The following is a 115,343-nucleotide window of genomic DNA, read 5'->3' on the forward strand; positions in this document are numbered from 1 at the left end:
GACGGTGCCCTCGAAGCAGACGGTGCCGCCCGCCGACCCGGCGCCCGGGCCGAGGTCGACGACGTGGTCGGCTATCGCGATCGTCTCCGGCTTGTGCTCGACGACGAGCACGGTGTTGCCCTTGTCCCGCAGCCGCAGCAGCAGGTCGTTCATCCGCTGGATGTCGTGCGGGTGGAGCCCGACCGTCGGCTCGTCGAAGACGTAGGTGACGTCGGTGAGCGAGGAGCCGAGGTGCCGGATCATCTTGACGCGCTGCGCCTCGCCGCCCGACAGGGTGCCGGCCGGGCGGTCGAGGGAGAGGTAGCCGAGCCCGATCTCCACGAACGAGTCGAGGGTCTGCCGCAGCGTGGTGAGCAGCGGGGCCACCGACGGCTCGTCGAGGCCGCCGACCCAGGCGGCCAGATCGCTGATCTGCATCGCGCAGGCGTCCGCGATGCTGATGCCGTCGATCTTCGACGAGCGCGCCGCGTCGCTGAGCCGGGTGCCGTCGCAGGCGGGGCAGTCGGTGTAGGTGACCGCCCGGTCCACGAACTCCCTGATGTGCGGCTGCATGGTTTCCCGGTCCTTGGCCAGCAGCGATTTGCGGATGCGCGGGATCAGACCCTCGTAGGTCATGTTGATGCCCTCGATCTTCATCCGGGTCGGCTCGCGCCGGAGGAAGTCGTGGAGCTCGGCCTCGGTGAAGTCGCGGATCGGCTTGTCCGCGGGGAAGAGGCCCGAGCTGCTGTAGAGGCGGTGGTTCCAGCCGCCCGCCTTGTAGCCGGGCACGGTGATCGCGCCCTCGGAGAGCGACTTGGTCTCGTCGTACAGCTCGGCCAGGTCGATGTCGGTGACCGTGCCCCGGCCCTCGCAGCGCACGCACATGCCGCCGGTGCGGCTGAAGGTCACCTTGGTGGCCTTCTTGTCGCCGCGCTCGACCGTCATCGCGCCGCTCGCCTTCACCGAGGGCACATTGAAGGCGAAGGCACCGGGCGGGCCGATGTGCGGCTGCCCCAGTCTGCTGAAGAGGACCCGCAGCATGGCGTTGGCGTCGGTGGCGGTGCCGACCGTGGAGCGCGGATCGGCGCCCATCCGCCGCTGGTCGACGATGATCGCCGTCGTCAGCCCGTCGAGGACGTCCGCCTCCGGGCGGGACTGCGAGGGCATGAAGCCCTGCACGAAGGCGCTGTACGTCTCGTTGATCAGCCGCTGCGACTCGGCGGCGATCGTGTCGAACACCAGTGAGCTCTTGCCCGATCCGGAGACACCGGTGAACACCGTCAGCCGGCGCTTGGGGATCTCGATGCTGACGTCCTTGAGGTTGTTCTCCCGTGCGCCGTGCACCCGGATCACGTCATGGCTGTCGGCGGCGTGGCTGCCGGCGGCGTGCGGCCCGGCCGCATCCGGCTGCGCAGTGGGGGCGATGCTCGCCGGGGCCTCCGGTGCGGTGTTCGCCGGTGTCTCCGACGCCGTGCTCGCCGGGGCCTTCCGTGCGGCCTCCGGGTGTGCGGCCGGTCGCGTGGTGGTGTTCGGGGTTTCGCTCATCGTCGGTCGTCTCCTGTGCGGGGCGGGCAGGTCGTCGGGCCGCCCCCGGGCGGCGGGCGGACGGTCGGCACGGTGGGACGCCGAGCGCGCATGCGCTCGGTGACGCCGCCCGTCCGGACGGGGCCGGGGCGACGGTCGCAGCCCGGCCCCGTCGGAGGGGCGTCCGGTGGGGCTCAGCGCTGCTCGTTGATGCGGACCATGTTGCCCCCGGGGTCGCGGAAGGCGCAGTCGCGCACACCCCACGGCTGCTCGGTCGGCTCCTGGACGACCTCGGCGCCGCTCGCCTGCACCCGGTCGAAGGTGCCTTCGAGGTCCTTCGTGGAGAGGATGATCATGGCGTAGGTGCCCTTGGCCATCATCTCGGCGATGGCGCGGCGCTCGTCCTCGGTGACGCCGGGGTCGGCGGCCGGCGGGTGCAGCACCAGTGAGGTACCGGTCCCGCCGGCGGGACCGAGCGTGATCCAGCGCATGGTGCCGCTGCCGACGTCGCTGCGCACCTCGAAGCCGAGGGTGTCGCGGTAGAAGGCCAGGGATGCTTCCGGGTCCTCGTGCGGGAGGAAGGCCGAGTGAATGGTGAGGTCCATGACTCGAACGCTAGTCAGGCTCGGTGCGCCGCGCTTCTCGATTCCTGACCGGTCTGGTGACCTGTTTCGTCACGCACGAGGGCAGCTCCCCGTCGGCCTGCTCCGCCCGGCGGCGGTAGGCACCGGGCGGCATGCCGACCAGTTCGGTGAAACGCGTGCTGAAGGTGCCCAGGGAGGCGCAGCCGACCGCGAAGCAGACCTCGGTGACGCTGAGGTCGCCCCGGCGCAGCAGCGCCATCGCACGTTCGATGCGCCGCGTCATCAGATAGCTGTACGGGGATTCGCCGTACGCCTGCCGGAACTGCCGGCTGAGGTGCCCGGCGGACATGTTCACGCCGCGCGCGAGGGCCTCGACGTCCAGCGGCTGCGCGTACTCCCGGTCGATCCGGTCGCGGACGCGGCGCAGTCGTGCGAGGTCGCTCAGGCGCTGCTCGGCGGCGGGTCTGCTGCTCACGCGTGGATAGTGCCACGGAATGCGACACGCGTGCGGTGATACGTCCCGTATGGGCGGCCGGTGACGCCCCCGTCACGGTGTTCGTGAACCCCCGCCGGTCGGCGGGGTGCAGACCGGGGTATCTCCTCTCCAGGTCGCACCCGGCCGTCCGCCGCCCTGCCGTAGCCTCGGTCGGAGGGTGGGAGGTGTCAGGGAACGGGGTCCGAGGGCCCGGGGAGGGCCGAGGACCGAACGCGAGGAGCGCGGCAGTGATCCGGGTCGTGGTCGTGGACGACGAGGAACTGGTGCGTTCCGGGCTGCGGCTGATCCTGGGCACGGCACCCGACATCGAGGTCGTCGCCGCCTGCGGCGGGGGCGAGGCCGTCGCGGCCGTGCTGGAGCACCGGCCCGACGTGCTGCTGCTGGACATCCGGATGCCGGACGTCGACGGGCTGACCGTGCTGCGCCGGCTGCGTGACGTGCCCGGTGCACCCCGTACCGCCATGCTGACGACCTTCGACGCCGAGGAGTACCTGGGGACCGCCCTGCACGAGGGTGCCGCCGGGTTCCTGCTCAAGGACACCGCGCCCGAACAGCTGGTGCACGCCGTGCGGGTGCTCGCCGACGGCGGCCGGGTGCTCTCGCCCGGGGTGACCCCGGCCGTCATCGGCGGCTATCTGGGGCACCGTCCCGACGAGGAGGCCGCGCGCGGGGTGGCCACCCTCACGGCGCGGGAGCGGCAGGTGCTGGCCCTGGTGGGCGAGGGCCTGTCGAACGGGGAGATCGCCCAACGGCTCGATCTGGCGCACGGCACCGTCAAGGACCACGTCAGCGCGCTCCTCGGCAAGCTGGGCGGCCTCAACCGGGTCCAGGCCGCCGTCATCGCCGACCGCGCCGGTCTCGTGGGGCAGGTGCCCTCCCACCCGTCCGCACCGGACGGGCGCACCGCCCGGGCCGCAGCCGGGCGCCGGCCGTCCGCAAGCGGCGGGGCTCCCCCGCGCGGCTCCCGCGACACCGGGGAGGTCGCCCGGGGGACGGCCGGGGAAACCGCCCAGGAGACGACCGGGGAAACCGCCCAGAGGACCACCGGGGAAACCGCCCAGGGGACCGCCGGGAAGACCGCCCAGGGGACCGCCGGGGGAAGCTCACCGGACGGCACGCCGTGAGCAGGTGAACGGGGCCCGGCCCCCGTGCCGGTTTCCGCCCGCCCGTCCCTCCGCCCGTCGGCGGGCCGCTGCCGGCGTCCTCCGCCCCGCTTCCCCGTCCCGACCCCCCGACCCGTCCCGGTCCCTGCCCCTGTCCCTCCCGGTCCCTGTCCCCCGCCGGCCCCTGTCCGGTCCCTGTCCCTGCTCCGGTCCCGGCCCCTGTCCCGCTCTCAGGAAATCCGTACTGCCATGTCCCGTCCGCTTCATGCTGTCCGCCGTCCCCGCGGAGGGCTCCTCCGTATCGCGCCAGTGGGTCGCGCTGGGGGTCCCCGTCGCGCTCGGGCTGGCCGACGCCTTCCTGGTGAACGGGGTACGGCCCGGACTGGAGCTGTGGGTGTCGCTCGCGGCGGCGCTGGCACTGCTGGTGCGGTGGCGGGCGCCGGTGCCGGTGTTCGTGGTGTCCCTGGTGGGGATCTACGTGGGGTACATCTGGTTCGCGCCGATGATCGCCCTCTACACGGTGACGGCGCGACGCCGCAGCAACGTGCTGGCTGTCGCCGGGGCCGTGGCGCTGGCGGTGGCGCACTACCTGCCCTATCCACTGGACGGGTTCACGCCGACCGCCGACCGTGAGGACCTGCTCGACATGGTGGACTCCTGCGTCCAGGCCGTGGTGCCGGCGGTGTCCGGACGGTGGGCGCGGACGCGGCGGGAGCTGCGGGAGCGGGTCCGGGAGCTGACCGTCAGCCGGCACCGGGAGGCGGAGCTGCTGGCCGAGCGGGCGGTGATCACCGAGCGGGCGCGGCTGGCGCGGGAGATGCACGACGTGGTGGCGCACCAGGTGAGTCTGATCAGCGTGCAGGCGGGTGCGCTCCAGATGACGTGCCAGGACGGTACGTCGCGGGAGCTGGCCCGTACGGTGCGGGAACTGGCCGTCAAGACGCTGACGGAGCTGCGGCACATGGTCGGCGCGCTGCGGTCGGGCAGCGGGGCGCCGCCGGGGCTGGCCCCGCAGCCGAGGCTGTGCGACCTGCCCGCGCTGACGGAGGGGTCCGGGCTGCCCGTCACACTCGATCTCCCGGCGCTCCCCGAGGACGCGGAGGGCGGGGCGGCGTGGCCGGAGGCGGTGGAACGGGCGGCCTACCGCACCGTTCAAGAGGCTCTGACGAATGTCGGCAAGCACGCGCCGGGTGCGCGGGTGCACGTCACCGTGCGGGCGGCCGAGCAGCTGACGGTGACGGTGCGCAACGGCCCGCCGCCCGAGCGGGACACGGTGTCGGGCGCGCTGCCGTCCGGTGACGAGCCGTCACTGCCCGGTGGCGGACACGGCCTGCTGGGGCTGCGGGAGCGCGCCCTGCTGCTGGGCGGCACTTTCCTGGCGGGGCCGACGGGGGACGGCGGGTTCCTGGTGGCGGCCCAGTTCCCGGCCGGGACGCGGACGGGCGTGGCGGGGGTCTGAGGTTCGCGGGGTGTGAGGCCGGCTGGGCTGTGAGGCCAGCCGGCGTATGAGGCCCGCAGGAGGGTGGGACCCGCGGGCGGCGGGTGGCCCACGGGCGGCGGGTGGCCCACAGGCACTGGGGGCCCACAGGCACTGGGGCCCCCAGACGCAGGAGGCCCACAGACACCGGAGGCGCACAGGCGCAGGAGGCCCACAGACGCGCGACCCGCGGAGTGCGTTGTCCGCAGCCCCGTGTGGCCCACTGGCGTAAGAGGCCCGCTCACCTCCGCGGCCCACCACACGCGAGCCCCACCCACACGCGAGCCCCACTCACCCACGAGCCCCACCGGCATGGCCGTCCCCGCCACCCGCCCAGCGGCGTACGGCTCGCACGGTGGGCGGGGCACCGTTGTACTGGGGGCGAGGCCCTGACCGGCCCCCATCCGCCCGCGCCGCCCTCGCACAGCCGTACGCAGCCCAGCCACTCCGGGCGCCGGGGACCCAGGGGCCGGAGGCCGTCTCTTTCTGCCGTAAGCCCCACGCCGTACGCCGTATAAGGAGCCCACCGATGAGCGGGCAGCACCCTGTGGAATCCCCGGAAGAGAGCGAACCGTCCGCAGTCGGCGGCCCCCCGGAGCAGCTGGACCCCCGCGGGCTGCTGCGGCACCTGGCACCCGTGCCGGTACCGGTGCCGGCGGGCAGCGAGGTGAGACGGCACGGTGGGCGGGCCCGGCGGTCGCCGCTGGTCCCGCTCGGCGCGGGCCTGCTCGCGAGCGTGCTGGTGTTCGCCGCGGTGGCGTACCTGGTGCTGACGGCGGAGGCGGGGTTCCTGGACCGGCCGCTGATGGGCGAGGCGGTGCGGCACCGGCCGGCCGTGCTGGACGGGCCGATGCAGGTGGTGTCGGACGTGTCGGAGCTGCCGCTGCTCGTCGTCTCGGTGCTGGTGGCGCTGTGGATCTCGTGGCGGGCCGGCTCCTGGCTGCCGGTGGTGCTGGTCGGCGCCACGGGAGCGCTCGCGGCCCTGGCGTCGACCGCGGCGAAGGAGCTGACGGACCGGTCCCGGCCTCCGGCGAAGCTGTGGCAGGTGTCCGAGGAGGGGTTCGGTTTCCCGTCCCGGCACACGGTGGTCGCCACGGCGGTGCTGCTGGTCCTGGCGTACGTGTGTGCGGCCCGGCTCCGCTCCCGCGCCGCGCGGCTGAGCATGTGGACGGGGGCGGGCCTGCTGTGCGTGCTGTGCGGCTACAGCCGCGTCCATCTGGGGGTGCACTGGCCCACCGATGTGCTGGCCGGACTGGGGCTGGGCGCGGCGGTGGCCCTGCTGGTGGTCACGGCGCACGCGGTACGGAACCGCCACGCGGACCCGACACACGGGTGAGGCCCGCGCTGGGGCCCTTCCCCATGGCTGAGACCCGCAGCCAGCCCCGCCCCACGGCTGAGGCCCACACCGGGCCCTTCCCCATGGCCGAGACCCACAGCCGGCCCAGCCCCACGAGACGAGACCCGCACCGGACCCCGCCCCACGCTGAGGCCCACACCGGGCCCTCCCCCACGGCCGAGACCGACACCCGTCCCGGCCCCGCCCGCGAGGCCGTCTCCGGCTCGGCCGTACGTGAGTCTCCTCGCATCCGCCGCTTCCCCCCAGCACGTCCGGTGTGCTCCGGGGCGCACGGGGCAGAAGGGTGCTGCCCGGTGACCGCACCGGACCACGACGACGGAAACGAGGGGGCACCGATGACGACGCACCGGCGGTCAGGGCCTGCCCGGGGCTGGGCCCGCCGCGGCCTGGCGGCAAGCAGGAGACCAGGGCGCGGAACGCGGGCCGGAACAGTGGCGGCGGCCGTGCGCGAGCGGCTCGGCGACTGGGACCGCGCCGTCTTCCGCCGGGTGGCCGTCACCGACTGGCCGCGCGCGGAAGGGGTGCTGCCGCGACTGAGCCGTACGGCCGACCACAGCAAGCTGTGGACGGGCACGGCCGCCGTCATCGCACTGTCCGGAGTGGGCGGTCCGCGGGCACGGCGGGGCGCGCTGCGCGGCCTGGTCGCGGTGGCGGTGACATCCGCGCTGGTCAACACCGTCGGCAAGGGCGCGTTCGGGCGCAGCCGTCCGGTGCTGGACGAAGTGCCGGTGCTGCGGCGGCTGAAACGGCTGCCGACCAGCACCTCGTTCCCGTCCGGGCACGCGGCCTCGGCCGCCGCGTTCGCCACGGGCGTGGCGCTGGAGTCGCGGGGCTGGGGCGCCGTGGTCGCGCCGGTCGCGGCCTCCGTGGCGTTCTCCCGCGTCTACACCGGCGTCCACTACCCGAGCGACGTGCTGGTGGGGGCGGCGCTGGGCACGGCAGCCGCCTTCGGGGTGCGGGCCGTGCTCGACGCCCGGCGTCGGGTGCCGCCGGCCCAGCCGCTGGTGGAGGCGCCCGCGCTGCCGGACGGGCGGGGCCTGTCGGTGGTGGCCAACCCCGGTTCCGGGTCGGCGGCGTTCGTGGAGGAGGTCACCGAGGCGCTGCCGGCCGCGCGGGTGACCCGGTGGGACCCGGACGCGGGCACGCTGCCCGAGCTGCTGGAGCGGGAGGCGCGGCGCGCGTGGGAGGAGGGCGGCGCGCTGGGCGTGTTCGGCGGGGACGGCACCGTGAACGCGGCGGCCCGCGCGGCGCACCGGTACCGGGTGCCGCTGGCGGTGCTGCCCGGCGGCACCCTCAACCATCTGGCACAGGACCTGGGCATCGGAAGCTGCGCCGATCTGGCGAGCGCGGTCGGGTACGGGCACGCCATAGCGGTGGACCTCGCCCGGTTCGCCCCGCCGCGCGGCGCCGTCGGTGCGGGCGGTGCCGCCCCGGAACCGGGCTTCTTCGTGAACACCTTCAGCCTGGGTGCGTACGGCGATCTGGTGGAGGTGCGGGACCGCTGGCGGCAGCGGATCGGCCCGTGGGCGGCGGGGCTCGTCGCCGCGGTGCACGTGCTGCGGCACTCCCGCCCGTTCGAGGCGCGCGTCAACGGGCGCACCCGGTCGCTGTGGCTGCTGTTCGTCGGCAACTGCTCGTACCACACCCTCGGTGGCGGTCCCGGCGGGGCGCGGCGCTTCAACCTGGCGGACGGGATGCTGGACGTCCACCTGGTGAAGGCCGGCCGGTGGGCCCGCACCCGGCTGGTGGCCTCGGCCCTCGCGGGCGTCCTGCACCGGTCGCCGGTGCACGCGGCTGCGCGCGGGCGCCGGCTCCACCTGTCCGGCATCCCCGAGGGGACGCTGTGCTCGTACGACGGTGAGACGGCGCCCTCGCCCACGGCGCTGCTGATCGACAAGCCCGCCCCGCCACTGACCGTGTACCGGCCGCTGCCGGCCTGGCTCAGCGGTCGCCCCCTGACCTGAACGGGAGCGGGCCCGCCGGGGAGGGCCGGACGGGCCCGCTCTTGGCGCCTCGGCGGGGAGGGGGCCGGGCAGACCCCCTGGCGCATCTGCGAGGAGGGGCGGGCGGGCCCCTGGCGCCTCGGCGGGAAGGGGCCGGGGCAGGCCCACCTGGCGCCTCGGCGCCGGCCGGACTCAGTCGAAGCTGGCGAAGTAGCCCGCCGCCATGTCCTCTTCCCCGTGCCCCTGCGCTGCGGCCCGCTCCAGCCGGCGGCGGGCCGCCTCGGTGCCGTCCATCCGTACGCCGGCCCGTTCGGCGGCGGCCAGTACCAGCCGGGCGTCCTTGGCGGCGTTGTCGACGGCGAAGCTGGTGGTGTAGTCGCCGTCGATGATCGCGGCGGACTTGCCCTGGAAGTAGGCGTTGTCCATCGGCCCGCCGGTGACGACGTCGAGGACGTGTGCGGGGTCCACTCCCAGCCCCTTGGCGAGGGCCAGCGTCTCGCCCACCCCGGTGGTCAGGGCCAGCACCCAGGTGTTGAGCACCAGCTTGAGGCGGGAGGCCGCGCCTTGGGCGGCTCCGGCGGCGTCGTCGGCGACCCACAGGGTGCGCTTGCCGATGGCGTCGAAGAGGGGCCGCAGCGTCTCCCGCGCCTCGGCGGGGCCGGCCGCGAGGACGACGAGTTGCCCGTTCTCGGCGGGCTCCCGGGTGCCCTGGACCGGTGAGTCGACGAAGACGAGGCCCGCCTCGTCGGCGAACGCGGCGAGATCGGCGACCTCCTCCCCCACCGTGCTGACCTGCGCCCAGACGGTGCCGGGCGCCAGACCGGGCGCCGCGGCACGCATGGTCTCCAGGACACGGGGGCCGTCGTTGAGGACGGTGAGCACGACGCGGGCGCCGCGTACCGCGTCGGCGGGGGTGGCGGCGGCCCGGACCCCGTCCGCGGCCAGCGCCTCGGCCTTGCTCGCGGTGCGGTTCCAGGCCCGTACGGGGAAACCGCTCCGGCTGAGGTTGCGGGCGATGGGCGCGCCGAGGACACCGGTGCCGAGAACGGCGACCTCCGGCCGTCCGGCGGAAGCACCGTCGGAGGGGGCGCCTTCGGGAGTGGGGGCGGGGCTGTGGCTCATGGGCGTGCTCCGTCGGAACGAACGTCACGGAAAGGGGCGTGCACCAGGGTGCACCAGCGCGCACGAGCAGGCGCGCGGAAAGCACCGCGGCGACAGCGGCGCGCCGACGCGACGGCGCAACGGCGCAACGGCGCTTGCCTGTGCGGCTCCCGGGCCGGCTTCGGCCGGGCTGGGCTGACAGCCCCGGCTCCGGGCCGCCGGTCTTCGGCCGGGCTCCCGGCCCCGGCTTCGGGCCGGGTTTCGGGCCGCGCTTCGCGCCCGACTCCCGGCCCGGCCTCGGACGGAGGCCTCAGGCCGGGCCGGGCCTGGGACGGAGCTTCGGGCCAGGCCGGTCCTCGGGCGGAGCTTCGGGCCGAGCCTCGGGCGGGGCTTCCCCCTCTCGTCCCTCGAACGCTCACAACGCACGCACCCATGCGCGCAGCCCCCGCCCGCCCTCAGCCGGCGGCCAGGACCTCCCGCAACGTGGCCGCGAACGCCTCCGGCTCGCCCTGCTGGCCGAACTCCCCGCCCAGGAAGTCCGCGTGGTGGCTCGGGAAGACCACCGGTTCCAGGCCGAGCCGCGCGGCGGTCGCGGCGGCGGCGCGGGCACACAGCTGCCCCTCCGACTCCTTGCCGACGGCGAGGACGATCCGGGTGGACCGTGCCGCGGCGGCCAGCGCCTCGAAGTCGGGCCGGTAGCCCGTGCAGGCCCGCATGTTCTGCCCCAGCAAGGGGTCGTCACGCCGCCCGTCGTCCTCGGTCGGCAGCCCGAACGCGGCCGGGTCCGGCGCCGGCTCGTCCGCCCAGTTCTCCGGGAAAGGACCCGTCCTGCCGGTGACGGCGATGAACTTCGCCATCGCGGGCCCCATCCCGCTGCGCAGATACGTCCGGTGCACGTCCTCGCAGGCAGCCAGGGCGTGCGGGCCGTCCGGCAGTACGGCGGGAACCGGCGGCTCGTGCGCCACGAACGTCCGCACCAGGTCCGGGCGCACGGCCACCAGTGCCAGCCCGTTGACGGCGCCGCCGCTGCTGCCGAACAGTTCCACCGGCCCCGCACCCAGGTCCTCGATCACCCGGCGCAGGTCGTCCGCGTGCTCCTGCGGCGTCGTCTCCTCGGCGCCGTCCGTCCGCGGGGAGCGCCCGGTGCCGCGCGGGTCGTAGGTGACCACGACACGGTCGGCGAAGTGGGAGGCCAGCGTGGTGAAACCGCTCGCCTCCATGGGCGAACCCACCAGGAGCAGTGCCGGGTTGTCGGCTCCGGCCTCCGCCGGGTCGCCGTGCACGTCGTAGGTGAGCGTCGCACCGGCGCCCTCCACCGTGCGGGTCACGCGCTCGACAACAGCCATGGGTTCCTCCTCCGTAGAAGCCACTCGCACATACAGACGAGCGAGGGCAGCGGAACTCATCGCTGTTCGGAGAACTTCTTCTCCCCCATCCCCCGGGCGCACGCGCACACGCCGGGCCCCCGGGGCAGGCGAGACCGTACCGACGGGGCACAGCCGTCCCACCCGGGTCCCACCCCGCCGTACGGTGGCCGCGTCCCACCCCGCCGGACGGTGACGGGATCAGATCAGTCCTTCCCCTGGCCCGCCTTCTTCGCGAGCCGTCGCCGCTGGCGGGCGGTCGGCTCCTTGCGTCCGGACTGCCGCAGGTACACGTCCTTGCGCCGCTCGTTCTCCACGCCGCCGCCTCCTCCCGGTCGCCGGCCCGCTCACGGGGCCGGTCCTCGGTCCTCGGCCTCAGCTTCTCCCGGGCGCGCGGCATCCGCATCCGCAACCGCGTCCGCAACCGCATCCGGGCGCGAGCATCTCGTAGACCGCGGCTGTGACGATCCCGTACGTCAGGTGCGGCACGATGTCGGCGATCCAGTCGGCGGGCTTCCAGGTGCGGGGGTCGGAGACCCTCAGCGTGGCCATCGGCACGTCGGACCCGGCCATCGCCGCCAGCCCCGTCAGCAGGCCGGCCAGCGGTACCGCCGGGCGCCACGGGAGCGCCCGGGAGAGGCCGTAGACCATGCCGACGCCCGTTCCGGTGACCATGCCCAGCACGGCGCCCGTACCGGAGGCGCGGTTCTCGCGCGTCTCGCCCTCCCCCGGGACGGGCACCCCCGTACGGTCGCTCAGCTCGTCCACCAGCTGCTCGGGGGCCGAACTCGCGCCCCGGCCCCGCAGCACCATGTCCATGTAGGTGACAGCGTTCAGGGCGGTCGTCCCGGCAGCTCCGGCCACGACCCCCGCCAGTGCCTTGCGCATCATGCGCCCCCGGTTCCCACCCGCCCCCCCGCGGAAACACGACCCGCTCCCGGCGGCCCCACCGGCACCGGGCGCCGGCGGCGCCCCGGCCGGTACGAGGACCGGTCCGCCCTCGAAGGACCTCACCTGCAACTCGACGGCTACTCCACGGACCCCTACGGCGAGGACGCCCCCATCACGGCGTCGGCCTGCCGCGCGGCCCGCATGGCGGGAGAGCCCGAACCCCCACGGGCCGACCCGTGGGAAGAGCCCCGCCCCGACGACTGGGCACTCCTCGCCCAATGGCACGGCACCGCCCTGATCGACGGCGACATCTACTGGACGTGCACAAGGAAGGACGTGAGGGCACGCCGCTTCGGCCACGCCACGGTCTGAGCCGCTTCGAGGGCCCCTGAGGGCCCCGGCCCATCCGGCTCACGGGCACCCGGTCCGGCCGGGGTCTCCGGGTCAAAGCTCCACGCGGTGGAAGACCTTGCCGGGGTCTTCCTGCTCTCCGAGCGACTCGCAGAAGGACCGCCCTCGACCGGTCGGGGAGTAGGCACCGCAAGCATCGCCCACGCGCACGAGGAACGCGTACCGTGCTGAGTGTCTGCGTCAGAACGAGGAGGCCGGCATGGCATACCGCACTGACACCCCACACCCCGCCGAGACCAACGGAGAACGGCTTTCGGTTCTACGGCGCAGGAAGCGGTGGACGCAGCAGCGGCTGGCTCAGGAGTCCGGGTACTCGCTCGCAGCGATTCGCGGCTTCGAGCAGGGGCGACGTTCGCTGGACAGGGGTTCCGTCATCCTCGCGCTCTGCCGCGCTCTGGACTGTCACCCGACCGAGATCACGGGGCAGCCTTACGCACCCGCCGACGGGGACAGGGCGGGCCAGGAGGCCGCAGCGGCTGTCGCAGCCGTCAGGCGGGCACTGCTTCGCCACGGCCGCCCCACCCGCCCGTCGGACGCCGAAGCCGCGGCGGTGGACCTGCCGGATCTGCAACGGCGCGTCGCCGAGGCCAACTCGCTGCGCCAGTCGGCTGCTTTGGCACGCAGCGCTTCGGTGCTGCCCCAGCTACTTCGGGACGTCCAGGTTGCCTGCGACGTGCTGGCCGATGACGGCCGGCGTACGGCCTACGGGCTGTTGACCTCGGTGTACGAGTGCGCGATGCAGTACCTGTACAAGCTGGGGCGGGTGTCCGACGCGACGCTGGCCACCGAGCGCGTGCTGTGGTCGGCCGAGCGAACGGAAGACCCTCTGCGGATCATTGCCGCACGTTGGTACGAGGCCGGGGAGTTCCTGGGTATCGGTGAGCACGACGACGCGGCGGACATCATCGACAGCGCGCTCACTGCCCTCGGCCGGCCGGGGTCTCCGCAAGAGCTGTCGCTGGCCGGCTCGTTCCACCTCAAAGCCGCACTGAACGAAGCCCGTGGGGGCGGAAGAGAGGCCGAACGCCATCTCCAGCACGCCCAGAGGCTGGCCGAGACCCTGGGAGATCCTCGACGCGGCCTACAGCGCCCGGACAAAGCTTGCCTCCTAGCCGAGTCCAGGCCCTGCAGATGCTGCCGTTGGGTGTGCTGAGTGGGTGTTGTCTCCGAACAAGAGCGTCGGCTCGACGAGAATGTCGCGCCCAAGCTCACTCTTGTAGATGAGGTCGATGCTGCCGTAGCGGGCCTGCTCGTAGTCGAAGCCGAGGTCGGCGACGGCTTTGCGGACGGCGTCTTCGGAGGGGCCTTCGATCTCGATGAAGGTGGGCAGGTCGGGCCAGGTGTCGAGGTCGTACTTGATGTCGCCGAGCTGCCACTCCTCGCGGTAGTTCTGCTGGTACCGGACTTGGCGGAGGCCGGTGGCCTTGAGGAGTTCGGCGGCCTTGTCGAGGTCGTCGACCTCGATCTCGATCTCGGTGGTGCCGTTGATGGTGGTGGCGTCGCTTACCTGCTTGAGGGTGAGGGTGGTCTTGCCGCCTTCGTCGCGGAGGCGGAGCCACTGTTCGCCTTGGACGGCGTCGTTCTCGAAGATCAGCCGGGTGAACATGGTCTTGCCGAAGACGAGCTCGGCACCGGCGGCACGGAGCTGGTCGCGGACGGCGTCGACGTCGATGTTGAGGAACTTGGCCTCGTACTCGTTCTGGGGCATCGCTGGTGGGCTCCTGGGAGTGGTACTTACGCGGTCAGGTTGTGGAAGTCGGCCTGGCGCAGATGGGCGACCTCGGCGCATGCCTCGCCTGCGACGAACTCTTCCACGGGGAGGCAGAGGTCCATGCGCTGTATGCACACTCCGACGTGAAATTCGCCTGCGGTGTCGCGGTAGAGGCGTACGCCGTAGTAGCCCTCTTCGCAGTCGGTCGGGTTGTTGAAGCGGCAGTCGGTGCACGTATCCGGCAACCGTAGCGGGCGGATGTGCTTGACGATCAGCTCTCGGCCAGTCGGCAAGCGGTAGGCCATGCGGAAGCCGGAAGTGCCGGCGATCAGGCGCACTTCTTCCAGTTCAGCTTGGAGCTCGCTCAGCAGAAGGTCGATGGCCTGGAGTGACCGTTCGCCGTCGGCCAGGGAGGAGAGCACGCGTACGGAGAGGTTGTCGGAGTATTTGTTGAGCAGGCGGTGCACACGTGGGACGTGGCTGCGGTGCGGCAGGACTACGTTGGCGCGGGTGCCGATGCCGACGTCCATGGCGAGTCGGACCGACTCGTTGAGTGCGTCGATCTTGCGCTGGGCGAGGGCGGATTTGCGGTAGCGGCTGTGCTGGACTTGGGAGAGCTCTTCGGGGGTGGTGCCGAAGACGGAGAAGTTGACGTGGTCGAGGCCGGCGCGGGCGCAGTCGGCCAGCACCCGGCGGCCGTTTTCTCCGTTGGAGGTGACGCTCACCTCGTAGCCGCATTCTTTCGCCGTCGCGACGAGCTGCGGTAGCCGAGGGTGGAGGGTCGGCTCGCCCCCTGTCAGGTGGACCTCGTCGAAGTCGAGGGCTTTGCGTAGCCGAGTCAGTGCGTGGCGGAAGGCTTCGTCGGGGAGGACGGGAGCGCTCAGGAAGCGAGAACCGTTCGTGGCGGCGTAGATGGAGACGCGTCCCGACGGTCCGGTGGGGGCGAAGGCTCCGGCCTGGTGGCCGCGGTTGTCCACACCTACGGGGGTGCCCTCGTTGTGGCAGAAGGTGCAGGTCATGCCGCACGAGTCGATGACCTTGACGCGGAGTGTCCGGTCGGTCGTCACCACGACGGGGACTGCGTGGTCAACGTCGGCTAAGGCGGGATGCTTGATCACGAGGTGACCTCTCTTGTTGGTCGCGCTGCCTTCGCGGAAGTCCTTGGTGCGCGCAGGCGTCCGCGGGCGCGGGCAAGGGGCTGGTGAGTGGGGTGTGAGCGCTGTTGATCCCTCCCGGCCGTCGAGCTCGGCTCGTAGACGGCCGGGCGGGTGGTCCGTCCCCGGGTGGGCACGGGGAGCCGTCCCGCCGGGTGCGGGCACGCATCCGGGACGGACCGGTTCAGGGGGAGGGCGCTGTGGCGACTGCGAGGCCGACCACGAGGCCGCATGAAGCGCTGATGCCGATGATGAAGATGAGGCCGGCATAACGGCCGATGACGCGCATCACGGCACTCTCCCCTCGACGGCTTCGGCGCCCCGGCTGGTGGCATGGAGTCGTGCCGGCGCCGCCACACGGCTATGCGGCTTCGACATCCGCACCTTGGCCCACACGGTTTTGCCGACGGGACGGCGCGGCCGTTGCCCTGTGCACAGAGCAACGGTTCTCACGAGCTGGAGGCCGCGCCCGCTCTCGTCGTTGATGCCGGCCTTCAACGCTTCTGGCGGACGGGGGCTGCTGTCGGACACCTCGATGAGGCAGATGTCGTCCGCCGAGGTCATTCCGACCTCGAAGAGGTGGCTGGGGAAGTGGCCGTGTACTACGGCGTTTGTTGCCAGTTCGCTGGCCACCAGTACGGCGGTTTCGATACCGCTGGGGGCGTGTCCCCACTCGCGGAGCACCCGTTCCACCTGGGTGCGCACAAGCGAGACGCACCGGGCAGTCGAGGCGAACTGCATGTGCCATGTCTGGCTGGTTTCTTGGTTATGCGAGGCCATCGTGTGCGTCGCGTCCCCTCGTCGCGGGTAGCTGGGGGACTACTGCACCGCGCGAGGCCATCACGGGATCAGGTCACAGTGATTACCCAACGTGGGTAATATCTGTGACGGCTGACCACCCGCCCAGTACGCCGCTGCCGAGACGGCCGGGGGAGCGCACGTGTCCGCACCGCAGCCCTATCCGGGGCTACCACCCGAGTTAGTGGCGAGCCCTGAGTTCAGGCGTGTCTGTCGAGAGCGCGACTTCTCCCAGATCTTCCAGCTCGCCAAGAAGAAGGCGGGAATCTACCCCTCGCGGATCGCCGCGCTCTGCGGGATGACACCCAGCCGTGTAGGGGAAATCATGTCCGGGCGCAGAAGCCTGGCCCACATCGATGTGATCGAGCGCGTCGCGGACGGCCTGCGCATCCCAGGAGCGATGCTCGGGCTGGCACACAGGCCCTGGGAAATCCCGGATGGCCCAGCCGTGGTCGAGCAGAAGCCTGTCCGTCCGGTGACGCTTCCCGAAGAAGGCGGCGCGGCACCGGCAACCGGTGAGCCGAGCGGCATAGATGACCTGCTCACGCTCGCTGACGGCAAGGTCACCAGGTCAACGCTCTTCGCTCTACAGTCCTCGGTCGAGGACTACTGGCGCAGAGATGACGAACACGGCGGCGCTTCACTGCGGCCGGCAGTCGTGGGGCACCTGCGCTATGTCTCGCTGTTGATGAAAGGTGCTGACGAGGCCCTGCGTAGCGATCTGCAGTCGCTGGCCGCTGAGCTGGCCCGGCTGGCGGGCTGGGCCTACTTCGACGCGCGGCAGTACAGCACCGCGCGCACCCACTTCACGCAGGCACTCAAGCTCTCCCGGGGCCAGGACGACTACCTCTTCATGGCCAATGTGCTCTCCTGCATGAGCCTCCAGGCGACCTACGACGGCAACCCCACCGACGCCGTCGCCCTGGCCTGCAAAGCCCAGGACTCCGCCCGCGCGGCCGGCAACGACCCTCTGGTGATGTCGATGCTCCATATGCGGGAGGCATTCGCGCAGGCCATACTGGGCGACTCGATGGCATGCCACCAAGCAATCGACCGCTCCCGCGACGCCTACGAATTCGCCCGAGGCCGCGAAACCGAAGCCCCTGCCTGGGTTCGCTACTTTGATGAGAGCAAGCTGATTGTCGATACCGGCATCGCTCTCGCGCGCCTCGGAGAGTCCGCACGAGCCGAACCCCTCATCGCCGAGGGCCTGCGCCGCGAGTCCGGCGCGCAACAGCGCGGCCGGGCCTTCCACGCCTTCTGGCTGGCCACCGCCCAACTCCAGCAGGGCAACCTGGACGCGTCATGCGAGAGCGCCGGCATGGCACTCGACTTGACCGCCTCCCTCGACTCGCCTCGGGTAGCCGGACATGTTCGGGAGTTCCACCGGCGCCTGGCCCCCTACGCGCGGGAGACGCCGGTGATCATGTTCGAGCAGAAGATGCGCGAGGTTCTTGGCTAGCCAGCGGCGCCGGTCGCCTCGTCCAGGAGCAGGTACAGCAGCCCCACCAGACTGCCGCTGCTGACGACCTCACGGCGGTCGATCATTCCGCGGATCTCCGAGATCGGTATCCACTCGATGCGGTCCGTCTCGTTCAGTTCGGTCGGCGGGCCGGCGTAGGTAGCACCGTCGGCGCGGAAGACGTAGTGCTCGGAGTCCGTGATCCCGTTCGCGGGCTGCGCGTACACCAACGGCTTCATGCCATCCACCCGCCAGCCGGTCTCCTCCTCCACCTCGCGGGCGGCAGCCTGTTCCGGAGTCTCGTCGGCCTCGATCAGTCCCATGGGCAGTTCCCAGCCCCAGGTGTCCGTGATGAAGCGGTGCCGCCACAGCATCAGCACTCGCTTCTGCTCGTCCACCACGGCCGCCACCGCCAGGTGCCGCATCTTGACCACGTGGTGTTCCCAGCGTCGGCCGTCGGGCTGCTGGACGTCCACGAGCCACAGGTTGACCCACGGGTTGCTGTAAATCTGGCGCTCACCATGCACTGTCCACCGCATGAGTCGATGTCCCCTCTCGCCTGCGTCACTCCAGCATGTCACTGCGACGAGAAGCCGTCTGCAAAGCCTGCGACTTCGCGACAGCCTGCGAAGATCTGGCCGAAAGACACCGCCATCCCAGCCTCTCGGTGCTGGCTCTATCGATGTCGCCGGTGGGCAGACCCGGTGGCGGGGAGAGGGGTCGAGGGCGTCGTCTCCGGGCGCGCGACACGACGTGTGGCCGCTGTACTGCGCGCTTGGGCGGCTCGTGCGCGGGGGCTCGGTGCGGGGCGTCGGCTCATACGGTGGATGCGCCAGGCCAGGACCTTGGCGGGGGAGTGTGCGTCGTTCAGGGTGCGTTGGTCGGCGGTTTGCCGGAGAAGGCGGCCGGGATCGTGGCCGGCGGTTTGGGCGTCGGTGAGCGCGGCCGTCAGAGCGTCCCAAGCCGGGCTGTTGATGATTTGATCCGCGTGTTCGGGGACGGTCTGACGTATGTGGGTCCGCATGGCGGGCCGCCGTTGGGCGTGGGGGCTTGCGTCCGGCGAGCGCGCTCAGGGGTGCTGCTGCGGCTTGCTCGTAGACGCCCCGAAGAGGCGCAAGGGCTTGTCGCGCGGCGATGGCCTGCTGTTGATGGTGGCGCTCTTCGTGCCAGCGGGCCGCGGCCAGACGCGGCCGAAGGTGACCGGCTCTACGCCCTCTTCCACCTGTGCGGCACGCGCGGCCTGCGGCGCGGCGAAGGTGTCGGTCAGGAGTGGGAGTACGTCGACCTGGAGGCGCGAATCACGCCTGCCAGGGCCATCACGGTCCACGGGTGGGACCCGTACGAGGACGACCCCAAGACTGACGGCAGTGCAGCGACGATCGCACTCGACAGCGTCAACGTCGCCGTCCTCCGCGCACACCGAGCGCGGCAGCAGGCTGAGCGCGAAGCAGCGGGCCCCGCTTGGCAGGAGACCGGCGAGGTCTTCACCAACGAGGACGGCTCAGCCTTCACCCCGAAACAGCATCGGAGGCGCTCCGCCGCATCCTCGCGAGCACCGACCTACCCCCCATCACCTTTCGTGATCTCCGTCACGTGGCAGCCACACTCGTCCATGCAGGCGGCGGTGATCTCCACACGATCAAGAAAACGTTGCGCCACTCCACCATCCTGCTCACCTCGGACACGTACACGAGCCTGCTCCCAGAGGTCGATCGCAGCGCCGCCGAGGCAGGCGTACGTCTGATCCCCCGCGCACGGTCGGCGGACGAGGCACACGGCGACGAATAGCGCCGGGACCTGGCGTCCAGCCGCTCGTTCTCCCCGCAATCTCCCGGTCCGCCCGCCGACGTGCTGGCACATCCGCTCATGCATCGCTCACGCACAGCGCCCCGAAACGCCGGAGCGCCCGGACCGATCGTCTCGGTCCGGGCGCTCCCTCGCAGGTCAGAGGGCCGAACCCTCCCTGCTGGCAGTAGGCCGTGTGGGACTCGAACCCACAACCAATGGATTAAAAGTCCACTGCTCTGCCAATTGAGCTAACGGCCCGCACCGAGCAGCATAGCCCGCGGGTCGCGCGGGGTTCGAAGGCATTCCGGGTTGCATGCCTTCGGGGCTGTGTTCGGGCACGCTTTCGGCGGGCGGCGGAGGGGGCCACGGCCCTCGACGAGGGCCGTGGCCGGGGGCTTGTCAGCCGTTGCGCTTCCAGCGGGGCTTGTCGGCCCGGCGGTCGGGGGTACGGGGCGCGCCGCGGCCGTAGTTGGCGCGCTGCTCACCGGTACGGCCCTGGGGGCGGCGGTCGTCGCGCCGGTCGCGGTTGAAGGGGCGGTCGCCATTCCGGAAGCCCTCGCGGCGGAAGGGGCGCTCCCCGCCGTCGCGGCGCTCACGGTCGCGGCGTACGTCGTCGCGGCGGTAGCCGCCACGGGCACCGTCCCGGCCACCGTCGCGCCGGTCACGGTCGCGGTCACGATCCCGGTCCCGGCCGTACGAGCGGTCGTCCCGGTCCCGGCCGTAGGAACGGTCGTCACGGTCGCGGCCGTAGGAGCGGTCGTCACGGCCGTACGGGCGGTCGTCACGGTCGCGGCGGGCGCCGGAGCGGTCGTTGCCCCGGTCGAAGGAACGACGGTCCCCACGATCCCGGTCGCGGTCGCGGTCCCGGTCGCGGCCGTACGGGCGGTCGTCGCGGTCGCGGTCGCGCCCGTGGGGGCGGTCACCGCGGTTGCGGTCCCGGCCGTACGGGGGGCGGCCGGGACGGTCGCGCTCGGCGCGCTCCCGCTCGCGGCGTTCCGCCTCGGCCTTCGCCTCGCGCTCGGCTTCCGCGCGGGCCTCTTCCGCTGCCTGGGCGGCCTCGGCCTCGGCGGCTGCCGCGACGGCGGCCTCCGGGTCCTCTCCGCGCTCGCGGGCGGCGCGCGCGGTCAGGAGGGTGGCTTCCTCGCGGAGCTCGGCGGCGCGGCGCTGGAGCTTCTCCAGCTGCCGGCTGAGCTGCTTGGCCTCGCGCTCCGCCTGGCGGGCGGCGTTGGCCGCGGACTCCGCCTGGACCTCGGTCAGGGAACGGGCGCCGGTGATACGGGCCACATCCTCGTCGAAGACGTCGCCGCGGCCGATGATGTGCCGCGAGGCGTCGACGCCGGCGTCCTCCATCAGGCGGAAGATCTGCCTCCGCTGGTGGGGCAGGGCCAGCGAGACGACGGTCCCGGACCGGCCGGCCCGCGCGGTGCGGCCGGAGCGGTGCAGGTAGTCCTTGTGGTCGCCGGCGGGGTCGACGTTCAGGACGAGGTCGATGCCGTCGACGTGGATGCCGCGGGCCGCGACGTCCGTGGCGACCAGCACGTTGACCTTGCCGCCCTTGAAGTCCTCAAGGGTGCGGGTGCGGGCGCCCTGGGTCATGCCGCCGTGCAGCGCGTCGGCCCGTACGCCGGACTCGCGGAGCTGCTCGGCGACCCGGTCGGCGCCGAGCTGGGTGCGGACGAAGATGATCGTGCGGCCCTTGCGGGCGGCGATCGCGGCGGTCACCGGGGCCTTGTCGCGCGGCTTCACGACGAGGACGTGGTGCGTCATCGTCGTGACCGCGCCCTGGGCCGCGTCCACCTCGTGCGAGACGGGGTCGACGAGGTAGCGCCGGACCAGCGAGTCGATCTCCTTCTCCATCGTCGCGGAGAAGAGCATCCGCTGGCCGCCCTCGGGCACGAGGTCGAGCAGTTCGGTGACCTCGGGCAGGAAGCCCAGGTCGGCCATCTGGTCGGCCTCGTCGAGGATCGCGGTCTCGACGTCGTCGAGGGAGCAGGAGCCGCGGGTGATCAGGTCGCGCAGCCGGCCCGGAGTGGCGACGAGGATGTCGACGCCCCGCTCCAGCGCGGTGATCTGGTTGGCCATGGAGGTGCCGCCGCACACGACCTTGAGCTTGAGGCCGAGGGTGTCGCCGTACGGCTGGAGCGCGTCGGAGACCTGCATGGCCAGCTCACGGGTGGGGGTGAGGATGACGCCGCGGGGCCGCTTGCGCGCGGTGCGGCCACCGCTGAGCCGGGCGAGGAGCGGCAGGCCGAAGGAGAGGGTCTTGCCGGAGCCGGTGCGGCCCCGGCCGAGCACGTCCTTGCCGGCGAGCGCGTCGGGGATGGTGGCGGCCTGGATGGGGAACGGCGTGGTCACACCGTTCTGGGCGAGCTTCCGCACGACGGCCTCGGGCAGCCCGAGGTCGGCGAACGTGATCCCCGCCTCGTCGGCGTCGGAGTCCGAGCCGGACTCGGTGTCGGCGTCGGCTTCGGCGGCGCTGTCTTCGGCGTCGATGCCGGCGTCCGCGTCGACGTCATCGGTGATGACGCCGACCACGGCGGCCTCGACGGTCTCGGCGACCGCTTCGTCGGTGACGACCGCGTCGTCGGTGGGTTCCGTCGGCATGGGCTCGACGGTTTCAGAGAGGGTGACGGACATGCGTGATGCGAACCTTCCGGAGTCACTGGCACGCGCCCATAACTCCGTGAACACGCAAGAAACCGCCTCGATGCGGTCAGCCACGGCAGGAGAGAACGCGCCACACGGCGCGCTGTGAGATGGCGCCGGGCAAATGGGATCAAACGATCTACCAGCATACGCGGCCCGCACACCGGCTTGCAAACGAGCCCCCGAAGCCACCCGCGCACCGACCAACGGTACCGGCCGGGCACCTCACCGGACCGCCCCGGACGACGGCCCGTCGGCGAACCCTCCGGGGACCCGTCCGGCGGACGAGCAGCGGGTGGGCGGCGGAGGGCGGCGACGGGCCGCAGCGGGCCGCTGCTCACGTCGGATAGGGCTGGGTACGGCGGGAGAAGGTGCTGTCCGGGCCGCCGGGCGCGGCGGTGGTCCGGGTCGGTTCCGGGTCCGGGTCGGGCTTGCTGGGGGTGGGGCTGGGCGGGGCCGTCGGGGAGCCGGAACCGCCGCCACTGCCCCCGCCGGGGCCTCCGGCACCGCCCGTACCGCCCACGCCGCCGGTCGGGCCGGGCCGGGGCGGCCGGTCGCCGCCGGGGGACGAGCCGGTCGAGCCGGAGCCGCCGGACGCCGCCGATCCCTCGTCGCCGTCGTCACGGCCGTCGCCGTCCCGGTCCCCGCCGTGCTCGTCGTCACCCTTGCCGCTCTTGCCGCTTTTGCCGTGCTTGCCGTGTTTCCCGTGCTTGCCGCCCTTGCCGTCCCGGTCGTCGCCGTCGCGCCCGCGGCCGTCGCGGTCCTTGCCGCCACGGCCGTCGCCGCGGTCGCCCTCGCGGTGTCCGGTGCCGCCGGGGCCGCTGTCGGGTTCGACGGCGCTGCCGTGGTCGTCGCTGCGGCTGCCCACCGGTGCGGTGCCGCCCTCGCCCGGGTCGTCGGCGCCCTGCACCGTCATGCAGCCGCTGAGCGAGGAGACCGCCGCGAACATCAGCACGCCGACGGTGGTCCGGGCGAGGAGGCCGACGTGGGGCGCGGGCGCCGCGCCGGGGACGGCACGGGAAGCAGAACGGGAGGCGGTACGGGATCGGCGCACGGCGGGGACCTCCTGCGCTGGGCTTCGGCAAGTGCCGTGCCCAACTCCCCATCACCCCATCAGGTCACGCCCCACAGCGTGCACGGCGCCCCGTGCAGCGCGCACGCACCACGTATGCGCCCCGCTCCTTCCCCGCCCCGCGAGCCCCGAGCCGACGCGGGCCCGGAGCCGTGTCGGCCCCGCAAGCCGCGCGCACCAGAGCCGGCGCCCCCGGCTCAGCCGTAGCCCAGCTCGTGGAGCCGTTCGTCGTCGATGCCGAAGTGGTGCGCGATCTCGTGGACGACGGTGATCTCGACCTCTTCCACGACGCCCTCCCGGCTGCCGTCGTGGTCCCGCTCGACCAACCGCAGTGTCGGCCCCCGGTAGACGGTGATGCGGTCCGGCAGGACGCCCGCGTACCACTCGCCGCGTTCGGTCAGCGGTGTGCCCTCGTACAGGCCGAGCAGTTCGGGGTCGTCGGCCGCGGGTTCGTCCTCGACGAAGACCGCCACGTTGTCCATCAGTCTGGTCAGTTCGGGCGGTATCCGGTCGAGCGCCTCGGCGACCAGTTCCTCGAACTCCTCACGCGTCATCTCCAGCACGCGCCCATTGTCGGCCAGTCCGCCGCCCGGCGCCCCACCCCGGCACCGGCCTCCGTCCCGTCCCGGCGAAGTCCTGGCGGAGACCCGGCGGAGACCCGGCGGGGATCGTCCCCGCGGGACCGTCCGCACCGCCGGCCGGGTGCGTGCCCCACCCGTACGCCGTGCCACTCCCCACCCGTACGCCGCATCCCGTCCCATCCGTACGACGCGCCACGCATACGGACGCCGCACAAGGGGCATACCGGCCGACATGGCCAGCGTTGGCAGCACGCCGTTGCGGGCACGGACGAGCCGGTTGCGCCGGGCCGTCGCCCGGGTCACCGCCCTGCTGACCGCGCCCGGCCCGCACCCCTGGCGACGGGCGGCCGGACTGGTCGCCGTCACGCTGCTGGGGGCCTGGCTGGGGCTGCTCGTCGTGGGGAACGTACGCACCCCGGTCGGCCCGGTCGACACCACGATGACCCTGCGCCCCTCCCTCACCGGCGGCACCAAGGTGAACGTGTCCCCGCTCGGCGCCCTCGAACTGAGCAGTCACGCCGCGCCGCTGCGGCTGGACGTGGACGTGGACCAACTGGACCAGCAGCGCGCCGCCGCCCTCGTCAACCACCCCGAGCGGATCGAGGGCCTGGAGGAGGAGATCTCCGGCGACGTCCGGTCCGGTGCCCTCGACCTGGGGCTGCGCTCGACCGTCGCGGTGCTCACCGGCTCCTGCGCGCTCGCCCTCGCCGTCTACCGCCGCCCGCGCACCGCCCTGGCCGCCGGCGGCCTCTCCCTCGCCCTGCTGGTGGCCTCCGGCGCCACCGCGGCGGCCACCTGGAACCCGAAGTCCGTGCTGGAGCCGAAGTTCTCCGGACTGCTGGCCAGCGCCCCGCAGGTGGTGGGGACGGCCCGCAGCATCGCCACCGAGTTCGACGTCTACCAGAAGGAGTTGGCCCGCCTGGTGACCAACGTCACCAAGCTCTACGACGCGACCTCCACCCTCCCCGCCTACCAGCCCGACCCCTCCACGACCCGGGTGCTGCCCGTCTCCGACATCCACCTCAACCCCGCCGCCTGGCACATCATCCGCTCCCTGGTCGAGCAGTACGACATCGACGTGATCATCGACAGCGGCGACACCATGGACCACGGCACCGCCGCCGAGAACGGCTTCCTCGACCCCATCCCCGACCTGGGTGCCCCGTACGTGTGGGTACGCGGCAACCACGACTCCGCCACCACCCAGCGCGCCGTCGGGAAACTGGGCGGCCGGGACGGGGCGCGGGTGCACGTACTGGACGAGGGGAAACCGGTCGACGTCGCCGGGCTGCGCATCGCCGGCTGGGGCGACCCGCAGTTCACCCCCGACCGGTCCGTCGTCCCCGAGGGCGACCCGGCGGAACGGGCGAAGGGCCGCAAGCTGGCCGCAGCGCTGCGGGCCCAGCGCGCGGCCCGCACCCCCGTGGACATCGCCGTCGGCCACAACCCGCAGCTCGCCAAGGAGACCGACGGCCTGGTCCCGCTGGCCCTCGCCGGGCACACCCACAACCGGCGCACGGAGATGCTGCCGCACGGCACCCGGCTGATGACCCAGGGTTCGACCGGCGGCAGCGGGCTGCGCGCCGTCGAGGGCGCCGAGCCGGACAAGGTGCAGGCGTCCGTGCTCTACCTGGACCGGGACACCGACCGGCTTCAGGCGTGGGACGAGATCACCCTCGGCGGGCTGGGCCTGTCGAAGGCGGAAGTCTCCCGCCACCTCCCGGAGGACATGGAACCGGGCGCCTCGCCGTCAACGTCACCGTCCGGGTCACCCTCGCCCGCTGGGTCGCCGTCGCCCGCTGGATCGCCGTCGCCGTCACCCGCCGGGCCCAGCGGCACTGCCACTCGGTCGAGCCCGGCGACAGGCCGCTGAGGGCGGCGGGGCAGCCCCTTGCCGCCCGAATATGTTTTGGCGAACCGTCCGCACATCCCATATGCTGCCCACGCCTGCCGAAGCGCTGTTCACGCGCCCGGCCGGGCCGCACGCCCTCATCGTCTAGCGGCCCAGGACGCCGCCCTTTCAAGGCGGTAGCACGGGTTCGAATCCCGTTGGGGGCACCACCGCACCACCCCGAAGCCTCCGACCCGCTCCGCGCCGGTCGGAGGCTTCCGTGCTGTCGGCTCCGTGCACCCCTCCCCGCTCCCCCGCCCCGCGGCGACCGGTACGGGACAGCCCCTCGGGTCTGTTACTCTTTTCCGGCGACGTCACCCCTGCTGGGGAGGCCCACAAGGCCCTCCGCAAAGCGGTTGGGAGCACACGTCGCACTGTGCGAGACTGGAGCTCGCACAAAGCTTGGTCCTGTGGAGCAGTTTGGAGTGCTCGCCACCCTGTCAAGGTGGAGGCCGCGGGTTCAAATCCCGTCAGGACCGCTGCGGCTGGGTAGCTCAGTTGGTACGAGCGTCCGCCTGAAAAGCGGAAGGTCGCCGGTTCGACCCCGGCCCCAGCCACCGCAGCCCGAGAGGGCGGAGCCCCCTTCGATTCGCGTCGGAGGGGGCTTCTTCGTGTCCGCCGGGCGGGGTGGGTGGTACCTGAGGAGGACGCCCGCAGATCCGCATCTGTGGGGACGGCACGGCGTCGGCGGCTGCCTACTGTGGCGGCATGAGCGACCAGTCACGTGCCGCATCGGCGGCCATGCCGACGGAGACCGCCGCGGTCTCCGGCCTCCTCGCGGTAGTGCGCCACGACCTGTTCCGTGACGCCTTCGCCGCCCGTCCCCTGCCGCCCCGGGCGGAGCCGCGGGCGGACGGGCCGCTGCGGCGGCTGCCGGCCGGGGTGCGCAGTCGGCTCAGGTGGACGCCCCACGTGCTCCTGGTGGCACTCTCGGCGCTCGTCTTCCTGATCGGGGTCGGCAAGAACCCGGACGTCTCGTCCGTGTACGCCCTGGTGCCGCTCGTCCTGTGCTTCCTGAACGCGGCACCGATCGCGCTCACCCTGGTGCGGCCGGTGGGTGCCTACTGGATCTCGTACGGCGGACTGCTGCTGTCGCTGCTGTACGACGATCTGTGGGCGGCGTTGGGCCTGTTGTGCCATCTGTTGGTGATGGTGGTCGTGGTGCTGCGCACCCGGCCCCGGCTGGCCGGCGAGATGTGGGCGGTCTCCTTCGGCAGCGGGCTGCTGCTGACGGCGGTGCTGCTGCCCAGCCAGCGCGCCCTCCCCCAGGTCGCGGCGGTCTCCGCCGTGGTGCTGGTTGCCGCGGCGGCCGTCGTGGCCTGGCGCCAGGAGCGCCAGCACGTGGTGGAGACGGAGTCGGACAAGGAGCGGGAGCGGGCCCAGCGCACCGTGCTGGAGGAGCGCGCCATCATCGCCCGCGAGCTGCACGACGTGGTCGCCCACCACATGTCCGTGATCGCCATCCAGGCGGAGGCGGCACCGTACCGGGTGGCACAGACGCCGCCCGAGCTGGCCACCTCGTTCGCCACCATCCGGGAGAACGCCGTCGCGGCCCTCGCCGAGCTGCGCCGCATACTCGGCGTGGTGCGCTCCGGCGAGCCCGACCCGTTCGGGGACACCGCCCCCGAGGCACCGCAGCCCACCCTCGCCGACCTGGACGCGCTGATCGAGAGCGTGCGGGCCACGGGGCTGGAGGCGGAGGCCGTGGTCATCGGCGCGGTACGGCCGCTGCCGCAGGGGGTGGAGCTGTCCGCGTACCGGCTGGTCCAGGAGGCGCTCAGCAACGCGCTGCGGCACTCGCCCGGTGCCCCGGCGCGCGTCGAGGTCGCCTACGTGCTGGGCGGCCTGGGGCTGCGCGTGGTCAACGGCAGGCCCGAGCGGCCCGCCACCCCCTCACCAGGCGCCGGGCACGGGGTGCTCGGCATGCGGGAGCGGGTCCAGGTGCTGGGCGGCGCGATGACGGCGGGGCCGACCGAGGACGGCGGTTACGAGGTCAGCGCCTTCCTTCCCGTGGAACCGCCGGGGGAGGCGGAGGCCGGTGCGGGTGGTGCCTCGGGTGCGATTGGGGCCTCGGGTGCGGGTGATGTGTCGGGTGCGGGTGGTGCCTCCGGCCCGGGCGGTGCGTCCAGCACAGCTGGTGCGACCGGTGCGGGAGGTACCTCCGGCCCGGGTGATGCGTCCAGCACGGCTGGTGTGACCGGTGCGGGTGGTGCACCCGACGCCCCTGTCCCCGGCCCGGATGGGGCCTCCAGTGCGGCTGGGACCACCACTGCGTCCGCCGCGACCGCGCCGCCGGAGAGGCCCGGAACGCCGGATAGGCCCGGCACATCGGGAAGGCCCGGCAAGTCGGACGAGCCAGCCCCGGGCGGCACCAGTGGCGAGAGCCCCACCGTCCGGCTCGGCAAGGACGCCGGTCCCGGCAAGGAGGGCGTGGCGTGATCCGGGTGCTGATCGCCGACGACCAGGCCATGGTCCGCGAGGGTTTCTCCGTACTGCTCGGGGCCATGCCCGGCATCGAGGTCGTCGGGGAGGCCGAGGACGGGGTGGAGGCGGTGGCGCAGGTCGCCGCGCTGCGGCCGGACGTGGTGCTGATGGACGTGCGGATGCCCCGCATGAACGGGCTGGACGCGACCCGCGAGATCGTGGCCGCCGACAGCGGTGCCAAGGTGCTGATCCTGACCACCTACGACCTGGACGAGTACGTCTACCGGGCGTTGCGGGCCGGTGCCAGCGGCTTCCTGCTCAAGGACGCCTCGGCGGAACGGCTGGCCGACGGGGTGCGTGTGGTGGCGGGCGGCGAGGCGCTGCTGGCGCCGACGGTCACCCGGCGGCTGCTGGCGGAGTTCTCCCGGCTGGGGCCCTCGCGGACCCGTACCCATGAGCGGATCAAGGACCTCACGGAGCGGGAGAACGAAGTCCTCGCGCTGGTCGCGCAGGGCCTGTCCAACAGTGAGATCGCCGCGCGGCTCGTCGTCGCGGAGTCGACCGTCAAGACGCATGTGGGGCGGGTGCTGGTCAAGCTGGGGCTTCGGGACCGTACGCAGGCGGTGGTCTTCGCCTACGAGGAGGGGCTGGTGACCCCCGGCGGCTGACGGAGGGGCGGCCGGGCCCGCTCAGCCGGGGGCCGCCGCGTGTGCCGCCGTACGGTCGCGGCCCCCGGGGTGGCGGTGGCGCCAGATCCAGAAGACGGCGCAGGAGACCAGGGCCCAGGCGGCGAGGACCAGGTACGGCTGGAGCAATTGGTGCTCGGGGAAGTAGACGGCCGTGTGCTGGGCGTTCACCGAGGCGCCGGGCGGCAGCCAGCGGCCGATCTCACCCAGCGCCGACGGCAGCAGCGGCCAGGAGACGGCGCCGCCGGAGGAGGGGTTGCCCAGCAGCACCATCACGCCCCAGGTCGGCAGCATGGCCCAGCGGCCGATGAGGGTGTTGAACATGGTGAAGACCATGCCGCTGGTGAACATCGTCAGGGCCAGGATCAGCCAGGAGTGTGCGAAGGGCAGATTCAGGGCGCCCAGCCCCCAGTCGACGACGGCGGCGATGACGAATCCGCCCAGCAGGGCGTAGGCGAGGGTGAAGGCGATTCTCTCGGGCGGGTTGAGGCGCCGGGCGTGGACGCTCATCTGGATGGCGCCGATGAAGCCGATGATCACTGCGGCCAGGGAGATGTAGAAGATCGCCAGGCCGCGCGGGTCGCCCTTGTCCAGCGGTTTGAGGTCCTTCACCCGGACGGGGACGTCGATCTTCTTGCCAACCTGCGGGCCCGCCTGCTGGAGGAGTTGGGCGACGGAGGCTCCCGAGGCGCTGGAGATGTCCAGCTCGACGCCCTTGGGCCGCTCCACGCGCATGATCGCGAACACCTGCTGGGCCTCGATGGCCTGCTCCGCCTGCCGCCGGCTGTCGTAGTGCCGCAGGCGGAGTGAGGAGCCGAGCGCTTTCTCCATCCCGGCGACGAACGCACTGCGGTCCTGCGCGCTCTGCGGCTTGCCGACGACGGCGACGGGGAGGTGGTGCGGTGTCGGATTCGCCATCGCGTACGTGTACGAACCGGCGAAGAGGCCGGCCCCCGCGGAGACGATCAGCACCAGGACGGTGGCGGGGAGGAACGGCGAGTTCTTGAAGTCCCGCCACAGGTCGCCGGGGCTGCGCCTGGCGCCGTGCCTGCCGTGGGGGCGGTTCGACGGTTCCGGGTCCGCGCGGCGCTCGGACCACTCGGGTTCCTCGCTCATGCGCACCACACTAAGCGGGCATAGTGCGCATTTCCGGCGGGCCCCGGCGGGCGGAACACCCCTGCGAGTGCCCCGCCGAATCCCGCTCAAGCCCGCCGAAGCCCGACGAATCCCGCTCAAGCCCGCCGAAGCCCGCCGAAGCCCGCCGAAGCCCGCCCAAGCCCGCCGAAGCTCACCCGTCCCCGGTCCCCGAGGCGGGCGCCCCGCCCCGGGGAGCGGCGCCGTCAGGTGTCGGTGCGGTCCGCCCGGGTGGCCCGGCGGCCCCGTACCAGGGCGACGAGCGCCACGGCACCCGCCGCCACCAGCAGGACGGCCAGCAGCACCGCGTCCGGTACGGCGTCCCCCACCCGGCGGGCCCAGTTCTCGGCCGCGAACGCGCCGTCCACATCGGTGAGCCCGGGCAGCCCGGCCGCGCCGTCGAAGGCGAGGAAGAGCACCCCGAGCAGGACGAAGAACAGGCCCGACAGCAGGGAGGTGGTGTGCAGCCGCAACCGGCCGAGGCGCAGCTCCCGCCCCCGCAGCCAGCGGCGCCGCCCCAGGTCGAAGCGGTCCCACAGCAGCGCCAGCACGAACAGCGGGACGGCCATGCCGAGTGCGTACACCGCCAGCAGCACTCCGCCGTAGACGGGGTTGCCGTGCACGGCGGCGACCGTCAGCACGCTGCCGAGGATGGGTCCGGCGCAGAACCCGGCCAGCCCGTAGACGGCGCCCAGGGCGTAGACGGACAGGGCGGTGGTGGGACGGATGCGGCCGGACGCCTCGGCGAGGCGGCGCGGTGCGAAGCCGAGCCCCACGATCTGGGCGACGCCGAGCGCGATGATCAGCCAGCCGCCCACCGTGACGAGCAGGTCGCGGTGGCCGTAGAAGAGCCGGCCGGCGAAGGAGCCGGCCGCCCCGAGCGGCACCAGGGTGGTGGCCAGTCCCAGGTAGAAGATGCCCGTGCGGGCGATCAGCCGGCCGGCCGAGTCGATGGAGTAGGCGAAGAACGCGGGCAGCAGCAGGGCGCTGCACGGGCTGAGCAGGGCGAGCAGGCCGCCGAGGAAGGCGGCCACGTATCCGACCTCCATCAGTCCTGCTCCGCGTCCTTGCCGGACTTCGCGTCATCCTTGCCGGCCTTGTCACCCTTGCCGGTCTTCTCGGCCGCCGCCGCGGCCTGCTCGATCGTGTCGGTGAAGACCTTGTCGGGCTGGGCGCCGGCGATCGGCCGGCCGTTGACGAGGAAGGCGGGGGTGGCGGCGGCGCCGAGCCCGTACGCCTCGGTGCGGTCCTTGTCCAGCAGCTTCTCGGCGGCCTTGCTCGCCCGGTCGCGGTCGAAGCGGTCGAGGTCCTTGACGCCCGCCTCGCGGGCGATCTCGTGCAGGTGGGCGTCGGTGAAGGAGTTCTTCTCGTTGCCCTTGTCCGCGTAGACGGCCTCGTAGAACTGCCAGAAGCGGCCCTGTTCACCGGCCGCCCAGCCGGCGAGGGCGGCGCGCTCGGAACCGGCGCCGAAGACGGGGAAGTTGCGCCACTCGATGCGCAGCACGCCCTTCTTCACGTACTTGTCGACCAGTTTCGGTTCGGTGTCGCGGGCGAACTTGCCGCAGAACGAGCAGCCGAAGTCGGCGTACTCGATCATCACGACGGGCGCGTCGGCGTCGCCGCGCGCGAACGGGTCGTCGGCGTCGCGCCGGGCCAGCTTGAGCAGTGCCGGGTCGCCGGCGGCCGTGTTCTCGGAGCGGTCCTCTTCCGTGGCGTTCCCGGAGGCCGAGTGCGAGCCCGAGCCGCCGTTGTCGGAGGAGTTCCCCGAAACGGCGTACTGGGACAGCCACCCGGCCAGCAGCGCCACGACGGCGATCAGCACACCGATGAGGACTCCCTTGCGCGGGCGTCCGGAAGCTGCGGACGAGGATGAGGAGGAACGGGTGGAAGAGCGGGAGGAAGTGGGCATACGGACGTCTCCTGTGCTGTCGTACGGAGGGTGAGTGCGCGGTTCCGGTGCGGAGCCGTAGGCGCGTACGCGTGCGCTCCGCTCCGGGCGGCGCCTCTACACGCGCAGCACGGAGAGTTCGACGGGTCCCGGGGAGGGCGCGGGTGCGGGGCCGCGCACCGGTGGTCTCTCGTGCGCCGCCCCGATGGCGGCGTGCGACTCGGGTACGGCGCAGACCGGCAGGGCCAGCGGCAGCCACTGCTGCTGGCCGGCCGACGGTGCGGCCGGGAGCGCGCCGCCCTCGCCCTTGGACTTGTGGCAGCGCGAGGAGCCGGAGTCGTCGGACACGACGGCGGTGTGCGGCCCGAGGGCCGCGCCGGCGAACACGTGGTGTCCAGCCCCGTACCGGTCACCGCCCTGGTCGTCCCGGGCGGTGTGCTCGCCCGCGACGGTGTGCGGCGGTGCGGCGGCGGCACGGGCGGGGGTCCCGGGGGTGGCGGCCGTCGCGCACTGGGCGATCCCGAACAGCGACAGCAGCAGACCGACGAGCACGGCGGCGGCCTGCCGCACCGCTCGTACCGTTCCTCCGCAGCCGCTCATGCGGCCACCTTAACGGGAGGGCACCGGCCGCTCAGCGCACCCTGGACGCGTCCCGGCGGGCCTCGGACAGGGCGCGCCGCACACCCGGTTCGCGGGGGCCGAGGAAGTGCGGGTCGGGTCTCAGGGCTGCTTCGTACGCGGCTTTCACCGCGCCGGGCAGCTCCCGCAGGCCGCCCGCGTACCAGGTCGCGTCCCGCCGTTCGCGGACCGGGACGCCCCAGGCGTCGATGCCGGCCGCCCGGCACAGGGCGGCGGCCCGGCGCACGTGGTAGTCCTGGCTGACGAGCAGCGCCCGGTGCACCCCGAACAGCCGGGCCGCCCTGGTGCACGAGTCCCAGGTGTCGAAGCCGGCGTGGTCCGCGACGATGCGGGACGCCGGGATGCCGCGGCCGGTCAGATAGGTGCGCATCGCGCCGGGCTCGTCGTAGTCCCGGCGGCTGTTGTCGCCCGTGACGAGGAGGGCGCGGACCTTGCCCGCGCGGTAGAGCTCCACCGCGGCGTCGAGACGGTGGGCCAGATAGGGAGAGGGCTCCCCGTCCCACAGTCCCGCGCCGAAGACCACGCCCACGGGTGCCTCGGGCGCGGCGGCGACGCCCCGGGTGACGCGGTCGTCGGTGGACAGCCGCAGCCAGGTCGCGGGCAGCAGCGCCAGCACGCAGAGCAGCACCGCCGCCTGCGTCCACCTCCTGCGGCGTGTCCGCACAGCGCGGCGTTCCCGTATTGCTCCGTCGGCCACCCGGCTCCCCTCTTGACCGCCCGTTCAGCGGGCCGTTCCGTCGTCGTGAGCGACGCGGGAGGCGGGGCGGGCGGTTGCAAACCGTTCGCCACTGGGACCCGCGGGGTGCGATCCTGGTGCACGGTATGTCGACTTCCACCCCCTCTCCCCAAGAGCTGGCGGCTCGCCTGCCCGATCTCATGCTCGGCGACCAGCACCGGCTGGCCCGCCGGCTGGCGGGTGCCCGCAAGATCCGCAAAGGGGAGGCCCGCGCGGCCGTCCTCGCGGAGATCGCCGCCGCGATGGACGCCTCCGAACTGCGGGTCGCCGCCCGCCGCGAGGCCGTGCCGCGGATCACGTATCCGGAGCAATTGCCGGTCAGCCAGAAGAAGGACACGATCCTGGAGGCCGTCCGCGACCACCAGGTGGTGATCGTGGCGGGCGAGACCGGTTCCGGCAAGACGACGCAGATCCCGAAGATCTGCATGGAGCTGGGACGTGGCATCCAGGGTGTGATCGGTCACACCCAGCCGCGGCGGATCGCGGCGCGGACGGTCGCCGAGCGGGTCGCCGAGGAGGTGGGGAGCCCGCTGGGCGAGGCGATCGGCTGGAAGGTGCGCTTCACCGATCAGGTGAAGGACCACACGCTGGTCAAGCTGATGACCGACGGCATCCTGCTGGCGGAGATCCAGCAGGACCGCGAGCTGCGCCAGTACGACACGATCATCATCGACGAGGCGCACGAGCGGTCCCTCAACATCGACTTCCTGCTCGGTTATCTGGCGCAGCTGCTGCCGAAGCGGCCCGAGCTGAAGGTGATCATCACCTCGGCGACGATCGACCCCGAGCGTTTCTCCCGCCACTTCGGCGACGCGCCGATCGTGGAGGTCAGCGGGCGGACGTACCCGGTGGAGGTGCGCTACCGGCCGCTGCTGGAGGACGACGCGGAGTCCGCGGACCGCGATCAGGTGGCCGCGATCTGTGACGCGGTGGACGAGCTGCACGCCGAAGGCCCCGGCGACATCCTGGTGTTCCTCTCCGGCGAGCGGGAGATCCGCGATACGGCGGACGCGCTGGAGAAGAAGTTCAAACGCGCCCAGGGCCAGCAGCCGGGCCGCGGCGGCGTGGAGGTCCTGCCGCTGTACGCGCGCCTCTCGCACGCCGAGCAGCACCGGGTCTTCCAGCCGCACGCGGGCCGCCGCATCGTACTGGCGACCAACGTGGCGGAGACGTCGCTGACGGTCCCCGGCATCAAGTACGTCATCGACCCGGGCACGGCCCGCATCTCGCGCTACAGCCACCGCACCAAGGTGCAGCGGCTGCCGATCGAGCCGATCAGCCAGGCGAGCGCCAACCAGCGCAAGGGGCGTTCGGGCCGTACGTCGGAGGGCATCTGCATCCGGCTGTACTCGGAGGAGGACTTCTGCTCCCGGCCGGAGTTCACCGATCCGGAGATCCTGCGCACCAATCTGGCCTCGGTCATCCTCCAGATGACGGCGGCGGGGCTGGGGGACATCGAGAAGTTCCCCTTCATCGATCCGCCGGACCACCGCAGCATCAAGGCGGGCGTGCAACTGCTGGAGGAGCTGGGCGCGCTGGAGACGCAGGGGCAGGCCCGGAAGCTGACGCGCATGGGCCGCAGCCTGGCCCAGCTGCCCGTCGATCCGCGGCTGGCCCGGATGGTGCTGGAGGCCGACAAGAACGGCTGTGCGCACGAGGTCATGGTGATCGCGGCGGCGCTGTCCATCCAGGACCCGCGGGAGCGCCCGGCGGACAAGCAGCAGCAGGCCGACCAGCAGCACGCCCGGTTCAAGGAGGAGAGCAGCGACTTCATGGCGCTGCTCAATCTGTGGCGCTATGTGCGCGAGCAGCAGCGGGAGCTGTCGTCGTCGGCGTTCCGCCGCATGTGCAAGGCGGAGTTCCTCAACTACCTGCGGATACGTGAGTGGCAGGACATCTACGGCCAGCTCCGCCAGGTCGCCAGGACGATGAAGATCCGGCTGGAGGAGTCCCGGGAGGCGGCACCGGACGCGATCCACCAGTCGCTGCTGGCGGGCCTGTTGTCGCACATCGGTCTCAAGGAGGCCGACAAGAACGAGTATCTGGGCGCGCGGGGCGCCAAGTTCGCCGTCTTCCCCGGTTCGGCGCTGTTCAAGAAGCCGCCGCGCTGGGTGATGTCGGCGGAGCTGGTGGAGACCTCGCGGCTGTGGGCGCGGGTCAACGCGAAGATCGAGCCGGAGTGGGTCGAGCCGCTGGCCCAGCACCTGGTCAAACGGACGTACAGCGAACCGCACTGGGAGCAGAAGCAGGCGGCTGTCATGGCGTACGAGCGGGTGACGCTCTACGGCGTGCCGATCGTCGCCCAGCGCAAGGTCAACTACGGCCGGATCGACCCGGAGACGTCGCGGGACCTGTTCATCCGCAACGCGCTGGTGGAGGGCGACTGGCGCACCCACCACGAGTTCTTCCGGGAGAACCGCAAGCTGCTGGAGGAGGTCGAGGAGCTGGAGCACCGTGCCCGGCGCCGCGACATCCTGGTGGACGACGAGACGCTGTACGACTTCTACGACCAGCGGGTGCCCGCACACGTCGTCTCCGGCGCCCATTTCGACTCCTGGTGGAAGAAGAAGCGGCGCGAAGAGCCCGACCTGCTCAACTTCGAGAAGTCGATGCTCATCAGCGACCGCGCCGAGGAGGTGTCCGCCTCCGACTACCCGGACGTATGGCGGCAGGGCGGGCTGGCGCTGCCGGTGACGTACCAGTTCGAGCCGGGGGCCGACGCGGACGGCGTCACCGTGCACGTGCCGCTCCAGGTCCTCAACCAGGTGACGGGCGAGGGCTTCGACTGGCAGATCCCGGGCCTGCGCGAGGACCTGGTCACCGAGCTGATCCGCTCGCTGCCCAAGGCGATCCGCCGCCACTACGTGCCCGCGCCCAACTACGCCAAGGAGTTCCTGCGCCGGTCCGCCCCGCAGCCCGAGCCGCTGACGTACACCCTGGCGCGGGAGCTGAAACGGATGGTCGGCGTACCGCTCTCCGCGCAGGACTTCGACTGGTCGAAGGTCCCCGACCATCTCAAGATCACCTTCCGGGTGACGGACGAGCGGCGCCGCAAGCTGGCCGAGAGCAAGGACATCGAACAGCTCCAGTACCGGCTCAAGTCGCAGACGCAGACGGCGATCTCCAAGGCGTTCGACTCCTCGGCGCGGGCGGCGCACAAGAAGGCGCGCAAGACCGCTCAGGGCGCGCCCGGCACGCCGCCCGAAGCGGCGGGCGGGGACGCCGGCTCGGCGCTGCGGCGCACGGGCCTGACGAGCTGGACCCTCGGCACCCTCCCCCGTACGTTCGAGACCCGGCGGGCCGGCCAGCCCGTCAAGGCGTACCCGGCGCTCGCCGACGAGGGCGAGACGGTCGCCGTGCGGCTGTACGACACCGAGGCGGAGCAGAAGACCGCGATGTGGCGCGGCACCCGGCGCCTCATCCTGCTCAACATCCCCTCCGACCCCGCCAAGTTCGCGCAGTCGAAGCTGAGCAACCAGCAGAAGCTGGCCCTGGCCCGCTCCCCGCACGGCAGCGTCCAGGCCCTCTTCGAGGACTGCGTCTCCGCGACGGTGGACCGGCTCGTGGCCGCCCACGGCGGCCCCGCCTGGGACGAGGAGGGCTTCCGCAAACTCTTCGACGCCGTACGCACCGATCTGGTGGACGCCACCTTGCGGACCGTCCGCCAGGTGCAGGAGGTACTCGCGGCCTGGCACTCGTGCGAAGGGCGGCTGCGGGCGACGACCAGCCCGGTGCTGGCCGAGTCCGTCGCGGACGTCCGCACCCAGCTCGCCGAGCTGATCAAGCCCGGCTTCGTGACGGAGCACGGTGCCGGGCGGCTGCCCGACCTGATGCGCTATCTGATCGCCGCCGACCGGCGCCTCCAGCAGCTCCCGCACAACGTGGAGCGGGACCGCACCCGGATGGCGAAGGTCCACGAGATGCGGGACGAGTACCTGTGGCTCCTGGAGCAGTTCCCGCCGGGGCGGCCCGTACCGCAGGCGGCGCGGGACATCCGGTGGATGATCGAGGAACTGCGGGTCAGCTACTTCGCCCACGCCCTCGGTACGGCCTATCCCGTCTCCGACAAGCGGATCGTCAAGGCCGTCGACGCCGCCGCACCGTGAGTGAGGGAGCCGCCGCACAGCGTGAGTTCGCCCTGGGGGGCTGACCTGCGGTAGAGTTCCATCTCGCGAGGTCCTGTGGAGCAGTTTGGAGTGCTCGCCACCCTGTCAAGGTGGAGGCCGCGGGTTCAAATCCCGTCAGGACCGCACGAGAAAGCGGAAGGGCCCGGCAGCCAGTGGTTGCCGGGCCCTTCCGCTTGTCGCATTCACCCGTTGCCCACTCGGCCGTGCCCCTCCCTGCCGCCCGGGCCGGCACATCAGGGTCCCCTCACACCCAGACCTGTACGTGGACGAGCTGCCGCCCTGCGTGTTGACGGGCCCCCTGGAGGGGGGTAGTCCTGAGCGTGGAGGTGAGGGCGATGACGGCAGGCGCCCGTGACGGGCTCCGCGCGGAGGCGCGGGCTCTTCTGCGCGCCCATCTGGCCGCCACCGGCCGCCGCCGGCACGCGAGACGGCACTGCCCCGTCTGCCACCGTCTGCTGCGCCTGGCACTGGCGACGGCCCCGCGCAACGCCGGCCGGGAGGAGCTCCGCGAGCCCCGGTGAGGGGCAAGTGGCGGGCGCAGCCCAGCTGTTGGCGCTTTACCGTACGGGAAGCGGTCCTCACAAGCCCCCACTTATGTGGCAGGTGTCACTCAACTGAGTCGTATCGTCAGGGAACTTGAGGGGCCCTCAGATGCCGTCAATTTAATATGTGCAATTGCACCGGGCTCGCACCGCTGTGACCGGCACCTCTGCGAAGGCCGCCCCCCGGCGACGCCGGCCGGCCCTCGCACGAGCTCTCACAACCGCTCAGCAGCGCTCACCAACGCCCACCCTCGGTGCTCGTCAGGGCAACAAAAAAGATCGCGCCGGACCCGGCGGAGTCCGACGCGATCAACGGGCGGGCACTGTTGGGGCAGTGGCCCGGCCGTGTGGTGCTGAGCGGGCGGCCGGTCGGGGTGGGGGCCCCGGTCAAACGCCCTTGGTGGTGCTGTTGTGCCTGGTCAGCGGCCTGGTCAGGGCTCGCTGCGCTGCTGCGGGATGCCCGCCAGCAGGGCGCGCACCTCCGCCTCGCGGTAGCGGCGGTGTCCACCGAGCGTGCGGATGGACGTGAGCTTGCCCGCCTTCGCCCACCGCGTGACCGTCTTGGGGTCCACGCGGAACATCGTGGCAACCTCAGCCGGGGTCAACAGCGGCTCGGCATCAGGGGTGCGAGCGGTCATGAGCGGCCTCCTCGGGAGAACCGAACCATCACGGTTCTTTCCTCTAAATTCTGCACCTTGACCCGCGTTGCCCGATATGGCGGACGCGAGCCGAGTCGGTTATAGGACGAACGGCTTGTCCTCGGCACTACAACTACACCATCTGTCCAGCCACGTCGGCCAAACCGATGGAATTGCCCTCTCAGGTGTTCAACCTCGGCGGAAGCCGATGGACCGTCCCATAGCGGACAGTCATCCCTCCGTGACATACAGTCACAGAAGGAGCAAGGGTCATCAGACCCACCAAGGAGCGCAATACCGATGTATCCACCCATAGTTGGGCGGAAGAAGTCCCCTGCGGACTCCTTGTCCTATTTTGACACGAGGGATAGCTCTGAGAGCAAGACCCGTTTAAGTGCAATCCATCACGCTTGAGGCAAAGACCCGGTTCGGGACGTAGGTCCCACTCCTCCCCCGCCGATCGGCGGGGGCCCCGCGGGACAGCCGTCCCCGCCGTCCGGCGGGGTGGGTGCCTCAGTTCGCGTACTGCAGCTGGCGGACCGCCCTCCAGCGCTCCGTCAGCCGCTCGTACGCCGCTCCCGCCCGCTCGCCGTCGCCGGCGCGGAGAGCGGCCAGGCCCTCCGCGACGTCGGCGGCGGAGTGGTCACCCGCGAGTTGATCCTCGGGGATCGCGTGGACCAGCCCGCCGTAGTCCAGTTCGACGAGGGAGCGCGGATGGAACTCCTCCAGCCAACGCCCCACATCGACCAGCCCGTCGACGAGCGGTCCCTCCTCCAGCTCTTCGCGGAGCACCTTCAGGCCGCGGGCGAGGCGGCGCCTCGCCTCCACCATGGGAGTGCGGTAGCGGAGAACGAACTGCTGTCCGCTCTCCTCACCCGTTTCCTGCTTCGCAAACTCCTTCTCTTCGTCGACGAAGAGAACGAACCACCGCACCGGCACATGCCACAGCGCGGTGCGGATCCAGGGGCGGGCGTCCGGGTTGCGCTCGCGCCACCGTTCGTAGTCGGCGGTGGCCTGCCGGCGCACCACGGGCGGCAGCGCGGCGTCCAGCACCGGCTGGGGCAGGTCGAGTTCACGGTTCCCGGCGGCCTGGGTGAGCGCGGCGAGGGCCTGCCAGCCTCTCAGCCGGGTGCGCCAGGGGCACACACACGTCACACCGTCCACTTCCGTCACGAAAGCGTCCGCGCTCTCGCGCACCGGCACCACCACCGGCGGCACCGGCACCAAGTCGGCCAGCGACCGGCGGATTTCGTCCTGGGCGGTCGGAAAGCGCTCGGCCTTCGCATACGCGATCCAGTGCGAGCGCTCCGGTTCCGGGAACGCGGCCAGCGGTTCGTAGATCCGCAGGTAGGCCGCGTACGGGACGACGACCGACGCCTTCTCAGCCACGCATTGCCTCCATGCCCCTCCGTGCCTTTCGTCTCCGTGTCGTCCTCGTGTCGTCCCCGCGCCGTCCTCGTGCGCGTTCGGCCGCGCCGTGCGGACCGGCTCGTCACGAGCCTGGAAGACAGTTGACTACCCCGATCGTGGGACCGCAACGTGCCCGTGACGCGCGGGTCGTACGCTGCTTGCCGACCGGCCCTCGCCGGACCCGAACCGCCACAAGCACCCGGCCCGGCCGAGGGCTACGACGCGAACACAGGAGTCACCACCGTGATCGAGGTACCACCTTCCGCCGGTGTTCCCTCCGGCGTCCCCGCGGGGGACCCGGTCGTCAGCACGCTCTTCCGCTCCGACCAGGGCGGCCATGAGCAGGTCGTGCTCTGCCAGGACCGCGAAAGCGGGCTCAAGGCCGTCATCGCGATCCACTCCACCGCCCTGGGCCCGGCCCTGGGCGGCACCCGGTTCCACGCCTACGCGGGCGCCGCCGACCCCGAGCAGGCCGCAGTGCTCGACGCGCTCAACCTCGCGCGTGGCATGTCGTACAAGAACGCGCTGGCCGGGCTGGACCACGGCGGCGGCAAGGCCGTCATCATCGGCGATCCGGAGCAGATCAAGACCGAGGCGCTGCTGCGCGCCTACGGCCGCTTCGTCGCCTCGCTCGGCGGCCGGTACGTCACGGCCTGCGACGTGGGCACCTACGTGCAGGACATGGACGTCATCGCCGAGGAGTGCCGCTGGACGACGGGCCGCTCCCCGGAGAACGGCGGCGCCGGCGACTCCTCCGTGCTGACCGCCTTCGGCGTCTACCAGGGCATGCGGGCCGCCGCGCAGCGGCTGTGGGGCGCCCCCACGCTGCGGGACCGGCTGGTGGGCGTGGCCGGCGTCGGCAAGGTCGGCCGGCACCTGGTGGAGCACCTGGTGCGGGACGGGGCGCGGGTGGTGCTCACGGACGTGCGCGAGGAGTCCGTGCGCGAGGTGCTGGCGGCGCACTCCGGCGCCCCGGTGACCGCCGTCGCGGACACGGCGGCGCTGATCCGCACCGAGGGACTGGACGTGTACGCGCCGTGCGCGCTCGGCGGCGCGCTGAACGACGAGACGGTGCCGGCGCTGACCGCCAAGGCGGTCTGCGGAGCGGCCAACAACCAGCTCGCCCACCCCGGCGTGGAGAAGGACCTCGACGAACGGGGCATCCTCTACGCCCCCGACTACGTGGTGAACGCGGGCGGCGTCATCCAGGTGGCGGACGAGCTGCACGGGTTCGACTTCGCACGTGCGAAGGCAAAGGCAAGCAAAATCTTCGACACGACGACCGCCATTTTCGAGCGCGCGGCGACCGACGGGGTGCCGCCGGCGGTGGCCGCCGACCGGCTCGCCGAGCAGCGCATGGGCCTGTGAGCGCCGGGTGACGGGCGGCTGACCGCCCGCTGACGGGCAGCGGAGGGTCCCGTGACAGTGGTCTCACCACCCCACGGCGGGTCTCTCCGCTACAGGAAGGTAAAATCGCCACTGACCAGCACGAGAAGGGTCAGTGGGCGCGTCGGACGGCGGCCGTGTCGTGCGGGCGACGTACCGTACGGCGGCGGAAGCAGGTACCGTTGAAGCCCTGAGTACCGGTCTCTCACCAGAGAGGCCGCTATGAACCATGAACGCGTGTCAAGACTCTGGGGCCGTCGAGCCCCGTCGTTGAGGGGGTCGAGCCATGGGGCGCGGCCGGGCCAAGGCCAAGCAGACGAAGGTCGCCCGCCAGCTGAAGTACAACACTGGCGGGACAGACCTGACGCGCCTGGCCGAGGAGCTGGGCGCATCGACGTCGAACGAGTCGCCGAACGGCGGCCGTTTCGAGGACGATGAGCAGGACCCGTACGCACGGTACGCGGATCTGTACAACGACGAGGATGACGACGACGTGGACGAGTCGTCCGACCCCCAGTCGAAGCGCCGCGGCGCCTGACATTCTTCACTCGCACCGACCCGGTCCGGCAACCGCCGGGCCGGGTTCTGATGTGCGCAGCCGCCCCGTGCCGGAACACGGGGCGTCCGGGACGTCGGGTCAGCGCGCATAGTCACCCGTCAGGGTGACCGCCTCCGTGCGGTCACCGCGTTCGGTGATCTCACCTGCGACCCAGGCGTCCACACCGCGGTCGGCGAGGGTGGCCAGCGTTCCGTCCACCGCCTCCGGCGGCACGACGGCGATCATGCCGACCCCCATGTTGAGCGTCTTCTCCAGTTCGGGGCGGGCGACCTTCCCGGCCTCGCCGACCACGTCGAAGACGGCACCGGGCCGCCACGTCGAACGGTCCACCCGCGCGTGCAGTGCCTCGGGGATGACCCGCGCCAGGTTTCCGGCCAGCCCGCCGCCGGTGATGTGCGAGAACGCGTGCACCTGCTGCGTCCGCGTCAGTTCCAGGCAGTCCAGCGCGTAGATCTTGGTCGGCTCCAGCAGTTCCTCGCCCAGGGTGCGGCCGAACTCCTCCACATGCCGGTCCAGGGTCCAGCCCGCCCGGTCGAAGACCACGTGCCGCACCAGCGAGTACCCGTTCGAGTGAAGCCCGGAGGACGCCATCGCGATCACCGCGTCCCCCGATCGAATGCGATCCGGGCCCAGTACGGCGTCGGCCTCCACCACTCCGGTGCCGGCGCCCGCCACGTCGTACTCGTCCTCCCCCAGCAGGCCCGGGTGCTCCGCCGTCTCGCCGCCCACCAGCGAGCAGCCCGCCAGGACGCAGCCCTCGGCGATGCCCTTGACGATCTGCGCCACCCGCTCGGGGACGACCTTGCCCACGCAGATGTAGTCCGTCATGAACAGCGGTTCCGCGCCGCAGACGACCAGGTCGTCCACCACCATCGCCACCAGGTCGTGGCCGATGGTGTCGTGGACGTCCATCCGCTGGGCCAGCGCCACCTTCGTGCCCACGCCGTCGGTGGCGGAGGCCAGCAGCGGGCGCTCGTACGCCTTGAGGCGGGACGCGTCGAACAGGCCGGCGAAGCCGCCCAGGGTCCCCACGGACTCGGGCCGCTGGGTCCTGGCGACCCACTCCTTCATGAGCGTCACGGCCCGGTCGCCGGCCTCGATGTCGACCCCGGCGGCGGCGTAACTGGCGCCTTCACTCTGTGTCATCGGTACGTCTTCCTGTGTCACTGCGGTGGGCTGGCATGCTGCTTCCTTCTTCCGGCGTCCGGTCCTCGACCTGGCGGGTGGGGCGGCTCCGCCGGGGACCGGCGGACCGCCGCGCCGCCCCTCCCGCGCCGGACGGCCCGGGAAAGCGGGTCCGCGGCGCTCGGGCGGGGCCCACGGCCCGGCGGAATCCCCGGTTCCGGGAAAGGGGGGCGCAAGGGGAGGCGGGGAGGACTACGGCCTCTTCAGGGCGTCCGCCGCCCCCACGCCGGAAGCCAGCGTGCCGACCCCGTCGGCATCGGCCGACGCCTCGGCCTCCAGCAGGTGCTTGCCCAGCAGCTCCGGCTCGGGCAGCTCCATCGGGTACTCCCCGTCGAAGCAGGCCCGGCACAGCTGATCCTTGGGGATCGTCGTCGCCTCGATCATGCCGTCGGTGGAGATGTAGGCCAGCGAGTCGGCGCCCAGCGAGGTGCCGATCTCCTCGGTGGACAGCCCGTTGGCGATCAGCTCGGCGCGGGTGGCGAAGTCGATGCCGAAGAAGCACGGCCACTTGATCGGCGGGGAGGAGATGCGTACGTGCACCTCGGCCGCGCCGGCCTCGCGCAGCATCCGCACCAGCGCCCGCTGGGTGTTGCCGCGGACGATGGAGTCGTCCACCACGACCAGCCGCTTGCCGCGGATGACCTCGCGCAGCGGGTTGAGCTTGAGCCTGATGCCCAGCTGCCGGATGGTCTGCGAGGGCTGGATGAAGGTGCGGCCCACGTAGCTGTTCTTGACCAGCCCGGAGCCGTAGGGGATGCCGCTGGCCTCGGCGTAACCGATGGCCGCGGGGGTGCCCGACTCCGGGGTGGCTATCACCAGATCGGCGTCGGCCGGCGCCTCGGCCGCCAGCTTGCGGCCCATCTCCACCCGGGAGAGGTAGACGTTCCGGCCGGCGATGTCCGTGTCGGGGCGCGCGAGGTAGACGTACTCGAAGACACAGCCCCGCGGCTTTGCTTCGGCGAACCTTTGCGTGCGGAGTCCGTTCTCGTCGATGGCGACGAGTTCGCCCGGCTCGATCTCCCGGATCACGCTGGCGCCGACGATGTCGAGCGCCGAGGTCTCGCTGGCCACGACCCAGCCGCGCTCCAGCCGGCCGAGGACCAGCGGGCGGATGCCCTGCGGGTCGCGGGCCGCGTACAGGGTGTTCTCGTCCATGAAGACCATCGAGAACGCGCCCCTGACCTTCGGGAGGACGCGCGGTGCGGCCTCCTCGACGGTGAGCGGCCTGCCGTCGTCGTCGGTCTGCCCCGCCAGCAGCGCGGTGACCAGATCGGTGTCGTTGGTGGCGGCGACCTGGGTGGCCCGGCCGTTGCCGGCCGCGGCCTGCGCGGCGACCAGCTCGGCGAGCTGGGCCGTGTTGACCAGGTTGCCGTTGTGACCCAGGGCGATCGAGCCGTGGGCGGTGGCGCGGAACGTGGGCTGGGCGTTCTCCCAGACCGAGGCGCCGGTGGTCGAGTAGCGCGCGTGACCCACGGCGATGTGGCCGCGCAGGGAACCGAGGGAGGTCTCGTCGAAGACCTGCGAAACGAGGCCCATGTCCTTGAAGACCAGGATCTGGGAGCCGTTGCTCACCGCGATCCCCGCGGACTCCTGACCGCGGTGTTGCAGGGCGTACAGGCCGAAATACGAGAGCTTCGCGACCTCTTCACCGGGCGCCCAGACACCGAAGACGCCGCAGGCGTCCTGGGGGCCCTTCTCGCCGGGAAGGAGGTCGTGGCTGAGCTTTCCGTCACCACGTGGCACGCTTCGAGTCTACGGCCAGGCGGGGTGCGCCGCCGAACCGGGGAAGACCCCGGCGGCCGAGGGGGTCTTGACGAACCGGCGCGCGGACCACCACGATCCGCCCCGGCCGGGCCGAGTCCGCTCCGGTGCGGCGCCGCCACCCCGGCGACGGTCACGTCCCGAGCGCCGGCTGTCGCTCCGCGTGAGCACTACCGCCGCGTACCGCGCCCCTTCGTCCGGTCTCCGCCCGCCGAAGACCCCGCCGCCCCGTCGCGACCCCCTCCGCACGCGGTGATGTTTGCCACGCCGCCGGACCGGCCCGGCACGCGGCCACCGGAGGAAAAGGGGGCATATCCCCCCGATGTCCCGTCGGCCTCCGGACAACCCCGCCGTACTCGCCCCCGGGCCGGGGCGACGTCTCAGGACAGGACGGGCAGCAGGGCCGACAGGTCGGAGCGTTCGCCGCTCGCCGCAAGGTGCGGGGTGGCGAGCGCCTCCGCCCAGGACGTGCGGCCCGTCGCCAGCCGGATCCAGGTCAGCGGGTCGGTCTCGACCACGTTGGGCGGGGTGCCCCGGGTGTGCCGGGGGCCCTCGACGGCCTGGACGACGGCGAACGGCGGGACGCGCACCTCCACCGAACCGCCGGGCGCCTTGGCCGCCAGCGCGTCGGCCAGCACCCGGACGGCCGCCGCCGTGGCCTGCCGGTCCAGCGCGACGCGGACACCGGTCGCGCGGGCCAGGTCGTCGCTGTGCACCACCAGTTCCACCAGGCGGGAGACCGTGAAGTCGAGCATCCGCATCCGGCCGAAGTCGTGCGGGATCACCAGGTCCTCGCGTACCGCCGACTCGATGACCGGCTCCAGGTCCGCGACCGCGCGGTCGATACGGGCCGGCCCGTCGGTCACCTCGGCGGCCTCGCGGCGGGTGGCCTCGTCCAGTCGTTCGGCGGCACCGGCCGTGGCCAGCGCCCAGCGGGTCAGCGACAGCTCCGGGGTGCGCGTGGAGACCTCGGTCTCCGGCCTGCCCAGCTGGCCCGGTACCGCCTCGATCTGCTGCGCGATGTGCACCAGCAGATGGTGCACATCCCATCCCGGCAGCCCGGAGGGGAGGGCGAAGCTGTCCGGGCCGAGCCGGTGCGCGGCGTCGGTGACGGCCTCCACCTGGTTGATGAGGGCGGTGCGGATGCGGTTCGGGTCGTACGTGCGCCGATCTCTGGGGGATGAGGTGCGTCGGGCAGGCGGCATACGCGTGAGAGTAGCCCTCTCGCGGCCCGGGAGGGAGAAGGCCCCCGCACCGCCCGCGGGGCTCCCCGGTGCGCCGGCGCGCCGTGTCCCGCCTGCCCGCGCACACATGCCGCGGGGCCGGAGGGGCTGGTCCACCAGCCCCTCCGGCCCCGTCGGGAGACCTCCGTCAGCCGAAGAGCCGCGGCAGCGTGCCCTCGTGGGCCTCGCGCAGTTCTTCCAACGGAAGGGTGAACTGTCCCTGGACCTCGATGGCTTCGCCGTCCACGACACCGATCCGCGCGGCCGGCATGCCGCGGGCCGCACACGTGTCGGTGAACCGGACCTCCTCGCTGCGCGGGATGGCCACCAGTGCCCTCCCCTGCGACTCGGAGAAGAGGAAGACGAAGGGGTCGAGACCGTCGGGGACGACGATCCGGGCACCCTTGCCGCCCTTGAGGCAGGACTCGGCGAGGGCCTGGACCACACCGCCGTCGGAGACGTCGTGCGCGGCGTCGGCCATGCCGTCGCGGGAGGCCGCGATGAGGATCTCCGCCAGCAGGCGTTCCCGCTCCAGATCCACCTGGGGCGGGCGTCCGCCCAGGTGGCCGTGGGCGACCTGGGACCAGGCGGAGCCGCCCAGCTCCTCGCGGGTCTCGCCCAGGAGGTAGATCAGGTGGCCCTCGTCGCGGAACGCCATCGGGGTGCGCCGGGCGACGTCGTCGATGACGCCGAGGACGCCGACGACCGGGGTGGGGTGGATGGCGGCCTCGCCGGTCTGGTTGTAGAGCGAGACGTTGCCGCCGGTCACCGGGGTGCCCAGCTCGCGGCAGGCGTCGGCGAGCCCGCGGCACGCCTCGGCGAACTGCCACATGGCCGCCGGGTCCTCGGGCGAGCCGAAGTTGAGGCAGTCGGTGACGGCGAGCGGCCGGGCGCCGGTCGCGGCGACGTTGCGGTACGACTCGGCCAGCGCCAGCCGGGCGCCCTCGTACGGGTCCAGCTTGGCGTAGCGGCCGTTGCCGTCGGTGGAGACGGCGACGCCCAGACCGGTCTCGGCGTCGATGCGGATCATGCCGCTGTCCTCGGGCTGCGCCAGCACCGTGTCGCCGAGCACGTAGCGGTCGTACTGATCGGTGATCCAGGACTTGGCGGCCTGGTTCGGTGAGGAGACCAGGGCGAGGACGGCGGCGCGCAACTCGTCCCCGTCCTTGGGGCGGGGCAGGGCGGCCGGGTCGTCGGCCTGGAGCGCGTCCTGCCACTCGGGGCGGGCGTACGGGCGCTCGTAGACGGGGCCCTCGTGGGCGACCGTCTTCGGGTCGACGTCCACGATCTTCTCGCCGTGCCAGAAGATCTCCAGCCGGTCGCCGTCGGTGACCTCGCCGATGACGGTGGCGGTGACCTCCCACTTCTCGCTGATCTCCAGGAAGCGGTCCACGTTGCCGGGCTCGACCACGGCGCACATGCGCTCCTGCGACTCGCTCATCAGGATCTCCTCCGGGGAGAGGGAGGAGTCGCGCAGCGGCACGTCGTCCAGCTCGACGCGCATGCCGCCCGAGCCGTTGGAGGCCAGCTCGCTGGTCGCGCAGGACAGCCCGGCCGCGCCCAGGTCCTGGATGCCGACGACGAGACCGGCGTGGAACGCCTCCAGGGTGCACTCGATGAGCAGCTTCTCCTGGAAGGGGTCGCCGACCTGCACGGCGGGGCGCTTGCTGGGCTTTTCGTCGTCGAACGTCTCCGACGCCAGGATGGAGGCGCCGCCGATGCCGTCGCCGCCGGTGCGGGCGCCGTAGAGGATCACCTTGTTGCCGGTGCCGGCGGCCTTCGCCAGGTGGATGTCCTCGTGCTTCATGACGCCCACGCACAAGGCGTTGACCAGCGGGTTGCCCTGGTAGCAGTCGTCGAAGACGACCTCGCCGCCGATGTTGGGCAGCCCCAGGCAGTTGCCGTAGCCGCCGATGCCGGCGACCACGCCGGGCAGCACCCGCTTGGTGTCGGGGTGGTCGGCCGCGCCGAACCGCAGCGGGTCCATCACGGCGACCGGGCGGGCACCCATGGCGATGATGTCGCGGACGATGCCGCCGATGCCGGTCGCCGCACCCTGGTACGGCTCCACGTAAGAGGGGTGGTTGTGGGACTCCACCTTGAAGGTGACCGCGTAGCCCTGGCCGACGTCCACCACACCGGCCTGCTCGCCGATGCCGACCAGCATGGCCTCGGCGCCCGGCCCCTCGGTGGGGGCCTTCTCGCCGAACTGCCGCAGGTGGACCTTGCTGCTCTTGTAGGAGCAGTGCTCGGACCACATCACGGAGTACATGGCCAGCTCGGCGCCGGTGGGGCGGCGGCCCAGGATCTCGCGGATGCGGGCGTACTCCTCCTCCTTGAGGCCGAGTTCGGCCCAGGGGAGTTCGGTGTCGGGAGTCTGTTCCGCGTGCTTGACGGTGTCCAGGCTCTGGGAACTCATGAGGCGACCAGCTTCTTGACGGCCGAGGTGAAGAAACCGAGCCCGTCGGTGGTCGGCCCCGTCAGGGCCTCCACGGCGTGCTCGGGGTGCGGCATGAGGCCGACCACGTTCCCGGCCTCGTTGGTGATACCGGCGATGTCACGGCGGGAGCCGTTGGGGTTGACGTCCAGGTAGCGGAAGACCACGCGGCCCTCGGCCTCCAGCGCGTCGAGGGTGCGCTCGTCGGCGACGTAGCCGCCCTCGCCGTTCTTGAGCGGCACGGTGATCTCCTGGCCGCTCTCGTAGTCCGACGTCCAGGCCGTCCCGGCGTTCTCGACGCGGAGCCGCTGATCGCGGCAGACGAAGTGCAGATGGTCGTTGCGGGTCAACGCGCCCGGCAGGAGATGAGATTCACACAGGACCTGGAAACCGTTGCAGATGCCGAGCACCGGCATTCCGGCCTTCGCCTGTTCGATCACCGTCTGCATGACGGGCGAGAACCGGGCAATTGCGCCGCACCGCAGATAGTCGCCGTAACTGAATCCGCCGGGCAGCACCACCGCGTCGACCTGGTGCAGATCCTTGTCCCGGTGCCACAGCGCGACGGGTTCACCGCCCGCTATGCGGATCGCGCGGCGCGCGTCGCTGTCGTCCAGGGAACCGGGAAAGGTGACGACGCCGATACGGGTTGTCACGCCGTGGCTCCCTCGGTCGGCGCCTGGGTGCCGGAGACCGCGCGCTCCACGCCGTCGGCCTCCACCACGCGGACGGTGAAGTCCTCGATCACGGTGTTGGCCAGGAACGTCTCGGCCAGTTCGCGGACACGGGCGAGGGCGTCCCCGTCCACGGGGCCCTCCACTTCCAGCTCGAAGCGCTTGCCCTGGCGGACATCGGTGATTCCGTCGAAGCCCAGACGGGGCAGTGCACGCTGCACCGCCTGTCCCTGGGGGTCGAGGATCTCCGGCTTCAGCATGACGTCGACGACGACGCGAGCCACAGGTACTCCTAGTGCTTAGCGGGGCGCTGCGTCGGCCAGCCTACCCGCCGACGGAATCTACGCGCGTTGATATGACGGGCTTCTTCCGGTTCCGCACGGCGATCCGCGTGATGATCCTGGTGGGACTTCGCGAAGCACTGGGAAAACCGTGCGGAAAAAAGTAGGGTCCCGATTGCGACCGGAACCCGATCCGAATTCCGGGCCATAATGTTTGTGCGCGGATCACGTCTTTGCGCGCCCTGAACCGGGCCACAGCGGACCACGCACAGCCGAATAAGTACCTGTCTCCTATCCGGGCTCGCCCGCAAACCCGCCCGTCGGCTCCCGCGGCCGGCAACGGAGCGGAACCGGGTGATCCCTTTCGGGATCCTGAGGGAAGGACCGATATCCGTGGCACAGCGCGTAGTAGTGATGCTCTCCGATGACATCGACGGCGGAGAAGCGGCGGAGACGGTGTCCTTCGGGCTCGACGGCAAGACCTACGAGATCGATCTGAACACCGACAACGCGAAGCGGCTCCGCGAGGAGCTGGCGCCGTTCGTCGAGGCCGGGCGGAAGCGGGCCAAGTCCGGCAAGACGTACCGGCGCACGTCCGTCGACCCCGACCCGCGCGCGGTACGCGCCTGGGCGGAGTCCAACGGGTTCGACGTACCGGCGCGGGGACGCATCCCCAAGAAGGTGTACGAGGCGTTCCACGCCGCCCGCTGACCCCCTCCCCCTCCCGCCGACACCCCGCCGATTCCCGTCGCCCCTCCCCCGTGGGCCGGCGCCGGCGGGGCCGAGGAGGGGGCGGGGGACAGGGGGTTGGGGGAGCGACTTGCCACGGACCCCGGGTGATCGGATACAGTCGGGGCACGCCGCGAGGGGAACCCCGAAAGGGGGAAACCGGCAGAGCGTGCGGGTGTAGCTCAGTAGTAGAGCGCCCTCTTTCCAAGAGGGAGGCGCAGTGTGCGATTCCTGTCACCCGCTCTCCATTACGGACCGCTGGTCGGAAACGATCAGGTAGAGTAGTGGTCGCGCCATTCGGTGAGAGCCGGATGGAGGCATGCGGACGTAGCTCAGTTGGTAGAGCGCAACCTTGCCAAGGTTGAGGTCGCGAGTTCGAGCCTCGTCGTCCGCTCCGTCAGAAGGGCCCCGGTCTCAGACCGGGGCCCTTTCGTGTATGCCCCTCCGCTCCGGCACATGACATTCGTCATCCGCACCGATGACGGTCCGCACTCGCTCCGGTCCGCTCCCGGAGGAAGGGTGGAAGGCATGGATGCGATCGAGGTCGAGGGACTGAGGCGCCGCTACGAGGCGGCGGACGGGGGCACCCGGCGGGGGAACGGCGGGTCCCAGGGCGGTTTCGAGGCCGTCCGTGACGTGTCGTTCTCCGTCCGCGAGGGGGAGATCTTCGCCCTGCTGGGCACCAACGGGGCGGGCAAGACCTCGACGGTGGAGGTGCTGGAAGGGCTGGCGCGGCCGACGGCGGGCACGGTACGGGTGCTGGGTTTCGACCCGTTCACGGAGCGCTCGTACGTCCGGCCGCGCACCGGGGTGATGCTCCAGGAGGGCGGGTTCCCCTCCGAGTTGACCGTCGAGGAGACGGCGACGATGTGGGCGGGGGTCACCAGTGAGGCACGGCCGCCGCGGGAGGCGCTGGAGATCGTCGGGCTGGGGGCCCGGACACAGGTCCGCGTCAAGCAGCTGTCGGGCGGGGAGCGGCGGCGGCTGGATCTGGCGCTGGCCCTCATCGGCCGCCCGGAGGTGCTCTTCCTCGACGAGCCGACCACCGGCATGGACCCCGAGGGGCGCCGTGACACGGCCGAGCTGGTGCGCCAGTTGCGGGCCGAGGGCACGACGGTGCTGCTGACCACCCACTACCTGGAGGAGGCCGAGCAGCTCGCCGACCGGCTGGCGATCATGCAGGCGGGCCGGATCGTGGGGTCGGGCACGCCGGAGCAGGTGGTGGCCGAACGGCCGTCGCGGATCACCTTCCGGCTGCCACCGGGCACGGAGGCGCGGGAACTGCCGCTGACCGTTCAGGCCGCCGTGGAGGGCCGCAGGGTGTCGGTGCGTACGCACGACCTCCAGCCGGTGCTGACCGAACTGCTCGTGTGGGCGCGGGAGGCGGGGGTCACCCTGGAGAACCTCCAGGCGCGGTCGGCCTCGCTGGAGGAGGCGTTCTTGGAGATCGCCCAGGCCGGCAACCGGCGGGACGGGGAGCCGAAGGGGTCGAAAGGGCCGAAGGGGCCGAAGGGGCCGAGGAGGAACGCGTGGACGGGGGCGAAGGCATGAGCACGACGATCAATGACGGCGGTACGGCACGGACCGGCCCGCCGCGCGACGGCAGGCCCGGCAGGCTGTCACTGCGGCGGATACGGGCGCTGGCACGGGCGGAGCTGACGCTGCTGGTGCGCAACAGGTCGGCCCTGTTCGTGGCGCTGCTGCTGCCCGTCTGTCTCACGGCGTCGCTGAAGGCGTCCGTGGAACAAGCCGATCTGTCGGGCACCGGCATCTCGGTGGGCACGGCCGTGCTGCCCGGGATGGTCGGCATGGTGCTGATGTTCGCCGTCTACAGCACCCTCGTCGGCGTCTACGTCGCCCGCCGCGAGGAGCTGGTGCTCAAGCGGCTGCGCACCGGTGAGGCCGACGACCTGGAGATCCTCGGCGCCGCGGCGCTGCCCGCCCTCGCCATCGGGCTCGCCCAGTCGGTGGTGCTGCTGACCGGAGGGGCGCTGCTGCTGGACGTGGGGGCGCCGGGGCGGCCCGATCTGCTGCTGGCCGGAGTGGTCCTCGGCATGGCGATGATGACGCTGCTGGCCGCCGCCTCCGCCGCCCTGACCCGCACCACCGAACTGGCGCAGCTCACCACGCTGCCGCTGATGCTGGTCACGTTCATCGGCTCCGGGGTCTTCGTACCGCTGGAGGTCTTCCCCGACAGGCTCGCGGACTTCTGCCGCCTGCTGCCGATGACCCCCATCATGGACCTGCTGCGCAGCGCCTGGACGGAGCAGCTCAGCGGCCTGGGGACCCTGCGGTCGCTCGCGATCGCGGTCGGCTGGACGCTGCTGGCGGCCTGGACCGTGCGCAAGCGCTTCCGGTGGGAACCTCGCCGCTGACCCTGCGGTGCGGGCGGCCGGCAGGGGACGGGAACGGAACGGGGAGAGGCGGTCGGCGATGATCCGCTGGGGGCGGGAGAAGCGGCGCGACTGGAAGCGGCGCAGCAAACTCGAACAGGTCGAGGTGTCCACCCGCTGGATGGTGCTGTGCACCCCGTGGATCTTCTACGCCAGCGGCATGCTCCAGTTCCTGACCGCCGTGCGGCCGGGCCGGGCACCGATGCTGGCGGCCGGCACCGTCCTCGCGCTGGGCTTCGTACAGGCGGTGCTCAGCACCGTCGCCGTCCGCCGCGGCATGGACTGCTACTTGGGCGTCGGGGCCGCACCACACCGGCTGCTGGCCGCCGGTGTGGCGCTGTTCGCCGTCACCGCGCTCGTGCTGGCGGCGATGGTGGCCTACGGCTGGGCCGGGCACGCGGCCTCCGTCGGCATGGCCCTCTTCGCCTCCGTCCCCAGCCTCACGGGCGTCCACGGACTCCTGGTACGGCCCCGCCGGGGTGCTGCGCACGCCGCCCTGGCCGCCGTACCGGTCGTCGGTGCACTCGCCCTCGCGGGGATGGGCTGGCCCGATCTGACGGGCATCCTGGTGCTGCTCGCCGTCGGTGCGTTCGCCGGGCTGTTCACCCCGCGCTGCTCCGCCTGGTACATCGCCGTCATGCGGGAGCTGGACGAGGCGCGGGCCGTCCACTCGCGGCTGGCCGTCGCGGAGGAGCGGCTGCGGTTCGGCCGGGACCTGCACGATGTGATGGGCCGCAATCTGTCGGTCATCGCGCTCAAGAGCGAGCTGGCCACCCAGCTCGCCAGGCGGGGCGCCCCTTCCGCCGTGGAGCAGATGCAGGAGGTGCAGGAGCTGGCCCGCCGGTCGCAGAGCGAGATACGCGAGGTGGTACGCGGCTACCGTGCGGCCGGGCTGGAGACGGAGCTGGCCGGGGCTCGCGGGGTGCTGCGGGCGGCGGGCGTGGACTGCCGTATCGAGTCCGTCGAGCCGGCCGCGGACGGGGATGTGCGGTCGGTGCTCGGCTGGGTCGTCCGCGAGGGGACCACCAATGTGCTGCGGCACGCGGAGGCGCGGCAGTGCCTGATACGGCTGACGGTGGAGGGCGGGAGGGCCGTCCTGCTGATCGAGAACGACGGTCTGCGGCCCGTGCTGGCCGGACGGGGCTCGGGCCTCGTCGGTCTGGCCGAACGTCTCACCGCTCTCGGCGGCACCCTGTCGGCCGTCCGCGTCGAGGCGGAGGGGGTCTTCAGACTCCGCGCGGAGGTGCCCGTCACGGCTGCCGGGGGCGGCAGTACGGCGGCGGACGGGAAGGCCGCACACGGAACCGAGGACGTCCGGGCCCGGGGGCGGGCGCCCCTCGGCGACGGGACGGCGTCCGGCGGTCCCGGTGCGGGTCCGGCTGACGGGCCCTGCGGGACCGCGGATGTGGCACCCCGGCCCGGGGCGGCGGCCACGGGGCGGACGTTCGCCGGTGCGGAGCAGGGCGCGGGACGAGGAGAGTGCGATGGGTGACGGAGCCGCAAGCCCGATCCGGGTGCTGCTGGCGGACGACGAGCATCTGATCCGGGGAGCGCTGGCGGCGCTGCTCGCCCTGGAGGACGACCTGGCCATCGTGGCCCAGGCGGCGTCCGGGACCGAGGCGGTCGCGATGGCGCGCGCCCACCGGCCGGACGTGGCGGTGCTCGACCTCCAGATGCCGGGCGCGGACGGGGTACGGGCCGCGACGGCGATCCGCGAGGCGGTCCCCGAGTGCCACACCATGATCGTCACCAGCCACGGGAAGCCCGGCCACCTGAAGCGGGCGCTGGCGGCGGGGGTGCGCGGATTCGTGCCCAAGACGGCGTCCGCGCAGCAGCTCGCCGAGATCATCCGTACCGTCCACGGCGGCAGCCGCTACGTGGATCCGGAGCTGGCGGCCGACGCGATCAGCGCGGGGGACTCGCCGCTGTCGGAACGCGAGGCCGAACTGCTGGAGCTGGCCCTCGACGGCGCCCCCGTCGCGGAGATCGCCCGGCAGGCGTCGCTGACCCAGGGCACCGTCCGCAACTATCTGTCGGCCGCCGCCGCGAAACTGGGCGCCGAGAACCGGCACGCGGCGGCCCGGACGGCGCGTGACCGGGGCTGGATCTGAGCACGGACGGGGGCCGGCCCGGGGCTCGCCGGGCGCTCGTCCGGCGAGCGGTCACGGCGGCGCCCAGGGGCGGCTATACTGGGCTGCGCACCACGGCGGCCCCCGGTCGGCAGTGGAGCACGCGGACGTAGCTCAGTTGGTAGAGCGCAACCTTGCCAAGGTTGAGGTCGCGAGTTCGAGCCTCGTCGTCCGCTCAGCAACGAAGGGCCCCGGTCGGCGGACCGGGGCCCTTTCGCATGTGCCCGGGCATCCCCGGCCGGACACCTGCGCCGGGGACGGGCCGGCGCGGGACGCGGCCCGGCGTACGCCCCGCGCGAGGGACGTACGCCGGGTGCGCGGTTCAGCTCCAGGGAACGCCGGTCAACCGCTCGTACGCCTCCACATAGCGGGCGCGGGTGGCCTCGACGACCTCCTCGGGAAGGGCGGGCGGCGGCTGCTCCGAGGCCCGGTCCCAGCCGGAGTCCGGCGAGACGAGCCAGTCACGGACGTACTGCTTGTCGAACGACGGCTGGGCGCGGCCCGGCTGCCAGGTGTCGGCGGGCCAGAAGCGCGAGGAGTCCGGGGTGAGCACCTCGTCGGCGAGGGTCAGCACCGGCTCGTCACCCGAGTCGTCCCAGCCGAACTCGAACTTGGTGTCGGCCAGGATGATGCCCCGCTCCCGGGCGATGTCGCGGGCCCGGTCGTACGCCGCGAGCGTGGCCTGGCGCAGTTCGACGGCCGTCTCCGGGCCGACCAGGCGGGCCACCTCCTCGTAGCTGACGTTCTCGTCGTGCTCGCCGACCTGCGCCTTGGTGGCCGGGGTGAACAGGGAGCCCGGCAGCTCCGAGCCGTTCTCCAGGCCCGGCGGGAGGGCGAGCCCGCACACCGTCTGGGCCTCCTCGTACTCGGCCAGGCCCGAACCGGCCAGATAGCCGCGCGCCACGCATTCGACGGGCACCATGCGCAGGGAGCGGCACACCATGGTGCGGCCCTCCCAGTCGGCGGGGGCGCCGGCGGGCACGTCGGTGCCCTTCACATGGTTGGGCAGCAGGTCCTCCAGCTGCTCGAACCACCACAGGGAGAGCCGGGTGAGGATGCGGCCCTTGTCGGGGATCTCGGTGGGCAGCACCCAGTCGAACGCGGAGATCCGGTCGCTGGCGACCATCACCAGATCGCCGGACTGGTTCTGGTACAGGTCGCGTACCTTGCCCGTGTGCAGGTGCACCAGGTCAGGGACCTGGGCGGGCTCGGGTTTTTCGACGAATCCCGTCACGTTCTCTCCTCCTGGGGGCAGCCGACCTCACGGCGGGTCCCCTGATTTTCCCCCGTCACCCAACCGGGACGCGCAGCGGTGCGCACCACGGGGCCGGCCGCCGGCCGGTTCACCCGCCCTTCGGGCCCGGCGCCCAGGGTCAGTCCCGTTTGCAGATGCGGTCGAGCAGATTGCTGGTGGCGCGCTGGATACGGGAGTCGACGTAGCCGGGACGGTCCAGGGCCGGCGACCAGGCGAAGGTGCCGGAGGAGAAGACGAGGGCGCCGGAGGGCGCGCGGTAGAGGGAGGTCTCCTGGTGGCGCACGGCGCCCGCGCGGTCGCGGTAGGGGGAGTGCGCCAGCAGGATGCGGGAGGTGTGGTCGGGCAGTGCCGTACGGGGGAAGTAGCGGTCGGCCTCGCCCGCGACCATGCCCTCCAGTTCGTCGCCCTCGCCGGCTCCGGTGGCCTCCCACAGCCAGTGCCCGGCGTTGCGGACGATCATCGGGTAGGGCTCGGCGACCTGCCCCGCGTACTGGATGCCCAGCAGTCCCTGCTCGGGCTCGCCCTGCTCCCGCCACAGCGCGGGACGGCCGGGCCCGCGGCGTTTTCGGCAGGTCAGCAGGCGGTCGGGGGCGCCGGAGGGCAGGGCGTCGAGTTCGACCCGCCAGTACATGGTGTTGGCGGAGAGGAAGACCAGCGCCGTGCCGCTGTCCCGGGCCCGCTCGACGGCCCGGCGCATCGGGACCGACCAGTACTCGTCGTGGCCGGGGAAGACCAGGCCCCGGTACCGGGTGGGGTCGATCCGTCCCGCGTGCAGGTCCCGGGTGTCGGCGTACGCGAGGTCGTAGCCGTAGCGTTCCGCCCAGCGGATGAAGTCGTAGGCGTGCCCCACGTGCAGGGGGAGCCCCGATCCGGCGTACGGGCGGTCGAAGGACACCGTCGCCGCCGCCTCGCTCTCCCCCAGCAGCCGTCCGTCGGCGTCCCAGGCGTGGTAGAGGCTCGCGCCCGTGTGGCCGTCCTCCGGGAAGAGGTTGTACGCCTGCCACGTCACGTCCGGCAGCACCAGCAGCAGATCGCCCGGGTCGCGATCGCGGACGGTGAAGGGGATGTGGGAGCGGTGCCCGTCGGCGGTGGTCAGCACGGCGACGTAGGCGCCGGTGGACCAGTAGTCGGGGATCTGGAGCCGCCAGGAGAGCCACCAGTGGTGGCAGGAGACCGTGCGGTCGGCGGTGAGCGGGGCGGGCTGCATGATCCCGGACAGCCGCGGGCTCGTGGTGATCTTCGTGGCGCCCGCGCCGGCGTAGTGGCCGATGCGGTAGACGTCCACGCCGAACGGCTGCGGCGGATTGACGGTGATGCGGAAGTCGATGGACTCGCCGGGCGGGGTGCCGCCCGCGACCGAGGCGAACCCTTTGATCTGGCAGCGCACGTCGTCGGCGGCGGGCGGTGCGCTGCTGGACAGGCCCCGGGTGCGCGGCTTGGGGAGCGTCTGGCCGCCGCCCGCCAGCTCGCGGACGAGTTCGGGGGTGCGGGAGGTCTGGCCGGGGGCCTGGTCGACACAGTCCACGTACCAGGGGACGAGCTGGCCGTTCTCGAAGTAGTTCTCGCTCACCCGCAGCCAGGGCAGCGGGCCCTGGCCGAACGGGTCGGTCACCGCGTGCGCCAGCGCGCCGGACTCCCACCGCCGCAGCGGTTGCGCCGGGCGTACGCCGTACTCGGCGCGCCCCTGGGGCGCGGAGCCCGCGGGGGACACCGTCCGTCCGGGGTGCTCGGTCTGCTCGGTTCCCATCCTGCTGCTCCCTCCCCGGCGCCCTCGCTCCGTCTCCCGCTAGCCGTAGGTGTGACGGCAGACAGCACATCACATTACGCAAGGGTGTGGTCACCCTTCGTCGCTAAATGGCTGGAGATGATCTTCAGACGAGCCGCACGGGCTTCTCCGGGCGCACCCCGACCCTCACCAGCCACTCCCGCAGTCCCTGCGTCTCCCCGTCCTCCACGAGCGACAGCACCAGGCCGGGCAGCTCCCCGGCCCGCTCCCCGTCCACGAACAGGGCGGGGCCGTCCAGCCAGTCGAGCCCCGGCACCGCGCCGGCCGTGTCGACCGCGGCGCAGCAGACGGCGGCCGTGACGTGGTCCGCCAGCAGTTCCTTGCCGGTGCGCGGGGGTCTGAGCGGCAGCCCCATGGGCGCCGGTGGCGCCGGATGCGTGTCCCCGGCGCCCGGCCACGGCCCCGCGCCGGGGCCCGCACCAGTGACCCCCGGGGCGCCCGTCGCCTCGGCGCGCGCCACCTGGGCGCTGATGCGCGCGGCCAGCGCCTCTCCCCCGCCGGGCACCGCGAACCGTTCCAGCACCCGGGCGAGCGTCGGTCCCGCAACCTTCGGGCCGCCGCCCGGCGGCGCCGGCGCGGGCGCGTCGCCGGAGACCGGTCCGGTGTCCGAGCCGGGCGCGAGCGTGCGGGACGCGCGCGGGGCGTGCGAGCCGCGCGCCGCGGACGCACGGCCGCCGGACGCGGCGCGGCACGCCGCCCGCCGGCCGGACGCCGGCGCACCCGCCGGAGCGTCCGGCACCGGCGCCCGGTCCGGCCGGGGCGCATCCGCCTCCCCGGCAGTCAGCCACGCCTCGTCGTCCTCGGCGGGGCCGGAGCCGCCGGCGGCCGGCCCGGACGCCGGCGCGCGCCGCGTCTCAGATGACCTGGCCCGGGGGCCCGTGTCGTCCAGCGCGGCGAACAGCCGGGCCGCCTCCGTACGCCAGACCCGGTCGACGACCTCCTCCGGGTACGCCGACCACTCCACCGGGGTCCACTCCGCCTCGGCTCCCGTACCGGCGGCGTACGACAGCGGCGGCCGGGGCCCCAGGAACAGCCGGGCGGCGAGCAGCGAGACGGCTCCGTCCACCCGGCCCGGCTCCGCCAGCAGATCGCACGCCGGGCGTTCGCCGAGACGTGAGGTGAAGCTCTCCGCGAGCCGGTCGCGGCGGGACAGTTCGGTCAGCGCCGAGACCACCCCGGCATCGAGGCGGGTGGGCCACAGGCCGAGCCGCCAGGCGGGCAGCGCCACCCGGGTCAGCAGCCGGTCCCAGCCGGCGTACGCGAGACCGACCTGCTCCTGGGCGGCGGCCCGCAGACCGTGATCAACCGCCTGGGCGCGCTCGGCCGCCGCAGCGGCGACCCCGCGCTCCATCTCGGCCGCGTGCGGTCCTGCCGCGCGCAGCATCCACCGGGCGAGCGGGCCGACCATCCGGTGCACCAGCCGGCGCGGGACGGCCGTCGCCCCGCCGCCCGGCGGGCCCGGGCCCACGGCGCGGTCCGCACGGTGCTCGGCGCAGGCGACCGCGGCGTCGAGCCCGCGCACGAAACGGCGGGCGGCTGCTATGTCCGGATGCGCCGACGGGCCGGTGCCCGCGACGACCGGCGCCAGCAGCGCCCGCAGTTCGGCGACCCGCATCCACCACAGGAACGGGGAGCCGATCACGAGAACGGGTGCCGTGCCGCGCCGCGCGCCGCCGTCGGCCCCCGCGCCGCCGGCGGCGCGGCCCCGCGCCGGGGCCCCGCCGTCCTCGCCGCGGCCGGGTCTGTGCCCGGTGTCCGGCCCGCCGGGGGCGTCGCCGTCCCGCTTGCCGTCGCGTACGGCGCGGTGGGCGCGGTCCTCCAGCCAGCTGTCGCAGTCGGGGGTGAGCGCGATGGCGGACGGTGCCGGGACCTCCAGCCGTTCGGCGAGGTCCCGGACCAGGGCGTGCAGTCCGGGGGCGGCCCGCTCGTCGAGGGGCACCGTCGGGGAGACGGCCGGGCGGCCCCGCGCGATGACGGCGCCGGCGACCAGGGCGCAGGCCAGGGTGAGCACGGCGAGGCCCGTCAGCACCCAGCGGGCCGTGTCCCCGCCCGGGCCGGGCCCCATGCCGAGCTGGCCGGTGGCGCGGCCCGCCCAGAGGATGACCGCGGCGGCGGAGGGGAGCAGCGCGAGGGCGAGCGCCGTGCTGCGCACCCTGAGCACGGCGAGGGCGTGATCGCGTGCGGACCGCGCCGCAGCGCGCCTGCCCGAGGCACCGGAACCGCTCACGCCTCACCCCCGCTCCACTCGGGACCGCAGCCGGGCTCTCCGGCTCCCCACCACTGTGTCACCGCGCTCCGACACCGCAATGTGCGCTGCGCCAGACGACGGACCGCGTGTCCGACGAGGCCACCACGCCTGAGCGGCACCATAGTTGGGGCCCTCGCAGGCGTCAGCCGTCCGAGGGCGTCGTCACTCGATGGAATGGCTTTGGGCAGAGCTATTGCCCGGAGCAGCCGGGCGGTATATACGCGCACCCACTCATGTGGCTCCCGGGACGCACGAGGTGCGGTTCCGGCGCGTACCGCCCGGCCGTCAGCCCTCCGCGGCGGCCTGTACGGCGGCCCGCTCGGCGATGTCCGAACGATGGTGGGCACCCGCCAACCGGACGCGGCCGACCGCCGCGTACGCACGCCGCCGTGCCTCCACCAGGTCCGCTCCCGTGGCCGTCACCGACAGCACGCGGCCACCCGCACTGCGCACGGTGCCGTCCTCGTCCGCCGTCGTACCGGCGTGCAGTACGTACGCATGGGGGCCGTCCTGCTGTTCGACGTCGGCCAGACCCTCCACGACATCACCCGTACGGGGCTTCGCCGGGTAGCCCTCCGCCGCCAGCACCACGGTGACCGCCGCGTCGTCGCTCCAGCGCAGCGCCGGGAAGTCGGCGAGCGAACCGGTGGCCGCCGCGTACAGCAGGCCGCCCAGCGGCGTACGCAGCCGGGCCAGCACCACCTGCGTCTCCGGGTCCCCGAACCTGGCGTTGAACTCGATCACCCGCACCCCGCGCGAGGTGAGCGCCAGCCCCGCGTAGAGCAGCCCCGAGAACGGGGTGCCGCGGCGGTGCAGCTCCCGCACGGTCGGCTCCAGCACCGTGGCCGTCACCTCCGCGACCAGCTTCGGGTCCGCCCACGGCAGCGGCGAATAGGCGCCCATACCACCGGTGTTGGGGCCCTCGTCACCGTCGTGGGCGCGCTTGAAGTCCTGGGCGGGCTGGAGCGGCACGACCGTCTCGCCGTCCGTCACCGCGAAGAGGGACACCTCGGGGCCGTCAAGGAACTCCTCGACGACGACCGTGCCGCCGCAGGCCCGCGCGTGCGCACGGGCCTGCTCCACGTCGTCCGTCACCACGACGCCCTTGCCCGCGGCCAGACCGTCGTCCTTGACCACGTACGGCGGGCCGAACGCGTCCAGCGCGGCGTCCGCCTCCTCGGGCGTCGTGCACACGTAGCTGCGGGCCGTGGGCACACCGGCGTTCGCCATGACCTCCTTCGCGAACGCCTTCGAGCCCTCCAGCATCGCCGCCTGCGCGGACGGGCCGAAGACCGGTACGCCCTGCTCGCGCAGCACGTCCGCGACGCCCGCGACCAGCGGGGCCTCCGGGCCGATCACGACCAGATCGGCCCGTACCTGTTCCGAGCGCGCCAGCGCGGCGACCGCCTCCCCGTCCAGCGGGTCCACGGCGTGCCGGGTGGCCACCTCGGCGATCCCCGCGTTGCCCGGTGCGCAGTGCACCTCGGTCACCTCGGGGTCCAGGGAGAGCGAGCGACAGATTGCGTGTTCGCGGGCACCGCCGCCAATGACCAGAATCCTCACGCCCGCCACCCTAGCGGCACCCGGTGGCGTGGCAGCGCGGCCCGTACGGGTGACAGGAACCGCGCTTTATACCCGACCGGGCGCCACTTTGGAGGGGATTTCCCCGCCGAAGTGCGGCGTGGCCCCTCCGTCGGCGGTAGGAAGGGGCCCGCCGGGGCCGTGCCGGCTCGCCCCGGCCCGCCCGGCGGCACATGACCATCGAAGGAGTACGGGTGAAGCGGGTCAAACAGCCGGATCTGCTGGGGCGGGGGTTCCCGTCCGGGGACTGGGACGAGCCCGCCGAACGACTGGAAGAGCTCTACCAGTGGGTGGAGCAGGAAGCGATGCGCGTCGTCGACTGGTACCTCGCCGACCGGGTGCGCAAGCGCCGCTGGGCGCGGGTGCTGCGGGGCGGCGTGGTCGCCGGGAGCGCGGCGGGTGTGCTGCTGCCCCTCCTGGGGCCCGCCGGGCTGCCTTTGGCGGCCGTCGGCGCCGGCGACGGGTGGGCCGGGTACGCCGGGTACCTGGCGCTGCTGGTGGCCGCCGGGTGCGCACTGGCCGACCGGTGGCTCGGGCTCACCGCCGGGTGGATGCGCGACGTGGCCACCGCGCTGGCCGTCCACCGGCGGCTGGAGGCGCTGCGCTACGAGTGGGCGGCCGAGAACGTCCGTGAGGTCCTCGGCCCGGCCGAGGGAACAGCCGGGGAGGCCGCGGAGCGGGCCCTGGCCGTCCTGCGGCGGTTCTCCGAGGACGTCAACGAGACGGTACGCGCCGAGACCGCCGACTGGATGATCGCCTTCCGCACCTCCGGCTCACCCCTGACACTGGGCGCTCCCGCCGCCGCGGCACCGGCGGGACGCGGGCCCGCGCGCCGTATCCCGCCGCCGGGGCCGGGGCCCGGCTGGGCCACCATGCCGCGCCAGCGGCCCCCCGCGGGCTGAGCGAGGGGCCGACAGCGGGAGTGCCGCCGCCGTCCCGGTCCCCGCGGGGCCGGGACGGCGGCGCACCACCGGGCGGGTCAGCCGAAGACGATCATGGAGCCCTGGGCGAGGCTCCGGGTCGCCGCCGCGTGGAGGCCCAGCCACACGTGCCGCTCCCGGCCGAAGGGCGTGCCGTCGTCGTAGCCGATGGCGGCGGACGCGGCCGGCTCGTCCAGGTCGGTGGGGCGCAGCGGGGCCGCGGGGGCGGGTGGCGGGTTGCCGGGGTCGATGCCCAGGTGCGGCCCGACCAGCTGGAGTTCCCGCAGCAGTCCGTGGCTGGAGCCCAGCGGGCCGCTCCCGGCGAGCAGTTCGTCGTCGTACAGCGGTGCCGTGAAGTCGACGGGGATGTACGACCCCGCGTGGTCGTAGTGCCACACCAGATGCGACTGCTGTGCCGTCTGCTCGAACATCTCCAGCAGTTGCTCGTAGTCGTTGCCCAGCTCCCCCACGGGCGTGACCTCCAGCCCGGCGGCCAGCAGCAGATAGGCGCGGCGCAGGTAGTGCAGTGCTTCGTAGTCGAAACCCGCGACAGGGGCGACGTCGCCGGACAGGCCCGGCATGTAGCCGAAGACGGGCACCGTGGGCAGGCCCGCGTCGGTGAGTGCTCGGTCGTAGGTGGCGATCTCTTCCGCGAAGGGGTTGTCGGGGCTGTGGCAGAGCACGTCGACGAGGGGTACCAGCCAAAGGTCACAGGCCAAGGAGCGCTCCTATACCGTCAGGGACCTGTCGTGGCGCACAGCGTAATGCGCCCTGGTGCGGGGCCGGTTGTCAGCTCCGGGCCCGCTCCTGCTGGGTGCGCGGCGCGGGCGGCGCGTGGGTCCGCGGCAGTGCCCGGCCCGCGCCGGGTACCGGGGGCCGTACGGGTCCGGGTACCCGGGGACGCGAGGTGCGCACCCTGGTCGGGTGCATGCCCGTTATCGGCGTCGCCGTACCGGAGGCCGGCGGGGACGCGGACGGCGGCCCGGGTCGGTGTCCCGGCGCCCAGGGGCCCGGCGCTGTGTCGCGGGAACCGCCGCCGGGCCGCTGGCCGAAGCCGCCGCCGAGGGCCGGGCCGGTGGCGGATGAACGTTCATGCGGGGTCGTCCTCCGCCGCGCCGACCTGGCTGAGGGCGTGCTGGTTGTAGGTGGCGATGACCTCGCGGGCGGCGCGTGCGTCGCCCGCCTCCACGGCGTCGAGGAGGGCGTTGTGGCCGGACCACAGCCGGCCGCGCAGGGTGGGATCGGCGCGCAGCACGGGCACGGCGTAGACCCAGCACTGGACGCGGAGGCGGTCGAGGAAGTCGCAGATGTACGCGTTGCCGAGCAGACCGCTCAACTCCCGCCAGAACCGCAGGTCGTAGGCGATCAGCACATCGAGGTCACCGGCGCGGGCGGCGCGTTCGGCGGCGTCGGCGCGGCGGCGCACGGAGGTCAGCACCTCCGGGCCCAGGCCGCCCAGCGCCCGGCGGGCCACCGCGGGCGGGCCGGTGGCGCCGGCCTGCGCGGCGGCCGGGCCGGCGTCCGCCGCGAGGCCCTGGAAGATGCCGTCGACGACGAGTTGCCGCGCCTCGCACATGGCGCGGTAGTCGGCGAGTGTGAACTCGTGGACGCGGAAGCCGCGGTGCTGTTCGACGTCGAGCAGCCCCTGCGCGGCGAGATCGACCAGCGCTTCCCGGACGGGGGTCGCGGAGACGCCGTACTGTTCGGCGATCTCCTTGACGGTGAAGTCACGGCCGGTGGCGAGCCTCCCGGCCAGGATCTCGTCCCGCAGTGCGGCGGCGATCTGCGCGCGCAGGGTGCTGCGTTTGATCACGCGCCCGTTCACCCGGCCTGCGGCCGGCCGGCATCCGTGCCCGAGCCGGCGGTGGTGTGTGCGTCGGCCGCGGTGAGGGCCTCGTCGAGGACGGCGAGGCCCTCCTTGAACTCGGCCTCGGTGATGGTGCACGGCGGTACGACGTGGGTGCGGTTCATGTTGACGAACGGCCACAGCCCGCCGCGCTTGGCGGTGGCGGCGAAGTCGGCCATGGGGGCGTTGTCCGCGCCGGTGGCGTTGTAGGAGACGAGCGGTTCGCGGGTCTCCTTGTCCCGCACCAGGTCGAGGGCCCAGAAAACGCCCGTGCCGCGGACCTCGCCGACGCTGGGGTGCCGCTCGGCCAGCTCGCGCAGGGCCGGGCCGATGACGTTCTCGCCCAGGTGGGCGGCGTGCTCGACGATGCCCTCCTCGGCCATCGTCTCGATGGTGGCGACGGCGGCGGCGCAGGCCAGCGGGTGCCCGGAGTAGGTGAGACCGCCGGGGTAGGGGCGGTTCTCGAAGGTTTCGGCGATCTTCGCGGAGATGGCGACGCCGCCGAGCGGGACGTAACCGGAGTTGACGCCCTTGGCGAAGGTCATCAGGTCGGGGACGACGTCGTACAGGTCGGCCGCGAACCAGGTGCCGGTGCGGCCGAAGCCGGCCATCACCTCGTCCAGGATGAAGACGACGCCGTACTTGTCGCACAGCTCGCGCACGCCGGCCAGGTAGCCGGGCGGCGGCATCATGATGCCGGCGGTGCCGGGGATGGTCTCCAGGATGACGGCGGCCACCGTCTGCGGGCCCTCGTAGACGATCGTCTGCTCAAGGTGGGCCAGGGCACGCTCGCACTCCTGCTCCTCCGTCTCGGAGTAGAAGGGGGTGCGGTACAGGTGCGGGGCGTGGAAGTGGACGACGCCGCCGGTGCCGGTGTCGGACGCCCAGCGGCGCGGATCACCGGTGATGTTGATGGCCTGCTGGGTGCCGCCGTGGTACGAGCGGTAGGCGGACAGCACCTTGGGACGGCCGGTGTGGACGCGGGCCATGCGGACGGCGTGCTCGACGGCGTCGGCACCGCCGTTGGTGAAGAAGATCTTGTCGAGGTCGCCGGGGGTGCGCTCGGCGATCAGCCGGGCGGCCTCGGAGCGCGCCTCGATCGCGAAGGCGGGGGCGAAGGTGCACAGCTTCGCCGCCTGCTCCTGGATCGCGGCGACGACCTTCGGGTGCCCGTAGCCGATGTTGGTGAAGACGAGGCCGCTGGTGAAGTCGAGGTACCGCTTCCCCTCGTAGTCCCAGAAAAAGGAGCCTTCGGCGCCGGCCACGGCGAGCGGGTCGATCTGCCCCTGCGCCGACCAGGAGTGGAAGACGTGCGCCCGGTCGGCCGCGTGGACGGCGCGGCCGGCGGCGGGATCGGGGGCGGGGGTGGTCACAGGGGCCGCCTGGGCGGAGGAGGGGTGGTGCGTCGTCACGATCGGTACCTCGGTTCGCTCGCGTACTGCGGGAGGACCCCCAAGAGGGTGACAGTCAGCGTAATGTCGCCGCCCGTTCCGCGGAGCCGGGGGAGGGCGACCCGATGCCCGGGGCGGACCGTGCCTGCGGGGCCGCGCCGCCGTGGGGGCGGGCCGTCGTGGGTGCGGGCCGTCGTGGGGCCGCGCCGCCGTGGGTGCGGGCCGCTGTGGGGCCGCGCCGGTGCGGGCCCCGCGCCGTCGTGAGGGCGGGCCCGCGGCCGTCGTCGCCGGGCCGGTCAGTCGTCGTCCTCGTCCTCGTCGTCGTCCGTGTCCTTGGTGACGGTCGCCTGCGGTTTCCCGTGCGCGCAGCGGACGTGGACGAGCAGGTCGTCCTCGTCGTCGTCGCCGGGTTCGAGTTCGACGCTCGCCGAGCGGGCGGGGCCCGCCTCGACGTCGTCGGCGCTGTACCCCTGGGCCGGGGTCCAGCTGAGCAGTTCGACGGTGCGTGCGTCGGTGCGGCAGGCGACGATTGCGGTGCCGAGCCCGTCGGGGAACCGGACGGTGCTGGTGCGGACGGTGCCGGCCCGGGGCGCGTCGCCGGAGGGCTCGTCGCCGGGTGCCGTGGCGGAGGGCGAGCCGGACGGCGCGGAGGCGGACGGCGACGGCGGGGTGTCCTGCTGCGTGCCCTGGCCGCCGGCGCGCTGCCGGGCCTGCGCCAGCTCGTGCCGTACCCCGGCGTCGCCCAGCGGCTCGGGGCGGCCGTAGCGGTCACCGGTGTCGGCGTGCGAGAAGGACCACGCGCCCAGCAGGAACGCGGCGGCGACCGCGCACAGCCAGCCCGCCGCGGCGAGCCGGCGCCGCCTCGTCTCGCGGCGCCCGTCCGGGTACGCCACCGGGGGCCGGGAGCCGGCGGGGGTGGGCCCGTGGGGGTGCTCGTGCGTCTGCTCGTCGTCCGCCATGCCGTTCACCCTCGCAGTGTGCCGTCCGCTTCCCTAACGCCGGGTTAAGGGGTGGACAAGGTGCCCGGCGGCCGGTAGAAGCCGTACGGGACCTGTCCGCGCCCGGCGGTGCCCTAGCGCCCCCGTCGGGCCGGTACCGCCGTTCGTACGGCTAACGTACGTGTATGCCGCATCTACTCGTCGTCGAGGACGATCCCCAGCTCCGCGCAGCCCTCGTGAGGGCGCTGCGCGACCGCGGGCACGCCGTCGCCACGGCCTCCACCGGCATGGCCGGACTCGACGCGGCGGTCACCCACCGGCCCGACCTGGTCGTGCTGGACCTGGGACTGCCCGATGTGGACGGCGGCCAGGTGCTGCGGATGCTGCGCTCCGTCAGCGACGTGCCCGTCATCGTGGCCACGGCGCGCGACGAGGAACCCGAGATCGTCGCCGCACTGGAGGACGGCGCCGACGACTACATCGTCAAACCCTTCGGTTCCGGACAGCTGGAGGCCCGCATCAAAGCGGTACTGCGCCGGCTCGGCAGCACAGAGCCCGACGAACCCGAACCGCCCGTGCGGGTCGGCGGCCTCCTCGTCTTCCCCTCCTCCCGCGAGGTCACCCTCGACGGCGAACCGCTGGAGCTGACCCCCCGCGAGTTCGACCTGCTCTGCTACCTGGCCCGCCGCCAGGGCCAGGTCGTCTCCCGCCGCGAACTGCTGGCGGAGGTGTGGCAGCAGCCGCTGGGCGGCGCCGACAAGACCGTGGACGTCCACCTGTCGTGGCTGCGCCGCAAACTGGGCGAGACGGCACAGAAGCCCCGCTATCTGCACACCGTACGGACAGTGGGGGTGAAGCTGGCCGCACCCGACGACGCCGGCTCCCCGCAGCCGGAGCGCGGCTGATGCGCACCCAGCTGCTGGCGCTCATCGGCACCACGACCGCCGTCGTCCTCGCGGTGCTGCTCGTCCCGCTGGCCCTGCTGGTGCGCAGCCACGCCGAGGACCGCGCCATGACGGACGCCACCGAACGCGCCCAGTCCCTCGCCGCGGTCGTCGGCGGCTCCCTGGGCCGGGGCGGCGGACACGGCCGCGAGGTCGTCTCCGGGGTCCTGGACGGCCTCAACGGCAAGGACCAGCCCCGCACCTCCGTCGTCCTGGCGGACGGCAAGGTGCTGGGCCCGCGCACCACCGCGGTCAGCGACGAAGCGCTCGAACTGGCCCGGCGCGGGCGGGCCTTCACCTACGCGCCCAGCCCCTCCCGGGGCGGCGGACGCGTGGTGATGGTCCCGGTGCTCGGCCCGCAGAGCACCGGCACGAACACGGGCGGCGCCTCCGGCACCGGGCGGTCCGCCTCCGTGGTGCAGGTCGCCGTCAGCGAACAGCAGCTCCACGCCGGGGTGCTGCCCTCCTGGCTGGCCGTCTTCGGGATCGGCGTCGCGCTGATGCTGCTCGGCCTGGCCTTCGCCGACCGGCTCGCCGCGCGCATCGTGCGCGCCACCCGGCAACTGGCCGCCGTCTCCGACCGGCTGGCCGCCGGTGAGCTGACCGCCCGCGCAGCACCGCTGGGGCCGCGCGAGCTGCGGCAGCTCGCCGGACGCCTCAACGAACTGGGCGAACGCATCGACGGACTCGTCACCGCCGAACGGGAACGCGGCGCGGACCTCGCACACCGGCTGCGCACCCCCGTGGCCGCGCTGCGGCTGGACGCCGAGGGACTGCGCGACCCGGAGGAGGCGCACCGGATCGGCGAGTCGGTGGCCGCGCTGGAACGGAGCGTGGACAGCGTCATCCGGGCCGCCCGCAGGGCCGGCGCCGCCCCCGGCAGCCACCGCTGCGACCTCGCGGAACTCACCCGGGAGCGGGCCGCGTTCTGGACCCCGCTCGCCGAGGACCAGGAGCGTACGCTCACCGTCTCGGCACCGGCCACGCCGCTGCTGGTGCGGGTCCCGGCGGACGACCTGTCGGCCGTGCTGGACACCCTGATCGGCAACGTCCTCGACCACACCCCGGAGGGCACGGGCCTGTGGCTGTCGGTCTCCGCCGCCGGCGGCCACGGCGTGCTCGCGGTGGAGGATGACGGCCCCGGCTTCGGTGCCGGCGGCGCGGCGGACGTGGGAGCGCGGGGCGCCAGCGGGGCCGGCTCGACGGGGCTCGGCCTGGACATCGCCCGCACCACGGCGGAGGAGTCGGGCGGCGGCGTGGAGCTGGGGGCCTCGGCCGGGCACGGCGGGGCGGCGGTGGTGTGCCGGTTCGGCCTGGCACAGCGGTGAGGGGGCCGGACCCAGCCTGAGGGCCGGGTGGCGGCGAGCGGGCGGGCTCACCCGGCGACAGCCCGGCATGCTGACCCGGCGGCGACCGGGAAGACTTACCCGACAACAGCCCGGCAGGGGCTCCGGGTCAGACGGGGAACCGGGCCGGGCACAGAAGGGGAGCCGGACCCGCACATGGAGCCGGACCCGCGCATGGAGCCGGACCCGGACACGGAGCCGGACCCGGACAGGAAGCCGGACCCGGGCAGGGAGCCGGGCCCGGACACGGAGCCGGGCCCGGACACGGAGCCGGGCCCGGACACGGAGCCGGGCCCGCGCATGGAGCCGGACCCGGACACGGAGCCGGACCCGGACAGGGAGCCGGACCCGCACAAGAAGCCGGACCCGGACACGGAGCCGGGCCCGGACACGGAGCCGTCGGCTCAGAAGGGGAGCTGTTCCACCAGCAGGAGGGCGCCCAGCACGATCATCGCGATGCCGGACAGGCGTGTGATGAGGCGGGCGGCGGTGGGGCGGGCCCGCAGCACCGTGCGGGCCAGCGAACCGACGCCAAGGTAGACGGCACCGGCGTTGCACATGTGCACCAGGCCGAGCAGGCCGATCTGGAGGGCCAGCGGCCAGGTGCCGTGCTGGTCGGCGAACTGGGGCAGCAGTGCCAGGTAGAGCAGCAGCGCCTTGGGGTTCAGTCCGCTGACGCCCGCGCCCTTCAGCAGCCGGGAGCCGGGGCCGGGCCCTGCGGCGTCGTCGGCCGCGGTCACGCCGGGGGCCTTGGCGTCCTTGGCGCCGAGCAGGGTGGTGACGCCGAGCCAGACCAGGTAGACGGCGCCCACCAGGGTCAGCGCGGTCAGCACGGCCGGGGTGCGGGCGACGAGGGCCGCCACCCCCGCCACGACCACGGCCGTCAGTCCGACGTATCCCAGCATCAGTCCGCCGACGGCCGGGACGACGGAGCGGTCGCGCAGCCCGGAGGTGATGGCGTACGCCCAGTCCGCACCCGGGACCAGGACGAGCAGAAAGGAGACGAGGGCGAAGGCGGCTATGGAGCTGGCAGCCATGGGGACGGTTCTTCCTCTCGAACGGGCTTGCGGAGGAAGAATACGGAGAATCGCCCCAAAAGTGTTTCCCTCATCGGTCGCCCAGCGGCCTGCGGATGGAAGAATCTTCCCCATGGACGACATGGACCGGCAGATCCTTGCGGAGCTCCAGGCCGACGGGCGGCTGACCGTGACCGAGCTGGCGGCACGGGTGGGCCTCAGCCTCTCCCCCTGCCACCGCAGGCTGCGCGCACTGGAACGCGACGGCGCCATCCGCGGCTACCGTGCCGTGGTCGACGCGGCAGCCGTCGGCCTCACCTTCGACGCGCTCGTCTTCGTCACCATGCGCCAGGAGGACCGGGCCACCGTCTCCGCCTTCGAACAGGCCGTGGCCGACCTGCCCCAGGTGGTGCAGGCCCAGCGCCTCTTCGGCGACCCCGACTACCTGCTGCGCGTCGTCACCGCCGACCTGGCCGCGTTCCAGCGCCTCTACGACGAGGAGCTGGCCACCCTGCCCGGTGTGCAGCGGCTCAGCTCGACGCTGGTGATGAAGCACGTGGTGCACGAACGGCCGCTGCCCGCGTGAGAACGCAGGCAGCGGCCGTGCGGCCGGCCGCGCGCAGCCGCCGGCTCAGGCGGCGGCTGCGCGGCTCAGGCGGCTGTGCGGCTCAGGCGGCGGCGCGGACCGCCGGGAAGGTCTCCTCCAGGCAGCGGTTCCAGCGGTTCGCGGGCAGGGAGGGGTCGAGCGCCGCGAGGGAGGCGTACTTGGTGAACTCCGTGGCCCGGTAGCCGTGTTCGTGCAGGAGCAGATCGGCCTCGGTCAGATGGCCGTGGGACTTCGTCTCGACGAGCACCATGTCGCGGGCCGCGTGCACCTCGTTGCCCGCCGCGTCCCGGCAGACCATGGCCGCGTCGGCGGTGATGCGCCGGCCGTCGGCGACGAAGGTGGCCCGGGTGTACTCGGTGACCAGGCTGGGCGTCAGCTCCCGCGGCACCTCGAAGTCGGGGCCGTAGGCGCTCGTCAGGGTGTCCTCCAGGAAGGTGCGGGAGGCGTCCTCCAGCGCGTGGGCGCGGTCGGCGAGGCGGCGGCGGTACTTGAGGGTCTGGCCGCGCCCGCCCTTGACCTTCACCTCGAACTGCCGCTCGCCGGTGTCCTGGTAGAGCCGCTCGCGGATCTTGCAGCGGCGCCGGCGGCCCTGCCGGTGGTCGTGGTAGGCGCGCAGGCCGGGGGTGTCGTAGTAGACCGAGCGGTAGCGGAACCAGCGGCGTCCGCCTATCGAGAGGGCCCGGAAGGGTTCGTCGCGGTGCGGGTCGGTCAGCTGGGCGGCGATGTCCTGGAAGACGGAGGCGGGCACGAGGTAGCAGCGGTCGTAGCGGTCCAGCAGCTCGGCACGGGCCATGACGGCGTCCAGGCTGATGGGGTGGGCCGCGAGTGCGGCACGGGCGAGCGCGCGCTCGGCGGGCGCGACGCGGCTGCGGCTTCCGCTGGATGCGGTGGTGAGCGGGGTCATCAGGCGGTCTCCCTCGGGTGAGCGGCAGTGGCAGGCGTAGGCGTGGGCGTGGCCGGCGTCAACTGCGTACGGGTGTCGCTGTCGCTGGCGGCGCCCGGGGTACCGGCGTCGCCGAGGTCGTTGTGGCGGTAACGCGCGGGGGCCGCTTTTCGTCCCCGTTCCCCGCCGTGACCGGTGGCAATCTCCCGGTAACGGACGTCCACCACGGTCAGGTCGCGGACGAAGTCGACTTCGCCGACCTTCCAGGCCAGTGGCTCCCCCAGCCGGGCCCGGAGGTGGGAGCGGATGTCCTCCGGTGCGGTGACGGCGGCGTCGAGGGTGACGACGGCGCGCCGGGTGCGGGCGTGGAGCCGTGGATGGTCGGCCGCGTACAGCACCGCCACCGGCAGCAGGCACAGGGCAGCGGTCAGGCCGAACGGCAGGTGCGGCAGCCCCGCGACGAGACCGATGACGAGGGTCGTGAAGTAGTAGGCGACCTCTTCGTTCTGGATGGATTCCGAGCGCAGCCGGATCATCGACAGCACGCCGAAGAGGCCGAAGCCCAGGGCGAGCCCGCCGCCGCTGCCCACCCGGGCGAGCGCGGTGACGACGGCGAACAGGGCGACGTTGAGCACGAGGTAGGCGGGCAGCAGGTCACGCCGCCGGTGCCGGGGGAAGTACACGGCGAACGTCAGCACCAGCACCGCCGCGAGGTCGAGCGCGAAGTGGCCGAGGAACTGGCTGAACGAATCCATGCCGGTGAACGTACGGACGCGCGGGTTAAAGCGGCTTCCTCCTGACGTTAAGGATCAGTCGCGCCGCACCGGCGGCCAGTCATTGACAGACTGCTGTCATGAAGGCAGGATACTGACAACAAGACAGCAAGCTGTCACCACGGCAGGTTGTCGTCCCTTTCCCAGCGCCCCCGGAGGCCGCCATGACCGTCCACCTCGCCGTGTACGACACCCTCGCCGACTGGGAGTACGGCCACGCCGTCGCCCACCTGCCCGGCGGCGTCACCACCGTCGGCCTCACCGCCGCCCCCGTCGTCACCAAGGGCGGGCTGCGCATCGAGCCCGACATGACGCTCGACGCCCTGCGCCCCGCCGACAGCGAGCTGCTCATCCTCCCCGGCGCCGACGGCTGGACCGCCGGCGCACTGGCCGACTTCGCCTACACCGCCCGCGAGTTCCTGCACGCCGGCGTCCCCGTCGCCGCCATCTGCGGAGCCGTCTTCGGGCTCGCCGACGAGGGCCTGCTCGACGAGAGGGCCCACACCAGCGCGGCACCCGAGTTCCTCCAGGCGGCCAACGGCTACTCCGGCGCGGCCCACTACCGCGACGCCGACGCGGTCACCGACGGCGACCTGATCACCGCAGGCCCCACCGCGCCGGTCGCCTTCGCCCGCGAGATCCTGGCCCGCCTCGGCACCTACGATCCGCCCGTCGTGGACGCCTTCTACCGGCTGCACCAGCACTCCGACCCGGAGGCGTACGCGGTCTTCGCGGCGGCCCAGTCGTGAGCGGGCCGGACACGCACGGCGCGGACACCGGCGCCGACGGCACGGGTACGAGTACGGGTACTGGTACGGGCCCGGCAGCCGTGGGCGACGTCGGCGCCACCCGGTCGGAGACGGCGCCCCGGTCGGCGAGGGAGCCCCGGCCGGAGACGGCGCCCCGGTCGGAGACGGAGCTGCTGACCGAGACCGCGCTGGGCGTCTTCCGGCTCAACGGCCGGTTCCTGGCCGCCTCCGACCGCATCGCCCGCCCCGCCGGCCTCACCGCCGCCTGGTGGCAGGTGCTCGGCGCCGTACTGCGCGAACCGCTGCCCGTCTCCGGCATAGCCCGCGCCATGGGCATCACCCGGCAGAGCGTCCAGCGCATCGCCGACCTCCTGGTCGAGCGCGGCCTGGCCGCGTACGAGCCCAACCCGGCCCACCGCCGGGCCAAGCTCCTCACCCCCACCGACGAGGGCCGGGCCGCGATCGAGAACACCGTCCCCGGCCACACCGACCTGGCCCGGCGGCTGTGCCGGCAGCTGGGCGGCCCGCAGGAGTTCGCCCAGGTCGCGGACGCCCTGCACCGGCTGACCGCCGCCATGGAGGCACTGCACCCGGACGACTGAGCCGCACCGGGTCCCTCCCGCCCCCGACGGGCGGGAGGGACCGGCTACTTGGTCTCCAGGTCCCGCCGCCGGAACCCGGCCAGGCCCGCCGCGACCAGGGCGGCGGCCACCAGGGTCAGCAGCAGTACCGGCGTCCAGCGCATTTCGTCCGCCGGGAGCTGCTGGACGTGGCCGAAGGGCGAGAGGTCCCCGGTCCAGCCGGGCAGGTCCAGCAGCCAGCCGACGTAGCCGACGACGAAGCCGTACGCGGGAACGGCCCAGGCCAGCGGTACGGCGCGCGGTGCCCAGCCGAACAGCAGCACCGCCACCCCGCCGACCACCCACAGCGCCGGCACGTACGCCAGGCCCGCGCCCAGCATCCGCACCACCAGCCCCCCGTCGTGCGCCGAGGCGGCACCGGCCAGGCCCAGCCCCAGTGCCCCGGCCAGCACCACCAGGGCGCCGCCGCCGAACGCGACCGCCAGGTGCGCGCCGAGCCAGCGGGTGCGGGACAGACCGGTGGCCAGCAGGGGTTCGGCTCGTCCCGCGGTCTCCTCCGCGCGGGGGCGCAGCGTGGCCAGCACCACGTGCAGGGAGGCGACGACGGCCACCACCAGCAGGACCGTCGCGGCGAACGACTCGACGAGGGAGCCGCCCGCCTCGGCGATCACCTTCCGCAGGTCCCCCATGTCGGCGAGCATGTCCTCCACCTGGCCCAGGAGGGAGCCGTACATGGCGCCGAGCAGCAGCAGCGCGGCCCCGAACGCCACCAGCAGCCCCCGGTGCTGCCGCAGTGCGAAGCCGAACGGGTGCGTGAGCGCGGTGGAGGCGCCCGGTGGGCCGGGCCTCGGCGGCAGCAGTCCGGCGCCCACGTCCCGCCGGGTGCTCAGCGCGTACCCGGCGGCGGCGGTCGCTCCCGCCAGGAGGAGCCCCGGCAGCAGCGGCCACCAGCGGTCGTCCACGAACGGGTAGGTCCGCTGCACCCAGCCGAGCGGGGAGAGCCACGAGAGCGTGCCGCCGCCCACGTCGCCCGCGGCGCGCAGCGCGTAGGCGGCGCCCAGGGCCGTCAGCGCCATGCCGGAGGCGGCCCGCGCGTGCCCGGCCAGTTGTACGGTCACGGCGGCGACCCCCGCGAACACCAGGCCCGCCACGGTGTGCGCGGCGCCGAACAGCAGTGCCCCGCCCGCTGTCACCCCCTCGATGCCGGCGCCCGGCAGTGCCACCGCGAACAGCAGCCCCAGCGCCACGTCGGCGGCCAAGGCGGCACCGAGTGCGGCCGTCAGCGGCGCGTGCCGCCCCACCACGCCCGAGCGCACCAGTTCGGCGATGCCCGTCTCCTCGTCGGCGCGGGTGTGCCGCACGACGGTCAGCACGCTCATCAGCCCGGCCAGCAGCGCCCCGTAGCCGAGCATCAGCATGCTGAAGGCCGAGGCGGGCGTCAGCTCGGACAGGTAGTGGCCGGGCCCGGTCATGGCGAGCATGGCCGGGCTGTTGAGCGTGCTGACCATGTCGGCGGCCTCGGCCGGATCGTCCGGCGCCAGTTCGGCGGCCTTCTTGGTGCCGGACAGGGCGACGAGGAGGACCGCCAGCACCCAGGCCGGCAGCCGCAGCCGGTCGCGGCGCAGCGCGAAGCGCAGCAGGGTGCCTGCCCCGGCCAGCGCCGTGCCGCCGCGCACCTGCTGTCCGTCCCGGCCGCGGCCCGCGGCCGGGGTGCGGGCCGCGGTGTCGGTGAGGGCGCTCATCGTGCGCCGCCCCCCGTCTTCTCCGTCTTCTCCGTCGTCTCCGTCGTCTCCGTCTTCTTCGTCGTCCCCGTCTTCTCCGTCGCGGCGTCCGGGGCGGAGGGGGCACCGGTCGCCCCGGGCCGGTGCCCGCTGCCGGCCAGCTCGTCGCCGTAGTGACACAGCATCAGCTCCTCCAGGGTCGGCGGATGGCTGACGAGGCTGCGGACGCCCAGTCGGCTCAGCCGCTGGACGGCGGCGTCCAGATGGGCACCGTCCACGGCGAAGCGCACCCGGTTCCCGTCCGTGCGCAGGTCGTGGATGCCGGGCAGTCCGTCCAGGCCGTCCAGCGGCCGGTCGGTCTCGGCCTCGATCGTGGTGCGCGTCAGATGCCGCATCTCGCCGAGCGTCCCGGACTGCACCGTCCTGCCCTGCCGGACGATGCTCACCCGGTCGCACAGCTTCTCGACCTGGGACAGGATGTGGCTGGAGAGCAGGACGGTGCGGCCTTCGGCCTTCGCCTGGAGCACCACGTCCTGGAAGACCACCTCCATCAGCGGGTCGAGCCCGGCCGTCGGCTCGTCCAGCAGCAGCAGTTCGGCGTCGGAGGCGAGCGCGGCGACGATGGCGACCTTCTGCCGGTTGCCCTTGGAGTAGGTGCGGCCCTTCTTGGTCGGGTCCAGGTCGAACCGCTCGATGAGGTCGGCCCGTTTGCGCTCGTCGAGCCCGCCGGCCGCCCGCGCGCGTCCGGAGCCGGGGCGCTTCCCTCCGCCGTGCCCGTTGCGCAGCCTGGCGAGCAGGTCGATGGCCTCGCCGCCGGTCAGATTGGGCCACAGCTCCACGTCGCCGGGCACGTACGCCAGCCGCCGGTGCAGGGCGACGGCGTCCTCCCACGGGTCGGCGCCCAGCAGCCGGGCGGTGCCGGTGTCGGCGCGGAGGAGGCCCAGCAGGATGCGCAGGGTCGTGGACTTGCCCGCGCGTCTTCGCCTGCCTGCTCGCCTCCGAGGACGGCGCCCTCACCTCAGCCCAGCTGAGCGAACGTCTCCAGGCCAGCCCGGCCGCCATCTCCGGCGCGGTCCGCTACCTCTCCCAGGCCGGCATGATCTCCCGGCAGCGCGACCCGGGCTCCCGGCGCGAGCGCTACCTGCTGCACACCGACGTCTGGTACACCTCGTTCGTCCACCGCGACACTCTCCTCAGCCGCTGGCTGACCACCCTGAACACCGGTGCCGACGCCCTCGGCGGCAACACCCCCGGGGGCCGTCGGCTGGCGGAGAGCGCGGAGTTCCTCGCCTTCCTGCGGAAGGAACTGGGGACCCTCCTCGAACGCTGGCACAACTCCCGCTGAGACCCGTCCGGCGCCACAGGACGCGCCCGGCCCCGCCCCCTCGGTCGGAAACGTCGGGCCGCCTCGTCCGGGGTTGGAGGCCGGCCCCGCCCGCCTCAGCCGTCGGGCGGGAGCACGAGGTGCCAGGCGCCGGGCCGCAGCGTCCAGGTGCGGGTCACGGCCGGACCGGCGAGACCGTCCGCGTCGGGCCGGTAGCGGAACCCGTCACCGGAGGCCGTCACGGTGACCCGGCGGGCCCGCGCCCGCAGCGGCGCCGCATCCCCCGCCGGCCGGGCGACGACCTCCGCCAGCCCGCCGCCCTGGTCGGCCCGCACCGACAGCTCCGCCAGCGGCCGGTCCGGACCGGCCAGCAGGGCACCGTCGGCCTCCACCCGCAGCCGGTGCGCGGCCGGCTCCGGCCGCGCGGAAGCCTCGGGAGGGCGCCGCCCACCGCGCGCGGCGGTCTGCGGCAGCACCGTCCGCGCCAGGGTGTGACACAGCCGGCGCAGCGGCAGCCCGGGCGGCACCGTCCCCTGCCGGGAGGGCGCCGGGGCGGCGGGCGGCGCGGGGCGCTCGACGCGCAGCCCGCCCAGGACGACATCGCCCTCGTCGTCGACCAGCAGGTCCAGCGGCCGTGTCCCGCCCCGCAGCACCGTGCGGGCCGCCGCCACCGCGTCGAGGGGCAGCCCCAGGCTCCGGGCCAGCGCGACGGAGGGACCGTTGCCGACCGGCACCACCGCCAGCGCCGTGCGCTCCAGATCCCGCTCGTCGTGCAGGAACCGGACCGTGCGCAGCAGGGCCCGGTCGTTCCCGATCAGTACGGGGCGCCGGCCGCCGTGCCGGGCCAGGGCCCGCGCGGTGTCCTCGACCCCGTCGGCCAGCCGCAGCTTCATGCCCGGACTCCCGGCGCGCAGCACATCCCGGGCGATCCGCACGGACTCGCCGTCGGTCAGCCGGGCGACGGGATCGACGACCACGAGCAGTGGCGTCGCCGCCGCCGGGTCCGGTTCCGCGTCCGCCGTCCGGGGCGCGTTCCCGTGCGCCGGACACGCCGGCGGCCTGGCGGGCGGCCTCGCCGAATCTGGAGCCGACACCACGATCCTTCCTCCTGAGCCCGGGGGACACCGAGAGAATCGGCGTGATTCCGCTCGGTACCGAGGTGGTGCTGGTTCGTACGTCCGTCCGAGGCGGAGCACTCCCCTGTTCGTCACCCGGGAGAATTGTTCGGTAATCTCTCGGTGCAAGAGCCCCTGTCGCTGTTGCGCCAGGGGCTTCCTCTATCCGGGGTACCGACCTGCGGCTCTCGCGTTGGCGAAAAGCGCCACGCACGTGGGACATGCCCCGCCCGAAAGGGGTGTACGCCTGTGCCCGCACTTGTGCTGCTCGGTGCTCAGTGGGGTGACGAAGGCAAGGGAAAGGCCACCGACCTGCTCGGTGGGTCCGTGGACTACGTGGTGCGCTACCAGGGCGGCAACAACGCCGGCCACACGGTCGTCGTCGGCGACCAGAAATACGCACTGCACCTGCTCCCTTCCGGGATCCTCTCCCCCGGCTGCACCCCCGTGATCGGCAACGGTGTCGTCGTCGACCCCTCGGTCCTGCTCTCCGAGCTGAGCGGGCTCCAGGAGCGCGGCGTGGACACCTCCAAGCTGCTGGTCAGTGGTAACGCGCACCTGATCACGCCGTATCACGCGACGCTCGACAAGACGACGGAGCGGTTCCTGGGCAAGCGGCGCATCGGTACGACCGGGCGCGGCATCGGCCCGACGTACGCCGACAAGATCAACCGGGTCGGCATCCGCGTCCAGGACCTGTTCGACGAATCGATCCTGATGCAGAAGGTCGAGGCGGCGCTCGACTTCAAGAACCAGGTGCTGGCCAAGCTCTACAACCGCCGCGCGATCTCCGCGCAGCAGGTGGTGGAGGAGCTGCTGGGCTACGCCGAGCAGATCAAGGGCTACGTCGCCGACACGACGCTGATCCTCAACCGGGCCATCGACGAGAACAAGGTCGTCCTGTTCGAGGGCGGTCAGGGCACGCTGCTGGACGTGGACCACGGCACGTACCCGTTCGTCACCTCGTCCAACCCGACGGCGGGCGGCGCCTGCACCGGCTCGGGCGTCGGCCCGACGAAGATCAGCCGGGTCATCGGCATCCTCAAGGCGTACACCACCCGCGTGGGCGCCGGCCCGTTCCCGACGGAGCTGTTCGACGAGGACGGCGAGGCGCTGCGCCGCATCGGCGGCGAGTTCGGCGTCACCACGGGCCGCAACCGGCGCTGCGGCTGGTTCGACGCGGTCATCGCCCGCTACGCGACCCGCGTCAACGGCCTGACCGACTTCTTCCTCACCAAGCTGGACGTGCTCACCGGCTGGGAGCGCATCCCCGTCTGCGTCGCCTACGAGATCGACGGCGAGCGCACCACGGAACTGCCCTACAACCAGAGCGACTTCCACCACGCCAAGCCGGTCTACGAGTACCTGCCGGGCTGGAGCGAGGACATCACGAAGGCCAAGACCTTCGCCGACCTGCCGAAGAACGCGCAGGCGTACGTGAAGGCGCTGGAGGAGATGTCGGGCGCCCCGATCTCCGCCATCGGCGTCGGCCCGGGCCGCGACGAGACGATCCAGATCAACTCGTTCATCTGAGCGGACCGGTGGACCGGCGCACCGGCGGTCCACCGGCCCGGCGGACCGGCCGCCGGAGTGGCCGGACTGGCCGCCGGAGTGGCCGGACTGGCACTACCACGCGCGGCCGTACGACCTGGTTGGGTCGTACGGCCGCGTTTGTGTGCGTGGGGGTTGCTTTGCGTGCGCGGGTCCGTTGCGTGCGCGGTGGCCGCTTTGCGTCGCGCGGGGGCCCGTTGCGCCGTGGGGGCCGTCCGCCGCGCGCGGGGTCGTCGCCTCGGGGGGCGCTGCTTCGGGGCGCCGTCCAGGGAGTGCGACCGGTGAGCGAGCGGGCATGCCCCTGGGCGGATTACGTCAGGGCCGGGATCGTCCGGCGGGTCGAGCCGAGAGCCCTGAGCGCCGCCATGGGGACCGCAGGGCGACCGGGCAGAACGCCGGCGGACGGCGCCAGGGCCCGGGGTTCGGCAGGCAGGGCCCGAAGCCCGAGCGCCGCTCCGGAGCCCCGCGGGGCTGCCGGGCGGGCCGCCGCCACTGCCCGGCCGCCCCTGAGCGTCGCCCTCGGGGCCCCGCAAGGGTCAAGCCGTCACCGGGCTGCCCCGCCCTCCGCCGCGCCCTGAGTCGCCGGCTGCTTCCGCTCGCCCATGTCGCGCAGTTCGGCCGGGTCGACCAGGTGCGCGACCGGGGCCGTGGAGCTGAGGAACAGCACCTCCTCGCCGTCCGCCAACTGATCCAGCAGCCGGTCCACGTGCATGACCTCGTGCGCCGGCATCTCCTGCCCCTCGGGCAACTCGGCCCCCGGTGTGAAGACCGCGACCGCCGTCGTGCCGTTGGGGGCCTCGGAGCGGGCCGGCCTCCCCTCCTCGTCCACGCACACCGCCACCTCGGTACCGGCGAGCGCCTCGACCACGGCGATCTCCGGCCCGTAGCCGGTCGCCGCGCGCTGCACGGCGGCATCCACCTCGCCGTGCGGCTTCGGCCAGCCCAGGCGCTCCGGAGAGGGCCGGTACTCCGGATTGTGCTCCCACTCGACGATCTCGCCGTGCTCGTCGCTGCGCCAGCGCCCCAGCCGGGCCCACATCGGCGGGGCCTGGCCGTCCTCCGGCTTCCAGTGCTGGTCCACCACGTTCAGCCAGTGGTCGGGGGCGACCTTGGCGGCCTCCACGATGTCCTCCGGCGGTTCCGGGAACCCCTCCTCACCACGCTGCACGAGGAGTTTGATCGGCTTCTGCTCCTCGGACCCGGGCTCGGGCCCTTGCTCGGGTTCCGGCTCGGGCCCGTCAGCGGTCCCGTCCGCCCCGCTGTCCTCCCCGCCGTCCGCCGTCTCCTCGCTCCTCGCGGAGGAAGCCCGGTCCGCGACGGGCGCCGCCGCCGCTTCCGCAGCGGCCCCCTCGCCGTCCGGGCCGGCACCGGCGGTGGTTTCGGCTGTCTCGGCTGCTCGGGCTGTTTCGGGTATCTCTGCTTCGGCCGTCCCGGCTGCTTCCGTCGAACCGGCCGGCCGGTCCTCGGGAGCGGAAGGCGGCTCGGAGTTCTCCGGGGAGCCCGCCGCGTCAGCGGAGTCGGCGGGCTGTTCCGCGCCCTCCGACGGCTCCTCGGGCGGGGTGGGCGGGGCGACGGGAGCCGAGTGGGTGGAGCCGCTTGGGGAGGACGTGCGCTCCGGGGGATCTTCCGGGACGTTCTCCGGGTCGATGTCGAAGCCCGCGCCCAGGATGGAATCGCGGTCGTTGGGGGACGTTGCCATGGTGGGAGTCTCCACAGGTCGGATGAGCGTGCGTGAGCGGGGGCGGTCCCGGCCGTCCGTCCGGGCGAGCGCTCCTCGGGTCCGTGGGGCGGGCAGCAGGCCGAACGGGGGCGGGTACGGGCCGGACGGACCGGACGCGGGGCGGTGCGGGCGTCCGCGCGGGCTGCTGCCCGGCCCGTACCCGGCCGTGCGGGGCCGGGCGGGGCCGGGTGCAGGAGGTGGACGCCGCACCGCCGTCCGGTGAACTGCGGAGCTCAGCTCTCCTCTGCGGCCTCGTCGTCGGAACCGGCCCCGCTGCCGGCCTTCTTCCCGCCGCCCTTGCCGTCGGCGTCCGACGCCCGGGCCTTCTCGGACGCCTTCGCCTTGCCGGCCGGCTTCGCCTTCTCGGAGGACTTCGTCGCCTTCGTCTTCTTCGCCGCCCCCGACTTCCCGGCCCCGGCCTCGCCCAGCACCGGAATGCCCTTGCCGACCACTGCCGGTACCTTGTCCCGGCCCTCCCCCTCGGCCGCCTCGTCCTCGCTCCCCGTCAGCTCGGTGTCGCCGAGTGCCTCACGCAGCGCTTCCGTCTCCACCGTCATGCTCACCGGCGCCGACGGGTTGAGGTAGATCAGATGCCCCTCCGGCAACTGCTCCAGCACCTTCCGTACCGGGTGCAGCGCGAACGCGAGCCGGCCGGAGGTGTGCAGATACACCGGCGACGTGAACACCGGCACCACCGCCGTCTCACCGTCCGGTGCGGTGGCGGGCAACGGGTCGCCGTTCGGAGTGACGAAGACCGCGACCTCGTCCAGCGCGGCCAGCGCCTTGGTCACGTCCTCGCCCGGCCCGTACCCGGTCGCCGCCAACTGCACCGCCGCGTCCACGTCATCCGCGGGCTCCGGCCACCCCAGGGCCTTCGGCGAGGGCTGGTACTCCTCGTTGTCCTGCCACTCGACGATCTCCCCCTCCGGGCTCGACCGCCACTGCCCCACCAGCGCCCACGCCGGCGGCGGCCCCTCGCCCTGCCACGTCGGATCGACCATCCCCAGCCAGTGGTCCGGGGCCAGCCGGCCCGCCTCGCGGATCTCCTCCGGGACGGGCGGCATGTTCTCCGACGCGCCCGCTATATCCTCCGGGGACCCCTGACCGGCCTCCACCGCCTGCTCGGGGGCGTCGGTGGCTTCGGTGGTCTCCTGCGTCTCGCTCACTGTTCTTCCTCTGTCCGGTCGTTCGTGCCAACGATGGTGCGGAATCCTGCGGAGTGCGCGGCGGCATGGGCACGCGCCTACTGGTTTCCGTTCGGTTTCCTTCGTTTGTGCTGTGTCAGCTGGTGTGTGGTTCCTGCGGCTTCTGGGACTTTCGGGGGCGGGCACCTCCCGCGGCTGGACCCCGAGGGAACTCCAGCCGCGTCGGCTTCCCGCCACTCACCTCGCTTTCTGTCCGTTTCCTGCTCGGGCTGCTCGCCGTCCGCTGTCACCGGGCGGATCTCGGTCTTCGAGCACGGCGACCGGGTAAGCACTCGGGCCGGCCGGTGCCTGGGCCGGGGGCTGAGGCTGTCAGTGGTCGTCACGGGCGCCGCTCCACAAGGCCCACTCCTCGGCCTCCGGGTAGCGCACGCGGTGTGCGGTCGAGGAAGGGCCAGGCACACGGCGGCGCTCACTCCCGCTCCACCGGGTAACCTTCCACCACCGCTGGTCGCCGTGCCGGCGACGGAGGTGCAGCAGCGGTGCCCCGTCGGGAGCCTTCGCGACAGCCCACTCGACGGCCACCCGCAGCACATCCACCTCGTACCGCTCGGCGAGTACCTCATCGCTCTCCTTCGCACGGGCGGCCTCCGCCTCCGTCACGGCCGGCGGCCCCAGGATCACCAACGTCCCCGCGTACGACATGTCGAGGAGTTCGCCCGCCTTCCTCACCACATCGCCGGACCCGGCACCACCGTGCTGAGAGACGTAGAACACCGGCCTGTGCCCGAAGAGGGGACGCAACGACCGCCGGACCGCGGACTCGCGGCCCCGCTCGCCCTCCCAGAAAACGGCCGCCTTCACCTTGAACAGCCGCTTGGCCAACGGAAGCATCCGCGACCACACATCGGGCTGGACATCGCTCATCGCCCGGTTGCGGCTCACCTCGTCGTCGCCGACGACCAGGAGCCGATGCCACACCCTGCGTGGCGTCCGGCCTCCCCCCACGGGTTCCCGCGTCACCTCGCCGGCCTGACCGTGCCCGGCACTCCGCCGCGACTCCGGTCGGCCCGCGGCCCGGGCCTGCTCCGTTTCCCGCCGGAGCCCGTCGGAAGCCGGATTCCTGCTCGTGTCCGGCCTGCCTTCCGACCTTTGCGCCCCCTCCCGTCCGGCAACGGCCCTTTGCGCCCCGCGGGGTTCGGGATCGCGGCGGCCGGCTCCCTGCTGGACGGGACGCACCGGTATCGGCGCCTGTGCCGGTGCCTGTGCCTGTGCCTGTGCCGGTGCCGACTCTGTCACGGACTCCTGGCCCGACTCCGACTCGGACTCGGACGCGGACTCGGACTCCGACTCGGTGCCTGCTGTCCGCCCGGGAACGGCGGCCCGCTCGGGCTCGGGCACCGGTTCCGCTTCGCGTGCTCGTCCGGGCGCACGGTCAGACATCGGCGTCTTGGCAGATCCGGACTGCTGGACGGCTTCCGGCCGCCGCACCGGTTCTGTCCCGGCCACCGGCACCGGAACCCGCACCCGCGCCTCGGCGGGACCCTCCTCCTCGGAGGAACTCTCCTCCCCTGAGGAAGAACTCTCCTCCTCGGAGGAAGAACTCTGCTCCTCCGAGGAGGACTCCGACTCCTCACCGGAATCCGACTCGTCCGGCGACTCGGGCACCGGCTCCGGCTCCCGATCCTGCGTCCGTACCGGGTCCTGGGCTTGGGCGGAGACCGGCTCGGTCTCGGACGTGCGCGCCGCGGCGGCGTCGGTCGCCGACGCCGGTTGCGTCTCGTCAGCCGCCTTCCGGGACCGCGCCTCTTCACGTGCCTGAGCGCGCGCGGCCTCCCAGGACGCGCCGGTCGCCACCGTGTCGGCAGTCCCCGACGTCGGCCTCGGCGCCGGCTCCGGCTCCGAGTCCGAGACCGGCTCCGAGACCGGCTCCGGGTCCGGGTCCGAGAGGGCACGCCCCTCCGGCTCCGGCACGCGCCCGGCCAGCTCCGACTGCGGTGCAGCCCGCCTCTCACGCTCCGACCCGCGCTCCGACGGGACCAAGTGCTCGGGCTCGACCACCGGCTCGGGCTCAACCACCGGCGCCGCCACCGGCTCGGGCTCCGGCACTGGCTCGGGCACGACCACCGGCCCAACCACCGGTTCCGGCTCGACCACCGGCGCACGCTCGACCACCGGTTCGGGCTCCGGCTTCGGCACGGGCTTCGGCTCAACCACCGGTTCCGGCACCGGCCTGGGCTCGACCACCGGCGCCGCCACCGGCTCCGGCTCGCTCGCCTTGGCGGAAGCCCGCTCGGCCCCGGCCGCCGGTTCGCCCTCCACGTCGGCGTGCTTCTGACGCGGCGCAGACGGCGACGTCCTCTGGTCCCGGAACCTTGCGCGTGCCTCAGCCCGCTCGAACAGCATCCTCTCCCATCCCAAACCGGTCTCCGGCCCAGGCGCCGACGACGGCCCCGACGCACGCTCGACCACCGGTTCGGGCTCCGGCTCAACCATCGGCTCAGGCGCCGACTCCGGCACGGGTTCCGGCTCGACCACCGGCGAGTTCCCCCCACCGACGGACTCCGGCACGGGTACGGGCTCGGCCTCGGCCACCGGCACGGCCCCGGACTCGGCAACCGGCCCAGGCGCCGACTCCTCCACCGGCTCCGGCATCGGCTCCTTCACCGGCCCCGGCCCCGACGTGGCACTCCCGGCCACCGGCACGGGGCCGCTTTCCCGCACGGGTCCGCCCTCCCGCACGGGGCCGGCCGACGGCTCTGGATCGGCCCACGGTTCCGGCTCGGCCGTCGTCGCGGAGTCGCTCTCCGACTCCCACTCCGGGGCCGACCCCGGGGCCGGCGCGGATTCGGTGTTGCTCTCCTGGACCTGCACGTACTCGTAGAGTTCGCCGTTGGCGTCGCTCTCGACGGTACGACTCAGCACCACGAGAGTCGTGTCCCGGAAGTAGAGCCCCTGCCGGGCACCGATCGCGCCGGGGCGGGCGGAGGAACCCTCGCTGGGCAGCACCTCGTACACCACCCGGTGCTCGCCCTCGCGGAGGCTGCGCTCGGGTTTGCGCTCCGCGGTGTCCCGTTCGGCCAGGAGCTGATGGGCCCACCGGACGCGCACCGCATCCAGTCTGCCGGGCAGTGGATCGCCGGGACGGCCCCGGAGACGGCCCGGCTGGGCCGACACCCACCACATCGTGGTCGCGATCGGATCCCGCGACGCCAGCTCTCGGCGCGCCCGCTCCTGGTGCTCGGGGATCTCCGCCCTCAGCGTCGGCAGCAGCTCCTCCACCGCCGCCAGCGCGTCGCTCCGCCGCAGCGCGGTCTGGGCGCTGCCGGGACCGAACGCGTCGCGGGCCGCGTCCAACGCGTCGAGCGTCTCCCGCACCTTCGCGTCACTCGTCAGCAGTTCGGGCAGCGGTGCGCGGTGGTTCTCGTGGCCGTCGAGGTACTGCCGGGCCAGCCGCCGCAGCCGCTGCGGCGTCAACTGCCCCTCGTCGATGCGCAGCAGCCCCCGGCCGGGTCCGCTCAACAGGTGCACCGCGACCGCGCCGGGGTCTTCCTGGGCGTAGGGGGCGATCCCCCGGGTGCGCTGCTGGTAGGCCCTGTCCCGTGCCGTACGCACAACGGGTGCACCGGAGCGGCGTTGCGCCTGGGAGAAGTGCGGCTGCGCCCAGTGGTGCAGTTGCGGGCCGGTGCCGAACTGGACCAGTGCCCGTTCCGCCGGCCCGAACCAGACGCCGGCCTCGTGGAACGCCTTGAGCAGGTCGTACAGCGAGTAGGTGCCTGCGGGCAGCAGCCATGCCAGTACCGCGTTGCGGAAGCGCATCAGGTTTTCGCGGTCGGGGCGGAACCTGCGCCGGTACTGCTTCATCAGCGCCCTGGGCAGGTGGCCCGCCCCGCTGACCACCCGCAGCCCGCGCCGGTCGGCCTCCCACCATGCGGCCTCCGGCACCGGCTGCCTGTCCAGGGCGCGGTACTTCCCGAGGTGCGGCACCGCGGCGTTCGCAAAAGTGTTGAGGCTCACGTTCAGGTCCGCGTCCGCGGGGACGCGATCGGCACCGACGACGGCCCGGGCGGCCTCCCGGGCCACGGCGGCCGACCACGGGTTCTGCCGCAGGGCGTTGCCCAGCGCGGTCTCGAACTCGGCGTCCCACCTGGCTCGGGTGCCGGGCTTCACGCCACTTCCGCTCCACCTCGGGAGCGCGCCGCCGTGACCCGTGGCGAGGCCGTCCGTGGACGGGACGGTGCCCGGCAGGAACTCCTGGACGGACGGTGACGGGTTGTCCGCGTCGGGGACGAGGCCGAGCTGGGGCCGGGACAGCTCGTCGCCCAGCTCGGCCACGGCAGCGGCGTCCCGCGCGTCGTCGGGGTGCAGCAGTCGGAACGTCGCCGTCGGGGCCGCCGTCGGCCGGGTGCTGCCGTCGGCGAACCGCTGTGCGAACCCGGCGCCGTGTTCCCGCCCGGCGGTGGCGGACCCGCCGCGGAGGAGGAAGACGGCGACGTCGCCCGGCACGCCGCGGGCCCGGAGCGACCGGTCGACGCCGCGACCGAGTTCGAGGCCGCCGACGCGCTTGCGCCCGTAGCGGGAGCCGGCCGACGCCGTGTCCCCGGTGACGTCGAGGTGCAGGGGGACGCGTCCGGCCCTGCTCACCGGGAGGGCGATGGCCGGTCCCGGGACGTTCGGGAGCCCGGTCTTCGTGTCAAGGACCCGGTAGCCGCTCACCTCACCGAACCGGGCCAGCTCGCGGGCGACGGGCAGGTGTTCGGCGACAGGGAGGGTGCTCAGCCCGACGGGGACGCCCTCGTACCGCACCGGGTGCAGGACGAGGTCCTCGTCCCAGGGCCGACCGGACGGCACCCTCGGGCGCTCGCGGAGGGTGACCACCGCGTACCGCCGGCCGGTGTGCTCGTCGCGGCGCACCTCGACGGAGCGCACGTCGTACCGCGTCGGGTCGACGATGAGCGTCGTGCCCTCGCCCGGGTTCGCCACGAAGGGCGCGATCAGCCGCGCGGAGGACGAGGCGGCGAAGGCGGTTCCGTCGCTCTCCCGCTCGTCCAGCACCTGCCACACCACCGGATGGTGCCCCCTCGGTTGTGCGGGGCCGGACAGATTGCTCTCCAGTACGGCGTCCTCGCCCAGCACCGTTCCCGCCTCCAGCGGGGACCGTTCGACCACGCCGCGGGGCCCGCCGAGGGCGTAGGACGTCGGGGCGTCCACGGTGCCCGGCTCCCAGGTGAACCACCGCTCGGTGCCGCGCAGCGGCGGCAGCAGTTCGGCCTCGCGGGCGAGTTCCGCGTAACCGGCGATGTCGTCCGCCGTCTCCTCGGCGAGACGCGCCGCGTGGGACGCCAGCTTGTCGACAGCCCGCCGGACTCGGGCCTCTCCGGCAGCTCCACCCCGTGCGGCCACCTCGCGGGCGGCGTCGAGGAGACGTGCGAACCGGTCGTCCCTGTGGAAGAGCTCCGGCTGCTCACCCCCCGACGCGAACGCCTCCCGCACCACGGCCTCGGCCGTCTCCGGCAGCCGGTCGCGGTCCACCAGGGCCTGCCGCATCAACGCCCGGTCGGAGGCGTTCCCGGCCAGGTGGAAGGCGGGGACGTGCCCGGCGCGTACGTTGTCCAGCAGCTCCGCCGACTCGTGGCGCACCCTCCAGTCGAGCAGTGCTTCGCGGCGTTCCTCCTCGTCCGGGTCGCCCTCGGCGGTGACGTAGGCGGGCCCGTCGGCCAGCCCGACCACGGTCGCGATGTCGCCCATCCGCGCAAGGAACTCCGTACCCAGGCGCGGGTCGGTGAGGTGGAACGCCTCGTGCGGCAGCCGCAGTTCCCGCCAGGTGTCGGTGCCCGGACCGAACTGCTCCGCCGGGACGCGGCCGTCGGTGATGCGGTCCCGCGGGGCGAGTTCGGAGTCCAGCCACGCGTGCATCCGCGCCGGGTCCATCGGCTGCTTCGGCACGCCCGGGAGCCCGGCACGGCGGGCGGCCCTCAGAATCTCCGCAACCGGCTGCGGCTCGACCACGTCCGACCCGGCCGGGTCGGTCCAGTACGCCAGCACCGCCTCGGAGAACCTTGGAAGGCTCCCGCCCTCCACGTCGAGGGCCTGGTAGAGGCCGAGCAGCCACTCGGCGGTCCCCACCGGGTCGGACGGGGGCCGGCCGGGGAAGTCCGGTGCCTTGGCCGGCCGCTGGTCGCGGTCCTGTGTCCACAGCTTTTCCAGCGCATGGGGAAGGTGCGGGTGCGCGTAGGTCGCGCGGAGCAGCGCGTCCATCATCGTGTGGAGCGGCGCTCCGGACCGCGTGTCCAGCAGCCGCTCCAACTGCCTCCCCGGCGATGTCCGCCGCGCGGGGTCGGCGAAAAGCAGCGCCGCGTCCTGTTTGAAGGCGTGCTGGTAGATCCGGTACACCTCCGCCAGCACGGCCCGCACCGAGTCCAGCACCGCCGTATCGTGTGCCAGCACCCGTGCCACGGCCGCCTGCCAGTCCCGGCTCAGCTTCTGGTAGTCCTCCCGCGCGGAGAGGGCGGGGAAGCGGTCCCGGGGCGGGGATGCGGCAGCCGCGCGCGGGCCGTTCCACAGGTCCGGGCCGGGGTAGTGGCGGCGCGGCAGGCCCGGCAGGCGTTCGCCGGCGACGCGCCGCAACCGGTTGGTGGTGCGCTCGTAGAACAGCCAGGACGTGGCTCGTCCGTGCTCGTCGAAGTCCAGGTGCGGAGCCGCCGGACGCCCGTCCTTGTCGCGCGGCGCGACGGCCACCCGGCCGTCCGGCAGCAGCAGGCCCTCCAGCGCGGGCACCCGTTCGGCCACGTACCGCACCCGGCGCTCGGTCTCCTCCAGGCTGTCACCGGGGTGGCAGGACATCAGCGCCACGGCGCCGTAGCCCTCGGCGACGGCCCGGCGGCCCAGCGCCACCACGTCGTCGGAGGTGGCCTCCTCCCCGACGAAGTAGGCGGCACGCAGCCCGCCCAGGTCGGGCATCCTCCGTTCGAACCCGACCGGAACACCGTCCGGGTCCTTCGCCCACGCGACGTACCGGTCGAAGCCGGACAGCAGCGGCACCGCCTGCGCCCGCAGCGCCTGCCGGAGCGGAAGGTCCCTGTCCACCCCGATCCAGCCGCCGCCGACGCCGCGGATGTCCCGCTCGACCGGCCGCGGCGCACCCCAGCTCCTCCGCTGGACGGTGGCCCCGGCGACCCGCTCGGCGGTCTCGGCCGCCGCCGGGCGCACCGCCGGCAGCGGCGCGCTCTCCGCCAGTCGGCCACGGAGAATCCCGCCGCGCACCGACAGCTCCTTCACGTCCAGCCAGGCCGGACGGGCGTAGCGGGCCGTGTCGGCGGACACCTGGCGGGCCCCGGACCCCTCCACGGCGACCAGCGCGGGCAGCGTCCCCGGCTGCTGCCTCGCCTGCTCGGCGCGCAGCGCCCGCCGCGCCTGGCGCTCGTCCAGGTGCAGGCGGTCCTCCGTCATCCGGACGGTCTGCGCCGCCACGCGGCCGTCCGGGCCGACCGGGACGCGGCCGGCCCACCACACCGTGGCCTTCACCGGAGGCAGCATCTCCAGCGCCGCCTGCCCCATTGCCGCCACCTCGGGGCGCAGCTCACGCAGCTCGGTGAGGAAGCCGTCCAGCCGGCGCAGCAAGGCGGCTTGTGCGGTCTGCACGCGCCCGGAGCGTCCCGGCGCCCACGACGTGCGCGCCGCCTCGACGCCGTCGGCGAGCTGCCGGAAGCCTTGCTGCTCACGCAGCAGCTTCGGCAGCGCCGTACGCGGCTGCTCGCCGTCCAGCCAGCGGCGCACGCTCCGCCGCAGCGGCTCGCCCCACGCCGGGCCCTCGTCCGTGGTGCGCAGCCCGGCCTCGTGCCACTCCTCGGCCAGGTGCAGCGCCGCCACGTGCGCGTCACCGAGCACGGCGTCGGTGCGGACCCCCGTCACCCCCCACGCCGGTGTCAGGCCACGCTCCCGCAGCCGGTGCAGGAACGCCGTCTCGTGCGGCAGCGGCAGGACGCCCACCGCCTCCGCCCAGGGGGTCAGCTCCTCGCGGGCCCAGCCGTAGAACTCGGCCGCGTCACCGGCCAGTGCCGCCCGCTCGGCGCTCTCCTCGGTGTCCGTACGCCCCGGCACGTCCACACGGTGCCAGGCGAAGACGATCTCCGCGAGCGACGCCTTGCCCTCCGGGAGCAGCGCTGCGATCAACGCCATGAGGAGGCCGCGCAGTTCGGCGCCGTCCACGCCGGGGATGTTCCGGTACGCCTCCAGGATGTGGAACGGCACCCAGCCGCCCCGCCCGTAGGGGATGCCGCGTTCGGCGAACAACTCGGGGTTGCCCGCGTCCCGCACCGACAGGGGCGGGTGCGCGGGGGCCGGCTCCGGCAGCAGTACGGCCGCCAGCGCCTCCACCAGCTCCGGTACCGTCGCCCTGCGCACGGCCGACGCGTCGTCCAGCAGTGTGGCGTCGGCGCCTTCCAGTGCCTCGGAGGGGCCGGAGCCCGGCAGGTGCCCGCCGACCCGCAGTCCCGCCCAGCGCGCCGCCCGCAGCACGCGCTCACTCCGCGCGAGCGTCCGGCCCGCCTCCCGCTCGAAGGCGAACGGATCGTAGGCCGCGTCGCGGTACACGGCCGCGAAGCCGCCGCCCGGTCCCTGCCGCCAGAACGGGCGGACCAGCCGGGCCTGCTCCTCCTCGACGGCGGCACGCTCCCTCGGGGCGTGCCGCGCCCAGCGCGGCTCGGGCCCACCGGGCGCGTTGACGAGCGACACCCCGGTCTCGGCGTCATCCGTCCCCGGGGGATCGAGGCGCATCGGCACGTTCGCCGTGAAGACCACCGTGCGCCCCTGGTCGGCGAACCCCTGCCCCTGACTGCTGGTGCCGGGCTGCTCCGCGTCCGCCTCGCACGCCCACACCCGCACGGGTCCGTCGAGCAGCGGGCCCAGGTACCGGCCCACGGTGGAGGAGTCGAGGACAGCGCGGCCGAACCGGGTGACGGCCTGGAACCCGTACTGGGCGGAACCGTGCAGCACCGCCACCGCGCTGTCGAGCGGCCACTCGCCCCGCCCGACGGACAGCACCTCGTCGTCCTCGGTGGTGATCCGGAACCGCCGGGTGTCCAGCAACTGTGGCACGGTGTCCGCCCACGACTGGTTCTCAAGACGCCAGTAGCGGCCGTACCAGTCACGTTCGTTGTAGAGGGCGACGCCACCAAAGGTGCGGCTCGTGCCGTCCGGGCGGCCCGGCGCGGTCACGCGGCGCGTGACGAGCAGTTGGTCGCCCCGCTGCTCCGGCAGCGGCGAGGGCACCTCCTCCTCGACCACGCGGTAGCCGGTCCGGCCCTCCCCGAGGTCGAGGAACGGTTCGACGGCGACGATGGTGAACCGGGTCCGCGCCGGGTACAGCACCGCCCCCGCGGCGGGGTCCTGGGCGAACGGCGCGACGTTGACGCCGGAGGAGCCGGGCGCACCGCTCGTGATGCCGCGCACCTCACGCAGCAGCACCACGCTCTCCCCCGTGCCCGCGGCTGGGTCCGCGCCGAACAGATCGGCCAAGGCACTCTCCGGGCCGGCCGACAGCGCGGAGAACGCGTCGCGTACGACACCGTCGCCCACCGCGGGGACGTCCCTCGCGGACACCGTCTCGGCCAGGTGGGCGCGCCGTCCGTGGACGGGCAGCAGCGTCAGCGCCTCCGCCGTGATCGCGGCGTGAGCCGCGACGTCCGCCCGCCATGCGGGGTCGTCGAGCAACCGCCCAATGGCGGCCAGAAGTTCGCCCAGCAGCGGGTCGGTCGCGGCGTCGGAGGCAGCGGGGCGCGGCTGGCGCCGGGCCCGCTCGGCCGCGCCGTGGAACGCCCGGTCGGCCTCCAGCAGCGACGGGTAGCGGTGCCGGCCGGTGACGAACTCCCTCCGTACCGCGTCCAGGGTGCGCTCCCGGCGCCGGTCCAGGGCCGCCGGATCGTCCCCGTCCGCGAATAGCACCCGGTTCCCTGGCGCCAGGTACAGCGCCGCCAGATGCCCCGGCTTGAGGTTGGCGCGCACCAACGACGGCTTGCGGTGGGCCAGCACCCACTCCTGCCACGCGGCGCGGCGTTCCCCGTCGCCCAGCGTCCAGTGGTGCGCGCCCGAGGCCGCGCCCGTCAGCCGCCGCACCGTCTCCACGGCCCCGGCGGGCACCAGGCCGCGCCGCGTCACCTGCCGCCAGTACGTCTCCTCGTGCGGCAGCCGCAGCGCCCGGCGTGGGGCGAACGCCCCCTCCACCCAACCGTGCAGTCCGGCCGCGTCCACCGCGTACGGATCGGGCTCGTTCTCGTCCCGCACCACCTGCTGGGACGCCACCAGCCCGTCCACCAGCGTGTGATCGCCCTGGGCCACGCCCACGGCCACCAGCGCCTGCCGGATCAGTACGAGGTCACCGTGGCCGAAGCCCAGCGCCCGTGCCACCTGGAGCAGGCGCCGCACCTCCGCGGCCGGGCCCTCGGACAGCAGGTGCCCGAGGCTCTCCAGCCGGGCACGCTCCTGCGCGGTGTACGGCTCGGTCTCCGGAATCCCCGTGGGCACGCCCGTGGTGTTCAGCTCCGGCCGCTCCCGCCACAGCCCGTCCAGTGTCGAGGACGCGTCGGGATTGCCGTAGGCGGCCGAGGCCACCATCGACACCAGCAGCTTCAGCGAGGTCGGACGGCGCTCCCACTTCTCCAGCGCTGCCCGGAACACCTCCAGGCGGCCGTCCTCGACGAACGCCTCCGCGGCCTTCTCGCGGGGGACGGAGCGGTCCCGCGCCAGGCGGTCCCACAGCCGCTCGGCGAAGTCCCGCACCGCGAGGCCGAGATTCAGCTCCGGCAGCACGGCCTCCGCGAGGGCACGCTCGTACCGGCGCTGGGCCAGCACGTAGTCGTCGTGCGCCGACGGCGAGCCGTGGACGGTACTGTCCGGGGCTGGCCGGTAGAAGGCGGGGTACCGCACGGGGACCTCGCCGGAAGCGGGGTCGGGGGTGGAGGCGGGGGCGGGTCCTGACAGTTCCGTCCACGGGTCGGTGTCCGTCCAGAGGCCGCGCCCGCTGCCGTCCCTTCCCAGCTCCGCCGCCGTACCCCCCGGCCCGGCCGCGGACAGGGTCACACCCCGCCCGGCGCCGGCCGCCTCGCTCATGCCGCTCTTCCGCTGACCGCTGCCGCCCTTCTTCTTCCCGAAGGGCAGCTTCCACTTGCCCAGTGCGGACTTGGTGCCGCCGGACGACTTCTTGCCGACGCCGGAAGCGTCCTTCTGGACCGGGCCGCTGCTGCCCTGGGCCGGTCCGCCGTCGTCCGGCTGCGGCGGTTCGAGGGCGCCGGGCAACGGGAGGTACGGGTCGAGCTCCTCCACGATCATGTGGACGTACGGGCGACGGTCCGAGCCGGCGGCCGGCTCGATCACCTGCACGAACACCACGCGCAGCTCGGTGTGCTCCGCGTACCGCACCATGCCGCCGGGCACCCGCGGGGCCTGCGACTCCAGCACGTCGTACACGGCCCGCACGCGGCCGGGCCCGGCCGCGTTCCGCGGATCACTCGCCGCGTCCCGCGCAGCCTGTTCGTCGGTGTGCCCGGCGTCGAACGGCAGCGCCTCGACGACACGCACGCGCTCCCACGACGACGCGGGCACCTCGCCCAGCACCCGCGCCCGCACCGGCTGCCGGTCCGGCCGCGACGCCAGCTCCACCAGCGCCTCGCCCGCCATCGCCCGGTCCAGCGGCGACAGCCGGCCGGCGTCTCCCGCCGCCTCCAGCCGCGCCAGCGCGATCCGGTATGCCAGGCTCAGCCCCTCGAACTCCGGCAGCTTCCTCTCCTGCGGGGTGGCCGTCTGCTCGTACACCACCTCGTGCGGCAGCCGCAGGCGCGCCAACAGGTCCGGGTCGGTGGTCCGCTCCCGCGGGCGGGACAGCTCGTCCAGACCCCGGTACAGCTCCGCGCCACCGCCGAACAGCGCGGCGGCCTCCCGCGCGTCGTTGTCGCCGTTGAAGCGGCCACCCATGTACTCGGTCGCCAGGTGAAGCATCTCGTAGAGCGAGTTCCGGTGCCGCATGTGCGCCAGGACCGCCTCACGGAACAGCGACACGTCACCTTCCGCATGAGTGACGGTCTCCCTGAACTGCTCGATGGGGGCGAGAGCCGGCGTGCGCCTGCCGGTCACCATGGGAACGCCTCGCTCCGCGCGCCACCTGTCGACCGCGGCCCGCTCCGCCGCGTCCGCCGGTCTCGGCGCGGGAATCGCCTGAGGGTAGACGGAGATCACGACGAAGAGAGCCATCACCTGGTGCAGGTCGGCCCGCGAGGCGGGGTCGGCCAGCCGCCGCACCTCCGTATCGAGCCGCTGCGGGTCGGTGCTCTCCGGCAGTGACAGGGCCCGCGCGACCCTCCTGTGCAGCTCGTCCTCGGGCGTCCTCTTGTCCCACACGGTGCCCAGTCCGCGCTTCGCCACCGCCAGCACCTCGGGGTCGCGCGTCCACACCTCGACCAGCGCCGTCTCGTACCGCTCGGCCGCCTCCATCCAGCCGGGCAGCCCGTACAGCTCCTGCGGCAGCGTCGGCCGCCCGGCCGCACTGCGCGCCGCGTCCCGCAGCTGCCGCGCCACCTCCCGCACGGTGCGCGGCTCGTGGTGCTTCCACTCCGGCGCCGCTTGGCCCGGCTCCCGCACCAACTGGAGGGCGTTCGTGCGGCCGCCTCCCCTGACCCTGACCGTCGGGGCGTCGACACCGCGCCGCATCGCGTCGGCCACCTGCGTGGCGGCGGACGGCTTGACGAGACCGCCCCCGTCGGCCGCCGTGTAGCACGACTGGGCCACGATGCGCGGACCCGTCAGCTGACGACCGAGGAAGAGGCCCCACCGCCGGTTGTCGAAGGTCTGCAGCCCGAAGGGACTGTTGCCCTCCGTGGCCCAACCGGTGCCGTGAGCACCGTAGGAGACGACTTGGGAGGCGAGACCGGCCCAGGTCGTCGGCGTGCTGCCCACCGGGGTACGGCTCCAGTCGACCACCGTGTACGCAGTCGCCGAGGAGATTCTCCCCATGGCATCGGAAAGCACGTACCAGTCGACCGTGTCGAAGCCGGCGAGGTGGCGCGGCCTCCCCTGGGCATCGGAGAGCGGGCGGAAGACGATCTCCCGCTGCCACGCCTTCTCCGGCAGCGGCTTCTCCACCTCCCGGGCCGCCGCCCAGAGGTACTCCACACCGTCGATCACGCCGAGGACGGGCGCCTCCGTCAGCTTCGCCCTGGTCGGAGCGGAGTTGACGAGCTGCCCCGAGGCGGGGTCCGCCGCGAAGGGGGAGATGTCCACGCCGGTGGAGTTCACCAGCGACACCACCACCGTACGGCGCCCCGCGGCAGCGGCCTGGCGCAGGGCGACGTCACGGAGCACCGTGCCCTCCGCCGGCAGTTCCAACACGCCTCCCTGCGCCGGCAGCTCCTCCACCGGCACGAGCCAGTAACCCGGCCTGCCGTGCGGAAGCGTCGGCAGGCGCCACAGCGCCTCCCGCCACATCGCGGTGTGCGTGCGCAGCGTGTCCAGCCACGCGCGGTCGGCGAACAGCTCCCGGGTCCGCGCGCGCAGTTCCGGCAGGCCCGCGCCCCGGCCGGCGAGAGCGGCGAAGCGCGCGTCGCCGAGCAGCGTCCGCGGATACCGGCCCTGCCCCTGGAAGACCCGCTCCACCTTCCGCAGGGCCCGTTCCACCAGTCCGGGCGGTACGCCCTCGCCCTCCAGCAGCCGCGAATCCAGCAGCGCACCATCCGTACTACCCAGGTACAGGGCCTGCACGTGGGAGTCGTTGAGGTTCGCGCGCAGCATCGGCACGGGGCCCTGTTCGAAGTGCTGCCGCAGCCAGCGGCGGTAGGCGGCCCGGCGTTCCGGTTCGATGTCGAGGGCGGCCGTGAGTGCGGCGTCGTAGCGGTAGAGCGGAGTGATCCGCGCCAGCCGCGGAGCGTCCAGCACCTCCTTGCCCAATCCGGCGCGGTACACCACGCGGTGCGGCAGCCGCAGATCCCCGAGGGGCGCGTCGGACAGTGCGCCGGCGTGACTCCGCGGGTCGACGGCGGTCTCCAGCCAGCCGTAGAAGGACGCGCCATCGACCACCCGCGTGTCGGTCGTGAACTCGTCGAGTATGCCCAGCTCCTGTCCCTCTCGCGCGATCTCCCAGGCCGAATGGCCGTCCGGCCGTGCCAGGTTGTCGAGCAGCCAGATGTTCAGCAGCACCGACCGGTCGACCCAGGACGCCTCAAGGAAGCGCAGCACCTGGAAATACCGGCGCGTCGCCTCCGCACGCCCCTTGCGCGGCCGCAGCCCGCGCCGGGTCAGCTCCGCCCGCTCGGCGGCGCTGTAGGGGACGGCCCGCGGTGTGCCTGTGGGGATCCTGAACGTGTTGAGGTGCGGCCGGTCGCGCCACAGCCTGCTCAGTGTGAACGGCTTCGGCTGGTCGGAGAACCCGACGGCCCGCACGAACAACTCCGTGAAGGCTTCCTTGCGCTGCGGCGACCGGTCCAGCAGGTCCTCCAGCTCCTGTGCGGGTGCGGCGGACCGCGCGCCGTCGCCCAGGAAGACCCGCGCGGTCCGGTCCCGGTCGCCGTAGTGCTGGATCAGGTAGTTCCACAGTCCACGGGCCGCCGCCGGCGCGTGCCATGCCGGGTAGGCGTCCGACACCTTGCCCAGCGCCGCCTCGTACCGCTCCGCCTGGGCCGCGTACTCGGCCGTCCCGTACAGCGCCGGGTAGAGCGGGACGAGGGGCCGTGGCGGCGCGGGCTGCTTCTGCGCGGGCGCGTTCCAGTACCGGCGGTCCGGGTACTCGGACTCGTGCGCGTCCTGCCACGTCAACTGCTCACCCGGACGCGGGTGCAGCTCGACGCGGCCGTCGGGGTGTGTCAGCCGCCAGAACGACAGCCCGCCCGACGCGTCGAGCAGAAGGTGGAGGACCGGGGCCTGGCCCTGGCCCGCGGGGGGTGTGAGTGCCGAGCCCGCGGTGAAGTCACGGGTGCGCAGGCCCGCGGCGTGCGCCTCGTGCAGCATCCGCGTCAACTCGGCCGCGGCCACCGCGTTCCCGCCGGGGTTGCAGGGCAGTGCCCACAGCTCCTGTGTCCCGGCGCGTGCGGTCAGGGCGCGCACTGCCGCGCCCCGCCCGTAGGCGAGGGCCTGCGGCTCGGCGTGCGAACCGAAGAAGTACACGTGGGACGGGTCGGTGCGGGGTGCCGTCGTCCGGGCTGTCTGCAACCGGCCGGCCGGCGTGCGCCGCCACAGCCGGACCTCCCGCACCTGGGGCACCTGGTCCCAGAAGGAGCGGACCGCCCAGTCGGATTGCGGGTAGACGCCCTCGCCGACGGGTCGCCCGTCGCTGCCGGTCACCTGCCGCCACTGCAAGCCGCCGGGCTCCCATCCCTGCGGCGCCACCCGCACGCTGAGGGAGGGGTGCGCGGCCTCGCCGTGGCGCTGCCGGCCGTCGTGCGACTCCTCGGTGCCGCGCCTCCGCTTGCGGCCCTGCGTGCTCCCGGCGCTCGGGTCCTGGCCGCGGTCCTGGCCCTGGCCTGGGCCGTGGGTCGAGCCGGTCGCCCCGGGGCGGGTCGTGCCGGGGTTTCCGGCCGTCGGGCCCGGGGGCGCGGGCGGCGGAGCGGTGCTCTGCCCGGAGGCGTCCGCGTCGAGGTCCGCCAACCTGACGTGCCAGTACGGGCGTCGGTCCTCTCCGCGGCGGGGGGTGATTTCACGCGCCTGGACGATCCGCAGCGTGGTCGTCTCCACGAAGCGCGCCCCGTTCTCCCGCGTCGCTGTCGCGGCCAGGCCTGTGTACTCGGCCAGCACCCGCACCTGGCCGGCCGGCAGCGTGCGGAAGGACGCCGGCAGGCCCTCGTCCATCGACGGGCGGTCCCGGCGTGCGCCCTGGAGCTGGTCCACCCGGAAGGTCGGCTGCGTGAGCGTCCCCTCCGGCAACTCTGCCGTGATCCAGACCTTCTGCCGCTGCCGCCCCCGCCGGGACGCCAGCGCCCGGACCCCGGCGACGGCCTGCTCCCGGTCCTCGGGCGCCAGTCGGCTGGGGGAGCCCGTCAGCTCCAGCCGTATCACCGCCCGGCGCTGGGCCTCGTCCAACGCGGCGTAGCCGCGGATCTGCTCCGCGCTCGCGTCCGTCACCCGCGCGACGACCACGTCCTGCGGCAACGGGGCCCGTTCCTGTGCGCCCCGGCCGTCCGTCCGTTCCCACGGCCTCAGCAGCGTGTCCACGGCCCGGTAGAACCCGGCGCCGCCGAGGGCGAGGGACAGGGACAGCGCGTCGCTCCCCCCGGTCGCCTTCTGCACCGTCTCCCGGCTGCCGAGCGCCACGTCCGGCAGGCTGTGGGCGCCCGACGCCGCCAGCGCGTCGCGGAAGAAGAGGACGTCCGCGGGACGCGCGCTCACCAGCCGTCCGAAGGTGTGCATGAGGCGGCTCACGACCGATGCGCCCGAGCGGGTGGCGAGGCCGTTCACGAAGCGCTCCTCGTGCACCGCCTCGCGCGGTCCCCGCGGGACGAACGTGTCGGTCACGGCGTGGAACACGTGCAGCGCGCGGCCGAAGTCCGCCCTGGAGCGCGCCTGTGCCAGTCCCGCCACCGCGCGGTCGAGCGGACGGTCGCCCGCCCGGCCTTCCTGCTCCGGTGTCTCCGCCGGCAGTCCGAGGATCTCCGCCACCCGCTCCCGGAGTGCGGGGTGGTGGGACTGCCGGCGGAAGGCCACGGCGGCGGCCCGGCCGGCCATGGCGCGCACGCCGGGATCCTGAAGCAGCGCCGCCCGCACGGCCTCCGTGTAGGCACGGGCCGCCTCCTCCCAGTAGCCCGACATGACGGCCCCCTGCTCCCAGGGCGCGGCCTTCGGCAGCGGCTGGTGGGCCGTGCTCATCTGGTCCCTGGTCCGGGGCCGCACCACGACCCATTCGGGGTCCGGCCCGCCCTGCTCGGCCACCAGCCACTGGAGGTCGTGGACATCGTGGTGGGACCTGCCCAACTGCAGGGTGCCGACGGCCCCGGCGACGGGATGGCGCGAGGAGTCGGCCACGAGCTGTGCCTGCGAGGCCGCTCCGTGCTGTCCGTCCGACCAGGCCCGGCCCACGTCGCTCTGCGGGACGACCACCGGCATGTCACCGGGCGCCCCCAGCCCCGACATCAGCCGGCCCACGACGTTCCCGACATCGAAGCCCGTAAGCCAGCGCCCGCCGTGCGGGCCCGGGACCCAGTGGAGGGTCTGCGTACCGTAGAGGTAGAGCCGCGCCGTCTCCGCCTCGCGCCCCGCCCACGGGGTGGGCCGCATCTCGGAGACCTGGCCGTCGTGGACAGCCGCGTACCGCGCCATCCGCGCGGCCACCCGCTGCGGGGTCTCCGACGCGAGCAGCGAGTGCGGGTACAGGCTGATGTCGAGCCCCTCGCCCGGCCCTCCGGTCACATGGGCGAGGATCTCCCGCTCCCGCGCGGGAAGCAGGGGCTGTTCGACCCGGCGCACGGTGACGATGTCGTACGTGAAGCCGCCCTGCCTGTGCCCGCCCGCAGGGGCTGTCCCGGTCCGGAAGCCGGTGATCTGAAGCACCGTGTCCTTGCCGGGGATCGCCGTTCCCCTGGTGGGGTCGGCGGCCATCGGCGAGATGTCGTGGGCGGAGGTGTCCTCCCATTCGAGCAGCACCTGCGGTGGCGCACCCGCCGCCCGGCGGGCGTCCCGCTGCTTCGCGATCCGCGGCACCAGCACGGACGACACCCGTTCGGGCCGAAGCGTCCACCCGTCGAAGCCATCGGTCAGCAGCCTGTCACCGAGACGCAGGCCGCCCGGGTCCAGATTCGCCAACTGGTACGCCCGGACACCGGGCGGTGTGGGAGGGAGCATGGCGAGGCCCGCGCGTGCCATGGCCATGCTGGTGACCACCGCTTCCCGGAGCCCGCGCTGCTCGACCATGACCCGGGCACGTCGCAGCAACTGCTCCTCGGGCCTTCCGAGATCCACCAGCACCGTGAAATCCGGGTCGGCCGTCAGCAACTGGGGCATCGTCAGGTGGCCCGCCCGCGCCGCCCGGATCGCCGCCGCGATGCGGGCCATCAGCACGCGTCGCGCCACGTCCTCGGTGCCGTGCTCGATCACCGGGTCGAACAGTGCGGCATCGGTGGAGGCCAGGTTCAGTGCCCACACGTGCTCTGTTGTCAGGTCGCGGCCCAGCATGCCGCTGTGCAGCCGCAGGGGCGAGAGGGCATAGGCCTCCCGCGTCTCCGCGCCTACGGACTGGAGCCCTGAGACCTCGGTGCCGCCCACGCCGTCGAGTGTGCGCAGGTCCCGGTCCACGCCGAGCCCCCGCACGGGGACCGTGGCCGCCCGGATGGCCTGCCGTATCAGGTGGTGGTGCGGGCGGTGCTGCCACTGGCGGTGCTGGTCGCTGACCAGGTGCGCGGAGAACTGGGGTGTCAGTACGGCGTGCACCCAGTCGTAGAGGCCGACGCCGTCGACGACGGACAGGTCCGGGTCGGTCTCGTCCCGTATTCCGGCGTCGTGGGCGGCCCGCAGCTTCTCCCACAGCGAGTGTCCGGTGTCCAGGCCCAGCACGGCGTTGCGGAAGGACAGCCGTTGCCTGCGGTTCAGCGGCAGCAGAGCGGCTGCCTGGAAGAGGAGCCGAAGGCGTGCGATGGTCTTCCCGGTCACCCGCAGTCCTCGCCGGGTGAACTCCTCCCCGGCGAAGACGTGCCGGGGCAGCGCCTCCTCCGGCCCGCCCGTCGGGATGCCGGTCGTGTTGAGCGCGGGCCGCTCCCGCAGCAGACCCACCAGTCCGTACCGCGACGTCCCGGTGCCGTGGACGGCCGAGGCCAGCGCCCGGAACAAGTCGCCGACCCACGTACCGGGCGAGTTCACCAGTGTGTCCAGGAGCACGACGGGGTTCGCCCCCGCCCCCCGGTCGGGGAAGAACGCGCTCGCCGCCCCTACCCGGCCGTAGTACTCGGACAGCAGAGCCCGCGTCTGCTCGATCACGGTCTTCACGGCCGCGCGGCTCTCCGGCTGCAGCATGGCCTGTTCCACGAACTTCTCGTAGTTCTCGGCGACGCCGCGGTGCTCGGCGTCCCTGGCGGCGGCGCCGTCCGACAGGACCACGAAGCCGCTGTCGCCCACCGCGTCCACCGCGTCCGCCGTGGCACCGCCGCCCTCGGCGTGCCGGGCGGCATGCGCGTCCCCGGTGTCCTCGGCGACACCGCGGTAGCGGTCGTCCTGGTACACGGCCGGCATGCGGGGCGGGTACGCCACCCGCGGTGCGGTGTTCCAGTACACCGGCTCGGGGACGGCCGCCTCCTGCCGCCGGTGCCAGGTGACCGGCCGGTGCCGTACCGGCTCGCCGCCGTCGGGCCCGTACACGTCCCAGCTCGCTCCGCCCAGGGAGGCCAGGTGCGCCAGCACATGGAGCTGGGGAGGCTCGCCCCCGGGCCCCGGCGTGACGGCCATCGGCGCCGGGACGGCGTGCAGGTGCAGCCCCCACTCGCGGGCCAGCCCACGCAAGTCCCGCTCGACGGCCTCCCGTTCGGCCGCGCTGTCCTCCGGCCCGGTGACGCCGAACGCCACGACCAGGTTGCTCCGCCCGTCCCCGCTCGCCCGCCGGGCGGCCGAGCGGATGCGGTCGAGGTTCTCCTCGCGGGAGGCGCTGCGCGCGGCCACCCAGTCCGTCGCCGCACGCTCCTCGGGCGACAGCGGTATCGGCAGCCGTCCCCAGGCGAGTCCTCCGCCGTCGTGCCACTCCCGGAAGACGACCTCGGTGGCCTCCGGCAGCCTGTCGTAGAACCACCGCGCCTCGGTGTCCGGGGCGTTGAAGTACCCGGCCGCCGCGGCCCGGCCGGCCTGCCGGCCGGTGAACTCGACGCGCTCCACCGCGTAGAGGCCGGCCACCGCCGACTCCGGCTGCGGACGCGCCGGTGCCAGGAACGCGCCCAGATTCAGCCTCGTTCCCGGTTCCACGTCCCGCTCACCGGGCGGCACCCGGCCGCCGTAGTGCAGCGCGGTGAACGTCTCCATCGGGGGGATCAGCTGGTGTTCGGGCCGCTCGACCATGGTGGCGCCGTCGGTGAGGTCGGCCAACTCGACCATGCCGCGGGTGGCGTGCGCCTCTCCCCTCTCGTGGTGGGTCAGCAGCCTTTCCTCCCACGGCGTGCGGGGGCCGACCCGGACGGTGCTGGAGCCCCGGTTGACCAGCTCCTCGTCCGGGAAGGGCACGTCCGTGCGCCAGCCCGTTCCGGCCGCACCCGGCTCCGGCACCCGCGACACGCGCCCGCCCCGGTAGGCGCGCACGTACGACGGCCGCCCCTGCCCGTCCGGCAACGCGTGCAGCGCCGCCCGGAGACCCGAGCCGTCCGCCCAGCCCAGCGCACCCGGCGCCGTGAACTCCCACACGGTGCCGTTCCACCGGGACGTCAGCTCCTCGTACGCCGCGGTCGGCCGCTCACCACCGTCACCGCAGAACAGCACCCACAGGTCCGAGAGCCCCGCGCCGCCCGGCTGGAACACCCGCCAGGCCGCATAGCGCGCCACCTGCTCCGGAGGCACGACGCCGCCGTGCCCGAAGAAGAACAGCACGCCCGGACCGAACCCCAGCCCGTGCCCACGAGCACCCTGACCCACCGTCGCGGGCCACTCGAACAGCGTGTCCACCGTCGGCAGCAGCGGCAGGAACGGCTCCCGCACCGCCCATCCCCGCGGCGAGTGGAACCCGGCGAAGAAGCGGCCGACTCCGGCGGTGCCGTGCCGGAACACACCCGTGGCCGGGGACGGTTCCCGCACCCCGCGCGGCACCCCGTGGGACAGGGAGGACACCCCCGGAGCCGCGCCCCGGGATGCCACCGCCGAGGACGCCCTGCTGTCCCGTTCGACGTCGGCGTCCGAGCCGGTGCCCGACTCCATGTCCGTGTCGTCGGGGGAGGGGATGACACCGGGGCCGGGCGGCAGCTGGTCGTCGCCGGCCGCGGGCCCGCGCTCCGCGTCCGTCACCTGGACGTGCCAGTACGGGACGCCGAACTCGTCCTCCGGCTCGGCCCACCGGGCGCGCACCTCCCGCAGCCGCGTCCCGTCCGCGAACCGTGCCCAGCCGCGCGGTGTCGTCGCCGACGCCGACCCCACGTACTCGTAGAGGGCCGGTACCGTTCCGGGCGCATGCCGGCTGGGCTGGGCGGCGGCTCGGCCCGCCTGCCCGGGGTCGTCGAAGAGGACCCCGGCCAGCCCCTCCTCGAACACGCGGCCGGGCTGCACGACGGCCGCCGCCTGCGGAATCGGCTCCCGCCACCAGCGCCGGGCCGGCTGCTGCTGACGGGACGCCAGTTCGCGCACCGCGTCCGACGCCGAGGACCGGTCGGCCGCCCCCAACTCCCGTGGGTCGCCTCCCAGGTCGAGCAGTGCCAGGGCGAGTTGCCGCTCGCCGCTCAGCTCCGTGAAGCCCGGCACCTGAGTGCGGGCCCGGTCCGCCAGCTGGCCGGCCGCGAGCACGTCCTGCGGGATACGCAGCCGGGCCAGCAGCTCGGGGTCGTCGGTCGACTGCCGCGGCCGCAGCCACGCGTCCACCGCCCGGAGGAACTCCGGTGCGCCGCGCAGGGCGGCGAGCCGCGCCGGGTCGAACGCCCCGGCCGAGCCCTCCCAGTCGGGCGCGCTTCCCAGCACGACGTCCAGCAGGCTGAAGGTCGTCGGCGGCAGCATGGCCAGCAGGACCTTCTGGAACTGCCGCATCCGGTCGGGGGCCGAGGACACCAGGGTCGTGTAGGCGGAGGTCAGCGCGGACACGACCGGGGCCGTGCCGAAGGTGCGCATCCCCGACATGGTGCCCGGCCGGACCGGGGTGTCCCTCTCGACCTCGGCCGGATCCACCGGCTCACCGGACGCCACGGCACGGAAGACCTCCCAGGCGGTGGCCAGGGCGACAGGGGAGTCGTCGTTCTCCAGCCGCTGGACCGCCGTGTCGAGCGGACGGGCGCCGGGCGACTGCTGCTGTCCCGGTGCCTCCTGGGGCTGGCCCAGCAGCGGTGCGACCCGGTCGCGGGTCTCGGCGTCGTCCTTCTTGGCCTGGAACGCCGCGACGGCCGCCCGCCGCAGCTCGGCCCGCACCTGGGAGTCCCGCTTCAGCACCTCGCGGAGCGCCGCGTCGTACGCGTCGGCGGTGGCCAGGCCGGGCCCGGAGTGCAGCGCCTGGTACTCCCAGGGGGCTGCCCCGCGCGCGGCACGGCCTTCCGCCGCCGACGGGTCCGGGGCCGCCGCCTCGCTCCACTCGGGCGGCTGCCCCTCCTCGTTCGACACGAGACGGTGGCCGACCGAGTCCAGGGGCTCGTCGATGGCTCCGCCGGGGGCGAGGAGGGGCCGGCCGAGGGCGCCGGCCAGCTGCTCGGCGGGCGAGGACGACGACTCCGCGCCGCGCCGTGCCGCGTTGTGCAGCGCCGCGCCCAGCCGTGTTCCGCCGGTGGCACCCGCCTCGTGCAGCGCGGGCCGCAGCTCGTGTCCGAGGGTCCGGGTGTCGAGCCACCGTCCGCCGTACCGTCCCGGCGCGTAGTAGTAGGGGCCGGTGCCGAGGCCGTGCAGCCACAGCGGCGTCCCGGACTGCCCGGCCCACGGGGCCGGCCGCGGCCGGGAGTACTGCCCGTGGTGGACGGACACGTAGCGCGGCGCGTCGGAGAGCAGCCGGTGCACCATCGCCACCGTGCCGTGCCCGCCGCCCAGCGGATGGAAGCTGACGGCGGGCCGGCCGCCGCCGGGGGCGGCGACCTCGCGGGTGAACAGGTCGCGGTCCCACACCGGCCGTGCCGGCCGGTCGGCCACGCGCATGGTGACCACGGTGAAAACCGCGCCGTTCGGGCTCTGTTCGGTACGGATGGCGGAGCGGGTGCGCCCGCCCGTGTGCCGCAGCAGCACCTCCTCGCCGGTCAGCGCCATGGCCGCCGCCGGGTTGAGCGGCGACAGGTCGCGCACGGGCGGGTTCTCCACCTCCAGCACCACCGACCGCGTCGTCCGTCCGGTGTCGCCGCCGCCCACCGCGGCCCGGTGCGTCCGGTCCAGCCGCTCAAAGACCCGCTCCTGCGCGACCAGCCACTGCTGGAAGGCACCCACGGGCAGCGGACGGCCCGCCAGCAGCTCGTCCAGTCCGAGACCGCCGGGCAGCTCGTCCTCGCGGAACACCAGCCAGGCGGGCCGGCCGACAGACAGCAGCGGCAGGGAAGCCAGCCCCGAACGCGTCATCGACGCATGATCCGGCAACGCCTCGAACGCCCCGGCCCGTGCCATGTCGACGACGCGCTCGGCGAGTTCACGGGCTGACGCGCCTGACCTCTCCCGGGTGGCGAACTCCCGGTCCGCCAGGAGCAGCGACGGGTACGGCCGGCCGTCGAGCCGCACCACGCGCAGCTCCCGCTCGATCCGCGTCAGCAGCGCCTCGCCGCGGGGGCCCCGCCCGGCATCCGCCCACGGCAGGCCGAAGAGCCAGGCGTCGGTGGTCGCCAGGGACAGCGCCGTGTACTGCACCTGGTCGACACTGTCGTGGAACGTGGCCCACGCGGCGTGCCGCTCCGCCCAGTCGGCGAACGCCACCCGGAACTCGCGGGGTAGCCGCAGCTGGCCGACCGCGTTCACTGTCGCTTCGCCGGCCAGCTGGACGAAGTCGTCGTGCCGGAGGCCGGGCACGCGCGTGGTCCTCGCCGTCTCGGCCAGGTACGCGGCGTGGTGCGGGCGCCGCAGCCCCGCCAGCTGCTCCTCGGAGAGCGGGGACAGGTCGAGACCGGCCCCGTCCGTGTGGGCGTGCAGCGCGTCGTAGAGCCGGGCGCCGTCGGCCAGGTGCAGGTCGGGATCGCTCGGATCCCGTACCTCCGCGTCGTGCGCCCCCTGCCAGGCCTCCAGCAGCGTCAGCCCCTTGCCCAGCGCCCAGCCGAACACGGCGGGACGCAGGTCCAGCAGCTGCTCCTCGGAGAGCCCGGCCATCCGGGCGGCCCGCAGGAACCGCTCCACCGGAGCGGTGGGGCGCCCACTCGTGCGCAGGCCGCGGCGGCCGAGCCGCTCCGCTTCGTGACGGGACGCGGCCGGCGCCTCCTGCCACTCCTCGACGGGCAGCACGCCGTGGTCCGCCCACTCGGGTTCCGCCCCGTGCTCCCGCAGCTGCGCGGCCAGCGTGAGCCGGTGCCGGGGGCCGGCGTTGGCGTGCACGGCGGTGTCGAACGCGTCCATGAGGCGGACCGCCACCCCAGGGGTGGCATCGCCACGGAGCAGGCGCCTCAGACGCACGGCGTAGTGGTCGTGCGGGTCGCCGTCGGAGAAGAACGCGCGGGCCGCGAGCGCGCGGGAGCCGTGCGACTGGGCGAGCCGCTCCCACAGCCCCCGCACCGCCTCCTGCATCAGGGCGTGGCCGCTCTCCACCAGGACGCCCGCCAGGAAACCGACATGTGCCTGTTCGGCGTGAGCCCACACCTCGGTGCCGTACAGATGCGGGAACCGGGGCGGGTAGGCGGTTTCCGGTGCCGCGTTCCAGTGCACCGCGTCCGGGTAGGCGTCGGCGTCGGCCCGCCCGGAAAGCTCCACCTGGAGCTGCTCGGGCTCCACACCGCTGACGGGGTGGACCTCCCAGCCGGCCGGCCCCGCGACGGTGTCCTCCAGGAGGTGCAGCGTCGGGGCCGCGCCGTCCCGGCCCGGGGTGAGGGCGGTCGGTGCCCACACCAGGTGCAGTCGCACACCGGTGGCGTGGGCCGTCCACCTGAACTCCGTCCGCGCCTCCACGTCCTCGGCGAGAGCGGTGACGTCCATCAGCACGGCCAGGTCGCGCATGCCGGCCCGGGCCGCCTGCTCGGCGGCCGACCGGACGCGCCCCAGCAGATCGCCGCGAGTGCCGTCGCGCCCGGCCACGAACGCGGTGCGCTCGGGGTCGAACGGCAGGGCGAAGCGGTCACCGACGCGCTCGCCCCGGGCGTCACGCCGCCAGCGCACGCCCGCGGTGGCCCGGTGCAGGTCGCGGTAGTGGGTGCGGGCAAGCGTGTCGGGCTGGTTGAGGAAGAGGGTGGTCCTCACGTGGCCCTCCCCGTCGCGGAAGTGCCACTCCTTGACCGCGTACCGGCCGCGCGTGCCGTCGGCGAGCCACCGGTGCGGAGGCACCAGCCCCCGCGCGAGGTCACGCGCCGCGTCGGGGCCGGGGCGGACGAGTCCGCGCGTGCCGTCGTACAGGTCGGCGGCCTCCCGGCGCAGCATCGCGTCCGCCCCCCGGGGGGCGTAACCGGCGGCGTCGGCGGCCCGCAGGACCTGGAAGAGCGTCGTGTCCCAGCGCTCGGTGCCCAGCGCGCCGAGGACGGCACGCAGGATCTCCGGACGGTCCGCCGGCCGCAGCCCCAGACTCTTGTGCGTCTCGAAGGCGGCGTGCAGGAACGGTGTGAGGTCCTCGGAGCCGACGAGATAGCCGCGCTCGGACAGCTCCGCCACCCGCGACGGCGGCATGGCCCGCGGGGCCGCTGTCGTCAGGCTTCCGGGCTCCAGCTCCGCGGCGTGCCGCAGCACCGCCTCCAGGAACGCGCCACGGGCGGGCCGTCCCCGCTCCCCGAACAGCGCCTGGTCCCGCTGCTCCCCGGCGTCCTCCGGGTGCCATCGCTGGTGCAGCGCGTCCAGCGCCCGCTCCTCGGCAGCGCGCGCTGCGGCGTCCCGGGACAGCAGCGCGCCCAGCAGCCGCTCGTACGACGCGGCCCGCTCCGGCCACTCCGGGCCGTACCTCGGCCGGGACAGCGGGGCCTCCACGGTGTCGAGGGCCTCCGGTTCCCCCTGGTCCGGCGCCAGGAGCCACGGGGCCACCCACGCCAGCGTCTCGGTCACGGACGGCTCGGTGAGGGGCTCCCCGCCGCGCTGCTCCGCCTGCTCCTGGGCGTCCTCCTCCGCCGCGATCTGCTCGTGCAGGAGGTCGTTGCGCCTCGCCGCGGCCAGGGCGGGATCGGGCTGGGCCCGGGTCAGGTCGAGACCGGGCACCCCGTCGCCGTCGAGCGGGTTCCCGTCGTCCCCGACGGGCAGGCCGCGAAGGGTGCCCCAGAAGCGGACGTGCCCAGGGCCGGCTCCGTCGGGCAGGTCGTTGTACAGCTCGTCGGCGGGCAGCGGCACCTCGCTCGCCGCCCGGCCCACCTCGCCCTGGCGCGGGAAACGCGACACCCGCCCGTCCGGGCCCGCCGTCAACAGGAACGCGGGGCCTCCGGGCCGGTTGTGCCACCCCGCACGCTCCGAGGACGCACCCTGCGCCAGAGCCGACTCCTCCGGCGCCGCGAACACCGTGCCCCCACGCCGCACGGCCCACTCCCGGTACGCACCCGGCACCAGACCGCTACCGTCACCGCACGGCGCCGCCAGCAGATGCGTGACCTGCTCGCCCCGCGCCATCAGCCACTCGACGAACCGCACGGCCAGCGTCGCCACGGCCTCGGACGCGGGACCGCCGTGGGCGGAGAAGAACAACGGCCGGACCCGCTGCGGCACCCGGGCACTGTCCGACATCCGGGCACCGTCCGACACCTGAGCACCGTCCAACACCCGGGCACCGTCCAACACCCGGGCACCGTCCGGCAGCACCTGGTACGCCGTACCGACCGGCTCACCGTCCGCGCCCACCGACCAGGAATGGAACTCCACGGACGCCGACACCCGCTCCAGCCACGGCATCCGCGCAGCCCACTGACCGGACGGGAACACACCCGCCCACCACGAGCCGTCACCCGAACGCCCGTACCGGAACTCACCCCAGCCCCGGAACACCTCCGACACCCCGCGCGGAACCTCGGGCAGTCCGGCCCGCTCCTCGCCCGTGCCCCGCGCGGCACGGACGGACAGCGCGCTCTCGTCCGCCCCGCCGTCCCCGGACGGCACCGTCCCCTGGGACCCGCCGTCTCCGCCCGGCGCGTCGAGGCCCTCGGCCGGGGAAGCGGTGCCCTCCTCGGGCACCAGCGTGATGTGCCAGTACGGCACCCCTCCGGACAGCTCCGATCCCTCGACCCACCGCACCGATGCCGCCCGCGTCACCGTCTCCTCGGCGAACACGTGCACGCCCCTCCACACCAGGGGCGCAGGCGGCGACATGACCTCGAGCAAGTACACGACCGGGTCCGTCGCGGACCCGCCCAGGCCCCAGTAACTCGGGTCGCCGGTCAACGGGGTGATGTCCTCCAAGGCCGCCTTCGCGTCCGAGTAGCCGCGCACGAACCGGGCCACGTCGAATCCGCGCTGCCGCACCACGTCCACCAGGCCGGGGTGTGCCCGGTGGGCCCACCTGACGCTTTCCGGCCGGTCCTGGGCGGCCAACCCGACCAGCGCGTCACGGGCCGTCCGCCACTCGCCCCGGGTCAGCCCGGCGTCGTTCATCCTCAGCAGGCGCAGGTGCGCGAGCGCCGCGCGCTGCTCGGCGCTCAGCGCGGCGACGCCCGGGGTGTCCGCGTCGGGCAGGTACCGCTCGGCGATCACCTCCTGCGGCAGCCGCGGCCAGTCCGGCAGCGCCCGGTCCGCCCCCGGCAGGTCCATCCGGAGGCCCCGGTCGTTCACGCGGTAGAACCATGCGTCCGGGTTGAGGACGAGCTGCTGGAGGCCGTGTGCGCCCCTCACCCGGTCCCACACGGGAAGACTGCCGAAGACCGCGTCGAACAGGTGGCCTGAACCGGAGAGTTGCAGCCCCGCCGTCATGACGCCGAGGAACCCCGGAAGGTCCACCTCCTCCGCGGGCACCAGCGACGCGTAGGTGTACGTCATCCGGTGCACCAGCGGCGCGGCGCCCCGCGTCAGGACGCCGGCCGGCATCCGGGTCTGCCCGCTCCCCGCCGTGCGGGGTCCGGGGGCGTACCGGTCGGCCACCGCGCGGAGCACCTTCCACGCGGTGAGGAAGGCCCCCTCCTCCTGCGGGTGCTGGGCGAGCAGTTCCACGCGGTCCTCGACCGAGCGGCCCTCCTCCGCTGTCGGCAGACCGCCGATCCGGGCCACCGCCCGCCGGACGTCCTCGTGCGCGGCCACCGCCCGGAAGGCCTGGGCGGCGGACCGCACAGCCAGGTCCCTCAGCTCGGGCCACGACGCCAACGCCTCGGCCACGGCCGACTCGTACGACTCGGCCGCCGCCCGCCACTCGTCGAGGTTCCTGTCCACGGCGGCGTACTCCCACGCCGCCGACGGTGCCTCCGGCTCCGGGCTCGGCCCCTGCGGCCTGTCCCCGGCCACGTGCTCGGTCCATTCGGGCCGGGGCCCGCCCCGGGCCCCGGTGAGCACCAACGGCTCCGACGCCGGCACGGAGGCCACCGCGCCGGAGGGAGCGACGAGGGAACGGCGGTGGCCCAGCAGGTGGGCCAACGTCTGGGCGTGCTCGCCACCGGCGTGGTCGAACGCCGCGATCACCGACGCCTCCGGGGACGCCCCCCAGGCCTCCAGCAGCCGCCGCGCCTCGGTGACAAGGCCCCCGGCGCCCGTCGCCATCGCGCCGTACCGACCGCTCACGTGGTGGAGCAGCCCGTCGCCGTGGGCGGAGAAGACATACCGCTCCCCGGCGTCCCGTCCCGGCAGGGTGTGCGGCCCGGAGCGGCGGCCGTCGCCGCTGACGGCCACGTACTCCTGGGCGTCCAGCAGGTGTGCGTCGGTGCCGGCCGCCTGCCGGGCCCGCGCCACCGCCGGCGGGGCGAAGCTCGCTCCGCGCGGCTCGCCGTCGCTGTCCGTGACGGTGTGGGAGTACACCTCCCGCTCCCACATCGGCGGCAACGGACGTGGGACGGCGTGCAGTTCGACAACCGTGTAAGGCGCGTCGCCGCCGATGGGCACGGGCTCGGCTTCCGTCGCCCTCGCCGCCGTGTCCTCGGCGGTCATCGCCGTCCCGGCCCCGGGGGCGAGCAGGGTCAGATCACGGGCGGCGGTGCCGAGGACCTCCAGCACCACCACCTGCGGCGCGCCCTGGGAGTGCTCGCCCCACTGCGCGTGCAGGAGACGTATCTGCTCGTGGGCCTGTTCGACGGAGACCGCCCACCGCTGGAAGGCGGGGAACGACACCGGGCGGCCCTCCAGCAGCTCGTTCAGCGAGACGCCGCCCGGCAGTTCGTTCTCCGGCAGCACCAGCCACAGCGGCTGCTGCGGCGGCACGGCCGGCAACGCGGCCAGCCCCGACCGCGTCATCGCGGCCAGTCCCGCCAACTCGTCCTCGATCCGGACGTTCTCGTTCGACAGGGCCGTGAACAGCTCCCGCGTGTAATCCCTCAGTTCGGCAGTCGGCGCTCCGCGTTCGACGAGTTCGTCGAAGCCCGCGTCCTCCCGCAGCGCCTGCGGGTACGGGCGCAGACCGGCGCGGGCGGCATCCAGCTCCCGCTCCACCCGTTGGAGCAGCGCCTCCCTCGCCGACGCGGCGTCGTACCCGGACCATTCACCGAACAGTCCGGCGTCCGAGAGCGCACGGCTCAGCGCCCAGTGCCGGGCGCGGTCCAGGTTGGCCTTGAGCAGGCCCCGGGTCCCGTGCTGCTCGAGGAAGTACGCGTACTCGCGCCGCGTCCGCGGCGCGATCTGGAGGAAGGCGTCGCCGGTGTCCAGCGCCGACGGGTCGTCCAGGACCGACAATTCCTCGTGACGGGTGTCCTGCGGGAGCGGCCAGCGCCTCTCCAGCCGTTCGAACGCGCGGTGGTGCGGACGCTTCAGTTCCGCTCGCTCGCTCTCCGTGAGCCGCTCCACATCGAGCTGGGGCAGCAGCTCCGCGTGCGCCCAGTCGTCCAGCGCGGCGGCGTCCACAACCGCCAGGTCCGGGTCCGTCCCGGCCCGCACCCCTGCCGCGTGCGCGGCCCGCAGGACGTCGAGCAGCCCTCCCTCCTCGTTGAAGGACAGGGTGAAGGCCAGCACTTCGGTACGCAGGTCCAGCAGTTCCTCGGGGCTCAGCCCGAGCATCCTGGCGGCCAGGAAGACCCGCTGGTGGTTCTCGACATTCTGGGAGGTCCACAGCCCGCGCCCCTGCGCGTCGTCGAGCACGACGGCTGCCGGCAGCTCGCCCGGCTCGCCGGTCCGCAGCCCGTGCGTGTTCACATCCGGCCTGGTCCTCAGCAGTTCGGTCAGGGTGTACGGCGCCCTCCCGACGCCGCCGATCGCCCGCCGCAGGGCTCGGTACAGCTGTTCCCGGGCTTCGGGGGTGGAGCCCTCGGACAGCAGGGCGTGCAGACCCTCCACAGCGGCCTCGTCGGAGTCGGCGCCGGGGAAGAACGCCCGCGCCGCCGCCTCGTGGCCGTGGTGCTCGGCCAGCAGCTGCCACAGCCGGTCGGCCACCGTCGGCAGCGGCCTGGTCGCACGTTCCGACTGCGACAGAGCCCTGCCGAGGGCGATCTCGTACGTCGCCTGACTGTCGGCCCACTCGTCGTCGGCGTAGAGGTGGGGGTACTGGGCCGGGTGCGTCACCTCGACCGGCGCGTTCCAGTACACCCGGTCCGGATAGTGCTCCGCCCCCACCCACACGGCCTCACCCGCCGACGGCTCCGGACGCGAGACCACGCCCTGTGCGCCCGACACCCAGCCGGCCTCACCCGGCACCACGTCCCCGAGCACGTGAATCCGCGCAGGTACCTCACCCCGCTCGGGAGTCACCGCCACCGGCACCGGGAGGGCGGACTCCACCCCACCGGAGACACCCCGCACCGGTGCGAAGACGCCATGCACCCGCACCCCCGATGCGGCCTCGACCTCCGCCCGAAGGCGCGCGAACTCCTCCCACGCCCCCGCGTCCCGGATACCGGCCCCGGCCAGCACCACCAGGTCGGACATCCCGTCCCGGGCCGCACGCACGGCAGCCCACCGGACCCGGGCCCACCGGTCCGCCCAGGCACCCTCACGCGCCGCCACGAACGCCGTACGCTCCCGCTGCTCCAGCCACGGCACCGCCCCCGAGACGCCCACCAGCGAGCCGCGCCCGTCACGCGACCAGAAAACAACCTCCGTGACCCGCGGCAACACGTCGTAGAACCCACGCACCGACACATCCGGGCCGTTGAAGAACCCCGACACCCGCAGCCGGCCCTCATCGTCCAGGTGCTCCACCCGGTCCACCGCGAAATACCCCGGCACCGGGTCCACCAGCTGCCGATGCGGCGGCACCAGCGCCCGCTCCCACTCCGGCGACAACCCCTCGGCCGGAACGAGCGCCTCACCGGCCCGGTCGTAGAACTCCGCAGCCTCCAGAACCAGCGGATCACCCAGCCCCGGCAGCTCATAACCGGCCGAGGACGCCGCGCGCACCAGCGTCAGCAGGGACACACCCCACCGCTCGACACCCAGCACACCAGCCGCCACCGCACGCACGAACGGCAACCGGTCCTCCACCGGCAACGCCAAACGCCCATGCACCGCGAAGACCAGGCCGAAGAACGGACGCAGCGCTTCCTCCCAGGAACCGACCCCGTAGCCGCGGTCCGACAGCCACGTCCAGCTCTCGGCGGAAAGGTCCGGCCCCGAAGGCTGCCCTGACGTCACCTCCTGAAGCCGCCCGATGTGCCGCAGAACGGCCCAGACGAAGGCGCCACGCTCCGGTCGCTCACGGTCACCGAAGAGTTCTCCCACCGGAACGCCGTCGTTCGCCTCGTCCAGCTCCCGCAGCAAGGCCGCGAGCGCCTCCAGCGCGCGCTCCTCCGCCGCACGAGCCTCCGGATCCCGCACCAACGCCGAACCCAGCAACCGCTCGTACAGCCCGGCCCGCCGGACCCACTCCTCCCTGTTCCCGTACAGAGCGGCGAACTCGGCCGGAGCCGACTCGCGTACGGGGAGCGTCAGCTCCGGTGCGTCCTCCATCTCCCCCCGGCCGAGCAGGGGAGCCTCGCGGGACAGCCACCCGAGGACCCACTCGTCCTCGGGGTCACGGCCCGTCTCCCGCACGCCGGGACCGTCGGCGAGCCCGGCAGCCTGACCCCACGCCATCAAGGCGTCCTGGTCCGGCGAGGGCTGATCGAACCGGTCCTCCGGCTCCACGAGTTGGTCGACGGCCCGGAGCATCGCGCCCCGGTCCCCGTCCCACCCGACGCCGAGTCCCTCCGCCAGGAACGCCGACCTGTGGCCGCGCTCGTAGGTGTCCCGGTCCCTGTTGTACAGCTCGACGGCGGGCAGCGGCACCTCGCTCGCCTCCCGGCCCGAGACACCCCGCTCCGGGAAACGCGACACCCGCCCTTCCGGACCCACCCTCAACAGATACCCGGGACTGCCGGGCCGGTTGTGCCACCCCGCCCGTTCACGCGACGCACCCTGCCCGACGGCAGACTCCTCCGGCGCCGCGAACACCGTGCCCCGATGCCGCACCGCCCACTCCCGGTACGCACCCGGCACCAGACCACTGCCATCACCACACGGCGCCGCCAGCAGATGCGTGACCCGCTCGCCCCGCGCCACCAGCCACTCGGCGAACCGCACACCCAACGACGCCACAGCCTCGGACGCGGGACCACCATGAGCGGCGAACAACAACGGCCGGGCACCCCCCGGCGCCTGGGCACCCTCGGCGATACGGGCACCCTCCGGCACCAACCGGAAGGCCCTGCCCACCGGCTCGCCGTCCGCGCCCATCGTCCAGGAATGGAACTCCACGGACGCCGACACCCGCTCCAGCCACGGCGACCGCGCGGCCCACTGGCCGGACGGGAACACACCCGCCCACCACGAACCGTCCGCCGAACGGCCGTACCGGAACTCACCCCAACCCCGGAACACCTCCGACATCCCACGCGGAATGGCGGGCTGGGTCGCCGGGAGCCGGCGTGCCGACGCGGGCGCGTCCTCGACGGCGAACCGGTGCTCCGGAACCGGGAGGGTACGCGTGACGTTCCGGGCCGGTGCACCGCTGCGGAGGGGCAGGAGGCGAGCGCCCCCCGCCTGATCGTCCGTGAACCAGTGCGTCGGCCTGCCGTCCGCTCCCGGCAGCAAATGGAGTTCGGACGGGTAGAGGCTGTCTGTGCTCGGCGTGACGGCGGTCGCGCCCGACGACATTGCGGCAGGCAACTCCGTCAATCCCGTGATGTGTCCATGCTCGACGGTGAGCAGGGCCAGGCCCGCGCCGTCCTCACCCGGGCCGGGCGACATCACGAAGATCGTCCAGGGGCGCTCCTCGGGCGGCAGGTTCCGCAGTTCCGCACGGATGAGGGAGCCGACGGTGCGGCCGTCGTCCACATACGTGCCACCGTCCTGCCGCGCCAGCAGGAGGCCCGCCGGGCCGCCGCCGGAGAACCAGAACAGGGGCCGCGTGCCCGGCACCCGGTAGGGCCGCGCCCATTCGTCTCCTGCGCGCGGGGTCGCGTTCCACGACCAGTAGTACACGGTGTCGGCCAAGCCTTGGAGCGTCCGCTCCATGGCGGCCCACTTCTCCTGCGGGAGGGACGCCAGTACCAACGGGCGGCCGTTGGTGGCGACCCGCTGCACGATCAGGTCCGACGGAAGGGTCCAGCTGTCGGCGGGCGTCACCCGGGGGCTCCGCACCGACACCTGCTGCCCGTGCTCGCCCGAGGGCCGGCCGAGGGCGGACGCCGTCCCGCGCGGTCGCGCGGACCACGGCACGGCCTTCCCCCGCGAAGCCCGCTGCACCGCATCGGTCTGCCTGCGCCGGGTCTCCCTGCCGCTGGGCGAGATCCTGGTGTGGACGCGGCTGTCGCGGCGGTCGAACTGAGCGCCCGAGGGGAAGGTCACCTCC

69 protein-coding genes, 8 tRNA genes and 2 pseudogenes (2 of these 79 running past the window's edge) are annotated in these 115,343 nt (G+C 73.6%); 35 read left to right on the forward strand and 44 right to left on the reverse strand.

Going from position 1 to position 115,343, the window contains the following annotated elements:
* The 3 genes from IO40_RS0112130 to IO40_RS0112140 all read right to left on the reverse strand — a co-directional run.
* A protein-coding gene (locus IO40_RS0112130) for an ATP-binding cassette domain-containing protein (RefSeq protein ID WP_033229843.1) crosses the window boundary here: on the reverse strand, positions 1-1,524 show its 5' portion. It extends 1,008 nt beyond the left edge of the window; 1,524 of the gene's 2,532 nt are visible here — the first part of the coding sequence; its start codon is at positions 1,522-1,524; its stop codon lies beyond the left edge, outside the window.
* Between the two features lie 173 nt (positions 1,525-1,697).
* Positions 1,698-2,108: a VOC family protein gene (locus tag IO40_RS0112135; protein WP_031175404.1), complete on the reverse strand. Its 411-nt coding sequence runs from the start codon at positions 2,106-2,108 to the stop codon at positions 1,698-1,700.
* A 10-nt stretch (positions 2,109-2,118) separates the two neighbouring features.
* Positions 2,119-2,562, reverse strand: coding sequence for a helix-turn-helix transcriptional regulator (locus IO40_RS0112140; RefSeq protein ID WP_016471798.1), 444 nt, complete (start codon positions 2,560-2,562; stop codon positions 2,119-2,121).
* Between the two features lie 248 nt (positions 2,563-2,810).
* On the opposite strand from IO40_RS0112140, the gene IO40_RS0112145 reads away from it, so the two are divergent.
* The 4 genes from IO40_RS0112145 (at position 2,811) to IO40_RS0112160 (ending at position 8,484) form a co-directional block, all read left to right on the forward strand.
* A complete protein-coding gene (locus tag IO40_RS0112145) occupies positions 2,811-3,707 on the forward strand; it encodes a response regulator (protein WP_031175405.1) in 897 nt (298 codons plus the stop codon).
* A gap of 244 nt (positions 3,708-3,951) precedes the next feature.
* Positions 3,952-5,145, forward strand: coding sequence for a sensor histidine kinase (locus IO40_RS0112150; RefSeq protein WP_016471800.1), 1,194 nt, complete (start codon positions 3,952-3,954; stop codon positions 5,143-5,145).
* Between the two features lie 547 nt (positions 5,146-5,692).
* The gene (locus tag IO40_RS0112155; protein ID WP_031175406.1) at positions 5,693-6,499 is read left to right on the forward strand and encodes a phosphatase PAP2 family protein; all 807 of its coding nucleotides are present in this window, start codon (positions 5,693-5,695) and stop codon (positions 6,497-6,499) included.
* Between the two features lie 464 nt (positions 6,500-6,963).
* On the forward strand, positions 6,964-8,484 hold the full coding sequence (locus IO40_RS0112160; protein ID WP_016471802.1) for a bifunctional phosphatase PAP2/diacylglycerol kinase family protein: 1,521 nt from the start codon (positions 6,964-6,966) through the stop codon (positions 8,482-8,484).
* A gap of 171 nt (positions 8,485-8,655) precedes the next feature.
* On the opposite strand, the gene IO40_RS0112165 is transcribed toward IO40_RS0112160, so the two are convergent.
* The 3 genes from IO40_RS0112165 to IO40_RS0112180 form a co-directional block, all read right to left on the reverse strand.
* Positions 8,656-9,585: an NAD(P)-dependent oxidoreductase gene (locus tag IO40_RS0112165; protein WP_031175407.1), complete on the reverse strand. Its 930-nt coding sequence runs from the start codon at positions 9,583-9,585 to the stop codon at positions 8,656-8,658.
* A gap of 434 nt (positions 9,586-10,019) precedes the next feature.
* Positions 10,020-10,910 carry an alpha/beta fold hydrolase gene (locus tag IO40_RS0112170; RefSeq protein WP_016471804.1) on the reverse strand — a complete coding sequence of 297 codons (891 nt, stop codon included), beginning with the start codon at positions 10,908-10,910 and terminating at the stop codon, positions 10,020-10,022.
* A 393-nt stretch (positions 10,911-11,303) separates the two neighbouring features.
* On the reverse strand, positions 11,304-11,819 hold the full coding sequence (locus tag IO40_RS0112180) for a hypothetical protein (RefSeq protein WP_063830994.1): 516 nt from the start codon (positions 11,817-11,819) through the stop codon (positions 11,304-11,306).
* 201 nt (positions 11,820-12,020) lie between these two features.
* Between IO40_RS0112180 and IO40_RS37590 the strand changes: the two genes are divergently transcribed.
* Together IO40_RS37590 and IO40_RS0112185 are read left to right on the forward strand one after the other, a co-directional pair.
* Positions 12,021-12,191, forward strand: coding sequence for a hypothetical protein (locus tag IO40_RS37590; protein ID WP_157846435.1), 171 nt, complete (start codon positions 12,021-12,023; stop codon positions 12,189-12,191).
* A gap of 238 nt (positions 12,192-12,429) precedes the next feature.
* The gene (locus IO40_RS0112185; RefSeq protein ID WP_016471808.1) at positions 12,430-13,383 is read left to right on the forward strand and encodes a helix-turn-helix domain-containing protein; all 954 of its coding nucleotides are present in this window, start codon (positions 12,430-12,432) and stop codon (positions 13,381-13,383) included.
* On the opposite strand, the gene IO40_RS0112190 is transcribed toward IO40_RS0112185, so the two are convergent.
* From IO40_RS0112190 to IO40_RS0112205, 3 genes are all read right to left on the reverse strand, one after another.
* Positions 13,339-13,938: a class IV adenylate cyclase gene (locus tag IO40_RS0112190; protein ID WP_031175409.1), complete on the reverse strand. Its 600-nt coding sequence runs from the start codon at positions 13,936-13,938 to the stop codon at positions 13,339-13,341. The genes IO40_RS0112185 and IO40_RS0112190 overlap by 45 nt on opposite strands.
* A gap of 26 nt (positions 13,939-13,964) precedes the next feature.
* Positions 13,965-15,059: a radical SAM protein gene (locus tag IO40_RS0112195; RefSeq protein WP_031175410.1), complete on the reverse strand. Its 1,095-nt coding sequence runs from the start codon at positions 15,057-15,059 to the stop codon at positions 13,965-13,967.
* A 324-nt stretch (positions 15,060-15,383) separates the two neighbouring features.
* Positions 15,384-15,836 (reverse strand): ATP-binding protein, encoded by a 453-nt coding sequence (locus tag IO40_RS0112205; RefSeq protein ID WP_016471812.1) that lies wholly within the window; start codon positions 15,834-15,836, stop codon positions 15,384-15,386.
* A 199-nt stretch (positions 15,837-16,035) separates the two neighbouring features.
* On the opposite strand from IO40_RS0112205, the gene IO40_RS0112210 reads away from it, so the two are divergent.
* The gene (locus IO40_RS0112210) at positions 16,036-17,355 is read left to right on the forward strand and encodes an NsdA family TPR-like regulatory protein (protein ID WP_016471813.1); all 1,320 of its coding nucleotides are present in this window, start codon (positions 16,036-16,038) and stop codon (positions 17,353-17,355) included.
* Here the strand turns inward: IO40_RS0112210 and IO40_RS0112215 are convergent.
* The gene (locus IO40_RS0112215) at positions 17,352-17,894 is read right to left on the reverse strand and encodes an NUDIX hydrolase (RefSeq protein WP_016471814.1); all 543 of its coding nucleotides are present in this window, start codon (positions 17,892-17,894) and stop codon (positions 17,352-17,354) included. The two genes, IO40_RS0112210 and IO40_RS0112215, sit on opposite strands and share 4 nt — an antisense overlap.
* A 644-nt stretch (positions 17,895-18,538) precedes the next feature.
* Here IO40_RS0112215 and IO40_RS38755 point away from each other — a divergent pair.
* Positions 18,539-19,143 (forward strand): annotated as a pseudogene (locus IO40_RS38755) (tyrosine-type recombinase/integrase); the annotation flags it as partial.
* A 185-nt stretch (positions 19,144-19,328) separates the two neighbouring features.
* Here IO40_RS38755 and IO40_RS0112230 read toward each other — a convergent pair.
* The 4 genes from IO40_RS0112230 to IO40_RS0112245 form a co-directional block, all read right to left on the reverse strand.
* Positions 19,329-19,401 (reverse strand) — tRNA-Lys (locus tag IO40_RS0112230).
* Positions 19,402-19,542: 141 nt separating this feature from the next.
* A complete protein-coding gene (locus IO40_RS0112235) occupies positions 19,543-21,780 on the reverse strand; it encodes a DEAD/DEAH box helicase (RefSeq protein ID WP_031175413.1) in 2,238 nt (745 codons plus the stop codon).
* Between the two features lie 346 nt (positions 21,781-22,126).
* A complete protein-coding gene (locus tag IO40_RS34825) occupies positions 22,127-22,843 on the reverse strand; it encodes a hypothetical protein (RefSeq protein ID WP_051719316.1) in 717 nt (238 codons plus the stop codon).
* A gap of 215 nt (positions 22,844-23,058) precedes the next feature.
* A complete protein-coding gene (locus IO40_RS0112245; RefSeq protein ID WP_030407719.1) occupies positions 23,059-23,424 on the reverse strand; it encodes a metallopeptidase family protein in 366 nt (121 codons plus the stop codon).
* A 250-nt stretch (positions 23,425-23,674) separates the two neighbouring features.
* On the opposite strand from IO40_RS0112245, the gene IO40_RS0112250 reads away from it, so the two are divergent.
* The 6 genes from IO40_RS0112250 (at position 23,675) to IO40_RS0112275 (ending at position 28,425) form a co-directional block, all read left to right on the forward strand.
* The gene (locus IO40_RS0112250) at positions 23,675-25,315 is read left to right on the forward strand and encodes a metallophosphoesterase family protein (RefSeq protein WP_033229844.1); all 1,641 of its coding nucleotides are present in this window, start codon (positions 23,675-23,677) and stop codon (positions 25,313-25,315) included.
* 112 nt (positions 25,316-25,427) lie between these two features.
* A tRNA-Glu gene (locus IO40_RS0112255) sits at positions 25,428-25,503 on the forward strand.
* Positions 25,504-25,737: 234 nt separating this feature from the next.
* Positions 25,738-25,812, forward strand: a tRNA-Asp gene (locus tag IO40_RS0112260).
* A gap of 4 nt (positions 25,813-25,816) precedes the next feature.
* A tRNA-Phe gene (locus IO40_RS0112265) sits at positions 25,817-25,890 on the forward strand.
* Between the two features lie 151 nt (positions 25,891-26,041).
* Positions 26,042-27,772 (forward strand): sensor histidine kinase, encoded by a 1,731-nt coding sequence (locus IO40_RS33485; RefSeq protein WP_234336592.1) that lies wholly within the window; start codon positions 26,042-26,044, stop codon positions 27,770-27,772.
* Positions 27,769-28,425 (forward strand): response regulator, encoded by a 657-nt coding sequence (locus tag IO40_RS0112275; protein WP_016471844.1) that lies wholly within the window; start codon positions 27,769-27,771, stop codon positions 28,423-28,425. The genes IO40_RS33485 and IO40_RS0112275 overlap by 4 nt, the downstream gene beginning before the upstream one ends.
* A 21-nt stretch (positions 28,426-28,446) precedes the next feature.
* On the opposite strand, the gene IO40_RS0112280 is transcribed toward IO40_RS0112275, so the two are convergent.
* The 5 genes from IO40_RS0112280 to IO40_RS0112300 form a co-directional block, all read right to left on the reverse strand.
* The gene (locus IO40_RS0112280) at positions 28,447-29,559 is read right to left on the reverse strand and encodes a hypothetical protein (RefSeq protein WP_016471845.1); all 1,113 of its coding nucleotides are present in this window, start codon (positions 29,557-29,559) and stop codon (positions 28,447-28,449) included.
* A 224-nt stretch (positions 29,560-29,783) separates the two neighbouring features.
* Entirely contained in the window at positions 29,784-30,626 is an 843-nt protein-coding gene (locus tag IO40_RS0112285) for a cytochrome c biogenesis CcdA family protein (RefSeq protein WP_031175416.1), read from the reverse strand.
* On the reverse strand, positions 30,626-31,486 hold the full coding sequence (locus IO40_RS0112290; protein WP_031175417.1) for a DsbA family protein: 861 nt from the start codon (positions 31,484-31,486) through the stop codon (positions 30,626-30,628). The genes IO40_RS0112285 and IO40_RS0112290 overlap by 1 nt, the downstream gene beginning before the upstream one ends.
* Before the next feature lie 96 nt (positions 31,487-31,582).
* Positions 31,583-32,065, reverse strand: coding sequence for a hypothetical protein (locus tag IO40_RS0112295; protein ID WP_016471848.1), 483 nt, complete (start codon positions 32,063-32,065; stop codon positions 31,583-31,585).
* 31 nt (positions 32,066-32,096) lie between these two features.
* Positions 32,097-32,801 (reverse strand): SanA/YdcF family protein, encoded by a 705-nt coding sequence (locus tag IO40_RS0112300; RefSeq protein ID WP_234029893.1) that lies wholly within the window; start codon positions 32,799-32,801, stop codon positions 32,097-32,099.
* Positions 32,802-32,926: 125 nt separating this feature from the next.
* Here IO40_RS0112300 and hrpA point away from each other — a divergent pair, with 125 nt between their 5' ends.
* From hrpA to IO40_RS0112315, 3 genes are all read left to right on the forward strand, one after another.
* The gene (gene hrpA / locus IO40_RS0112305; protein ID WP_031175419.1) at positions 32,927-36,946 is read left to right on the forward strand and encodes an ATP-dependent RNA helicase HrpA; all 4,020 of its coding nucleotides are present in this window, start codon (positions 32,927-32,929) and stop codon (positions 36,944-36,946) included.
* A gap of 69 nt (positions 36,947-37,015) precedes the next feature.
* Positions 37,016-37,090: transfer RNA gene (locus tag IO40_RS0112310), tRNA-Asp, on the forward strand.
* A 212-nt stretch (positions 37,091-37,302) separates the two neighbouring features.
* Complete coding sequence (locus IO40_RS0112315; RefSeq protein WP_016471852.1) at positions 37,303-37,488, forward strand: DUF6274 family protein; 186 nt, start codon at positions 37,303-37,305, stop codon at positions 37,486-37,488.
* Between the two features lie 452 nt (positions 37,489-37,940).
* On the opposite strand, the gene bldC is transcribed toward IO40_RS0112315, so the two are convergent.
* Entirely contained in the window at positions 37,941-38,147 is a 207-nt protein-coding gene (gene bldC / locus IO40_RS0112320; protein WP_016471853.1) for a developmental transcriptional regulator BldC, read from the reverse strand.
* Positions 38,148-38,660: 513 nt separating this feature from the next.
* Positions 38,661-39,536 (reverse strand): DUF8083 family protein, encoded by an 876-nt coding sequence (locus tag IO40_RS0112325; protein WP_031028292.1) that lies wholly within the window; start codon positions 39,534-39,536, stop codon positions 38,661-38,663.
* Between the two features lie 264 nt (positions 39,537-39,800).
* Here IO40_RS0112325 and IO40_RS0112330 point away from each other — a divergent pair, with 264 nt between their 5' ends.
* Together IO40_RS0112330 and IO40_RS0112335 are read left to right on the forward strand one after the other, a co-directional pair.
* Positions 39,801-40,925, forward strand: coding sequence for a Leu/Phe/Val dehydrogenase (locus IO40_RS0112330; protein WP_016471855.1), 1,125 nt, complete (start codon positions 39,801-39,803; stop codon positions 40,923-40,925).
* A gap of 304 nt (positions 40,926-41,229) precedes the next feature.
* The gene (locus IO40_RS0112335) at positions 41,230-41,481 is read left to right on the forward strand and encodes a DUF3073 domain-containing protein (RefSeq protein ID WP_016471856.1); all 252 of its coding nucleotides are present in this window, start codon (positions 41,230-41,232) and stop codon (positions 41,479-41,481) included.
* Between the two features lie 99 nt (positions 41,482-41,580).
* On the opposite strand, the gene purM is transcribed toward IO40_RS0112335, so the two are convergent.
* The 6 genes from purM to purS form a co-directional block, all read right to left on the reverse strand.
* Positions 41,581-42,648: a phosphoribosylformylglycinamidine cyclo-ligase gene (gene purM, locus IO40_RS0112340; protein ID WP_016471857.1), complete on the reverse strand. Its 1,068-nt coding sequence runs from the start codon at positions 42,646-42,648 to the stop codon at positions 41,581-41,583.
* Positions 42,649-42,879: 231 nt separating this feature from the next.
* A complete protein-coding gene (gene purF / locus IO40_RS0112345; RefSeq protein ID WP_016471858.1) occupies positions 42,880-44,430 on the reverse strand; it encodes an amidophosphoribosyltransferase in 1,551 nt (516 codons plus the stop codon).
* 398 nt (positions 44,431-44,828) lie between these two features.
* Positions 44,829-45,653, reverse strand: a complete 825-nt coding sequence (locus IO40_RS0112350; RefSeq protein ID WP_030407737.1) for a maleylpyruvate isomerase family mycothiol-dependent enzyme — start codon at positions 45,651-45,653, stop codon at positions 44,829-44,831.
* Between the two features lie 166 nt (positions 45,654-45,819).
* Positions 45,820-48,090 carry a phosphoribosylformylglycinamidine synthase subunit PurL gene (gene purL / locus IO40_RS0112355; RefSeq protein ID WP_031175420.1) on the reverse strand — a complete coding sequence of 757 codons (2,271 nt, stop codon included), beginning with the start codon at positions 48,088-48,090 and terminating at the stop codon, positions 45,820-45,822.
* Positions 48,087-48,764 (reverse strand): phosphoribosylformylglycinamidine synthase subunit PurQ, encoded by a 678-nt coding sequence (purQ, locus tag IO40_RS0112360; RefSeq protein ID WP_016471861.1) that lies wholly within the window; start codon positions 48,762-48,764, stop codon positions 48,087-48,089. The genes purL and purQ overlap by 4 nt, the downstream gene beginning before the upstream one ends.
* The gene (gene purS / locus IO40_RS0112365; RefSeq protein WP_016471862.1) at positions 48,761-49,066 is read right to left on the reverse strand and encodes a phosphoribosylformylglycinamidine synthase subunit PurS; all 306 of its coding nucleotides are present in this window, start codon (positions 49,064-49,066) and stop codon (positions 48,761-48,763) included. The genes purQ and purS overlap by 4 nt, the downstream gene beginning before the upstream one ends.
* 390 nt (positions 49,067-49,456) lie before the next feature.
* On the opposite strand from purS, the gene IO40_RS0112370 reads away from it, so the two are divergent.
* From IO40_RS0112370 to IO40_RS0112405, 8 genes are all read left to right on the forward strand, one after another.
* Entirely contained in the window at positions 49,457-49,774 is a 318-nt protein-coding gene (locus IO40_RS0112370; protein WP_030407740.1) for a histone-like nucleoid-structuring protein Lsr2, read from the forward strand.
* Positions 49,775-49,963: 189 nt separating this feature from the next.
* A tRNA-Gly gene (locus IO40_RS0112375) sits at positions 49,964-50,035 on the forward strand.
* Between the two features lie 78 nt (positions 50,036-50,113).
* A tRNA-Gly gene (locus IO40_RS0112380) sits at positions 50,114-50,186 on the forward strand.
* Positions 50,187-50,320: 134 nt separating this feature from the next.
* On the forward strand, positions 50,321-51,343 hold the full coding sequence (locus tag IO40_RS0112385) for an ABC transporter ATP-binding protein (RefSeq protein WP_033229490.1): 1,023 nt from the start codon (positions 50,321-50,323) through the stop codon (positions 51,341-51,343).
* Positions 51,340-52,167, forward strand: coding sequence for an ABC transporter permease (locus IO40_RS0112390; protein ID WP_031175422.1), 828 nt, complete (start codon positions 51,340-51,342; stop codon positions 52,165-52,167). The genes IO40_RS0112385 and IO40_RS0112390 overlap by 4 nt, the downstream gene beginning before the upstream one ends.
* A gap of 58 nt (positions 52,168-52,225) precedes the next feature.
* Positions 52,226-53,677 (forward strand): sensor histidine kinase, encoded by a 1,452-nt coding sequence (locus IO40_RS0112395; protein ID WP_033229492.1) that lies wholly within the window; start codon positions 52,226-52,228, stop codon positions 53,675-53,677.
* Positions 53,670-54,296 (forward strand): response regulator transcription factor, encoded by a 627-nt coding sequence (locus IO40_RS0112400; protein ID WP_031175424.1) that lies wholly within the window; start codon positions 53,670-53,672, stop codon positions 54,294-54,296. Before IO40_RS0112395 ends, IO40_RS0112400 begins: the two co-directional genes overlap by 8 nt.
* Before the next feature lie 121 nt (positions 54,297-54,417).
* Positions 54,418-54,490, forward strand: a tRNA-Gly gene (locus IO40_RS0112405).
* A gap of 146 nt (positions 54,491-54,636) precedes the next feature.
* On the opposite strand, the gene IO40_RS0112410 is transcribed toward IO40_RS0112405, so the two are convergent.
* The 4 genes from IO40_RS0112410 to purD all read right to left on the reverse strand — a co-directional run bounded on the left by IO40_RS0112410 (position 54,637) and on the right by purD (position 61,166).
* Positions 54,637-55,548: a phosphoribosylaminoimidazolesuccinocarboxamide synthase gene (locus IO40_RS0112410; protein ID WP_016471868.1), complete on the reverse strand. Its 912-nt coding sequence runs from the start codon at positions 55,546-55,548 to the stop codon at positions 54,637-54,639.
* A 139-nt stretch (positions 55,549-55,687) separates the two neighbouring features.
* Positions 55,688-57,316, reverse strand: a complete 1,629-nt coding sequence (locus IO40_RS0112415) for a N,N-dimethylformamidase beta subunit family domain-containing protein (RefSeq protein ID WP_016471869.1) — start codon at positions 57,314-57,316, stop codon at positions 55,688-55,690.
* A 124-nt stretch (positions 57,317-57,440) separates the two neighbouring features.
* The gene (locus IO40_RS0112420) at positions 57,441-59,582 is read right to left on the reverse strand and encodes a hypothetical protein (RefSeq protein WP_031175425.1); all 2,142 of its coding nucleotides are present in this window, start codon (positions 59,580-59,582) and stop codon (positions 57,441-57,443) included.
* Positions 59,583-59,888: 306 nt separating this feature from the next.
* The gene (gene purD, locus IO40_RS0112425) at positions 59,889-61,166 is read right to left on the reverse strand and encodes a phosphoribosylamine--glycine ligase (protein ID WP_016471872.1); all 1,278 of its coding nucleotides are present in this window, start codon (positions 61,164-61,166) and stop codon (positions 59,889-59,891) included.
* Between the two features lie 212 nt (positions 61,167-61,378).
* Here purD and IO40_RS0112430 point away from each other — a divergent pair, with 212 nt between their 5' ends.
* Entirely contained in the window at positions 61,379-62,086 is a 708-nt protein-coding gene (locus IO40_RS0112430; protein ID WP_016471873.1) for an SLATT domain-containing protein, read from the forward strand.
* Between the two features lie 77 nt (positions 62,087-62,163).
* Here IO40_RS0112430 and IO40_RS0112435 read toward each other — a convergent pair whose 3' ends face one another.
* The 4 genes from IO40_RS0112435 to IO40_RS0112450 all read right to left on the reverse strand — a co-directional run bounded on the left by IO40_RS0112435 (position 62,164) and on the right by IO40_RS0112450 (position 66,309).
* A complete protein-coding gene (locus IO40_RS0112435) occupies positions 62,164-62,823 on the reverse strand; it encodes a hypothetical protein (RefSeq protein WP_016471874.1) in 660 nt (219 codons plus the stop codon).
* A gap of 371 nt (positions 62,824-63,194) precedes the next feature.
* A complete protein-coding gene (locus IO40_RS0112440) occupies positions 63,195-63,917 on the reverse strand; it encodes a GntR family transcriptional regulator (protein ID WP_225841254.1) in 723 nt (240 codons plus the stop codon).
* 8 nt (positions 63,918-63,925) lie between these two features.
* On the reverse strand, positions 63,926-65,362 hold the full coding sequence (locus IO40_RS0112445; RefSeq protein ID WP_030407750.1) for an aspartate aminotransferase family protein: 1,437 nt from the start codon (positions 65,360-65,362) through the stop codon (positions 63,926-63,928).
* A 275-nt stretch (positions 65,363-65,637) separates the two neighbouring features.
* Positions 65,638-66,309: a hypothetical protein gene (locus IO40_RS0112450; RefSeq protein ID WP_031175426.1), complete on the reverse strand. Its 672-nt coding sequence runs from the start codon at positions 66,307-66,309 to the stop codon at positions 65,638-65,640.
* A 155-nt stretch (positions 66,310-66,464) separates the two neighbouring features.
* Between IO40_RS0112450 and IO40_RS0112455 the strand changes: the two genes are divergently transcribed.
* Positions 66,465-67,184, forward strand: coding sequence for a response regulator transcription factor (locus IO40_RS0112455; RefSeq protein ID WP_016471878.1), 720 nt, complete (start codon positions 66,465-66,467; stop codon positions 67,182-67,184).
* On the forward strand, positions 67,184-68,551 hold the full coding sequence (locus IO40_RS0112460; protein ID WP_016471879.1) for a sensor histidine kinase: 1,368 nt from the start codon (positions 67,184-67,186) through the stop codon (positions 68,549-68,551). The genes IO40_RS0112455 and IO40_RS0112460 overlap by 1 nt, the downstream gene beginning before the upstream one ends.
* A 422-nt stretch (positions 68,552-68,973) precedes the next feature.
* Here the strand turns inward: IO40_RS0112460 and IO40_RS0112465 are convergent, their stop codons facing one another.
* Positions 68,974-69,606, reverse strand: coding sequence for a LysE family translocator (locus IO40_RS0112465; protein WP_016471880.1), 633 nt, complete (start codon positions 69,604-69,606; stop codon positions 68,974-68,976).
* A gap of 112 nt (positions 69,607-69,718) precedes the next feature.
* Between IO40_RS0112465 and IO40_RS0112470 the strand changes: the two genes are divergently transcribed.
* The gene (locus IO40_RS0112470; protein WP_016471881.1) at positions 69,719-70,171 is read left to right on the forward strand and encodes an Lrp/AsnC family transcriptional regulator; all 453 of its coding nucleotides are present in this window, start codon (positions 69,719-69,721) and stop codon (positions 70,169-70,171) included.
* A gap of 82 nt (positions 70,172-70,253) precedes the next feature.
* Here the strand turns inward: IO40_RS0112470 and IO40_RS0112475 are convergent, their stop codons facing one another.
* Entirely contained in the window at positions 70,254-71,096 is an 843-nt protein-coding gene (locus IO40_RS0112475; protein WP_031175427.1) for a VTC domain-containing protein, read from the reverse strand.
* Positions 71,096-71,830 (reverse strand): DUF4956 domain-containing protein, encoded by a 735-nt coding sequence (locus IO40_RS33490; protein WP_016471883.1) that lies wholly within the window; start codon positions 71,828-71,830, stop codon positions 71,096-71,098. The genes IO40_RS0112475 and IO40_RS33490 overlap by 1 nt, the downstream gene beginning before the upstream one ends.
* Before the next feature lie 182 nt (positions 71,831-72,012).
* Here IO40_RS33490 and IO40_RS0112485 point away from each other — a divergent pair, with 182 nt between their 5' ends.
* Together IO40_RS0112485 and IO40_RS33495 are read left to right on the forward strand one after the other, a co-directional pair.
* Positions 72,013-72,597: a DJ-1/PfpI family protein gene (locus tag IO40_RS0112485; RefSeq protein ID WP_016471884.1), complete on the forward strand. Its 585-nt coding sequence runs from the start codon at positions 72,013-72,015 to the stop codon at positions 72,595-72,597.
* The gene (locus tag IO40_RS33495; RefSeq protein ID WP_031175428.1) at positions 72,594-73,199 is read left to right on the forward strand and encodes a MarR family winged helix-turn-helix transcriptional regulator; all 606 of its coding nucleotides are present in this window, start codon (positions 72,594-72,596) and stop codon (positions 73,197-73,199) included. The genes IO40_RS0112485 and IO40_RS33495 overlap by 4 nt, the downstream gene beginning before the upstream one ends.
* Positions 73,200-73,243: 44 nt before the next feature.
* Here IO40_RS33495 and IO40_RS0112495 read toward each other — a convergent pair whose 3' ends face one another.
* The gene (locus tag IO40_RS0112495; protein WP_031175429.1) at positions 73,244-74,920 is read right to left on the reverse strand and encodes an ABC transporter permease; all 1,677 of its coding nucleotides are present in this window, start codon (positions 74,918-74,920) and stop codon (positions 73,244-73,246) included.
* Positions 74,917-75,873: pseudogene (locus IO40_RS0112500) on the reverse strand (ABC transporter ATP-binding protein); the annotation flags it as partial. The pseudogene IO40_RS0112500 and the gene IO40_RS0112495, both read right to left, overlap by 4 nt.
* A gap of 14 nt (positions 75,874-75,887) precedes the next feature.
* Here IO40_RS0112500 and IO40_RS0112505 point away from each other — a divergent pair.
* A complete protein-coding gene (locus IO40_RS0112505) occupies positions 75,888-76,244 on the forward strand; it encodes a GbsR/MarR family transcriptional regulator (protein WP_078616318.1) in 357 nt (118 codons plus the stop codon).
* A gap of 95 nt (positions 76,245-76,339) precedes the next feature.
* On the opposite strand, the gene IO40_RS0112510 is transcribed toward IO40_RS0112505, so the two are convergent.
* Positions 76,340-77,200: a diacylglycerol kinase catalytic domain-containing protein gene (locus tag IO40_RS0112510; protein ID WP_051173645.1), complete on the reverse strand. Its 861-nt coding sequence runs from the start codon at positions 77,198-77,200 to the stop codon at positions 76,340-76,342.
* A gap of 387 nt (positions 77,201-77,587) precedes the next feature.
* Here IO40_RS0112510 and IO40_RS0112515 point away from each other — a divergent pair, with 387 nt between their 5' ends.
* Complete coding sequence (locus tag IO40_RS0112515; protein ID WP_016471890.1) at positions 77,588-78,871, forward strand: adenylosuccinate synthase; 1,284 nt, start codon at positions 77,588-77,590, stop codon at positions 78,869-78,871.
* A 562-nt stretch (positions 78,872-79,433) separates the two neighbouring features.
* Here the strand turns inward: IO40_RS0112515 and IO40_RS38765 are convergent.
* From IO40_RS38765 to IO40_RS36905, 3 genes are all read right to left on the reverse strand, one after another.
* A complete protein-coding gene (locus IO40_RS38765) occupies positions 79,434-80,588 on the reverse strand; it encodes a type VII secretion system-associated protein (RefSeq protein ID WP_016471891.1) in 1,155 nt (384 codons plus the stop codon).
* Between the two features lie 254 nt (positions 80,589-80,842).
* Entirely contained in the window at positions 80,843-81,775 is a 933-nt protein-coding gene (locus IO40_RS35285) for a type VII secretion system-associated protein (RefSeq protein ID WP_016471892.1), read from the reverse strand.
* A gap of 348 nt (positions 81,776-82,123) precedes the next feature.
* Positions 82,124-115,343: the 3' end of a hypothetical protein gene (locus IO40_RS36905; protein WP_033229494.1), read on the reverse strand. Its footprint extends 36,440 nt past the window's final position; only the last 33,220 of its 69,660 coding nucleotides appear in the window; its start codon lies beyond the right edge, outside the window; its stop codon occupies positions 82,124-82,126.

The organism is Streptomyces albus subsp. albus, from assembly GCF_000725885.1.
GTDB classification, from domain to species: domain Bacteria; phylum Actinomycetota; class Actinomycetes; order Streptomycetales; family Streptomycetaceae; genus Streptomyces; species Streptomyces albus.

Bases quoted from the DNA above. Each gene is read 5' to 3' on its own strand.
- IO40_RS0112135 (WP_031175404.1), bottom strand. From the start codon at position 2,108: ATGGACCTCACCATTCACTCGGCCTTCCTCCCGCACGAGGACCCGGAA.
- IO40_RS0112150 (WP_016471800.1), top strand. From the start codon at position 3,952: ATGCTGTCCGCCGTCCCCGCGGAGGGCTCCTCCGTATCGCGCCAGTGG.
- IO40_RS0112155 (WP_031175406.1), top strand. From the start codon at position 5,693: ATGAGCGGGCAGCACCCTGTGGAATCCCCGGAAGAGAGCGAACCGTCC.
- IO40_RS0112165 (WP_031175407.1), bottom strand. From the start codon at position 9,585: ATGAGCCACAGCCCCGCCCCCACTCCCGAAGGCGCCCCCTCCGACGGT.
- IO40_RS0112170 (WP_016471804.1), bottom strand. From the start codon at position 10,910: ATGGCTGTTGTCGAGCGCGTGACCCGCACGGTGGAGGGCGCCGGTGCG.
- IO40_RS0112180 (WP_063830994.1), bottom strand. From the start codon at position 11,819: ATGATGCGCAAGGCACTGGCGGGGGTCGTGGCCGGAGCTGCCGGGACG.
- IO40_RS37590 (WP_157846435.1), top strand. From the start codon at position 12,021: ATGGCGGGAGAGCCCGAACCCCCACGGGCCGACCCGTGGGAAGAGCCC.
- IO40_RS0112185 (WP_016471808.1), top strand. From the start codon at position 12,430: ATGGCATACCGCACTGACACCCCACACCCCGCCGAGACCAACGGAGAA.
- IO40_RS0112190 (WP_031175409.1), bottom strand. From the start codon at position 13,938: ATGCCCCAGAACGAGTACGAGGCCAAGTTCCTCAACATCGACGTCGAC.
- IO40_RS0112205 (WP_016471812.1), bottom strand. From the start codon at position 15,836: ATGCAGTTCGCCTCGACTGCCCGGTGCGTCTCGCTTGTGCGCACCCAG.
- IO40_RS0112215 (WP_016471814.1), bottom strand. From the start codon at position 17,894: ATGCGGTGGACAGTGCATGGTGAGCGCCAGATTTACAGCAACCCGTGG.
- IO40_RS0112235 (WP_031175413.1), bottom strand. From the start codon at position 21,780: ATGTCCGTCACCCTCTCTGAAACCGTCGAGCCCATGCCGACGGAACCC.
- IO40_RS0112250 (WP_033229844.1), top strand. From the start codon at position 23,675: ATGGCCAGCGTTGGCAGCACGCCGTTGCGGGCACGGACGAGCCGGTTG.
- IO40_RS33485 (WP_234336592.1), top strand. From the start codon at position 26,042: ATGAGCGACCAGTCACGTGCCGCATCGGCGGCCATGCCGACGGAGACC.
- IO40_RS0112280 (WP_016471845.1), bottom strand. From the start codon at position 29,559: ATGAGCGAGGAACCCGAGTGGTCCGAGCGCCGCGCGGACCCGGAACCG.
- IO40_RS0112285 (WP_031175416.1), bottom strand. From the start codon at position 30,626: ATGGAGGTCGGATACGTGGCCGCCTTCCTCGGCGGCCTGCTCGCCCTG.
- IO40_RS0112290 (WP_031175417.1), bottom strand. From the start codon at position 31,486: ATGCCCACTTCCTCCCGCTCTTCCACCCGTTCCTCCTCATCCTCGTCC.
- IO40_RS0112295 (WP_016471848.1), bottom strand. From the start codon at position 32,065: ATGAGCGGCTGCGGAGGAACGGTACGAGCGGTGCGGCAGGCCGCCGCC.
- hrpA (WP_031175419.1), top strand. From the start codon at position 32,927: ATGTCGACTTCCACCCCCTCTCCCCAAGAGCTGGCGGCTCGCCTGCCC.
- IO40_RS0112315 (WP_016471852.1), top strand. From the start codon at position 37,303: ATGACGGCAGGCGCCCGTGACGGGCTCCGCGCGGAGGCGCGGGCTCTT.
- bldC (WP_016471853.1), bottom strand. From the start codon at position 38,147: ATGACCGCTCGCACCCCTGATGCCGAGCCGCTGTTGACCCCGGCTGAG.
- IO40_RS0112335 (WP_016471856.1), top strand. From the start codon at position 41,230: ATGGGGCGCGGCCGGGCCAAGGCCAAGCAGACGAAGGTCGCCCGCCAG.
- purM (WP_016471857.1), bottom strand. From the start codon at position 42,648: ATGACACAGAGTGAAGGCGCCAGTTACGCCGCCGCCGGGGTCGACATC.
- IO40_RS0112350 (WP_030407737.1), bottom strand. From the start codon at position 45,653: ATGCCGCCTGCCCGACGCACCTCATCCCCCAGAGATCGGCGCACGTAC.
- purL (WP_031175420.1), bottom strand. From the start codon at position 48,090: ATGAGTTCCCAGAGCCTGGACACCGTCAAGCACGCGGAACAGACTCCC.
- IO40_RS0112385 (WP_033229490.1), top strand. From the start codon at position 50,321: ATGGATGCGATCGAGGTCGAGGGACTGAGGCGCCGCTACGAGGCGGCG.
- IO40_RS0112390 (WP_031175422.1), top strand. From the start codon at position 51,340: ATGAGCACGACGATCAATGACGGCGGTACGGCACGGACCGGCCCGCCG.
- IO40_RS0112395 (WP_033229492.1), top strand. From the start codon at position 52,226: ATGATCCGCTGGGGGCGGGAGAAGCGGCGCGACTGGAAGCGGCGCAGC.
- IO40_RS0112400 (WP_031175424.1), top strand. From the start codon at position 53,670: ATGGGTGACGGAGCCGCAAGCCCGATCCGGGTGCTGCTGGCGGACGAC.
- IO40_RS0112415 (WP_016471869.1), bottom strand. From the start codon at position 57,316: ATGGGAACCGAGCAGACCGAGCACCCCGGACGGACGGTGTCCCCCGCG.
- IO40_RS0112455 (WP_016471878.1), top strand. From the start codon at position 66,465: ATGCCGCATCTACTCGTCGTCGAGGACGATCCCCAGCTCCGCGCAGCC.
- IO40_RS0112460 (WP_016471879.1), top strand. From the start codon at position 67,184: ATGCGCACCCAGCTGCTGGCGCTCATCGGCACCACGACCGCCGTCGTC.
- IO40_RS0112465 (WP_016471880.1), bottom strand. From the start codon at position 69,606: ATGGCTGCCAGCTCCATAGCCGCCTTCGCCCTCGTCTCCTTTCTGCTC.
- IO40_RS0112470 (WP_016471881.1), top strand. From the start codon at position 69,719: ATGGACGACATGGACCGGCAGATCCTTGCGGAGCTCCAGGCCGACGGG.
- IO40_RS0112475 (WP_031175427.1), bottom strand. From the start codon at position 71,096: ATGACCCCGCTCACCACCGCATCCAGCGGAAGCCGCAGCCGCGTCGCG.
- IO40_RS33490 (WP_016471883.1), bottom strand. From the start codon at position 71,830: ATGGATTCGTTCAGCCAGTTCCTCGGCCACTTCGCGCTCGACCTCGCG.
- IO40_RS0112485 (WP_016471884.1), top strand. From the start codon at position 72,013: ATGACCGTCCACCTCGCCGTGTACGACACCCTCGCCGACTGGGAGTAC.
- IO40_RS0112495 (WP_031175429.1), bottom strand. From the start codon at position 74,920: ATGAGCGCCCTCACCGACACCGCGGCCCGCACCCCGGCCGCGGGCCGC.
- IO40_RS38765 (WP_016471891.1), bottom strand. From the start codon at position 80,588: ATGGCAACGTCCCCCAACGACCGCGATTCCATCCTGGGCGCGGGCTTC.